We start from the raw sequence: 115343 nt of genomic DNA on the forward strand, positions 1-115343 counted from the left end.
ATTCTTGCTTTTCCAAAGGCTATAACACTGCGAAAATATGAAGTATATTCTTTGCTTACTATGGTATCTTCGTCTATTACTGAAAAAGACACCTTTGGGTTTTTAGCAACTGCATCTATTTTATGTCCTGCCTTTGCTGAATGGAAATAAATTTTCTCATTATAATAGACATAACTAACAGGAACTGCATATGGATAATCATCGTCCCCTAAACATGCCAGAACTCCATTTGTACATCTGCCCATTACAGATATTGTGTCCTCCATTGATAACAATTGCTTGTTTCTTCTCATTTCTCTAAACATTGACTATTTCCTCACTTTCATCCCTATACATTTTGTTTGAATATAATTACTACACAAATGTCTGTGATTTCTCTTATTAAAGCTTTATACAGTTAATCCCTTAATGTTCATGGCTTTTGCTGTTGCCCATGACTGATGTTTAAAAAACAAACAATTGATACATTCAGATGGCTCTAACCAAATCAATTTATGATCCTTCTCTATGCCATTATTTTTCCTAAAATATAAATCTGCAAAGTAAAAAAAACCTATGCCATGCATGTATCTGTAATTTTTTGCTATATGATACATGGACGACCTGCCTATATAATTTCCAACAGTAATCTCATAACCTGTTTCCTCAAGAAATTCTCTTTTTAGGCACATTTCATGGCTTTCGTTGTTTTCGATTCCGCCTCCCGGCAGAAAATAGCCACCTGGTGTCTCAATTGTTGCTATTTTACCCTCACTGCTTATTACAATACCATATACAGCCTTTCTTTGAAAATAATCTGTATTCTCAAGTCTTTCACCAAATGTTATTTCATCAATATTAAAAATTTTTTCCATTTAAGTCCCCCATGACTATTCCAGTACTAAAATTGTCCCGTCACCAAAACAGAATGAACATGGAACCCATCCTACGCCGCCACATTTAGGACATTTAACTTCTGCATAGCTGCCATATCCTCCGTAAGGATCTGTTTTATATTGAAGCGTTGTTCCACCCACACACATGGTGCATTCTTCTTTTCCATTTGAACAATAATGACATGGAATCTCCTTAGGCAAAAGTTCACTGGCATCAGGCAATGTGAAGCCGTCAGGAACGTATTGACCACTTTCTGGCTGTGTACTGTTTCTAAGATATTCAATATACTCATCACTTCTTGTAGGATGATTCAAAGAAAGATAACTGTCATTAAAAGAAGCCTTATAAACATTATTAAATTGGTCTTCAAGCTTTATTGTTCCGGATATTATACCTGTGGTTCTGTCCCATGATTTTACACATAGTTCTGCACTTTCCAATGCATCTCCTAGACTATCCGGAATGGTGTGCTGATCATAGTTTGCAATTCCAAACATAGTGTTGTATGATAAACCTGCATTGAACATTGCATCAGGATTCATAAAAGAAAACCCAGTATCACCCTCCATGGAATAATTTTTTCCTGGTTCAATTCTGTCTGAAATATAAATAATAACGCTGGGCCCGTCTATCATAGACCCGATTTTAACATGCAGTTCTTTTCCCTCATCAAAATAAAAGTTTTCTTCAGGGAAGGTTGAAGTAACAATGTGAACAAATTGTTTTTCATCATAATCAACTAATGCATGACATTCTAAACTGTTTTTGTCAGTTGATTTAGTTGATTTATTGGATGAATCAAAAGCTGAGTCATTAGAGTTAGTGTTTGGAATATCAATGGGATTTTCATTTGTGCCTGCTATTTCAGTATTTGATTGTATAAGAGATATTTCATTATTTTGGATTCTTAATTGTATTATCAGGCACAATTCCTGTAATGTATTTTGTTCTTTGGCCAGAATTTGCTCTTCTTCATCAGACAAATTCACGTAATTTTCTCTTACCCAATCAACAAAAGAAATAGTTAAATCACTAGTACTGGCCTCTTTCATAGTTATTTCATTAAAATAGGATTGAAGCCATTTAAATTCCTGATCAAGACATTCATATTCATTATCAGAAAGCTCAGCTATTGCATAATACATAGATAAAGGGATTGATTCTGAAAAGTCTTGACATGTAATATTGGGTTTTTCGTTATTTGCAATCTCATTTGTTACGTTTTCTTTAGCCCCAACTTCCTGTGTTATGTCAGAAACTATGTTGTCATTTGCTTTTGAACAAGCCGATAAAGACATCATTAAAATCACCATGCACATAAAATTTTTTAAGCGCATACAATCATCCCCTTCAAATATATATTATCTTCGTCTTATTTTTTTAGAAAAACATTTACTTTTAAATATATTGTACCAAATATTTCCTAATAAATCCATCGTCAATTTACCTTCTTGCAATATAGCAAATATGAGCATCTTTGTTTACCATTACTAAATATTTTGAAGCTTATTAGAAATTTCGTTAAATCGTTCATCGGATAAACCAAGTTTTTTCTTAAATATTTCATCTTCTATTCTTGCAATGATTAATTTGCCGGGAGATATCTCCTCAATAATGTTTTTTATCTTCTCAACTGACTCTTCATCATCATTATAACCCTTAATAATAGTTACTTCTAATATAAATTTGCCTTTATACTGCTCTCTGAAAGCTTTCATGTTTGAGATATGCTCTTCGAAAGTATAACCTTCGATTGGGCGCTGTATTTTTTGAAAATCTTCATTAGAACTCACCTTTATCTCACCTATTACTTCATCACACATGTTAGCAATCTTTTCATACTCTGGTCTGTTTAAAATATAACCGTTTGACAGCAGTTTAACAGGAAGCCCTTTACCTTTAATAATATTGATAATATCAATAATTTTTTGATTAACTAAAGCTTCACCTTTTGAGTTAATGAATACCAATTCTGCTTTTGTTCTATCAATCATATTTTCCAACTCAGTCAATGAACTATCCATTTTATCAAATGATTTTTGTGTATCTACCTTATTTTGTGACCTTCCGATAGGACAAAATATGCAGTCAAAGTTACAATACTTTTCCGGAAGTATGTTAACTTCTAGCACCCTTTTCCCGTTTTCTACATAAACATCTTTATAACTGAAAATACCCATAATCTTTATCCTCCTTAAATTACACTATTAATTTTTATGATTATTAATACCAAGAATTGAAGAGTTGCATGTTTTTACTAAATCTTCATGTACCATCTTTTATTAGTGAAATCTGAGTTCGAATTTTAATCTGCTGATATTAATTTTAGACCAACGATTCCAACAACTATTAATGCAATACAAATTATACGCATTACATTAATAGGTTCCTTGAATAAAATAATACCTAAGACTACTGTGCCCACAGTTCCTATACCTGTCCAAATTGCATATGCGTTGCCAAGTGGCAAGCTTTTTAAAGACAATGACAAGAAATAAAAACTTGCAACCATTCCTGCAACAGTTATTGCGCTGGGCAACATTTTTGTAAACCCTTGTGAATATTTTAATCCAATTGCCCAACCTACTTCAAAAAAACCAGCTGTAACCAAATAAATCCACTCCATAAACTTTACCTCCTTAAAATGAGCATAGTATTATCTCATGGCTTTTAACAGAAAACAAAAATAATAAAAAAGCCATAAGAAATATTATTAAAATATCTCCCAGGCTTTTATCCTTCCGTGTACACAATAACTGTGCGCTTTCTCTCGGACCTGCCAGTATAACTGCGGAACCCTAGAAAACTAAAATATAAATTTGTAGTTGCAACTTGTAGCTACTTTAGCACAGCAGTCGATCTAAGTCAACTAAATTTTTATAAATTTCTTTTTATTCCTGCAATATCTATCAAAGTCTTGGATTTGAGTGCTTTACCAATTACTTAAGCCTTATGGCGAATTACTGTCCTCAGTTCTTCCATAAATCCTTCTACTTGGGGTGTTACAACCTTATTGTTGTGTAGTACAACCTGAACTGCCTGCATCTGTGTTAACTCCGGAATCTGAAGTACCTTGATATGTCCCTGCTCTACTGCAGACTGTACCGCATAAAGAGGAAGCAGGGATAAAAATTGCTCTCTTTCAACAAGTCTTTTTGCCATATGAGTGCTTTGCAGTTTAAGAAAAGGCTTTAATTCTATTTGATGTTCAGCCATAATACGTTGAAAGTTAACGCTGTATGGAGCCGATTCCTCCATCAAAACAAACTCTTGTCCAGCCAATTCCTCAAGCTTAATCTCATGTCGCTCCGAAAATGGATGTGAAGGATTGGCAATGACTACAACCGGAATATTAACTGCGTGCCAACATCGCCATTCTGTTTTCGATAAAGGATCATCAATCAGGCATGCCGCATCTAAAATCCCATTTTGTAAACAATCCTTCAAAGTTGCTGTAGCATCAACATCCAGCTCAACTTTTACACGAGGAAAACGTTGATGAAACCTAATAAGAGTGTCCTCCATAAGCAACTCAAAAAGAGACTCAACTACACCGATACGTACAGTACCTCCAAGCTCCTCATCAGACTTTAAAAAGTTTTCCATACGCAATGAAGTGGATACAATTTGTTGCGCATAAGGCAACAATTCTTCACCATACTGAGTCAAAGAAATGTTCTTACCTATCCTGTTAAACAATTGTGCTCCTACTTCCCGCTCCAATTGTTGAATCTGTGCACTGACGTTTGACTGCGAATATCCCAGTTCCCGGCTTGCCTGCGTAAAATTTTGCAGTGCAGCTACCTTTAAAAAAGTATTTAAGTTTCGAATTTCCATCCTGGTCTCCAGCTTTATTTGATAATTACATAATATATTATTACTGCAACCAAATCAATCAAAATTTTTGATTGATTTTATCAAAACCATTTGTTTTACAGATTGATTAATGGGTGATATTATTTGTTTAAAGTGAAGAAAGAAATTTACTTTTCCGTAAACATAATAAAAAGGAGTGGATACAATGGAAGGAACAAAAAAAACACAAACCATCGCTGTGCATGGAGGTGTAAGGAGGGACGATACATTTGGGGCAATTAATCAGCCAATTTACATGACTTCGAACTATCGTATACCGACAGACGGAACTCCTGTGGATTGGAGCGGTACACAAAGCAATATTTATGCCCGAAATCGCAATGTGAACCAGATGGTTTTACAGGATAAACTTTGTGCATTGACCGGTGCTGAAGACTGTGCCATATTTGCAAGCGGCGTGGCTGCATTGACCGGGATTTTTATACCATTTTTGAACTCAGGAGATCATGCAGTTATTTCAGAAGTATGCTACAGTGCAACAAATCTGTTGTTTCGAAAATATCTGCCTGAGAAATATAAAGTTGAAGTTACATTTGTTGACTCAACAGATACAGATTCCGTTCGTGCTGCAATTCGTCCTAACACACGATTGATTCACATAGAAACGCCTGGGAATCCAACAACTGGAATCAGCGATATTAAATCAATTGCAGAGATTGCTCATAATGCTGGTGCTTTACTTTCAGTGGATGCTACCTTTGCTGGTCCAATTTGTATGGTTCCACTGCAGCTGGGAGCAGATCTGGAAATTCACAGTATGACTAAATATATTAACGGTCACGGTGATTCTTTGGGTGGATGTGTATTGGGACGAAAGGAGCTAATAGATCAAGTCAAGGAAATTGCAATGGTTAACTATGGCGGCATCCTAAGTCCATTTAATGCATGGCTGATTGCGCGGGGATTGGTTACAGTTCCAATGAGAATGGCTCAGCACAGCTGTACCGCACTAAATGTCGCTCGTTTTTTGGAAGAAAGTCCAGCTGTTCGTTTCGTGTGGTATCCTGGCTTAGAGAGTCACCCTCAGCACCAACTGGCAAAAGCACTTATGCATAATGAGTATTCTGGCATGATTTCATTTGATCTCAGAGGAGATGAGCAGGTTCATCAGCAGTTCCTCAATGAACTGAAGCTAATTAGCCATGCTGTGTCCTTAGGAGATGTTGAAAGCTTGATTGTTTATTATAATAAAGACAGCGATAAACTTCCGCACTACCCCCAAATTTTCCAAGAGGGTTTTTTCAGGTTCAGCGTAGGTTTGGAGGATGCTGAAGATTTAATAGATGATTTGCAGCATGCCTTTGAATCCTGCAATCTTGTGTAGTCATAGGGGCGGTTTCTCGAGAGAAACCGTCCCTATGACTACTTACAATCTTATTGCTCTCATATTGAAGTTGTGACTTCCACATAAAATGTAGTTTTGTTGTAATTATCGTTTATATTTGCCGGTTATACTTCTATTCTGAAGTAAATCTTTCTTTATTTCATTTCATTACTGTTTAAATAGTCTTGTTATTACTTTTAAATTATTTATCAGCTAAAAACTTTAAGGTTTCTTCAATGAATTCAGCTTGATTAGACAACATTGCAGGGTGCCACCCATGCTCAAAAATACATATATTTCCATGTCCTATATCTTTTATCATTTTTGAATAAGTTTTTCGATAAAAATCCTTATCTACACTAGCAGCAAATTCGTCTTCATTGCTTCCGGTCATTAATATGTCTGCATGCAATTCAGAAAGTGGTTTATGAAAAAATCGGCCAATTGATTTTGCATGCTCAGCAATCGCATTCGTATCATTATCCACAACACTCTCCCAGTCGTCTCCCTGCATAGCTTTATAGAACATTCTTGCCTGGTCGTTTTGTTTTGAGAATTCCCTATCTCTAACAATATTTGAAGTAATCAACTCAAGGGGTATTTCACCTTCGAAGCTGTCAGCAATAACTTTTCTAACACAATCAGGATTTTCTAAAGCAACATTAATAGCAACCAGCGCACCACCGCTGCTTCCTATAAGGAATACATCACTGTATTCTTTTTGTCTCAAGAATTCAATCACTTGTTTGGACTCTTCATACCATAAATCCACAGGAAAGCATTGCAGCCTATCTGATTTCCCATGCCCTAAAAAATCAAATAGTATTACTTTGTACTCACAGGCATATTTTTCAACTATGCTAAGAAACATATTTGAAGATGCTGTATTTCCATGTAAAAACAATAACGTCTTACCTGTTCCAATTTCTTCATAAAATATATTTTTAGATTGATATTTAAAATATGACATAGTACCCCCTAATTTAATTAATTCAAATACTTTTAGTTCTCCCATAAAACTTTTTAGATTTTAATTATATAACAATATACCATTAAAATATCATAAATATTCTAATGGTATATTATTAGGTTAATATATAATTGCCAAAGTGGTATCTCTATGGCGCGGGACTTGCCACCTTATGCAGTTATTTTTTCTTAACAGGAATCCAGATTTCACTGTAGTAGTTTTCATCCTGACTGCCTTGCGGATAATCAGCTACATCAGTATACATTTCAATATTGTAGCCTGCTGCAATTTCATAATCCTTGCAATTAGGAAGCCACTCTGAGAAGATTTTTTTGTTCGTATCCTGAAGAGATTTCGGCATTGCACCCTTGCATGCAAAAACAGCCCATGTGTGTTTAGGAATAATCTTAGTAACAAAATCTTTAGGTATTTCCATAGATGGATTGTAATTGTCTGCAATCAAGTATTCGAACTCATTTGAACCCATGCTTTCATCTATACATACTCCATACATTCCGCAAACATATTTCCCTTTACCAGTTTGATAATGTTCTGTCCAGAACTGCGGTATTTCCTTAGTTGCATTTTCGTAATTGAAAGTTTTTGATACCCCCATTACAGTAAACGAATCTTTTTCAACAATTTTGTAATCCATAATATAACCACCTTCCAACATAAATTTGATTTTCAGCGGAGCAAAAGATCTAATCATTGCCCCGTCCCTTCGAACAGCAGTAGGTGTAACTCCATGAAATCTGGTAAAAGCTTTTGTGAAACTATCCGGTGAATCGTATCCATACTTCAGTGCAATATCAATGATTTTTTCATTAGTGGCAACAAGCTCACTGCCGGCAATAGCAAGCCTGCGTTGTCTGATATACTCTCCAACTGTAAAACCACAAAGCATTGCAAATCCTTTCTGAAAATAGAAAGGAGACATAAATACTTTTCTTGCAATATTTTCTATTGCAATTTCTTCTGTGATATTTTCCTCAATATAGTTGATAGCTTCTCCGATTCCCTCAATCCACTCCATATCATCACCCCTGTCTGTATAACTATCTTAACTCTTTTCAAAAATTATTTCCCGACTTTTTGTGTTCTGTTTTGTCTGAATGGTCACTGAGAACTACTTTCTGACCATTATTTTTTAGTTCTGTTCTCTGGAAATTGTAAATTATTGATTTGTCACAAAGAATCGCCCTTCGTTCCATTTACACAGAATAAATTATATTCTTGGAACACAGCTCATTATGGCTAGTTTATTAATAAAAATTATTTTATCTTTTGTATTTGCCAGTTATACTTCCCTGCTGAATGATATGTCCACTCATAGTTTCAATTAAATCTTTCTTTTTTGCATGGCTGTCCAAATTTAAGAAACAATCAAGTGCATAAAAGTTAAAAATATATCTATGTGTATTCCTGACAAAGACTGGCTGCTTCGGCCCTCTATACCTGTTCCTACCATAAGCAACCCCCTGAATTGCATTATTCAACAAAGATACTGACGAACCGTACGGTATATTTTCAGGGATTTTATCTGTTTTAGGGATATTCCATATTAACCAGTGGTTAAGAGCTTTTCTTAAAGGAATGTCCAAATCGTCCATAATAATGGCAATAGATACTACATTATCACTAAGATTTAATAATTGAAACTCTGGAGAAATATCTACATCAAAACCAGTATGCTTCTTGGGCATGTATCCATTATTTATAAATGATGGACTTATTATTTCCATTTCTTTCATATTGCTACTTCCTTTCAGCCTTCCATAGATTTTTCTATAGCTGACTTCACAACAAGATTTATTCAGCTATATAAAGAACACAATTATGTAAATGCCATGAAGTAAGTTTCTTTTAACATAACAATATACCTTTAAAATATCTAAGTCAATAAATATTCTAAAGGTAATTTGCTATGTGGCACCTTAAGTTACCTTAAGTTTGATCTGCCAGAGAGAACCGTCCCCTATGACTTACCTATGACTTATCAATTATATATCTGTCTAATTTTGCTCTGAAATACCAACCTATGAAAATCATTGTTATACCAATAATAATAGCTGCTGTTCTTCTCACAGAATCTGGAGAATATAAGGTGGACAACAAAATACCTGTTCCTGCTCCTTCAAAAAAATCACTAGCCCTCTTTTCTCTGCGAACTAACTTCTCTCGGTTTAGAGAAGAAATTATATTGTTATCAGCCTTTTCGCGGAAGACCTCATCACTGAGTCTCTCTCCGCTTAAAAATTCATTAATACTGATTCCAAGTTCTTCACACAAGAATTGCATTAAAGATATATCTGGCATATAGTTGCCATTTTCCCATCGAGAGATGGTTTTGTTTGTCACCCCAAGTTTTTCACCAAGCTCTGCCTGTGTCATTTCTTTTTCTTTTCGGAGTTCAGCAATAAATTCGCCAATTTTTTGTTGATTCAAATTATCCCTCCTTTCTATGAAAATGGTAGCATTTAAAGATGTCCTTGTATTTACCATAAATAGCGAATGGTCATATTTACGTCACTTTCTACCCATTAACTTATATATCCCCTATAGATGATATTAAAAGTTTATCATCCGGCAATAAAAAAAGAAATTACTTTATTTGAATACTAAAATAATTTCTTATATGTGTTAAATTTTCTGCTGAACTAATTACTAACTGGCAATGATTTCATTTAATTCTTTAAGTCTGTTTTCAGGATAATTATTTATGATAATAAGTTCGTAACTTTTTTTCCCAGATATAAAATTAATATTTGAATTAATAAAATTTAAATTCTTATACTCGAAAATTGTAAAAGAAATATTTATATATTTGATTGCAGCTATAACATTGTTTAAATTAAACTTTAGTACATTGGTGTTTTCTGTATGTGTGACCTGATAAGGCATAGCTTTTACAAGCTCTTTGAAATTTTTATAATATTTTATTATTATATTGAAAAACCCAACAGATACTAAGAACATTAAAATTTGAGTAATATAAAGGGAAGCTGCATTTGTCGAATTTGACATAGCATACAGCATTATAAATGGTTTAACCGATATTCCAGCAAAAATAGCAGTAGCTATACCAACTTTAACTCCAAAAACCATTACTGAAATAAATATTGGAATGTATAGGAGCTGTACTGTTAAGACTGTATTTCCGTAATGATTAATAATACTTAAGCAAAAAATGATTAGAAAAATAATTACCATTCCCCAAGCAGTGTGTATGGAATTATTTTTCTCTGACGACTGCGATGAAGATGAATAGTACTGACTGTTTTCCATTTAATCTCCTAGTTTTTACCCCACACCCAATTAGATTAATTCGAAATAATAAATTTAAAGTTTAGGGTACAAGCAGAAATTTTTTTAAAATTTTTTATATTTTTAATTTATACAGTCAATATTGTCTGAAAAATCATGCTTTCATGCAGTAAAATAACTAATAAAAGCCTCCCATTAAGAGCCGCAATTGCATAAGTTAACATACTCTTTAAGCTCTCTCCTGCCACAAACAAGTTCTACGACAAGCTCTTCATAAGTATAGTCAAAAACAGGTATGTCCCCTGATAGTTTAAAGCCTAACACGTCTTTCCATATAACTACAGCTCTGGTTATAGGCTTAAGGGCTAATAAAGCCTTCTGCATACTTATTATATTATCATCACTGTATGATTTAGGCATTTTAAGAAAAATTTTTACTAACTCTAAAATTGTCAATTGCAGCATGCTTGCTGAAACTTTATTATCTGCGTTCAATTGTTCTACAGTATTAGTTATTGCAAGTTCAGCTATTTCTTCCGCAATTTTTTCTTCTCCGGTTAACATATAAGCAACGGTATATACTTTTTTAAAATATGCTTCAATATCCATTACTCCACCTGCCTTACTATTAAATATTCATTATACTTTAAATCTATATCCGGCTCCCCAGACAGTTTCAATATATTGACGTCTGTCAGGAGTTGTTTCAATCTTTTCTCTTATTCTTGCAATATGCACAGTTATGGTAGAGGCGTCAGATAAAGAGTCATAACCCCAAACCCTTTCAAACAACTCTTCTTTATCAAAAACCCTGTTAGGATTTTCTGCCAGAAAAACCAGCAGGTCAAACTCCTTTTGGGTTAAGATAACTTCATTATCATCTATGTAAACCCTTCGGTCCTGCTTATCGATAGATAAAGCTCCGACTATTATCAGCTTCTTATTAGAATTGGGGACCTGTTTTAACTTTTCATATGTTTTTATGTGGCTGTTCACCCGCGCTACCAGTTCACCCATACCAAAAGGTTTAGTTATGTAATCATCGGCTCCAAGGTTTAACCCTTTAATCTTAAATGTTTCATCAGATTTTGCAGACACAATCAGCACTGGTATTTGTTTTGAATCAGCTATCTCTCTTAATATATCAAAACCATGCTTTTGAGGAAGCATTAAATCTAAAATAACTAAATCAAAACATTCATTTTTAATATGTTCAAGACCAGAGATACCGTCAAAAGCACATAGTACTTCATAGCCGCTCATTTCTAAATAATCTTTTTGAAGTTCTGATATGCTTATATCATCTTCAATAATTAAAATCTTTTTCATATTATCACTCCCTCGTCTCTAACCTTTTTTAATGAAATAATAATCGAGGCTCCATGACCAATTTCACTGACTGCCCAAATTCGTCCGTCTAAACCCTCTACAATCTGCTTTGCTATTGCCAGTCCCAGTCCACTTGAGCCCTTAACTTCTCTGGCAGTGTCGGCTCTATAAAATCTATCAAAAATATGCGGAAGATCATGTTCACTGATTCCTTTTCCATTATCCTTAAATTCTATTATGACTGAGGAATTAGTTTCTCTTAATATGATTCTTAGCTGACCTTCATGCTTTTCAATGTTTCTTTTGGCATTGTCCATAATGTTTTGTACAACTCGCTTAAATTTTGTAACATCCATAGTAACAAAATATGAAGTTGAAAGATTATTCTCAAATATTAATCGTTTATTTTCACGGTTGAATTCTTCTGAACATTCTTCAATACAGCTGTCCATGTATTTTATAATATCTACCTTATCCTTCTCAAATGTCATCTGATTTAAATCCAGCTTGGAATATAACAATAAATCTTCAATCATTGTATTTATCATCTTTGTTTTTTCAATAGCATTTGATAAGTAATATTTTTTCTTTTCATCAGTGTCTGCAACACCGTCCAGAACACCATCTATATATCCCCTTATGGATGTTACTGGAGTTTTAAGATCATGAGATATGCTTGATATTAAAAACTTTCTGTTTTCATCAACTTTTTGCTGATAATATATTGAATTCTTAAGCTGAAGACGCAACTGTTCAATAGCAACTCCAAGCTCTCTCACTTCCCCATAGCCCTTTTCCGTGATTGCTGTCTCAAGCTCACCGATTCTAAGCTTCTCAGTTTCCTTTTTCAAATCAGTAATTGGAATTATTATGTTTTTAAGGTTTTGTTTCTGAACAATTATGCTTGCTATAACAAAGATTATTAAAAATGTAATAATAACAAAGGTTATAAAGGATCTATAATAATCACCAACACATATAACTTCATTAAGTGTTATTATTCTATAAGTAACTCCATCCTGCTTAATAAAATTCTCTTCACTTATGCTGTATCTTTTATTCTCATATTCATAATAATCATTATCAACACTTAGATTCATTAACACTTCTTTAATCTGCAGCATAGTAAAATCTTCGCTGTTATATACAATATTATCATCCTCAATTACAACAACAGCCGTTTGACCAACACCACTGGTTGCATGAGATTCATTTAATATGTTGTAAAAATAGTCATAGGCAAATCCAAAGCAGCCGGTAATAACTATTGTACCTATTAGAATTAATATGCTTTGTGTTAAAAATCTTTGTTTTAAATTCATAATATCATCCTAAATATCTTTTTTTTCAAACAAATAATAACCTGCTGCAAATAACATTAAACCGTAACCCAGCAAAATAAGAAATATTCTGAAAATCTTTCCAACATTAATATAGCTTCCTAAAATCAGCTTGTACCAGTCAAATGAAGAAGTAAACAAAAAACTCTTAATTTGAGGGAAAGCCACACTTAATCCAACAAACACCAGGAACACAAAAATTGAAAACATAAAGGCACTTGTTGTACCCCTTGAAAAATTAGAAATCAAAACAACTGTCAATGCAAAGATAAAAATGGGCAAGAATGCCATTATGTAAGATATTATTATTCTTAAAGGATTTGAAATCCCTCCATTTAGAAATAATGAAAATAAAAAAGATAAAACAGCAACTACAATAAGATTGCTGGCTATAAATGTAGCAATAGCAAGAATTTTACCCAAAAATACATTAAGTCTTGAAGCAGGACCAGTGAGGGTAAATTTAATGGTATGATCAGCAAATTCACCTGCAAACATATCTATACAAATAAATGCAGTAAAAAGCGGGAAAAGTGAGTAGCTTAAAATTGTCAAAACCATAACCGAAAATTCTGAACTACCTGTTACACTTACTCCTGCAAAGTTATTCAAGGAATATACCACAATTGCTGCAACAATAACAGACAGCAACAAGAATATCAATGATGTACAGATTTTTTTCTTTTTTGAGATTTTAAACATTTCATTTATATAGACTGCTTTAATAATTTGCATTTAAATCTACCTCGCTTAAATAATAGTTTTCCAAGGAAGAATAGTTTTTTAGAATATTACTGGTCTTTTCAACACTTATGAGTTTCCCCCCATATAAAATTCCAACTTTATCACATGTAAGCTCTATGTCGTGAATTAAATGGCTGGAAATAAAAAATGTTGTTTTATTCTTTTTTGACAAGTTAATTATTAATTCCCTCATTTCAACCATTCCTTCAACATCCAGACCATTAAAAGGTTCATCCAAAATTATAATTTTAGGATTTGACAAAATTGCCATGGCTATACCAAGTCTTTGTTTCATTCCAAGGGAATAATTCTTTATTTTTTCATTTTTATATTTAATAAGTCCGGTGATTTCAAGGCACTCATCAATTCGTGTTCCATTAACTTCATTATGAAATCTGCCGCATAACTGCATGTTTTCATAAGCAGACAGATAAGAAAATGGAGTTACATTTTCTACAATGCATCCAATGTCTTTCATAGCATTTTCATATTCATTAGAAATACTGTAACCGTTTATTTTAACATCGCCCTTATCAGCTTTCATAAGGCCGACCATAATTTTCATGGTAGTGGTTTTTCCAGCTCCGTTAGGTCCTAAAAATCCGAAAATTTCTCCACGTTCAATTTCTAAATTAAGGCGCTGTATGCCGCGATTGTTTTTATATATCTTTGACAAGTCTTCAATTACAATTGCTTTATCCAATATTTCTCCTCCTTTAAAGCTTTACGGTGCAAAAGCCAAGGCTTTTGCACCTTGGCTTACTCAAATATCCTTACAAAGTTACTGTCAAATTCATCATCATAATTGGAATAAGAATACCCACCGTTTTCTTCATCTATTTCAACATCAAATGATACGTTAATGTTTTGTTGTCCGTTTTGATGGATAATTCCGGTTTTCTTTTCACCATTTTCATTTAAATAATGCAGCTTTGTAAAATAGATTGACTCATCATAATTGGAATAAAAGTCAAAGCTTCTGATACTTTCAGCTTTATACCCCTCATTATACACTTCATAATATTTGCCTTTTATATTGCCATCTTTAACAGAAGTGATTTCTATGAATCTTTCTCCAATCTTTTCAAATGAGTTGCCTTTTGTTTCTACAATATCATTTTTGTATTTACCGATATATTTGCTGTCAAATTCATAACCTTCTTTGTTATATGTAACTTCATGACCAACTAAATTTGGAGCTGCAACAACTGTGTTGTTAATATCCTTTATGTCAATTGAAAAATCCAGAGAGTATATGTGTTCAATGCCTTCGTTATCCTTTGCAGATATACTTGCAGTAAAAATACCACTTTCTATAATGCCATCTTCATTTTCAACTGCCTTACCGGAAGCATTTACCAGGTATATGTTTGATTTAGGACTTGGAATATTCAGTCTCTTGGCATTCCACTCATCAAGAATTGCATACTTGAAGGCAAATGATGATATGGCATTTGCAAGGGGAGGAATTTGCGTGTCTGATAAATTTCCAATATACATTTTCTTTCCGCCTGATTCTTCCAATTGGATTATATCCTGTAAGTTTCCTACAAATGCATCAAGAATCTTTTCAGCATCCTTGACCTGTTCTTCTTCAAAAGGATTATCAATTATTTTTCTGTCATTATTATTTTTTCTTTTTTCTACAACTGTGTATGAATCATCCTCAGCATTATTGTATATGCTTTGGTTTATATCATTGTACCTGTAGCTTTCAGTTATTTTTCCTTTATTTAAAGTTCTTTCGCTCATTTCTTCGGCCTGATTTGAAACATCTATTTTAATATTATTAGTTGATTCTGAAATAACTTTACCATCAACTTTAACAGACACTATCATATCAGCACTGAAGTTATCAACTTCACCGGTCAATTTTGTCATAGTTGACTTTACAGAGTTTTTCAAGCTGTTAAATCCTGATCCAAGCATTGTATCAGCAAATGCTGTCGCTGTTAAAATCATAGCCCCGAGGACAAACGCACATACCGTAGCTGTTTTTTTGCTAAACTTCATTATTCTAAACCCTCCTATAAAACTATTTACTACCATAGCTTAAGCATCTTTGTAGTACAATTATATAATACATTATAGGTCTTGAATAACTATAAACTAGTTATTAACAATTTATTAAATCTTTTAGCCAATTAGAATTCCGTATCGAAACGCATTTAGAAATCATAGCAAAAAGCTGCTTGCTTTTTAACTTGATGACAAAGTCTCATTTGACCGTGTCATCTGAGGGCGTGGTCCGAAGAACCCATCTTTTCAACATTTTTAAGAACCGTCTCCTCAGCCTTTGGTAACCATAAGGGACGGTTTACGATAACCGTCCCTTATGCTATAATTACAGCTTATCAACGCTCCCATCCATAATATATGGCAAACGTTGCCTAATCTTATCAAAAGACCAATCCCACCATTGCAATTGCTGTAATTTTTTAATTGTCTCTTCATCAAAACGCTTTTTGATTTCTTTTGCAGGAATGCCACCAACAACTGTATATGGAGCTACATCCTTTGTTACAACTGCTCTAGCTCCTATAATTGCTCCATCGCCAATATTAACTCCTGATAGGATAACTGCTTCATATCCTATCCAAACATCATTACCGATTACAATATCACCCTTATTATCCCAAGCAGAAATAACATGTTTTTTATCTAAATTCCATTCTTCAAAAAAAATCGGAAATGGATAAGTTGAAAGTGATTTAAGAGTGTGGTTTGCACTGGTAAAAATAAACTTTGCTCCACAAGCTATGGAACAAAACTTTCCAATAATCAATCTGTCTTTATTGATAGGATAGTGATATAATACATTATTCACTTCAAAAAGCGTAGGATCAGAAACAAAATCATTATAAATTGTATAATCGTCAACTACGATATTGGGATTTGTAATTACACCTTTCAAATATACTGTTTCAAAGTCATTGGTTCTCGGATATATTTTTTTATCTGGAATAGCCATAAAAACCTCCTAAGTTATATTTTTATTTAACTATTCCAGTAATTACAATGCATATTTTCACCTTATCACCTACCTGATTAATATAATTCAATCATAGTTAATATCAACTTTTAAATTTAGTATATATAAAAATTATTTCAGGTCAATCTTTTATATTTATTATAATCTAAATATATAAAGTTGTTAACTTTAATTAATTGTATGCATGTACTTTTCTGACTCATACCATGGCACGGTAAAAGAAGTTCCTTTTGCACAAAATACAGATGTTGAAGTATTTTCCACATCTCTTTCTTTATCATAGCCTATTCTTAAAATCACATCATTTGCATTTTCACACACATCGTATCCATCGTACATTAAACTTATGCTTCCGGTTCCCTTTGTAAATGAAATAAGTTCAACGCTGTAATCCATAAATGATTCCACAGGACCTCTGCCTTTTATATAAACATTTCCACAATTAAGAACAGGTGCTTCACAAATGCCCCTTAATTTTTGTATATCAGACATTATTCTTCCCATATATGTTTCTTCTGCATAAATTTCAAAGCTGTAAAACGGCTCCAACAAAATAGATTCTGCTTTTTCCAGCCCCTGTCTGATCGCTCTGTATGTAGCTTCTCTGAAATCACCGCCTACAGTATGTTTTATATGAGCTCGGCCGTCCCTTAAAACAACTTTTATATCTGTAATTGGCGACCCGGTTAAAATACCCTTGTGAACTTTTTCAAACACATGATTTTCTATTGTATTTTGATAATTTAATATTAAATTGTCAACATGGCATTGACTTTCATATGTAAGGCCGCTACCACGGGAAGTTGGTTCCAGTGTTAGCTTAACTTCTGCATAATGGCGAAGTGGTTCAAAGTGACCATAGCCCGTTACTGCTGATTTAATTGTTTCTTTATATTCAACCTGAGGTTTTTCAAAACTGACCGATATTCCGAATCTGGATTTTATAACCTGCTCTAATATTTCCAGTTGAATTTTACCCATTACACTGATTAAAATATTCTCTGTTTCTTTTATGAAAGCAACCGATAACATAGGATCTTCAGATTCTAAAATATGTAGCTTTTCCATCAATATTGTGACATCTGTTTTATCTAATATGTTTACTTTAGACTTCAGAGCAGCGGTTAAGTGAAAATTACTCACTCCGTCTATTGTTGTTTCGCCTGATACTATCACTGTGCCGCATATTGGGGATTTTAGACCTACAACAGCAAATACATCTCCGGCTAGTATTTCATTTTTATTTTCAAACTTTTTACCGTTATATACTCTTATTTCATTTACTTTTTCTGAAGATGAAGCTTCACCTTTTATAAATGTAAATTCATCCTTTATTCGCAGCTTCCCTGACAATGCTTTTATAAATGTGAGTCGCATTCCTTTTTCGTCGTGACGTATTTTATAAACTTTTCCAATAAAATAATTGTCTTCTTTTTCTTCATATTCCGTTTTAGAAAGGCTTGAAAACACATCTAAAAAATTTTGAATTCCAATCCCCTTTAAAGCTGAACCCGTCATTAAAGGAAAGCAAAGTCTCTTTTTTATTATGTTGATAACAGTCTCTAATAAATCCTCTGCACTGTAATCATCCTGCAAATAAGAATCTAAAAAATCTTCGTCTCTGTCTGCTGCAAATTCAGCTGTTTGTTGATTAATTATATCATCGGCTGAATTTAAATATAGTATGTCACCAGTAAGCTTATTTTTAACATCATCTGTAATTGCTTGTAAATTAAAACTTTCTATGTCACATTTATTAATAAAAATAAAAACAGGAATATTGTATGAGCTCAACAGCTTAAATAATGTTGTTGTGTGAGCCTGTACCCCTGAGCTTCCGCTTATGATTAAAATGGCATAATCAAGAGCAGACATGGACCGCTCAGTTTCTGCGGAGAAATCCATATGCCCGGGAGTATCTATTATATAGTAGGTATCATTGTTGTATTGAAAAACACCTTGATCGGCAAAAATTGTAATTCCTCTGTTTTGTTCTATTTCATTAGTATCCATGCTTGAAGTTTTATGATCAACTCTTCCAAGATTTCTTATACTGCCTGTATTATAAAGAAGTTGTTCAGTGAAGGTAGTCTTCCCTGCATCCACATGAGCAAAAATTCCAATTGTTTTTTTCATATTAACTCCATAATTATTTTTCACACCTGACTTGTCATCCTGAGCGATAGCGAAGGATCTCATTTTTGTTAAAAATATGAGATTCTTCGGGCTATGCCCTCAGAATGACAGTGAATAAGTGTATAGGTTTTTCAGTCCCGAACCGTCCATATGATTACGCACTTATTGTCTTTCTCTTCCATCCATGAGTTTTATATACCCACAAACCATAAAGGCATATTATAAAGTTGCTGAAGCTCATTGAAAACCAGATGCCGGATGGTCCAAAATTATAAAAACTTTTAAAAATCAATATCATGGGCAATCTGACAAACCACAATCTTCCTACCTCCATGGCCATGGAATATTTTGTATTTCCCGAGCCTTGGAATATTCCCTGAAAAACGCTGAACATCCCCATCAATGGCATTGAAAAGGCAACATACTTCATGTAAGTTATACTTTGAATAATTACTTCCGGCTCATCCTTGGATTGAATAAAAAAATTCACTATTGGTTTGTTGAAAACAAATATTAATACTCCGCCGATAATACCAATAAATAAGGCAATTTTTGAGGCTTTTATAAAACTTTCTGTGGCTCTGTGAAGCTGATTAGATCCCAGATTCTGACCTACAACTGCTGTCAGAGCTGCTCCAACTCCCATTGCAGGCTGCATTACAAGACTAGTTACTCTGTTAACCATACCAAAAGCAGCCATTGTAGCAGTTCCATAGGATACAATAAAGCCATTTAAGAACATAAATCCAATGGAGGCGCCTATTTGCCCAATAGAAGCCGGCAGTCCGACTCTCACAATTTCCTTGAGTATTTTTTTATTAAATTTAAATCCTTTGAAATCCGGTTTTAAATCATAATCTTCATTAAAGATAAATTTAATACCAAACAGCGCCAATACAACCCTTGATAGCACCGTTGCCCATGCCGCTCCTGCTATACCCATATTAAATGTAAATATAAACACCGGATCCAATACAACATTTATAAAAGCAGATATGGCACTTAATATTGTCGGGGTTACCGTGTTTCCCTGTGCATTCATTATTGAATTTATATTGAAATATAAAAACATAAACGGCAAATCAAAAAATGATATTCTAAGGTAAGTATTTGCCAAATCAGCAAAATTACCTTCTCCACCCATAAGCTTAACTATATACGGGCTTGTAACAACACCAACTATCATAAATACAAGTGATAACAAAAATGATGATACCATTAGTTGAGCCGTATATTCTCTGGCTTCTTTATATTTACCTGCCCCCAGCAACTGGGAAAGAAGTGATGTTCCTGCTACCGACAGTCCAATTCCCAATGCAACAAATAGAAAATTTATGGGCCAAACAAAAGAGGTTGCTGCAAAGTGAACAGAAGAAATCTTACTGACCCAAATTCCATCCACCAAATTATATAATGTTTGTATTATACTATTTATCATAATGGGGATAGATAAGGTTAACAATACCTTGTACATATCCCCATTTTGTATTAATTCTGTTTTATCCTGCTTCATTATAGTCACCCCTCATTTTAATTAAGACCATAAGAATATTATATCAAATAGATTGAAGATGTACAGCTCGAAAAGAGTAATATCATCTTTTATTCCGTCTTTATATTGAATTATTTTAAAAAACACACGGAAAATAAAGACAGCTATTTACCTGACAAAAATTATCCTCTTGTTTTTTCAGAATCTGTCAATTATAATCAAATCCATACAAATTAGATACAGACGATCATTGATAGTTTTATGTTAATAGTGATAAAAATTAAAAGTGTAATGCTTAAATAAGTTAGAAAGGATAATTAAAATGAAAAAAATATATGTTATTCATGAAAATGACGAATGGGTAGTGCCCCTAAGAATAGAATTTGAAAAATTAAACCTCCCTTATGAAGAGTGGTTCCTGAATAAAGGAACGCTGGACTTATCACAAGCTCCACCGGAAGGAGTCTTCTATAACAGAATGAGTGCCTCTTCTCATACAAGAGACCACAGATATGCTGCAGAATTTACGGGAGCTGTTCTTTCCTGGCTTGAAGCTCACGGCAGAAGAGTTGTAAACAACAGTAACGCACTGAAGCTTGAAGTCAGCAAGGTAGCTCAATATGTTTCCTTAAACACATTTGGCATACGTACACCTAAAACAATTGCAGCTGTAGGAAAAGAGGAAATTATTAAAGCTGCAAAAGAATTCCAGGGAGATTTTATAACAAAGCACAACAGAGCTGGAAAAGGACTTGGCGTACAAAAGTTTGCGAATATAGAAGCTCTTGAAAAATATGTATATGGTTCTGATTTTGAAGAACCTGTTGACGGCATAACCTTAATTCAGCAGTACATTGATTCACCTTCTCCATTTATAGTCAGAAACGAATTTATAGGCGGAAAATACTATTACTCCGTACAGGTAAATACTTCTGAGGGTTTCCAGCTTTGTCCTGCCGATGCCTGCCAGATAGGAGATGCTTTCTGCCCTGTGGGAGAAAGCGTAACTTCAAAGTTTACTGTACTTGAAAACTTTGAAAACCCTATTTTTGAAAAGTACCAGAAATTCCTGGCTGCAAACGGAATTGAGATTGCAGGAATTGAAATGATAACTGACAAAGAAGGCCAAATCTATACTTATGATGTAAATACTAACACTAACTATAATTCTGAAGCCGAAAGTAAAGCCGGAGTTTCCGGAATGGGTGCCATCGCTAAATTTTTAGGCGAAGAATTAGGAAAATTACAATAAAAAATTAAGAAGACAATGCATCAGTATTTATCGGAATACTAAAGCCTACCAGTTTGATTGGAATGATGGATAATGATGAATTATCGAGTATTGCAGTTGAAGTTGAGAAAGAATTAAAGTCTTCTATAGACGAAGCTAAGTAGCTATTATGTAATCAAAAAACGGGACAATTGCATTAGTGATTATTATCGTGTCATTCTGAGGGCTTTAGCCCGAAGAATCTCATCATTTCAACATATGAGATCCTTCGCTTGCGCTCAGGATGACAGAAAATGTACTTAATGCAACAGCCCCATTGTTAATCCGTGCTATTTTTTTGCATTTTTGAAATTTTCCTTCTATCTTTCATACCCTGACTTACTCCTCCACTGCAATGTAAATATTGACTGTTGAATTTGTGCCGTCATAAGCTACATATTCTTCAAAATCAGCCGTGTAGATGCGCTTTAAATCCATCTGCCAAATCTGAGCCCATGCATTTGCAACATCTTTTACCATATCTCCAACAATTTGAAACTTTGCATATCTTCCTTTTGGAATTATAAGTGAAATTAATCCTTCATTCTCACTGAATTCTGAAACTTCTGCACCCACTGTCACCTGATACGTTTCGCCCTTGTAGTCAGAATAAATTCCATATGCATAGTCGCTTACCTTTGCTTCGATCTTTTCACAAACATTTCCCTGATAAAACTGCTGCCACAGCCCTCCGATAACCGTCTGCATATCAGGCTCCATATTTCCTGTTCTTGCAGCCACACCAACAACTTTCTTTTCTCCCAGTGTTACAATTTCATAATTCATTTGTTTCCTCCTATATTCAATCTTCATTACCATAGGAGTATAACATTCATAATATGACAAGGTGTGTCTTATTATAAAATATTTTTCTTCATTCATATATTAAAATCATCTTTTCAATCTGTTCTCTGACTTTTTCCTGTAACCATGCTGGTTCAAGTACCTTAGCATAAGCTCCTAATGACAAAATATAATTTATGATTGCACTTTCATCATTTGCATCAAACTCAGTAATCATACTTCCATCTTCTAGAATGACCCCATGTGGAAGTTCCTCAAGAACACGATACAACTGCTGTTTATGTACCTGAATTTTTATATGAATAACCTCTTTGCTCTGTTCAAACAGTTCATTCAGCACTCGTCCAACCGGAATAGGTGTAAATGATTCGTGTGTAACAAATAAATCCGCAATTCGCTTTAACTTAAAAAACCTGTAATCATTTCGCAATAAACAAAATCCATATACATACCAGGCAAATCCCCGAAAACACAATTTTAATGGTTTCACTTTTCTGTCACTGCATTCCACATGACTTGCTGCATATTTTATATCTATTATTCGATGCTTTAATATTGCTTCTTTGATTTGCTTAAAATATGTTTCTTCTTTACCAGGCTCACCCCATCTTGAAAATTCAATCTCGATCCAATCCTGAGTATCTGCGCCGAATAGACTGCTTAATTTGTTAAGGACCTCTTTTTCTTCGCCATATCCGGTTTCCTTTATTGCCTGAAGTGACGAAAGAATTTGACTGCGTTCATCATCTGTGAGAACAGTTTTATCCAAAACAAAATCCGAAAGAAGGCTAATGCCTCCTCCCTTTCCCTTATTTGCATACACAGGCACACCTGCTATGGAAAGCTTATCAATATCACGCATAATGGTTCGTGTAGAACACTCAAATTTTTCTGCCAGTTCACCACATGTAACAGTTTCCTGATTCATCAGTGTATATACAATCTGAAATAATCTGTCTACCATATAACCTCCACATGAATTTGCTAAATCATTTATTTTTCAACATTAGTCTACTAAATCTATCCTCGAAATTAAGGTTCTATATCACTTTTATTTGATAACAGCTTATCCAGATATATGGACTTGAACTGTTTACTGTCCATCATCTGTTTTAGAGGCTTTTTTCTATATTTGATAATATTATTCTAAAACGTGTTACTAAGTAAGTCAATTTATTCATCAATTATATTTCACATAATAATATTAGTCTTTCTACCACTACTGCATAAGGGAAATTTTCGTACTTGTTGCAATAAATTATTATAAATATATATTGCAATTGTCCTATAGATGTGTTAATATTGTAAAAATAGAATAATTGAATGTCTTTAAACAAGTCCTGAGAGGCTGGCAAGATAAACATTATGAGTTTCACATAATTATTAGACAAGTGTGACTTCTTGCTGGAGCAAGAAGTCTTTTTTATTGACTTTCAAGTAAATTCTGTGCGCATCACCTTTAAATTAGTCCGGTGAGGCTGAGAAGGGGAAAAGAGTAAACTCTTCTCCTCAATTTAAAAAATTAAGGAGACTTTATCATGACAGAAAAAGTATTAAAGAAAATGGAAGTTGAAACTTCAAAAACCACTGATTGGATGGCTTTATTAAAGAAAGTGATTCTTGCGCTTCAGCATCTTATTGCAATGTTTGGCGCTACAGTGTTGGTACCTGTTCTTACAGGATTAAATGCATCTGTTGCGTTGGTTTCTGCAGGATTAGGCACCCTTGTATTTCATGCAGTAACAAAGAAAAAGGTTCCTGTTTTCTTAGGTTCTTCATTTGCCTTCATCGGTGGAATATTAGCAGTTAAAGAAGCACACAACGGTGATCTGGCATATGCCCAGGGCGGTATAATAGTTGCAGGTCTCATATATGTATTAATGTCTTTTGTAATCAGAAAAATCGGGATAGATTTTATAAAAAAATATCTTCCATCCCATGTTATAGGACCAATGATAATTGTCATAGGCTTAAACCTTGTTCCGACAGCTTTTGGTATGGCCAGCGGAAACTTTGTACTTGCTGCAATAACTCTTGGTACTGCACTTGCTATCAACTTCTTTGGTAAAGGCTTTTTCAAACAGCTTTCAATATTAACTGCCGTAGTTGTTGGTTATACAGTAGCACGCCTACTTGGACAAGTAGACCCTTCTTCATTTGTAAACGCACCTCTGCTTGCAATTCCTGCATTCACGCTTCCAAAGTTCAGTGTACCTGCAGTAGCAGTTCTTGCTCCGGTAGTACTTGCGGTATTCATGGAGCATGTTGGTGATATCACTACAAACGGACAGGTTGTAGGCCAGGATTTCATAAAAGATCCCGGACTTAACAGAACTCTTCTTGGAGATGGACTTGCTACGTTATTAGCCGGCTGTATAGGCGGACCTGCCAATACAACATATGGTGAAAATACAGGAGTTCTGGCAATAACAAAGAACTATGACCCTTCAACATTGAGACTGGCTGCAGTATTTGCAATCATTCTTGGATTCGTAGCCAAAATTGGTGGTTTCCTTGGAACTATACCTACACCGGTTATGGGCGGTATAAGCCTTATGTTGTTCTCAATGATTTCACTTGTTGGTGTTCAAACCATAAAGAATAACAATGTAAAGTTCAATGCAGCAAATGTAGTGGTGATGATTGTAGTGCTGGTACTAGGTTTGTGGGGATCTTACTTCCAAAATATGACCGGAATCAATATCGGCATAAAGATAAATGAAACTGTTTCAATTACAGGCTTGAGCCTGGCTGCGATAGTGGGAGTAGCATTAAACGCAGTGCTGAACATATTTGTACCGTCATCTAAGGAAGCTTAGTAATATATAACTATAAAAATCCATTGATTACTTTAAAAGTAATCAATGGATTTTTATTAATTTCAAAATTCTTTGTCATTTCTGTTAACGGATATACTCTTAATTGTCTTTATCATCAGTTGATCGGCAAGCAATACGGTTTTTCAAATACATTGAATTTTCTACTACAAAACGAATAAGCTCAGACGTTGAATTACGACGAAATGGAAAAACCCTGCCATGATATATATAGTAGATGAGCATTGACCAATAAACTTCGTAACCACCTTTGTCGAATTCTTCTTCTACAGGAAAATAACCCGTACAGCCATTTGTATACCCTCCGAAGTAAAAGTAATCATCGCGAAGATAATTCGAAATACGCAGGGCAAATTCACACATCACCTCATTTGCAACTCCGCAAAGACATCCGTTCCCTATTATAAAATATTGAACCTCCGTCGAATCGCTTTGTTCCTGAATTCCTGCATTTTTTAGTCTTTCTACCTCAGCAAGCCATGATGTTCCATCTATGCCGCAATACTTTTTGGCATCATCTGCTATGTCCAAGGCATCATCATAAGAAGGAACATCTGAACAAAGAGTGATTGTTTTGGAAAACATTGCAAGTTGGTTTACAGGCTGTGGACAGACGGTGTCAAGCATCCTGCGTATACTGTCTGCAATTTCTTCTGCCATATCCATAAGTGCTGTATCTGAACGAATAAAACGATCGTCACAGGCATCAGGCGGATTTATCATGGATTTGAAGTATTTAGGAGCAACATTTCCTGAAGCCCCTTGCGTGGTCATCACCGGGCATCCATATTCAGTCTGCAGCAAATTCCTGACCATGCCGAAATAATCTGAAGAAATCAGATAATTATCTGATTTTAGAACATTTCCGTGGGCAGTTAAACGTAAAAGCAACAGTTTTATCTTTCCGTCATTTGCACCGAAAACTTTTAAAACTCCAATCCTTCTGTCTAGTTGCTCACAATCTCTGCGTCGGTTCAAGCCGATATCAGAATAGGCATTTCCCCATGCTGCATTGACTTGAATCATTTTCTGTACTGCTAGTAAGACTCCGTTTTTAATCTGTCGGCAAACAAATTGAAAATACTCTGGTTCCTTACTTTCATTTGGACCGGAATGAGTATGGGAAAAGCACAACATAACCTTCTCTTCACTAACATCCAGCATCTTACCAATCTCTTTTCTCAAGAAACTAGCATTTTGACTGCAAAAACCAATGTGATCTAAAGCTACAAGACAGCATATTTCTTCATTCATCTTCCATACAGATATTTGTGCTGAAAGATTGTGTAAAATTCCTCTGGAACGCTCATCTTCCCTTCCAAAACCAACCATTTCCACTGAGTGAGATGGTGTAATATCAACTTCTGAATATCCTAACATTAACATATTTTTATTTTTCATTTAACTTTACTCCTTTTATTTTTAATAATATAAAAGTGCAAAGCTAATCAGACAAATTTTACTCCATGCAATTATCCTAATTAACTTTGCATGGAGTTATTACAATTGTCAATTTCATACGACCACTCCCTTCCACAATATTGAATTCTATTTACAGAATAGAATTAATTGGTCATGCTTAATACTCATTTGCATTCATTTATAAAGCAGGCAATAGCCTCTTCAGCAAGTCTTGACTGCGTATTATTGTAATGTTTAGAATACGGATCTAAAAAACCATGCTGAGCATCACACTCTAGGATAGATACATGTTTTTTATCTTGAAGTTGACAAGTCAATGCATGTACATCAAAAGAATCTTCCTTTGCAAAAATTAAAAGCGTCGGACAGCTGGGATTTGTATTGGCATAATCCCTTATACGAGAACCATAACAGGCTACAATCCCGCTGCACAATGAATTTTCACTGCATCTCCACGCTATAGTCGCTCCGGCACTAAAGCCAATAATAAATACATTGTCATATTTGTCTTTTAGTTCCTTGACGAGGTTGCTGATTTCTTTATACACATCAAACCCAACATTGTTCATAAAAAAGTCATAGGCTTCTATAGATTCTTCGTAAGAAAAAGAATCTCTGTCAATCATATTAAGACAAAAAACATCATAACCATCTTCAACAAACTTTTTACTTTGCTCCTGTATAAATTGGTTAACTCCATATATCTCATGAAGCAAAATCATTGCATCCTTACGCTTTTCTGATTTACTATCCAACACCATATCCTCAATAATGTGTAGCCTGACCGTTACTAAAGAGAAAGGACAATTATCTGCCCTTGTGTTTTTCTCTTCTTTTCTGTTGTTTCAATTTATATTGGAATTCTTTCTTTGCTTCATGCTGTTCGCGAGAATAAGCTTTTCTTTCCAATTTTCCTTGCTCTTGTTGTAGTTTCAAAGCTTGTTGAGATTTTGATCCTATGCCTGCATTTTTAATCTGTTTCTTGACTTCTCTTTGTAAACGTTTAGGATTTATCCTTTCCTTTTCTTCTACAATAGAATCAACAGAAGGGTTAAAACGAAGTTTATGGTAATTTTCCAATATGAACGCCTGTACTTCATAATCCTTGGGCTCTGCACCAAATGTAACCTTGCAAACAGATAACTTATCGTTATCAATTCGTTCAAATATTCCAACCCAAAATGGTTCTTCGAAAAACACCTGTAATCTTCCGGCTACTTTGTTCATATAATCACTCCTTTAAGATTTAATGAACAAAGAACGGACAACCAAGGAGGCAGGTTACTGACAACAAATTGTTGCTCCCGGACTACCTACCGGGACGTGTTTTTATCTTTGTAATTTTATTATATCAAATAATATTAATTTAACAATATATTATTTACAAATTTCTGATAGGTCATAGGGGACGGTTCTCCATGTCCATTTAATAATCTTGCACTTGACATATTAACACACTATCAATTATCTTAATGGATGATTATTTGTGGAATTTTGAGTTATAAGTTGCCACAGAGAACCGTCCCTTATGGCTCATATTTTTACAGCCACTCATCCGGATTACTCATCGTCCTTTGCAATTCCTCAAAAAACACTTTTAAGTGGTAACCATCTGTTGTTGCATGGTGGACTGTAACAGAAAGAGGCATCATAATCTTTCCATCCGTTTCTGTAAAACCTCCTGCTTCAAAACTTGGAAAATAATAATCCTTTATTCCATGATTGTGTAATGAAAAACTGTTGAAAGAAAACCACGGAATACATGATACGATATAAGCATTAGGAAGCGGCAAACCCTTTGATGATAATATACCGTGGCTATCCCCATGCTGTGCCGTATCTTTAATATACTGCTTATAAAACGCATCAAAATGCTCATCATATTCAGTCCAAAGCAATGATGTTGTCTTATCATCCTTGTGGAATTGAGGGTAAGCAGGAGTAAGATTATCCCAACACCCCAGAATTCCATCATTCACTGCTATGCGCAGTTCTTGTTGCTTGCTTATAGCTCTTGTAACTAAATACAGGTATGCAGGGAAAAATTTATATCCCTTACTCTTCAATGTTTTTCGAAGAACCGTAACGTCCATTGTCACATTGACAGTATAGGTAGTAGGAGCCATTTGTGTATAATAATGAAACGCTTGTGCCATAGGCCAAGTCTGTATGTCAATGGGATGAAAGTTATTTTCTATGTTCATCGTCCATTCACCCACAATCCATGCTGATTACAACAAAAATAAATATTTCCGCCGTACATCTTCGGAAAACGCACTTCGCCGCTTTGTTCCGGGTACAGTTTAATTAAAAACACTCTGTCATATGCGACATAGGCCACAAAACTAAGATAATGTGTCTTGCTCATCTCATGTGAAAAAGTAATATAATAATCATTTTCTACTTCTTCCACAGTTAGCTTGTGAATTTCATCAGTGGGCTTTGGAATGAGAGGAACAAGTTTCCGCCCGCAACAAGAAACTTCCGGATCCCCTGTGGCGGTCAGTGTGTTTCCGCAATTCGGACACACGTAAAATTTTACTTTTTTCATATTTCCTCCGTCTGCATCATTAGGTTCTAAATCTCCTAATAATATTTTTTCAATATTTACACCTAGTATCTGAGAGAGTTCACTTAGCAAGGATACATCAGGACATCCCAAACCACGTTCCCATTTTGAGATAGTCTTGTCACTGATGTTCATGGCATCAGCAAGCTGTTTTTGTGTCATTTTGTTTTCCTTACGCAAATCAAGTATCAGCTTTCCAACATTGGTACAATCCAAGTTATTCACCTCCCTTTACTAAGAATAATCGCAGACAGAGTATAATTCAATAAACGTTCCGTAGAGTTTTAATAATAATAGATAAATTATTTTACCACATTTTACATTTCTCCACAATTAAATCGGCAGCCACATATTTTTTACATGTTTTGACATTCCAATCGGAATGTGATAAAATAGCCCTGATATCTAAACCTAACTTTAGGTCAAGATGTTTTTTAACTTTAACTTTTTGTAAATATTTTTCAAAGGAGATTTTATGTACACAATAGGACAAGTATCGGAAATGTATGACTTACCAGTTTCTACATTGCGTTATTATGATAAAGAGGGCCTGTTCCCTAACATACAGCGTTCATCTGGCATACGAAAATTTAGCGACAAAGAAATTGAAGCACTTCGCGTAATTGAATGTTTAAAAAAATCCGGCCTGGAAATAAAGGACATCAAGAAATTTATGCAGTGGAGCGAAATGGGCAGTGAATCCTATCCTCAGCGCAAAGAACTGTTTGCAAAACAAAAAGAAGCTGTCGAAACCGAGATTAATAAATTAGAAAAAGTATTGAGTATGCTTAAGTATAAATGCTGGTATTATGATCAGGCAATCAAAGATGGAACTGAAGATCAAATATTCGCCATGCTTCCAGACAAATTACCGAAAAAAATCCAGGAATATTATAATCATTCACATGAAGCGGAATAACATTATTCGCATAATCAACCTGCATAATTGTATTTAATTTTATAATTTATATAAACTTTGATAGTCGTCTATTTTAGTTCGTCACTTCAGCATTCATTAAAAGGAAACCGTAAGTTTTAAGAAAAACAAAACGGACGTATTTGTTTAACAATACGTCCGCTCTACACTTTTTTTATAACCTTGAAGCGAAGTGCTCCATAGCCTGTTTAAGTTCTTCAGCTGCTTCAGTCTTTATGACTTCAAAATATTGAGGCATTATTTCCTGAAGATATGCCTTATCGAATGTACCAGCATCTTGTCGAGCAAAACTTTCAGCTAACAGTCTTTGTGCTTCTTCTTTTTTATCGTCCTTTGCTCGTTCCATAAAAAAATTATAAAACATCTCTTGTCCTTGATTCATGTGTTTTCATTCCTTTCAATTAGGATTCACTATGTTTCCAAATTAATTATATATATAAATTACAATTTATTCAAGCCCACTGCACAATTCCTATTTACGGAATATCTGAAAATTTTTTATCTATTAGTCAATTTCTTTCACATCTTTCCTTAATGTAAAACCTCATTCTTTAATCGTCTATATATTTCATCTCCGCTAAAAGGTCTACCGTCAAATTTCAATATTTTAAAATTTGACTCATATGGCGTTTCTTCTTTAATGATGCTATTTAGTTGACCGGTAGCATTTTGTTCTATGTCTATTATATTCTTTGCGCTTTTACCCAAATTTAGAAGTTTATTCTTTGGAAACGGCCATATATCACCAAATACTAAGGCTCCAACTGAGAATCCTTCGACGTTTAATCTATTTACAGCTTCTTTTACTGCGCCATATATTGAACCCCAGCACACAATCAGGTTTTCAGGATTTTCTTCTCCTATAAACCACGGCTCTTCTACCTCTTTCTTTAATCCTTCAGATTTTCTCATTCTCTTAAGTACCATTTCTGTTCTTAGCTTTGGATCTTCTGTAATATGACCATATTCATCATGTTCATGACTATCTATCAACAATACTTCACCGGGAATTTTTCCCGGAATCATTCTGGGAGATACGCCACTTTCAGTTATTTTATATCTCTTATATTCACTATCAATTAAGTCTTCTTCTCTGCAAAGACTTCTTTCTATTTTAATTTTAGAAAAATCAAATGGCGGAGAAGTCTTTGTATACTCTGCTAAATATAAATCTGTCAATATTATTACCGGAATCTGATGTTTATCAGCTATGTTGAAAGCCCTTGCTGTCTGGTAAAACGCATCCTCGGGGTCCCTTAATGCTATTACCATTCGAGGAAATTCCCCATGGCCAGCATGTATTATAAACCTAAGATCACTTTGTTCTGTCCTGGTAGACATTCCGGTAGCAGGACCTGATCTTTGTGCGTTTACTATTACGACAGGAAACTCCCCTATGCCTGCAAAACTCAATGCTTCAACCATCAGCGCAAATCCTCCGCCGGATGAACCGGTCATAGCTCTAACTCCTGCATAAGATGCTCCTAATGCCATATTTAGAGCTGCTACCTCATCTTCAACTTGGTCTACTGCAATCCCAACTGCCTCTGATTTAGAAGAAAAATAACCTAAAATGCTGGTAGAAGGCGTCATTGGATATCCGCAATAGTATTTGCACCCTGCAGCAACTGCTCCAAGGGATAGCGCATTATTTCCATTGATTATAATATTATTTTCTTTCTTCGGTACCAACTTGCATTTAGTATCTATTAGTTTATATCCCTCATTGATAGCCGCTATATTATCTTGGGCTGTTTTTTCTTTGAATTCTTCATTCAATACATCTTCTGCTAATTCAATCGGAAGTCCAAAGTATTTTAATATAGCACCTAATCCAATAGTATTATATACTTTTGGATTAATATTTGATGCTGCTTTTTCAATAGGAAGAGATATTATATTCTCGCCGTCTGCTATCTCTTCACCGCATATAATATTACCATCATATTTTAATTTGTCTTTATGAACTTCTATTGTCTCTTTATTTAAAGCTAATATTATATTTACTTCTTCTGTAAAAGAACTAATCTCCTTATCAGAAAATCTAACTTGAGTAAAATTATGTCCTCCTCTTACCATAGACATATAGTCCCTGTAAGTAAAAACATAAAACCCGGACCTCTTTAATATTTTTTCTAATATATTAGCAGAAGTATCTAAACCTTGACCTGCAGCTCCACCAATTAATAAACTATAATCCAATTAAAGTTCCTCCAAATCAATCGTTAATCTCTTATTTAAATTCATCCATTAACTTTTCAGCATCAAGTGGATTTAGTTCTCTATCAACAAGTGCCGGTCCATTCTTAATGAACTCAAACTTATCTCCATAGTCTTCTTTTTCAACTTTATATAGGATACCTATAGGAATTCTGTCATCAAACTCCAATGCTTTTTCCATTGCTAGCTTTTTATTAGTATAGTCATAGTCATCCGATAAATGATAAACTTTATTCTTATACCATTGAAATGTGTTAACCTTGTTCCAAACAACACAAGGCTGAAATATATCTATTAATGCATATCCTTTGTAATTAATGGCTTCCTTCATTAAACTAACAAGATGAGGAATATCACCTGAGAAACCTCTCGCAACAAATCCGGCACCCATTGTAAGTGCTAATGCCAAAGGTTTTACCGGCTCTACCTTGACACCATCAAATTGTAATGTAGTCTTTTGACCCATGGCTGTTGTTGGAGATGCCTGCCCTTTAGTTAATCCATATATTTGATTATCGTGAACAAAATGGGCTATGTCTATGTTTCTCCTTATTCCATGGATAAAATGATTTCCACCTTCTCCATAGGTATCTCCATCCCCTGACTCTACTATAACCTTTAAGTTCTTGTTTGATAATTTAATGCCGATAGCAGGAGGTATGGCCCTGCCATGTAATCCGTTAAACCCATTTATTTTTATATAATGAGGCATTTTTGCCGCTTGACCAATACCTGATACAATCACTGCTTCATGCGGCTCAATTCCTAATTCCTCTAAAGCTGTTTTTAACGCGGTCCTTATCATATAGTTGCCACAACCGGGGCACCATGATGGATCATAAAGCTCATATTCACAATTCATTATAAAACCTCCATTATTTTTAAATACAATTCTTCACCACTAAAAGGTCTTCCATCATACTTTAATATTTTATCAGTTGATTTAATCAGAGCTTCTTGTCTCATTAGATTATCAAGCTGAGCTGTTGCATTCTGTTCAACATCTATAATCTTCATAGCATTTTTACTTAATTCCAAGAGTTTTTTCGTAGGAAATGGCCATATGTCGCCAAATACTAATGCCCCAATAGAAACCCCTTCAGCATTTAATTTGGATACTGCTTCTTTTACTGCACCATAGGTTGAGCCCCAACATACTACCAGATTTTCGGGATATTCTTCTCCTATAAACCATGGTTCTTGTACTTCTTCCCTTAATCCGTCAAATTTCTTCAATCTTTTATTAACCATTTTAATTCGTATTTCATCACTTTCAGTAATATTTCCAAACTCGTCGTGTTCATCACTGTCCACTAATACCACCTGTCCTTCTATCTTCCCAGGAAGTATCCTTGGAGAAATACCATCTTCAGTTAATTTATAGCGTCTATACTTTTCATCAGTGTCTATTTCATTAGTAATATGTCTTTCAATATTGATCTTGTTAAAATCAAAAGGCTCTTTAGAAACTATGCTGTCAGCCAAATACTGATCGCTCATTAACAATACAGGTATCTGATACTTTTCTGCTATGTTAAAAGCTCTTGCTGTTTGATAAAATGCATCTTCTGCATCTCTAAATGCCATAATCATTCTTGGAAATTCTCCATGCCCGGCATGAATCATAAACTGCAAATCTGCCTGTTCTGTCCTCGTTGGGAATCCGGTTGCAGGACCCGGTCTTTGAACATTTATTACTACAATAGGTACTTCTATCATTCCGGCAAGGCTTAAAGCTTCAACCATCAGCGCAAATCCCCCGCCTGAAGAACCAGTCATAGCTCTGACACCGGCATAGGATGCACCTAATGCCATATTAAGTGCAGCCACTTCATCTTCTACTTGGTCAACTGCAATTCCATATTTATCAGAATGTTGAGCAACATAGTTCAATACTCCTGTAGATGGAGTCATAGGATAACCACAGTAAAATTTAACACCTGCAGCTATAGCCCCCACACCTGCAGCCTGATTGCCATTGATTAATATTTTTTCATTAATTTTAGTTTCTAAATTATATTTCGTGTCTATAAGATTGTATCCTTCTTTTATAGCTGCAATATTATCTTCTACTACCTTCTCACTTAATTCGTCTTTTATTACCTCTATTGCTGCATCCATGGGCAATCCAAAATATTTTAATATTGCACCTAATCCTACTGTGCTAGCTACCATAGCATTTTTTAATTTGCCGGTAATTTCATTCAGTGGTATATGAATAATATTGCTATCCTTTGCTATATCACTATCAGCAATTATGATTCCATCTTTCTTTAATTTATCATTGTGATTTTTAACAGTTTCTTCGTCTAATGCAAAAACAACATCTACATCGGGACTGTAGGAATAAAGCTCTTTGTCAGAAAATCTTATGTAAAAGAAATTATGACCGCCCCTTACTCTGGACATATAATCGCTATGAGCATAAATATTAAATCCTAATCTCTGCAGTATCTTTTCCAAAAGACCTGCAAATGTATCCATGCCCTGTCCAGCCTTCCCCCCTACCAAAATATTATAATCCATTTTAACCTCCTATTAATTTTATGCTTACCAATTACCTATACCCAGATTATATTGCGATAAACTAATATATTAGATTAATAATAAAATATTCTTTATATGTATATCAAAACTTCTTTACCTATGACTAAATGGCACAAAAAAACCGGCTATTTGCCGGAATGTAAATTGATAGATACAGCTTATTTTGTACATTCGTTTATAAAGCAGGTAATAGCCTCTTCAGAAAGTCTTTACTGCTTATCATTGTAACGTTTAGAATATAATTTGTCTAGAAAAATGAAAATGAAGAAATATTTGACTATATGGTAATTTGAGTTGCGCGTTGCTACACAGAGACCGTCCTCTATATCTTATTATTCTCATTTTGAATACAAAGTATTTGAATATTTTTCTTATAGCTGTCGAATAATTGTGCAGCAAACATGTTGACATATATAGCTTTAGTAATTTACAATTTTAATTAAGTAAGATTTATAATTTAATAATTTTATATGGAAGCAATGATCAACGGAAAATATTTGGACGCTTTTTCCATTGTTAGCTAGTAGCGTAACCGGCCATTATTGGCCGGTTTTTGTTTTTATAAGATTAATAGTAAGAATCGATTCATAACAATTCTATGTTTTAGTTAAGCAGCAGGTCATAGATTAAATTTTCAGAAAAGAGGTGATGACTTGAATATCTTAGTCGGAAAAGACATGTTTTAAATACAGTCAAACATAGACTTGGAGTATATTTCCTATAACGACACATGAAACAGGCCGCGCCAATAGTTAAATTATAACGATAAAGCTTCAAAAAATTTATTTAAAGGAAGTGTTGCTATGACGTCAAAGAAAGTTTTAATGATTTTGATTGTTTTGCTATGTATTTTATCAACTAGCTTAACCGCGCTAGCTGCAACAGGCTTAGGGATTGAACCAGTTTTACTTCACCTTACTGTAGGGGATGCAGCATCTGAAATTTCACAAACTGAATGCGATCCAGATTTTGCCTTTAAAGTAGATAATTCTGCAGAAAACGGAACTTATCCTACCGGAGATGGGAACATCATTACCATTACCAGCAGCAATGGCTACACTTTTGATTGGCAGTCAAAATGGCCTGTAACATGTGTCTTGGTAAAAGCCGGCAAAGACTTTTACAATGTATTTTATTATCCAAATGGTTCGTATGGAGATACAGGGCTTTATGCAGCTACAAATCCAAGTAATGAAAAGCCATTTGAAATCAGTCACGTAACCTTCGGATATAACGAACTAAGTATGTGCTATCAGGAAGAAACTGCATGGGCAAAAGGAACACGTTATGTGGAAAGAGGCAACTGGGCTATGTATGTTGATCACCGCGATAAAGAAAAGAAAGTAGTAGATTTGATTGCCGGTGGCGGAAACCCTTCAAGTGGAACAGTAGTAGGTACTGCAACTATTTCTGCACCTGCTGACGATGAAGTTACCATAAAAATCAGCCTAACAGGTGGAGCCGTATTTTATTATGATTTAGATGATCCTAACAATGACGATAACTTAAAGGTTCAAGATTATGCAACAGCTCCAAAAGGTAATCCTGCTCCTGGTAAATTTGACTGGAAATATAGTATTGCACCTCATTTAACTACATATACATTTACCGTTCCATACAACAATTTTTATGGGATTCATTTAGACGTGGCTGTTCCTGTTCCTTGCAACTAGGCTTCAGCAAATTATAGATTCTAGAAAATTCAGTATAATTCAACCCGTGAGGTTTTAGAAATTTCTCACGGGTTATCTTATGATAAAAATCTAACCTAACTTTGTCACATTATCATGCCCTGGAACACTAAACAAAAGCGTCAACTTATTTTAATGCCATACTTAAGTCTCCTATACATATTGTGTTGGTGCTTTTATTGAAATAGTAAACTTTGTTGTCTTCGACTGTTATGGAATATGAATCATCTGAAGATCTAAATACCTTTTTACCGGTATTATCAAATAGTATAATTCTATCAGTCAACTCATTATCACCTGAGAGGGTGCAAGCAACATATTCCTTATCGGACCCTGTCAGCTTTAATTCGCGCACGCCCCGTCCAATATTTTCATAATTAGAATCATATAATCCATGATCCACTCCGCTTTCAAAATATATATGACCGCCAAGAACTTCAAACTGTTCTATAAAATTATTGCCCCTCTCAAGTTTTGCCTGTATTGGATATTCAATCTTTTCAGATATTTTATACTTGAAGAGTTCAACATATTTATTGTAGAAATAAATATAATCTCCCTCTGCCTTGAAACCTGTAACTTCTTGGTCAGTTATTCTTCTTGTTTCATTAGTCTTAATATTCACCTGATACAGACCGGTTGTAGTCTTAATACCGCCATTTTTTATATAATCAGCAGCTGCTCTTGTATCAAACCCAAGGATATATAAATCATCGTCAATAAGATAACAGTCCCTCGATCCAGTTCCACCTTCACTTATGCTCTCAGTGCCGGGCACATCGTTTATATTCCAGTACCAGCCATAGATGTAATCCGTAGATCCAATTTTTTCCCACCCAGGATAAGTTAGTTCGGCAGAATTAATTGTGTTTGGGGTTTTCATGTATAAATTCCCTGGACCCGGTGCAGGACCTACCCACCACTGGAACTCCTTGTCTTTGAAAGACTTCAGTACGTTTCTTGAATTATTGATCAACGTTGCTCCATCGCTGTCCAGGCGAAACAGATAATCAGTCCCCATTGTCGCACCGCCATTATGAAATGTAAGATAAGCATTACCACCTTCAGAGTATAACCAGGGCAAGACATATGCTTTGCCATCCCCTAGACTGTTAAAAGGAAGTTGATATATAACTTTGCTTGCTGGTGCCTCGTTCATACCACCAGGAGATTCAATATTGTTTGAGGGAACGATCTTGGATTGCATAATCGTTCCATTTACGCCTACATAATACACATATCCATCTGCTATTGCCATTACTTCCGTATCCTTCGCTCTGTCATTTGGAACTGTGCTCTGAAGCAAATGTATGTTATTAGAATTTATAGACAGGCCGTTATTCAAATCAAAACTGTAATCCCAACCAAACTCATCAACAGCAAACTTCCAAGTGATTGGGAAATATGTAATGTCACGAAATATTAGTATTGGATATTCTTCCTTACTGTTGTCGATTAACTTTCCATTTATCTTAATTGGAAATGTAGGAATCGTTGCTTTATAGCTGCTATTATTTCTTTCCTTTGTGCTGTAAGGACAATATGCAGCTGTTATATCTGTCGCATCTATCAATAAGCCTTCCTGATTACCCCTCCAGCTGGATTCCAACCCCAGAAACCTGCAATCACTATATGTCATTGGAAAATAAGTGATATCCTTGTACACTATCAAAGGATATTTACTATAACGGTTATCCATGTTCACATTATTAAGAGCAACATTAAATATCGGGAGTGTCACCGTGACACTTGCTGATACATCTGCTGCATAAGCAGGGATTATACTTGCCATGATAAATGTAATAATCATCATTAATAAACCAATAACTCTTTTACCCATTGCTTCATCTCCTCAGAATTAATTTTAATCAGTAATAACTTCGCACGCCCCTACTCTTTTACCATTGACGTCTACTACCATCTTAACGTGCCTTAAGTAGACAATAATGATGTCAAAGTATATTTTATACCTTTGGCGGGAAAAAACATATGATTTTCTATTACTTTTCTTCCAACTTTTTGTAAATAGCAGCATTTTGTATGCGTAGAAAGCAGCACCTTGCGTCCATAATCAATTGACTGACATAACTTAAAGTTTTTAACTACAGTTGAGTTATGGCTTGAGCAGAAATAATGATAAAGTTTCCATTCATTAATTTGTTAAATTTAGGAGGCTGTCCATGAAGCTGTCAAAGTTTGTGGTTAGTATATAATTTAAGAATAATACTTCTCCAATACCATTTTTGTTTACTAAGTCATCAATACTTTCTTTATAGTGCCTTGGGTCAACTACATATATTTCACTGTAGTGAGGTGTTAGAAATGGAATAAAAGCATTGCCGTAAGAATCTTTTATGACCATGATTTTCTTGTCTGTTCCAACATTGGTTTTAATAACACCAAGTGCAAAATCACCGCCTAAGAAAATACCGTATTTTTGGTCTAAGAAAACATATTTCTTATTGATTACATCGCCTTTGTAAGATTTTTTTTCACCTGTTTCTTTGTCATAGTAAAAAACTTGCATATCAGTTTTAACAGGAGGAACATAATAAACTACATTATCCGGGTTGTTGTTTACGGTTTCAGACGGATTAACAGTTGATATATGACCGAGATAATCCTGAGCCTCATTTTTTTTATAGTTATTTAAAGGTACAGCTTCAAGTTCAGCAGTAGCAGCAAAACCTAAATATCCATAATACGCTCCTAGGGCTGTCCAGTGGTGGTCTGTTCTGTAATAAACATATTCATCAATATGCTCCTTAATGGGTGTATAAGCATCTACAGGAATTATATTATCCGAAAAGTTATCATTAACAAATTTGATTGCATCGAGTTGCGAATCGGATAAATTTTTATATTTTTCATTGGTTAAAAATTCAATTTGAATAGGTACCAGCATAGAGTAAACCTTCACATTTTCACCCAATTTACCGCTTACCTTATTAATCGTGTCAGCATATAACTTAGATTTTTCTTCGTTAAATTTATATAATTCCATGACTGTATCATTTAAAATTAACAAATTACCCGTTGTGCTAGCTACTTGATTTTTATCTTCAGGTTTTTTACTTTCATCTTCATTATCATTACCTCCCACATTTTGTCCTGCAAAATCAACCAAATATACTTCCTCTTCCCTTTTTATACCCTTTAATGTAGTTATATCTTTGCTGATTTGAACTAAATTTTCTCTGTCGAAAAAATGATCTGCAAAAAAGCTTTCAAAATCTCTGAAATACTTTCCCGATAAAAGATTATCCAAACTATAAACAGGCTTTTGTGCCAAGGTTCTGTTTTCAACCTCTGAAATTGTTTTATTTTTAGGAGTCAACAAATTCAAAATTGTAAATAAATAAATTATTAATAAAAATATAAATACGTTTAAATATGATATATGACTTTTTTTATTCATGTGCTTCCTCACTAAAATCTAAAGTAAAGAAACGGATTATAAGTTTGTCCAATTAACAATATTGTGCTTACAATTAAAATTGTTGCGTTAAAAAATATAAATATCAACTTGGACGGCTTATAATTGTTTATAACTATTAGTTCATTTAATTTTCTATATATAATCTTGAATATAGGTGTGCTCGCAAAAGCAGCAAACATCAAAAATATTACATTATTTAAAAACTCAATTTCAAATTTAATATCATACAAAGGATGATTGCCATAGCCAAACATTATACTCATGAACTTCAATCCTTTTGTAATATCGATATAATAGAAAAATACCCACCCAATTATAACAATAAGAATTAAATAAATATGTGATAAAACTGAAGGAATTTTATCTAATACTCTGTATAATAGTTTTCTTTCCAATAATAAGAAAATGCCGTAATACAAACCCCATACAATAAAGTTCCAGCTGGCACCATGCCAAAGACCGGTCAGCATCCAAACTATTATAACATTACGGACAAAATGTTTTCTGTTGCCACCAAGTGGAATATATACATAATCCTTGAAAAATGAGCTTAAAGAAATATGCCATCTTCTCCAGAAGTCTTGAACACTATTTGCTATATATGGATAGTTAAAGTTTTCTTTATACGTAAAACCAAACATTCTTCCTAAGCCTATGGCCATATCTGAATAGCCAGAAAAATCAAAATATATTTGAATTGTATACATTATTATTCCAAGCCAGGCTCCTAAAACTGACAACTGATCTAAATTGCTGTCCAAAAAAGCGGTTGCAATCTGACCTGCTGTATTTGCAATAATTACCTTCTTTAATAAACCGATTATAAATCTGTTAATTCCATAGCTGAAACTGCTTGGCGTTATAACCCTGTAATCTATTTCATTAGCCACATCTATATATCTGACTATAGGTCCCGCAATTAATTGGTGATATAGTGACATATATAAAAGCAGCTTATAAAACTTCTTTTGTGCAGGAACATCTTGTCTGTATACATCTATAACATATGATATTATTTGAAATGTATAGAAGGATATTCCAATGGGTAATCCGATTGAGCTTAAACCTATATTGGTATTAAACACAAAGTTTATATTATTTACAAAGAAATTATAGTATTTAAATATTCCAATCATAGATAAATCAATTATTATTGCTGTCCACAAAAAAACTTTACTCTTATATGTACCTTTGTATTTATCTATTAGCAGTGCAAAGGAATAATTGATTATTCCACTTAACAGTAATGCTATAATAAAAAATGGTTCACCCCATGCATAAAAGAACAAAGAAAAACTTAAAAGAACAATATTCCTGTAGGTGTAATTTTTACTTATAAAATAAAAGATTAAATTTATGGGAAAAAATAAATATAAGAAAACTAAACTTGAAAACACCATTCGTGACATATCCTCCTGTTGATAAACAAACTAAAATTATCCTATTTACTGCTTAACCACCTGAATACTTTCATTCAGGTGGCTGATATTAATTGTCCTTTACGAATACAACCTTACCATTTTCTATTCGCACTAATAATACATTTTCAATGGATTTATATAACACTTTGCAGTCTTCATTAAAGATCATTAATTTATATTGTGATTCACTGACCTTATCAAATATGGCAACCATGTAACCGTTTTGTACTTCTAAAACCTTGAGAATGCCTCTAGGGTTTACCGGTCCTTCATTGCCATATATATATAGCTGATTGTTATCCTTCAATGAATAATATAGTTTACCTTCCAAAACCTCATATAAATTTACAGCTTGATCTACCAATAACTCGGCTTTGCCGCCATTAAGAGGAACTTTATAAATAAAATTATTTTGGTCAGCAAAATATATTGTACTATCAACTATTTTGAAACTTGTCACTTCATTATCACACAATCTGACTTGTTCATTGCTATTTATGTTAACCCTATAAATACCTGTTGTTGCAGCATTATTATCTTCTAAATAGTAGCCATAATACCCCAACACATATATATCATTATTGATTAAATACAAGTCTTTGCTTGGTCTTCCACCCCGTGACCTATTATTACCTGACCCAATATCATAAATGTACATACCATAAGAATAGTCCGAATTACCTACATTTTTATATTCTTTTTCGTTATTCTTTCTAATCTGTAAATTCTTTTCATTAAAAGGAAATCTTTGTACAACTCGCACAGTATAATCATTATATATTTTCATTAGTGAATATCCTCTATCAAGTACTTCAGAGGTGCCATCATCTTTTAGCCATATAAGATGATCTGACCCCATGATTGCTCCGCCTGTGTGATAACTGAGCAACGCCTTGCCATTATCGGTTTTAAGAGATGTAGAACTATATACAAAACCATTCTCTGCTTCAGGGAGTTTATATACCTTTTTCGCATTTACTGGGTTATTTACAGGAGCCTGATAAATGATTCCATTTGCTCCTTCATAGTATAAATAATCCCCTGCCATAGTAAAAGCTCCTTTATCACCAGTATCACGAGTTACAATTGGCAATGTCAATTGACCTGCTGACGGAGCGCTGTCAGTTGAATATATAACTAAACCGTTATTTTTATCAAATGAATACTTCCATCCAAATTCTTCCACGACAAATTCCCATGTCAATGGAAAATATGTTATATTTCTAAATAGAAGCAAAGGATATTGTTCTTTGCTGTTGTCAATTATTTTTCCATTAACCATAACTTTAAATGGAGCTATTTGAGCATTGTGAATGCTTCCGTTTTTTGTTGACAATTTTGACTTTTGGTAACTCCAATTTGCACCAGTTTTAATTATTTTTAGTCCTGTACTGCTATCCCACGCAGTTTCAAGCCCCATAAATCTACTGTCATAATAAGTCATAGGGAAATATGTAATATCATTATAAACAATTAATGGGTACTGATTATAATTATTTTCAATATTTACTCCATTTAATCTTACTTTAAATGCCGGCAGTGAAACTCTTACACTGCTTGCTGCCTCTGCCTTATTTAAAGGTATTATTGCTGCAGTCATCATCAGAATAACTAATAACATACATATTTTTCTTCGCATTGATATAAATCTCCTTTGAATATTTAAGTTATTATTCAACAATTTCGCTTTCCTGCAGCTGGTTTTCCAACTGATTTAAATCAACAATTATAATTTCTGACATATCATTTTCAACAATTATTTCTTCCTTTATTTCTTTTGAATTCCATATGCTACTTTCTACTTGCTGAATATTATCTTGTTGTGTACTTAAATCTTCATATTCCATAACTTCCGGTTTATTGCTTTCATTGATGTGCACTGCATTTTCAATTTCACTGATTATTCCAAGTTCAGTGTTTTCAATTCCTGTTTTCACTTCATTTTTAGTATTATTCTCAGTTATAAAATCCATATGTTCATCCAAAAATTCATTTTGAAAAGATATTTTCTCAGGCTGTTCTACACCGATAACATTAAATATTGTACCGGATATCATAACAAGCAATATCGTAACAATCAGAACAGTAATACCTCTCTTTTTCTTTGAACTGTCAAAAATACCTTTAATTCTGGACTCAAGATTTTTTCTATTGCTCACAATATTAGTTGAAAAAACAGGTACTAAAGTTTTGTTATTCATTGCAGCCATTTTAAGGATAATATTACAATAAAATTTTTTCTCCTCAATATTACACTCATTTAAAACATAATCATCACAAGATTGCTCCATATCTTTGTTTGCCTGCTTTACCAACAAATGTACTGTAGGATTAAACCAATGAACAACAGAAGCAGCTGTTAATATGGTCTTTATCAAAATATCATTCCTTTTAAGATGAACCAACTCGTGCGTGAGTATCATTTTTAACTCTTCAGGCGTATATTCCTCTGAAGGTAGTACTAATGTTGGACTTATAAATCCTATTAACATGGGACTTGATACCTTTTTACTAATAAGTAAAGATACATATCGTTCTATATTAAGTCTTTTTTTCTCATTTCTAAGTATTGTTTGGATTTTGTAATTTGATGTCTTTCTACTCCATCTAATTATTTCACGTCTATATACAATATAAGAAAATATTACATACACCAAATATAATATGACTCCAGAAAAATATATCGCGAACAAAACTTCTCCACGGCTATCATTTACATTATATAAATTGATGTGGTTTATTTTTGGCAGCTGAGCAACAACGGAAGTTGAAGGTAATAGCTCACTTGGCACAGTCTCAGGAATCTTCAAAGATACCAGAAAATCCTTTACATAAGAAAAAGGAAATAGCAAACATATAGAAACAGCTATCCATAAATTGTACCGCCACTTGGTAGAATATCTTTTCTTAAGTATGGGATTAAAGCATAACAATAATATTATTATTGGGGTTACGCCTAAACTTAATGACAATAACTCATAAAACCATCTCATGATTTTGAAACCTCATCCACAAAATTACTTAGTTCTTCTAAGTCTTCCTTACTTATTGCATCTCCGTCATATAAAGCTGCAACAAGGCTCTTTAACGAATTTTTATGTATTTTTTCTAGAAATGTCTTGCTTTCTTTCTGCAAGTAGTCTTTTTCACTTATAAGAGGATTATAATAGTTGTATCTTCCTTCCTTTTTGGTTTCTAAAAATCCTCTGTCCACCAGTCGGGCTAAAAAATTTAAAACAGTAGTATGTGCCCAGTCCTTTTCTCCCTTTAACTTTTCAATTATATAAGTTGATGATACTGGTTTATCAGCTTCCCAAATTATCATCATTATCTCCAATTCACTATCAGGCAATTTTTTTATAACTTCCATTTTACACCTCTCTAACTTTAGTATATTAATTAAGTATTCAACATCATCTCCAATAACTTATGCTTAAGGTTGTTAAGATTTGGTATTGATACTTTTTTAAATTCATTCTACAATTGTAGAATGAATTTGTCAAGTATTACTAAGGGAAATATGAATTAGCTTCAACATCTACACCAGTACGATCTAATTTTGCCTTGATATAAAGAGCCTTACTCATATATTCTCCTTATTTTTTATTTTATTTTTGACTTAAACCTTTATTATTCATGAAAAGTTTTAATATGAAATGATTGAATTTTGTCATAAAAAATGTTATGCTATCCACGGTAAACAAAAAACATTTAAATGCATTATAATGAATTACAAAACTGCAATTGGGAAGATTATATATTGAAGAACTTATTTTTATAAGCTCTTTTTTAGATGATAAAGAAAGGTAATAATATGATAAAAGTTGAAAACTTGTCCTACTCATTTCCACAAAAAAATCTATATAATAAGATTTCATTTACATTAGAAGAGGGTCAGCATTGCGCTTTTATAGGCACAAGTGGAAGTGGAAAAAGCACACTGATAGATATAATTATGGATCCAGAGAAATATATGTTTGATGGAAAGTTAGAAATAGACCCAAATTGTAGAATTGGGTATGTAAGTCAGTTCTCACAACTAGACAAACCAAAAGAAACTACTGTTTTTGAATATATAGGCGAAAAGTTTATTAAGCTGCAAAATGAAATAACATCCATTTGTGCTGAAATGGAAACATCTACGGATATTGATACCTTGCTGGAAAAGTACCAACAAGCTCAAGACGCATTTGATGCAATTAATGGTGATGAATTTGAAAGCAACATTAATAAAAAACTAAATCTTGCAGACTTAAGTAATCATAAGGATCTAATGATATCTGAGCTTAGTGGTGGCGAATTTAAACTTGTTCAAGTTATTAAAGAAATGCTTAATCGTCCTGACTTAATAATTATGGATGAACCAGATGTGTTTTTAGACTTTGAAAATATTAATTCTCTTAAAAACTTAATTAATTCTCACAAAGATACAATTTTAGTTATTACTCACAACAGATATCTTTTGAATCATTGTTTTAATAAAATTTTACACCTTGAAAACATGGAACTCCAGGAATTCGATGGAACATATATTGATTATAACTTCTCATTACTGCAAACAAAAATTGAGTTACAAGAACTTGCTGCTGCTGATGATGAAGAAATCAATAGAAACGAAATTTTAATCAATAAATTAAGATTTATTGCAACTGAACTTTCTGATTCTTCTAAAGGAAGAGCCTTGAAAGCCAGAGTTAAAATTCAACAAAGATTAATGGAACGTAGGATTAAAACACCATTCGTGGATATTAAGCAGCCAGATATAAGTTTATCTACTGATAATAAAATCGAAGAAACTATTGCTTTAAAAGTTACTGATTACAGTGTTGCCTTTGATGAAATACTTTTAGAAAATGTTAGCTTTGAGATTAAATCTACTGATAAGGTAGCTCTTATTGGTCCAAACGGTACAGGAAAAACAACTTTATTGAAAGATATCTATAAAAATAATAATGCTTCCATTGAAATAAATGGTGATGTTAAAGTTGCTTATTTATCTCAAAATCAAGGAGAAATACTAACTGAGTCTAATACAATACTTGAAGAGTTTGCAGATGTTGGATTTGAAACTTATCAAGAAATCAAATCATATCTTTCAAATTATTGTTTTAATGATAAACTAATTAATCAAAAGATAGGATCTTTATCTGGTGGAGAAAAAAATATACTTCAATTGGCTAAAGTTTCAGCTATTAAAGCGAACATGTTGCTTCTCGATGAACCTACAAGTCATTTAGACACCTATTCACAAATAGCACTTGAAAAGGCAATTAAAAATTATAACGGTGCAATTTTAATAATTTCTCATGATTATCACTTTATAGTAAACTGTATGGATTATGTTTTAATGATTGAAGATAAGACAATTAGAAAAATGAGTATGCGAAAATTCAGACAGATGATTTATGCCAAACATTTTGATAAAGACTATTTAGAAATTGAACAAAAGAAAAAGTCCGTGGAAACAGAAATAGCATTAGCTTTAAAAAATACTGATTTTGAGCTTGCGAAAACTTTATCTAAAAAATTAGAAGAGCTAATTAAGTTGCTTTAAATATTGTATTGATGAATTTATAAGGAAATTACTCAGTTGAGCAGTGGTGGTAAAACATCCTGCTCTTTTTTATTTATAATTTGCTCCCTAATTTATACTACATGCAATAAAGAAACTTATTGTCTTACTCAGTTAATCTTAAATAATATATTGTGAAAGCACTTACTTCCTACATATTCATTTAATTACAACAAAAAAATCCCTCGAATTTTCATTCAAAGGATTGATTTCCCTACAAAATCTCTTTATTAAAATGTCCTCTTGTGTCTGTTTCCTGATTGAAGACAGCTTTATCCACTCTGCCATTTAATTTGCTTAAGGCCTTATCAATGGTTTTCTCAACCTGCTCTTTTGATTCAACTGTGAAATTTAATCTGAATGCCTCGATTCCTTTTATGCTTTGTAGCTCATCTAAAAGATTAAGTGTCTTCCCATTAAGGATAGTCGTTGTACAATCATCATGAGAAATGATAGGGAACGTTCCTTGCTCATCTTTTAACTCATAGCTCTTTGTTTTGCAAATACCGCATTGATTCATTTTTTTCATCGGACAATATTTTGTAAACATCAAAGGAGCCTTACCATATACAATCATTTCCAGTGCAGGATGGCCGTCATTTTCTCCATAATAGGCATTAATTAAATCTTCAATTTGTCTCTTATTCAGTTCATAAGATAAAGTTACTCGCGCAGCACCTAATCTAAATAATTCATAGCAACTAGTAGAATTAACAACATTTAGAGAGTAGTCTGTAACAAAAGGATTAGTTTTTCTGTAGTGATAAATTCCGCCATATCCTCCGATTAATAGCTGCCCTTCTTTTTCCTTATAATCATTCTGGTTTCTTCTTATAATGTTTTCAAAATAGATTTCCTTAATCCCACAGCTCATGCAAGCATCATACTGTTCCTTAGTCGTTACAGAGGCCGTAAGGTATGGTTTTTCAGGGGCAAAGCTTATTTTTTCTTTTGCTGTTAATGTTTTGGTTCTTTTCTTATGGCTATTAAGCTTTAAGTCATATAAGCCCTGTACAATATCTCTTCTTGCTGCATTTAACAGTTTAGCAGGAATAAATGCATTGCTTTCCTCAAAATCTACATGGTTAAGTTCGAATATAGTATCATTTAATCTTGAAAATTGCTTTATTAACTGCTCTTTTGTTGTTGGATTATTAATTGCCTCGCCTAGTATTTCCTCGCTTTCATATAGATAATTAAAGCCTAAGCCCGACCCATCTATGATAAGCTTTGAATCTGGATATGCATACACTTTAATATCCAAGTTAAACCGCTTAAATTCTATATCCAGTGATGATTCTAATTCTTTGTAATAGAAATAATTTTTCGTTATATATACTAAATCACCCTTAGACATCTTTTCTTTGATTTTTATATAGCAGACATCATCTGCTTTGTTGATTAAATTGCCATCTTTATCGTACAGTTTTACAACAGTTAAATTAACATCTTCATTGTTATGACTTATTCTGATTGTATCGTTTTGATTTAAAGTACGTGTAAGTGTTATTTCATACATGTCTTTAACAATCTTGCTGATTCTTCCAATTTCATAACCAAAGTTATTAGGTCTTAAGATATTTGTAATATTTTTCTTATCTTCATGAAACAAATATCCTTTAGTAAATGTTCTGTTGAACGTCTTGCTCAGATTTTCCTTATCTTCTTCGGTTATTTTATTATCTAGGGCCATGCGATATTTTGATACTACATTAGCAACATACGCAGGCTCTTTCATTCGACCTTCTATTTTTAAAGAATCAATTTCTTTTAAATCATTGATATAATCGATTGTGTTTAAGTCCTTAGTAGATAGAATATAGTTTTTCCCTAAAGATGTATCTGTTGTCTTATCAATTAGTTCATACTCCTTACGACATGAACCAACGCATCTTCCGCGATTTCCGCTTCGATAACCGATTAATCCAGACATTAGACAGTTTCCGGAATATGATACACATAAAGCACCGTGAACAAAAATTTCTAAAGGTATTTTAGCTATTTTTCTTATCTCTTTTATTTTTTCAATCTCAACTTCACGGGACAGAACAACTCTTTTAGCACCCAGTTCTTTAAATAATAAAGTCCCGTCTAAATCGTCTATTCCCATTTGAGTTGAGCAATGTGCTTCCATATCAAGAAAGTTTTTAACTATATAATCAAAAGCAGCCAGGTCCTGGACGATAATTCCATCAACACCGATCTCATTTAATTCGTCCATCTGCTCTTTCATCTCTTCAATTTCGTTTTCGAAAACAATGGTATTCATTGTTACATAGATTTTAACATTCCTCAGGTGGGCATACGTAACAGCCTCTTTTAACGATTCAAAATCAAAATTAGAAGAGTATGCACGTGCACCAAATTTTTGCATTCCTAAGTATATTGCATCACAACCATTAGAAATAGCAGCTTTTAAAGCTTCCATACTTCCTGCTGGTGCTAATAATTCAGTCATTTTTTCCTCCATACTACCGCTATTCTGCGCTAAGCGCTTCTAACCGGTTGTAAAATTTTTCTACAGTACTGTTTTTTTCAGGGTCAAAAAGCGTCTTTATCTCAACATGCCTCAAGTGACAATTAGGTTTAATTTGTGGCATAACAGCGCCTCATTTTTGCTCATTATTATAGCATTATTATGTACAAACTTCAAATTAATTATTGTGCAAAATATGATTCATAACTTAATGAACCAATTTTTACCCAAAATTATTTTAACCCCAACAAGTAAAAATTCCCTCAAACTTATCATCATTCAAGGGAATAAAATGAACTAAATATTAACATAAAAATCAAACATCCTTTACTTCAAAACTATTTATTCTCTATTAACAGCACAGTTTCCATATGGCTTGAAGCAACAATAGTGATGTCAAAAGTATATGTTACTTCCTTGGTGAAAAGAATATTATATGATTTTCTATTACTTTTCTTCCAACTTTTTTACTGTATCTATACCGATCTTTTCGATTGCTTCTAACTGTCGAATAGCTAATTTATTCAATAGCTGAATTCTCTCTGACTGAGGTTTGCCTTGCTCAATTAAAATGGCATTATAGCTTTCCATATTAGCTAAAACCAATAACTGATTTAATGTAGCATAATCTCTAATATTTCCATCCTTATCTTTGTTCTCTTCTCTCCATTGTTTAGCAGTTACTCCAAACAAAGCTACATTTAATACATCTGCCTCATTAGCATAAGTTATAGCAATTTGAAATGGTTTTAATTCTGGAGGAAGTAAGTTTTCTTTGATAGCATCTGTATGTATCCTGTAGTTAAGCTTTGAAATCTCTCTATTTAGGTTCCAGCCTAGAGAAAGCCTGCTACTTTCATCATTTTTTAATCTTTTATAATCTTTAATAATATATAGTTTAAACTCTGCTGAAATCCAGGAAGCAAACTCAAAGGCAATATCTGAGTGTGCAAATGTTCCACCATAGCGGCCTGATTTAGATACGATTCCAATAGCATTCGTATTCTCTATCCACTTCTGAGGTGACAAAGTAAAAGCATTATATCCAGCTTCTTTTCTAAACCTATCGAATTCGATAGGTTTAAAATCAGGATTATGTAATTGTTCCCACAATCCCAAAAACTCGATTGTGTCTTTTCCTCTCATCCAATTGTTAATAACGATAAATGGCTCATCGCTTTTATATCTTGCGATATCCGTAAGCGAAATAAATTCATTTTGAAAATCTTCTGTATAAATTGAAATGTCCAAACCTTTTGCATGAATTGTCTCTTTAACAGATTTCTTAACCATTAGTATCCTCCTATACGAATCTTAGAACCCACAAATTTACAGACAATTGTTTTCATTTCAAACTTTTTAATAACTAAACTCACTCTATTAAACATATTTTTAATAGAACATATGTTCTAAAATAATATTATCATACTATAAAATAAAAAACAATAGTTAATATATGATTTCTAGAATGCTTTTTCTAAAACATTTAATTTTAAATTAAAAATGCTTAGAATTCATACTTTCCATGAATTCCAAGCATTTCAAAGAATCAATTTTTTAGACTTACATCAATTTTTACAGCATTTAAACTACTTATTCTTCATACATTTTTATTTCTTCTCTATCAATAAACACGTTTCCTCATGGCTCGACACGACAGAATGAATGTCATATCGCCATGCACGTTCGCGGAAACATATCCACTGCACTTTTTAACTATACCTACTATCGTTAAAGGGTTTATCGATAAACTGAAATTTGGCTCTATTTCACGATTTTCTCCAGAAATGCTCTGGCTTCTTTTACTCCACCGCATCTTTTGAACCCTTTCGAGATTTCTGTTGCCGCTGCTTTATAAGCACCATCATTCAGCACCTTCTCGATGGCATTCTTAATCTCCTCCACTGACCTTCCGGAAGCTGGCAGCATCACACCTGCCCCCAGTTCTTCCGTGCGTTTTGCCACAGCCCACTGCTCTGGTGTCTGTGGTGACAGAACCAGCGGAACCTTGAAATACAGTCCTTCTGATGCAGAATTCATACCGCAGTGTGTGACAAATGCATCCGCAATATTCAATACCGCCATCTGATCCACAGAATCATACAACTGTATATTCTCAGGAAGATTCGTGAATTCATTTGTCGTCTCACCCATGGATACAATTACTTGATAGTCCGTTCCCCGAAGCGCTTCCACGCAGTTCTCATACATCTCCCTGTTGCTTACAACCGTACCCATGGAGATATACACCGTCTTCTCTGCAGCCTTTTCAATAGGATTCTTCACTGGACGAATGGATGGACCGATGAAGCAGTATTTATCAGAAAAAGTCTCGGCATAGGGCTGAAACTCTTTCGACGTATATACAATCGTATTGGTCTCATTGTCATTTGTAATCAGTTCTAAAAAGCTTTTTACCGGATATCCCATCGCCTGAAGCCTTTTCAACTGTCTTTTGATTTTTGACAGAGCAAGAAGCGTGCTGAACAAACCTCTCATGCCCTGATCCATGTATTTCGCAGAGTATCGGTTAAATGCAAACGTGGTGGTGGAACAAACATAAGGAATTCCAAACTTCATTGCCGCCAATTTACCACTAAAAGCCATGGAATCCGCAACAATCAGGTCTGGCTTCATATCCGGTATTACCCGACCCATCAGGCCATCCATTGCCAAAGTGGATTCAACAATCAACTCGATGGAGAAAGCAAGATCCTTTCCTACTCTGTTGCCGCCGTCCTTTGCGTCGATATCCAGATCATATGCATCGCAGGGAACAAATGTCGCTCCCGTACCCTCAATCTTTTCCCTGAATTTCTCAAAAGAAAAATAAGTCACCTCATGTCCTGCATCAATCATCTCTTTCACAAGTCCTAGAGTAGGATTGGTATGACCGTGGGCAGGAATACAAAACCATGCAATCTTCATCTTACTCACCAGCCTTTCCAGCAGCACTCATTATCCTCCGAAGCATTTCTTCAAAAATTTCTGCCTTCTGCAGTACAATACCTTCACCATCTGATCCCATAACCACAAGCCTGTCGCCGCTTTTCAGATCAAAGGTATCTCGTGCTTCTTTCGGGATAACAATCTGTCCCCTATCGTTGATGGTAACCGTACCCCAGATATATTTTCCCTTGGGAGCAGGCGGTAGCTTCAATCCTGAATCAGTAGAGTTTTCACGCATCAGCGAATCAATAGTCGTCCCAAAAAAATCCGCCAGTACCATACATTTTTCCACGTCCGGGATAGAAGTTCCCTTCTCCCATTTTGCATAAGCCTGTCGGGAAACGCCGATCTGTTCCGCAATCTGTTCCTGGGAAAGTCCCTTGAGATTTCTTAATACAATCAGATTCTCACTTAACATATCTATTCACCTCAAATTCGTACATTTCATACATTTCTTAGTTCTATGAATATTGTAATGTTTAGTTACGCAGATCACAACCAACCACACTTGTCAGAATTTACGAATTTATGTTATTTTCAGTTGCATCAATTATTCTTTTCGATTTTATATTTTTTAATGTTCTGTTATGTAAAAGTTAATATATAAATTTAGGAATAATCGCATTTGTTTTATCGACCCATTCGGACACACTAGGCGTGAATGTCAGCAAGTCTACTTGTTTTTTTAAGTGTTCAGATTCGAACACTTTACTTGTCTTCATAGCGAATGAAATTCAAATGAGCCTATCAATTCCTTTATAAAACACAATTCAAAATCTAACAAAAAAACGACAGGGTTTTTCATCCTGCCGCAGTGTACTCTTTGCACACCCTATCGTTATTCTAGGGGTTCATTTTTGTGTCATCAATTCTGTCGCCTCAACCCAAACTCTGGTCTGAGCCTATATGGATGCCTATTTCACCGTCGAATGTTTCCATATACACACTAGACTTGAGTAGATAAGATTGTCGTAGCCCCTACAAACCTTGATTTTAAGCCATTTTCTAAAGACTGCTTTCTTGACAGAAGGCAAACGGTCTCGACATGCGGCGTATTAGGTCAGCAAATAGTGTTTTGATTATTTTTAACTAATTTTACAATATTTTCAATGAATTTTGCAAGTGTTATTTTTGTTTTGATTAATCTCAATTAATCTAAAAGTACAAAAATTTGCCCAAGTTATTGCCCCGGGCAAATTTTAAAATTCTATTTTTTAATTATTAATAAATATTCAGCCAACTCAAATTCGTAAGTATAATTTTTAATATTATACATTAGTAGCTAACATCCCAACCTCTTTCAAGATAAATTGCATTAAGAATTGTTTTTATATCGCTGTTAGATATTTGTTTTATAATTTCATCATAAAGAGACTTTCCTTCCTCACGTTGAACACCTGTAACAAGTTTTAATAAGAAATTGTTGAATATCTTCTTATCATTATTATGCGGTGGAATATCTTCAAGGGTCTTCAGTGCTTTTTTTACTTCAATGGATTTTATTGGAGAATTATAGAGATATTTTGTATTTACATCTGCCTCTGTATAATTTTCAAAATACATATTAAGATAAAAAAGGTTTACTGGTACATATCCTTCTATATTTTGCAGAGCTTTTCTCGCATCTCCCCAATTTTCTTTCGCAATATAATATTTGCTTAAGTAGTAATAATAGCTATCAATTTGGTATTCTCTTTCTTCTGCAACAGCTGAATAATACAAATCACTATATTTCTTTATTTCATCAGTTTCCATCCGCAAAATGATGTTGATTAAAAGCCTGTTACTCCCAGAAACATCTGTGTATTTTTGGGCTAGCTCAATTGCCCTTTCAATATTTTTCTCTCCATTTTTCCAACCAATTCCGTAGATTTTTATAAGATATCTTAGAGCATCTATATCATCAGGTTTTTCCTTAAGTATATTTTCATAGTATTCAATTGCTCTAGGATAATCCTGAGTTTGGATCAACTTTTCACCATCACTAATATTTCCTTCCACAGTAATACTTGGTATTTGGTCATAGTAAGCTCTTAGTGGAAGACTGCTGGTTATCAAATTCCTATTCTCATCGTATGCTTTTACAACAATTGGATACTCTAATCCAGGTACGAATGCACCAAGAACTGCATTAGCTCCAATGATACCATCTTCTCCTATACTCATACCCCCTATTCCCTCTTTTATCAATCTTGTATTAAAGGTGGCTTGATTTTCAGTAAATTTGATTTTCATATTCTCATCAAATGCTGGTGTATAATAGATTGTACCAACTCCTTCTGAAGGATTCGAGTAAGTTACAATATCAACTATATAGTAAGTAGCCCCTTCCACTTCATCCCAAGCAACAGTAAATTCTTCTCCTGTGATTTTCTCATGAAGCACTGGCCTTTTTATGTTCAAAGTATTTTTAAATTCAAAATTTATTTCTCCATCATTTCCATTAAGTTCAAAATAAGGTTTATCTTGTTGTTGAAGCACCTTATTTGTAAGAATAGAACCTTCTACACCAATTCCCAAACTATATACTCCATCCTTAAGTCCAAGAGTTTTAAATTTACCATTTTCATCAGTAATGCCAACATAACCTTCTCCAACAGTTCTGAATCCTCCGTCTGCATTCTGCACATATATTTCCACAAAAGGCATAGGTTCTCCTTCATAGGTTACTGTTCCTTTAATAATATTATCACCTTTAAAAACCTTCATCAAATCATCAAACCAAAAGTCTCTAGCATAATATCCTGTGGAGCCAAAGTTACTTTCCTGCAACTCCCTCCAATTGTTTCTGCTTATGTTTTCATACATCTTTTTAGCTTCTTCATAATTTCCTTCGAAAAGAGATATTTCAGCCTTTAATATATCTAGTTTCACATCAGCTAAATCTGACAATTCATACTTTGCAACGATCTTTTTCGCGCCATCTCTGTCTCCATTTACATGAAGTAAAAATCCATTATAAACATCTGATATATACATCAGATTTTCATCATCAGCTTTCTGTCCAAATGAAATCCAATTATGAAGCATTTCAATATCACCTGTGGCAATAGTCATGTCAAGGAGCATTTTATATGAATCAATATAATATTGTTTTTCACTATCCTTATAAGGAATCTCTCTCATAATATCTTGAAGAATCTTTTTTGATCTTTCCATATCTTCAGGACTTGTATTTTCTCCTCCACCCCAGCCGTTATAGAAAATTGTGTACTTGCTAAAACTCTTTATTAGACTTTTTGCATAAAGATAATTTCCCTTAATCTTTGGGGTTGTGGGATAAGAAGCATATTTTTCGTAAAAAAAGGTCGCCTTATCCGAACCATTATCCTGTAAAAGATTTGCTATCCCATGAATTGTTGTAGGTATTACCCATGTAAATGTAAGTGTGAATACAAAAACAAGAAGAATCAATGTCTTTATTTTAATCTTTATCTTCATTTCTTGCTCACCTCATAGCTTTCTCCAGAAAGAAGTCTCCATAAATTGCCCAAACTCTCAAATCGCTAAAATTACATAATTCCGATAAAAGAGTTATATTAGGATAAGGTTCAATTAATTCTGATAATTCATTTAATGACTCAGCTTTATCTTTTCTGAAAATAAATGAAACGGATTTATCTGAAATTAATGAATTTGATGTAATTATTTGTAAATCAATATAGTCATTATAATTAATGTATGATATGAACAATAATTGCAATAATAAAATCATTGTTGAGAAACTCAAAACTAATTTTTTCGTCATACTACCTCTTATTCAAAATTATAGTAGATGTCGCACAATTACATTTTGAAATAATAATTATGCGACACCCATTTTTTTATTTGCCTGCAAAATAATTTATTAAAACTTTTACTTCAATAAATTAACTTACAACTAAATAATTATGTATGATTAATATATTTTAGTAATTACCAGCCATAGAAAATCCTATAATGATGCATTGCACCATTTCCTAAATCACCGGTTGTAGCTTCAATTACACCTTCTCCCCATACTTTACTTGTGGGATAAGCAATATTTTCAGCAGAATCTGCATATACAACTACTTTTGTATAATGATATCTATATGATCCATCACTTTTATTAACTATATTTGTCCAACCTTTCGCGCCAACACCTATATTTTGATTATTGACAATCCACTCTCCTCCACTATAAACGTTATAATCATCAAACAATCCTCGAGATATAATATTATTACTTAAATCTCTTTCAGCTTTTACTTCATTCTTTTCAGCATAATCAACTTTCTCAACCGCTGATACAGGCATTACCATACTAGTAACCACAAGCGCTAAAATAAGCATACACATTAACTTTTTCATATGTTTTCTCCTTTTTATTAGGTATTGTCTGGTAGACACACCATTTAATTTTATTTTTTTACTATATAATTTCAACTTACAGTCATTACCCCCATAAAAACTGTTCTTTCTGCTTGGGAGTTAGCAGATAGTGTAAGTTAAATTATAATCAAATTTTTTATTGAATTAAATTAAGGAAACTTATGATATTTTTCTTATTCATTTTTTTCTCCTTTTTTCCTGGTTTTATCGTTTATTCAATATCTTCTGAAGCTTCTAAATCAAATTCGCCAATCACAGTTTTACCATCACTTGCATATAATGGTATTACACGTCTTCCATTATATTTTTTTTGCCAATTAACGGCTTCCTCTGGTGTGCTAAATTCTGGTCCATCTAAATCATTACTTAAAATATAACCGTATGTGCCATCTATGCCTTGTGCAGCTATAAGATCCGGTGAATCTTCTGAATCTACGCCATATGTTTGTCCATTTTCATTTACGCCTTTTAATAAATGAAAATCCAGCGCTTGTGAAAAAACTATTTTAAGCGATGCTCCAATTAAAGCAATAAATATTGTACAAATGGTTAAATATTTAAACCACTTATCATTTAATATCTTCATTTTATATATATCTCTCCTATGTTAAAACTTATTAAAACTAAATATTAATCTAAAATCAACCCACAAAGGAATCACCTCCAAACAAAACACATCAAATTTTACAACAATTGTTATCAATTGAATTATTTGCAATTATGTCCTTCGATTTTATCTGTCATATATGTAGACCATTCAGATTCATATTTTGCAACATTTTTTTTACATATAAAAGGTATAAAATTATTTAGTATAACATAACAATATCTGTATTTTAAAATATTTAATTTTTTAGACTTATCACCACAAATATGATGTTGTGACATTGCTGCGTATATTTAGCTACAAAAATTCTTAGCATTTTCATTTAAACACTTTTGTTGAAATGTCATATAATACAATTCAACACATTTTCGATTTTCATTTTCATTTTCTCTAATAGGAAACTATTATGTTGAAATTATATGTTATCCCCGAATCACAAATCTATAAAACTCAGTACCTACATTACAAATTTATAACTTAACTCTAAAAAATATTATGATATAATATATAGTTATATTTTATATAACTATATATTATATCATATAATTATATTTGTCAAAATATGATTATATGATTTATATAATTGTTAAAATATAATTTCGATTGACTTTACAACTCCACTTCTTCTCGGAATAAAATTTAGTACAAGCATCATCATCACCTCTATACTCTGTAGCTCTGTACCGTACATAAAAAATTTTGACATTATTTTTAACCGCTCTTTCTATTTTTAGGTATAAAAAAGAGGCTTTAGTTTAAGTCTTTTAAGTTGACTAAACTAAAACCTATATATATATTAATTTTATAACCTACACTATAATCGTGAATTTTATTTGAATTTTGGCTATGTCATCTATATTTTCGCCCTTTTTGGGGTGAAAAATCGATGTTTTTTGTCCGTTTTTTTGCTCTATTTTTGCTCTCAAACCACAACATATTGTGATCAAAACCTACTTTTTGTCCTCAAAACCACAATACGTCATCAGAATTATCGTTTCCACGTGCCTTGAACGGTCAAAAAAGATGCCGATTGAAGCTGGCGAGTCCTTGGCGATCACTTATCTGCTTTTCTTTAGTTCCGTAACATATAATAACCTTAATTGTTCTAATCAAGATTAAGTTCGAAATATGGTTCATCCACAAAGCCTGTGTCTTCATACTGCCTGAAACCACATTGAACAAGGCCACATTTTTTTGCCATGTTTAGTGAAGCCTGATTGTCAGGATGTACTGAAGCGTATATATATGTAGCCCTTTTACCAGCCTTGAGCCATGCAATGTATGCTTTCAAAGCTTCTGTACCATAACCCTGATGCTGGTATTCTTTCGCAAGGTGAATGACTATCTCAACATGAAATGGGTCATCCTCGTCAAGCCTTCCTCCACAAATGCCCAAGAACTTATCATTTTTTATTACCGCGAAAACTGCATTGCCATACGTGTTATACTGACTGCAAGTGTATTCTATTATTTGAGGAATTTTCTCTCTTATAATCACGCCTCCGCAGAAACGCATTGTCTCACTGTTGCCCCAAACATTGAAAAGCTCGTCCGTATCCCCCTGATCAATTGGCCTAAAGTTTAACCTTTCTGACCCAAATATCATTGCTTTCCTCCTTTAATACGCTCTCATATTTTCAATTATCTTCGTTTTTCATTTGTTCTGTAAAACAAACATTTTCATATTGCCTTGAACGGTAAAAAAGATGCCGCTTGAACATAGTGGCCTGTGGAGCAAAGGTATTTGTAATTGCTTTACTGGCTGGCACTAATGGAAATGCTTTGCAATATTTATTGCTTCCGCCAAATCTTCAGCCAAAAAGATGACCATTCCTCCGGGGTAATTCGTAAAAGACCGCAAAATACAAGCTTACCTTGATTCTTTAATTCTTTTAAGTGTCCCACATGGCTTTATGAGTTCCTTATTTATTGACTTTACATTGTTCATCAAATATATATACGTCATTGTTCAGCCTCCTCTGAATACAAGCTTTCTATGTTTGTCTTGAATTAAAACTGCTTCCTCCAATTACGATTGATTTCGACATAATTTGACAACGGATTCTGTATGCCTTGTTGCTGTGATTCTGATGACCATTGGGCGGCTTCATATTTTTCTAATACTACCATCTAAGGTCAGCCATAAAAAGTGGGTTATTTAATTTCTACACCGTATAGAATATCCATTTGCATTTTCGTATTTCCTAACTGTTGGATTTTTCCATAGATTATATTCTCATTTAAAATCATAATAATATAGATATCCGACCCTCCCTTTCCTGAATTAAGCTTGTACACCGTATTCCAGGCATATAATTGAATATCTGAATGTAATAAATCGAATTCTAAACCAGATGCGAAACTCTTACCTATAGATGTTGATGCAGTGTCCACACTGCCAATATAGCAGGCGTTTTGTGGAATCTCTATTTGTTTTATCTCTTTTACCTCATTTTTTCGCTCAGAGTTCTGTAAGATTCCATACATTGTATTTGCTAAATCAAGTGTTGGCTTGTCTGAAATAAAGGAACCAACCACCATATCCCCTACACCATAATCTTGATGAAAAACTTCATTTAAGCTTTCTAACTCGATAACAACAGGTGTATCTATTTCCTTTCCCAGAGGGCAAAAGAATTTATTAGGGGTAACCGAAATAGAATCTCTATTTACTTTATTCATGTAGTTAAATATTACTACTATCAAAAATAACACTACAGCAATAGAGAATGTTATTGCAAATACTATAATTAATAATACTTTTTTTGAATTTAATCCATCATTCATAAGTAAATTTTAATTTCCTCCACTGGTTCTATTCTCAAAATTCCTGTTTGGCTATCTGTTATATAGATTTCCTGTAGCTTTGTTTTAATTCCGCTACAAGAGCGAATGCTCATACTCCATGGTTTACTAATTCATATGACGGATGATACAATCCTGTCGGTTCATAAAAGTTTTTGCCAATATATTGAAATCCCAGTTTTGTCAGAAGCTTTTCAGATGCCTCGTTTAGCGGATGATGTCCCGCATACAATCTGTCCGCTTTAAAAGCAGTGAAACTGTAATCTATAACGGCCTTCGCAGCTTCAGAAGCATACCCCAGCCCCCAATATTTTTTTCGTAGATGAAATCCAATTTCGAAGGAATATATTTCGGATTTAAAAGGCCGCATACCACAGCAACCAATCAGTTCATTTGTCTCCAACTCGAAAACAGGCCAGTATTGTATGTGAAATAGTTCATCATTATGAATTTCTGTATCCAGTCGACGGATTATGTCCTGCTGTGTAAACTTACCGTCAGCACAAATAAACCGGGTTACTTCTTCTTCTCCCCATAATTGAGTAGCCAAATCTAAATCGGCGACATTCCACTTTGAGAAACCAAGCCGTTTTGTTTTAATAAAATACTCTCGCATGTTTTAACGCCTCCTGGTATAATAAAGTCATAGCATAAGCTATGCTAATTAATTACATTTCTATATAAAAGTTGGGAAAGGATTTTCTTCCTTTAGTTGTATCTCTCCAACTTTATACAATTAATAAAATTTAATTATTTCATATAATAAAATTTAATTATTTCATATATTTATCTCCCTATAGACTTTGTCTGATTCATAAGGTATCATATTTCATTGTATAGGAAGAAAGACGTTCACCTCCTAGGGAGCCTTCTTCGTAAGGCGATACCTGTAACTGTAGACAGTCAATCCATTCAATGAAAATTTATGTTTCAGCTGGTTGGGAGCCTTTAAGCTATACCCGTGTCACATGCCAGGTTGTGTATTCATTGTTGTTTATGGATTCCTATGAAAGGAGATTATTTATGTTAGAAAATTATATTTCTGTAGGTATTGATGTTGGTTCATCTTTTAGTTGGATGTCTATCGTAGACCCACAGGAAAATATCATTTTAAAACCATTTAAAGTTATTCATAATAACTCTGATTCCCTTAAAAGGGCTCTTTCTGAAATTAAAAAAGCGGAAGAGCTGCATTCCTTGAAATCTCGCACATTTCTGGAATCTACGGGAATCTATCATTTCCCACTCTTCTGCTACCTGATGGAATCAGGATTTGAGGCTTTTGTCATTAACCCTCTTATCATACATTCTATCAAAAATTATGGTATTAGGAAAGTAAAAAATGATAAAATCGATTCAATTGGTTTGGCAAAACTTGGTTTAAAGAAAGATTTAAAAACCTCTGTTCTACCTACTAAACTTGTTTTAGAGCTTCGCAGCCTTTGCAGGAAGTATTATGAACTTGTTGATACTCGTTCAAGTTATGTTAATCGTCTAAAGACGGACATGCATACTGTTTTTCCGCAGTACCTAGATATCTTTAGCGATATTACCGGTTCTACTTCTATTATGATTTTAAAGGAGTATTCAACTCCCGATAAAATTCTTCGTGGTCATAGAACAACTGTGATAGAGAAAATATCAAAATGCTCTAGAAAAGGGCTATTTAAAGCAACTATCAAGTATGAACAGCTTATTCAAGCAGCAAAAGCATCAAAAATCTTTGGCTGCAATATTGATAGCATATACTTTAATATTTCCATTAATATTAAATTAATAGAAGAACTCAATTCCGCAATAAACTCTATTTTAGAACAAATACACAGTTTAGTAGAAGCTAATTATTCAGATGAATTTGTTAAACAAGTTTACTGGCTTGATTCTATTCCTGGTATTGGATTTCTTTCTGCTGTCACCATAATGTGCGAAATTGGTGATTTTAGCTCATTTAAGAATCCTAAACAGTTATTTGCTTACTTTGGATTAGATCCATCGGTAAATCAATCAGGTAACTTTAATGCTACTGAAGTTCATATGTCTAAACGCGGTTCTCGAATCGCAAGAAGAGCAATATTTGCTGTAGCATTAGCAAGCATTAGAACCAAACGCAATGGTGAAGCCATAAATCCAATTCTGCATGAATACTATATTAAAAAGTCTTCATCCAAGCCTAAGATGGTTGCAATTGGAGCTGTTATGCATAAAGTTTGTAACTTCATATTGCCGTCCTACGGGATGAAACAGATTTTAAACTTAGAACTCCTGAGGAGCATTGTCTAAGCTTTAAGCAGTTAATTCTAATCGCTGCATAAATTTTATTTTTATACATCTACCAATTATTTCTAAACCTTTTATTTAATTTAGGTTTATTAAAGTTACCTTTTTTTTAATATTAAATATTTAATTAATTTTTTCAATTATTCTATTGACAACAGAATTGTTGATGAAAAATAATTATTGTGACAAAATAAAAATAAATAACGTGACAAAATTTTCATAAAATCTAATTAAAAATCAATTTTAAAAAAATAAATAATGTGACAATTTTTTTTATAAATCTAAAAAGACAACAGCTACCTTTTCTTTATAAAAAATTAAACTCTACAAATATTACTATAAAAAATCTATTAATTAATTTTTATTCATTAACCCACCTATTCCACATTGTTGTATATACGCTATTTTTGCATTTTTCAACTAATTCTTTTGTCAAATCAGAATAATGAACTTTGTGTGCTATATATGCTGCAATAATCAACATAATATTGTTATATGCTTCATGCTCGGAATTTAGTTGAGCCAACGAATATATTTCTTTCTCTGTAACTTCATTAAAGACAAGAGCCTTCATTCTTTCATATATGTCTTTAAAAACTCTTTCCGATTCTTCCTTACTCAATGACAAAGAATCGTTATTTCTTATCTTCATTTCCTGCCCTATACCAATCTTAGAAATATCACGATTATATAAGTGTAAGCTATCACTATAATGGTTGTATGAACCAACATCTAGTCTAAGCCATCCGGCCAAGATTTCTTGAATACCTGTAAACTGTACAAAATTATATGGCATTCCTAATAACACATCATTACTACGCATAATTTGGCACCATTCTAATTTTTCATCTCTGACCTTTAGCATTGAGCAAACATTACATGGTATATCTGCATCTCGTGGTCGTCCACTCTCAACTGGAAAATCAACCTTCGTATCATAAATCTGTATCACTATCTGACGACTTTCAGGAACATTTTGCAATGCTTGATATGCCTTTTCCATCTGGTCAAATCCAAAATGATAACGTATTCTTTTTCCATAAGCACCATGATAAAACTTACCTTTTCCCGAAAAAGTTTTCAAACTTGGATTCCAAGCATTAATGACATCTGATCTATCTTCACCATTTATTATCCATACTAACTCAGCTAATGCATATCCAACACTTATAGGTGGAATACGATCAAAAACCCATTTCTGCCTAGGCTCTTTAATTTCAATGAATGTATGCAACAATTCATATACCTCACCTGTTCGTCCATTCAAAGTATTATTCTGTTTCAAAAGTTTAGCAGCTGCCTTCTTCCAAACCTCATTAGCTGTTTTTCCAACAATAAATTCTGCCATTTTGAATACTCCTTTTTTATTACATATTTATTCTATCATTTATTCGCCACTTAGGTGGATAAAAATATTCAATTTTGTTTAAATTTCGATTAACATATTGTTGTTTTATCCTTTTTCTATCGTCTAACCCACAAATATTAGGATGAGCAACTCTAGCATATTTATCTGTTTCACAAAATAGATTCTGACAATCTATTAGCTGTAAACTACGACCAAATAAAGATTTAAATTTCAATCCCCTTTTTTCAAATTCAACATCCTGCCTTTCAGCCATATACCTAATGATATCTTCATATTCATATCCCTTTAAATCTCTAAAACATTTTATAATTCCATTCTTAGCTCCTGGACCGGCTACAACAAAAGACATCTCACTAAAATCGCACAATTCACTATAATTAATGTCAATGGTAAATTGGAAGGCCAAAAAAGAACCTAATGTTGGGTAATTAAGCAACACTTTGTATAATTCTCTTAAATTATTAACTTGTGCTATTTTTTTTGATAATCCTGTATTCATCATATATTCTAAAAGTTTCAAATTATTTTGATGCTTTTTATCAAATCCGAAACAACTTTTTCCCGATGGCATTATGTATGCAGCAGAATATATTCTTTCATCATTCTGAATTTTCCGAGTTAACAATTGATTGTATTTTTCATAATTATACGATGAATAGGCAATCTCTCCTAAATTGCTTTCCATATAATCCCAAGTTTCGATTTTATTAAATAGCTTAAAAAACAATATTCGAAAGCACTGGTCTTCAGGTGTGTAGAATTCTTTATTATAAATAACGTTTTTTATTAAATATTGACTAACACGATCTGATGCTCTATATGCATTTGTAAATTTATATTTTTGAATAATTTCATCATCTGTCCATGGAAACGTCTTATTCAGCATTCGATTAAAGAAAACCTCTTGTCGTTTTGCGGCAAATTCCCAATAGGCATCATATACTGGTGTTGGTTCTAAATCTCCAAATCCCATAAATCCTATCCTCCTAAAATGCTATCATAAATTTTTGTCACCGTTTCCTCCAAACTGCAGTTATTACTAACTATTCTACACTTTGGATTTCCTTTTGCAAGTTCTCTATAGTTTTGAATGATTGCTTCATCTTTTTTTGTCTCATATTCTTTTGCTCGATTTTCACGTTCTAACAAAAATATTTTCTTAATATTTATCTTTTCCCAATATATTAATTCCGGAGCTATAATAGAGTGAATAACATCCTTTTCTAATTCTCCAGCCAATCCATATGCATATGTAGACCACCAGAAACGATCCATCAATATTATACTTGATGAACTACATTCTCCTACAAGCTTTCGTTGAATCAAATCTATGTGCGATGCAACATGCATAAGTTGTAGGCTAGCGTCATTAATTGACATATCAAAATACTTATTATTATGATGATGTATATCATAAACTAAACTACCTAAAGTCCTCGGCTCATTTCCTGGAAAAGCAATATTAATACAATCATAATCAGTTGTTTCGCATATTTTTGTTTTTAAGTTCTGAACAATTGTGGATTTTCCTACATTATCGATTCCTTCAAAAACGTAAATACCTGTATAAGATTTTTGTAAATTATCTTCCATCATCTTACCTTTCATGTTCTATTATATCTAATAATCGTTTTACCATCATCCTATGGTTCACATTGTAAAATAGTCCCTCATTCAATGACTTACTCCACGGATTCAGTTCTGACCAATCATTTGCTGTTAGCCTTTCAAAAGCATATTCACTGGAACGACCTCCTACTGTACCAACCAACGCTACAGGGATTCCAACACTTTTTGCCATTTCTACTTCAATATCTACACCCTGCAGAGATTTATCCTCCTTGATTTTTCCTCCTAAACAAATTAACAACTCGCTCTTTTCTTTACAAATCATATTTTCTCGCATTTCTTTCAAACCATCCGATAATACTAGAGTACACTTTTCTTGTAGCTCTTCTATATCATAATCCACCATATATGCCTTGTCCATATGCATCTCAATAGAATATTTTATATCTGATGAATATATTCTTCCTATATCAAAAATTAGCTTTTGAAAAGTTGGATGTGCGCCAAAAACCAAAGTATAGCCTTTTTTTATAATTTCTCTTGAATATACTAATACAGACTCTAATAAAGAACTTTTATAAATCTCATCGCAATCTGGAAAAGCTCCAGACAATATTATTCTCTTGTTTAATTTTTTCCTATTGCTCCCATAAACATTTTCAATGTTTATCAAATAATCATCAAAATTCTCCGTTGTCACCTTTGCATCACTAACTTGCTTTTCTCGCTGACCATGATTTGACAATAGAAATAATCTATCATTTTTATCATATGTTTTTGATTCTTTTACCCTTTTGACAAATTGCTGAATGTCTTGTTCTTTAGGATTCCTTCCAAAGCATTGAATATAGTGATTTCGAATTCCTGTATCATACAAATCTCTTATCTTTTCCTTATACTGTACCTCATATGCCAGTATCGCATTCATATCACACGCAAGCTTAATTTTATTTGCACTACACATATCAATTAAACATTCAATATGGGAATATACTTGGTTTGAAGAGTTCATAATTAAATGAAAACACTTCTCCTCTATTTCATCTACAATTTCTATCAATCTATCCGGATTGTCAAACTCCTCACTCATATATCTGAGTACAGGTGCTTCCCCGGGTCGAATTTCCAATTTCGAATAAGAAGAATTATCAATTTGAATCCATAAAATCGGAATGTCATTAATAAGGGCATAGCATAGTTCCTTCATAATGTATGAAGAATATTGTGCTTCTTGCGTCTGTAAAAAAATCATAGCATCGCTCAATTCCAAATTTATATCGATATCTTTCTGTGCATCATCTCCTACTTCAACATTAACAACATCTCGATATACATTTCTTTCTCTTGTCAATCTTTTTAATTCATCAGCCAACTTTGCAGCTATATGTTCTCCATCTACCCTACGATGACTGATAAAATACAAAACTTCATCCCGATAAAGTGGAGATAATGTCTGAGAAATAATCTTTCTAGCAAAAATCTGTGCAATTGCCTTCATGTTATTTTTCATAGGATTCCTGTTTTCATTGCGACAAGACACATCAAAACTTTGCTTTTCAGATACTGGCTCAGGTGGACGTCTACACTCTGGATTGTTTTCCATTGCAATCGCCCATATTCTGCTTTTAGCATCATTATACTTCTGTATCAACTTAAGAAATTTTTCATTATATTCACCATTTTCAGCTGTAAAAAACACAAAAATATCATTCTTATTAGCATCAACTGCCAATAACTGATTCATCTGAAATACAGACGAAATATACAACCTATCCGCTACATAGATGTTTAAAATCTCGTTACATTCTTTAAAAAAAATATCTGCAGACTCTGTATTTTTCATAGTAAGCTCTGGATTACAAAAAATCATTCTCATCATTTTTCACCTCGGTAATGAGCAAATGCACCATTTACTCTACTATAAGGAATACCATGTATGCCCATAACATAGTTTTCGCTTACAAAATTAATCAATTCGTCAATTATGTTTATGTCAGTATGCACTCTGTGATTGCGACCTGACCCAATTAAAGCATTAAATTCTCTTGGGATTTCTATTGCATTATTTCCAAAATAATAGTATTCTGTTGCTACTAACACTCGATCTACTTTTGTATCTGTTTCTAAATTTGCATTATTAATACTTCCATCCACCATACTATGATGTGAAGGTTCCTGCATCCAATTTCCATCAATATGATGATATATATTATCGCCATAAGCACAAAACATTCCTCGATTAAAAACTGGGCGCTTATTCGTAAATCTGATATCATCCCAGTATTCATCAAATGTCAGTATTTCTCCAACTCGCATCAACATAATTAATTTTTTACATAATTTTGTATTTGATGCCCCATATGCAGCAATCCAATCACCTTTCTGTGCACTTTTCCTAATTCTAGGCTTACAAGTAGCCAATGTACAGTAACCAAAATAAGGATTAGGGGCAAATCCGTAATCTCTTGGAATTACATACGAATAATATTTCATATTTATCTCCTAACATTGATAACGTGGCAAATCCAATGGACTATTATTCCGTGGACTTCCATCCGGTTTTTCCCAATCCATATCTTCTCCGTCTATTGCTTTTGTTATTTTCTCCCCATTCCATCCTATTAAGTTATGTCCATGTTCGATTAACTCTGAAGGTATGTCCTCTTCCTTTGCCCCCTGCAGGTAAACACCTACAATTCTTTTTCCCATCTCTGCAGCTGTCTTTATTTCCCAGTTTACATAATCACTTTTAGCAGTATCCTTACCTATAAGTACAACAACAGTCCCAGCCCATCGCATTTGAGGTTTTATCAGTTCCTGTTTAATATATTGTTCATTTTTCGCATTATTTTTTAACTTGTTTTCATAAATAGAACTATCTCTCATGTCAATTCCATGTTTACCTATTAAGTTTTTAAATGATTCTATCTTGTCTGCATCGTTATGCTGATGTGATACAAAAATATTTTTTAATTCATCTGACATATTTATCCCTCCTTGTATAATAAAGTCATAGATGAAATCTATGTTAATTCATATTCGCGTTCTGGTTAATTACATAAATATTAAATATCCTACTATCACACTTAATTCATAGTAAACTTACAACTATCCCAATAATTAACAAAGCAATAATAATTGATAAATATAATAAACATTCCGTAATCGAAAATAATGAGCTTATATAAGAATAATCCCCTCCACTATATTTATTCAATGGCATTTCAAAATCCTTTACAGTGGTAATTTTATTACAATTTAAATTAGCTATCTCATTATATATACCACGAAATTTCCTTTCTTGTTGTAAATAATAAGAATCTAAAAGCCAAAATATGATTGCTGGAAATATAGAAATCAACACAAAAGCTAAATTTCCTTTTGGGTTAGTATTTATATCTATGCTAGCTGCATATAATGCTAATAAAGCTGAAACAATTGTTATAGTCCATCCTTTCATTTGAAAAGAACACTGATTCATATGAGATATATTAGTATGTATGAATTCAAGGTGCTTAATTTGATTTTCTGTCATTTAATGACCTCCTTTATGGTAAAATAATTCTCTATTTAAGCATTATTTTCTGGATTTCTCAAAACTATTTTACAAAAATCATTTCCTTTTATTTGATCTCCATTTTTAAATGTGACGTTTTTCATTTTAATAGCATAGCTAAAGTCAATAATTAAGTTTTCTTCTTTAATAGGCTTATTTTCATTCTTAATTCCAATTGGCATAAGATAATATCCTGTTTTATTTACTGTAAGACTTTTAAACATGTCACGATTATAAGAACCATTCATTTCATCCATCCATTGGTATCTACTTACAGTAGTTAATAGCAGTTCTTCTTGTTTTATTCCTGAGGTTATTGCTCTATTAATTGATTTATCTACATTAGGTCCTATGAATACAAAATAACCTTTACCATAATTACGCTCTTTACTCGTATACACCCAACACTCATTTGGAAATGGAGGAACAAGATAATCAACCTTTAAAAATTCATCCGCAAACTCCTCTCCTTTAGATAGTTTTTTCCACTCATTAAATATTTCTTTAGAAGCTGAATAATTACGGTAAAGTAATCCCAATACTGGAACATATCCAGGATAAAATAAATACAACATTCCTTTCCAACCAGCACTATTCCACTTATTCAAATCTATTGGCGAAGAGAAAAACATCGTTCTTCGCTCTTTTTCTGGAAGTGGTCTCAATTTTCCCAGCGGTGGTTTTTGAGCTTTATTAATGCCTCTCAATCTCCAATATAACTTGTTAGCTCCTTCTTTTTCTCCAACATTATAGTATGTAAATGCCTATAATGGAGTCAAAATATACTTTTCATCTGATTCTTCAAAGATAATTGGAATAAACTTTGTATTTTGAGAGGTTGCATCATAAATATGTTGGTATAGTATATTAACCTCCCAGGAAACACCTTTGCTACTATTACTTGAATAACATTTAAGATAATATGATTTACAGCATACTACCAACACATAATCTGCATTAGTTATTTGATTTTCCATCCAACGAGGCCAACCTTCAGCAGGCGATTCTACGTATAAATCTATATTAGCATCAATACCATCAGCACGTAAATTATTTGAAAACTCTAATATTTTGTTTTCATAATCAGCATTTTTATGACTATATGATATAAAAACTTTTGGGTGCTCTAACATATTTTTTAACTCCTCATTTTAACTTAATTATTCAACCCAATTGGAAAAATTCTTATATCCATCATCATCTACCCAGTCATAAATTGGGTAATTACTTGATAATCTATAAAACTTTCCTCTATTTTCTACAGAAGCTGTAGTATCTAAAATATAAGTATCCAAATCAGGATACTTAATCCATTTTCCATCTGTATACTCATATAAATAAAGATTTTTTCCATCATTGCTATATTGGTAACCAAGATAATATAATGGGTTTGGTCCTTTAGTTTTAATTCTACCGTATTTGTCCTTAATGCCATTTATATGTATACCTAGAATTTTATTGCCCTTTTGCATGCTTTTCATTATTTCATATTTAACCCACCTTCTATTGTAGGTTTGTGACCCTACTAGAACAGCTGTTACAGACGTGTTATTAAGTCCACTATTTATAAGCTTTTTAAGCGCTAAATCGCTTTGTTTTTTTGCATCTTCCCAAATAGATGCGTCAAAAAATCCAGCATCTTTTCTGTCTTTTTTTGTTAGCCAGTGATTTCTAACAACATTAGCTCTAAAATCAATAACATCATGGTAATGAAAACTAAAAAAAACTTGCTTTGCCATTTTAAGTTCCTCCTTGTTAATTTAAATCAAAAACATTTATCTGTCCTTCTACTGTCTCTACTTTTTTTATTTCAGTAAATTTTAATATGTCAAATACGCTTGCACCATTCTTTTTAAACTAATAAAGCAGGTAATCACTAACTAAACTATAATGCCATTTGCAACTCATTCTATCTTCTGCATTATGATTATTAATTTCATTTATCCAATCAGGTGCTGATTTTTTCTTTGCAATAACATTCGCAGTATCAGTATCTTTTTCAGCCTTTTTATTCCACAAGATAAATATCATTATCAGTTTTTATCATAAAATCTGGATAATATTTTGATATCATGCCATCTTTTCTTACATTAGTATCCAAAATCCCATTCCCCTTTTTATTTAACTAATATCTTACTAACTTATAATTACCCATCAAATTTTGTAAATTTATGTTATAATTATATATATTTCCATTTTATTATATATTAATTTACAAATTTTTACAACATACGTTTTACTTTCTATATTGCAAATAGAAATAAAGGAGGAGCCACATGCCCTACTACAAAATATCACCTTGGCCATTTAGAGAAGATGAAATCGTCACACTATATTGGATTTCTTCACCTATTACTGAAGAGAATGGTGTTAGAAATATGAATGTGCATTTTAAAACCGATAATGGATTTAAGACAATCAAATGTCCATGGGGACATTTGCCTTTATTACAGATTAGTTATAAATATAAAAATGGTAGAATAACTAATGAGTCTAATAACCTTGAAGAATTCTCAGTTTCTTATAACTACATTTATCATGCTGATGTTAGTACATGCTATAAAATACCTAAAGAATTATACCCATTAGTTCCTGCTGGCGTTGATATAAAAGAATTATGTTATAAATTTAAATACAATAATATTATATACTTCCTTGTATAGAAATAGTAAGATGTTTATATGCAAGCATTCCGCTTTTCTGTGAAAATTTGCTCTCTTCAGAGGATTTAGATGAATACGCTGAAGTTATATATGCCGATGATAATGAGATTAGCATAAGTTTTTATAATAATTTCCCTCCTAGCCTTTTTACTTATGGAAATATAACTGAATTTATATGGTTCACACAAGTTGATGAAATCAAAAAAGCTAGAGAGGAAATTAGAACAAAATATATAAAGAATAAATTAATTTATTCAAAAATTCCAAATATAAAAGGTTGTCGTATTATAGGCAAAGGAATAAAATATGATAACACGGTATTACTACTTAATATCAATGTTTTAAACTTAAGTTTTCCATATAAAAATGTAATAGCTACACATCCTGCTTACGTTAATTCAGTAGCAAACTCAAAAGATAATATTGACAAGAGTAAAATAAGTATTGAAGAGGAAATAAGCATAGGTGATAATAATAAAGGTGCTAGTAAAAGCAATCCATTAATAACAAATGATTTAAAATCATCAAAGAAATTTTCAACAAAAATTGTTATTGAAAAAGTAAAAAGAGATGCAGTTACAAGAAAATCTATTGCGAATAGTGAAAAAAGTGAAAATAAACCTACATTTACTACTCAGCCAGTTACTTTAGGAGCAAATGCCCAACCAGTCACATTTAATACTATAGGTGCTATAAATAATGTAACAGAATTAAATAAAAGTTTCGAGAATTTTTCTAAAACAATTAAAATTCTTCAAGATATATTTGGATATAAAATAGTTGATATGAAATGCATAAACCTTGAAGGAAACTCAATTTTTACCCTAACAACTGATGGTTCACCAAGGCAATGTGCGATTGTTAAAATATATCATAATTCAGAATTATTTTTTATTATTGAAATTAACATTGAAGACGGCTGGTCTTTATCCACTCTTGTTTTTACATGTACTAATAATAGTAAAACCGAATTAGATATTATCAATAATTTAATTAAAAACAGTGGGCATTGGAATACTGTTTGGCTTGAGAAATTCTTAAAAAATAAATATACAACCGTTAAACATTTTACGAAAAGAACCCCACACCATTGGAGTAATTTACTATCTAAGGCTATAGAAAAAATTGTTTCAAAAAATTAATTTGATATTAAAGTAATAAATTTTAGTTAATTTACTATGAAATTTTAATTAATTTCCGTGATAATAGGTTAACAAATTCCAATTTATCGTAGCAATAACCAGGAATAAATACACAGGCGGCCATTAAAAATCAAAAATAATATAAACATAATTTAAATACTTTGGCACAGAGAAGTCTGTGCCGTTGTGCGTTATAACAAAAAACTCCGCACAGCAGGAAATGTTTTAACCTGATTTATTTGTTATACTGAAATCACCACGTGGAAAGGAGAGTGCTCATGCATACATCAGACATCATAAAATCAAGCATTAACTATATTGAGCAAAATTTGAAAGCCGATATAAACGCCGAGGAGCTAGCGAACATGGCAGGCTATTCCGTATGGCATTATCATCGTCTGTTTGTACAATCTACGGGGATGTCCGTATCTGCCTATATCTGCAAGCTGCGGCTTAACCGGGCATTGAGTGAAATAGCCGGCGGTCGTCGTGCCATTGATGTGGCTTTGGAATATGGTTTTGATACCTATGCCGGATTTTACAAGGCGTTTGTACGAATGTACGGAGGCTCTCCGAAAAATTATCTGTCTAAATCGGAGGTTTCAGTTATGTTTACAGAAAAAGAATTGCGGGAAATTCTTGCAAATTGGGACGTACAGCAGGATTTGCCGATACTTGATGTTTACACCATGGATGGTACAAAGGTTTCAGGAAATGTGTGGTCGATAGGCGAGGATTATATCCTTAAAACAGGTAGCTGTAAAGGGATACTCGCGAATATGAAGGTGGCAAAAGCGCTGTCAGCGCAGGGATTCGTGTCATCAACGCCGATTCCTGTCAAATCCGGTGAAGAATATCTGGATAGAGAGCAAATTGTTATATTGACACGAGGCATCAAAGGTAATCCACTTTCTAAATTAGACCGTTTCGGTGAAAGCCGCCAGGAGTTCGGAAAAAAATACGGAGAGAGCATCGCACGGCTTCATAAGGCATTGACCGTGCTTGAATCTGAAATGCAGCCATATGAGCAGAATTTATATACTCATGTCACCGAATGGGCATTGCCGGAGGTCAAAAAACAAAATATACAATTCAACATGGGATTACCCGATACATTTTTCGAAGAATATGTCAATAATTTTGGTAGTTTGTTTGATAAGCTTCCTAAGCAGTTGATTCACCGCGATCCGAATCCTTCCAACATTCTGTTTGAGGGCGGCGAAGTGACAGGATTTATAGATTTTGACCTGAGTGAGCGTAATGTCCGTTTGTGGGATCCCTGTTATTGTGCTACAGGGATATTGAGTGAATGGCGTGGAGTTGACGATATATATGAAAAATGGCCTGATGTTCTGGAGGGTATCATACGCGGGTATGATAATGTGAATCCACTGACGTTTGATGAAAAGCAAGCAATATTTTATGTGATTTGTTCAATTCAAATGATTTGCGTAGCATACTTTGAAGGTGTAGACAAGTATAAAAAATTAGCTAACCCAAGCAGAGATATGTTAAAATTCATTTGGAAGAATGAAGTGCATATCCGGAAGGTTTTGGAACGAGCAACAAAAGCATAAAGAGTAATTAAGCAAGAGTATTGTCTTTAAATAATTTTAAAAGATAATACTCTTTTTATTGATTATTTAAATTGCATAAACAGAAGCTTGTGATAAATTTAAAATTGTTATTGAAAAATATTTTATAATCTAATACCATTTGGGATGAGAAAAAGATTGAAGGAGATTATAGAATTGAACGAGTTATACGATACGATTTTTAAAGGAAAGTCATTCGGAAGATTTAAAGATGCATTATTATAAGAAAGTCATTCAGAAGATTTAAAGATGCATTGACTCTTTCAGAATAATTAATATCTCTAGGTACTCTTGATGGATAAATATTATTATGACACATATCATAATAATATTTTGTATCCTTCAAAAAGTTTATTACTTTCCATTAAAACTTTATTATGTTTTATACAAACTAATGATCCTGAAGTTTAATGTTCTATACTCCAGTAACTTTCCCCATACTTTTTTATTTCTTCTTCCCGGCAAAATGTGCAAAACCTCATCCTTTTTCTTTGCTTCACTCCAGCTTGATAAGCTGCCATTATAATTAGATAAATATCCTCCTGATTTTCTTATATATTATTTATCTTATCTCTTAAAAGAATGATTTCAGTGGAATCTGCAGCTTCAATTAGTAAATCACTAGTAATTTCTTCACTTTGTCCATTTTCTCTATTAATTATATCTAATTGTTGTACTTTATCATATAATTTAACTGCATCTTCTCAATTATTGCTTCAGTTAAATTTAGTTTTTTTCGACCCGTAAAAAAAATACCTCACCTTAATTAAAATTATAACCAAGCAAGGTATGTGTCAATCATCAAATATATATTTTCACATTATTTGTTTTTTGTCATGTTATTTATTTTTTTGTCACAATATTTATTTTCCATCAACACTATTTCTTCTCTATCAGCAGCACTGTTTCTACGTGCGGTGTCTGAGGGAATAAATCTACGCACTGAACTTTTACTACCTTGTAGCCGTTGTCTATGAAGACTGGCAGGTCGTTTACCAGGGACGTTGGCTTGCATGAAATGTAGATGAAAGTTTCTGGCTTGTAGTCTATTATTTTTTGAATTGCTTTTGGATGAATTCCTTCTCTTGGAGGATCCAGGACTATTATATCCGGTTTATCCTGGAGCTCATCAATTTTTTTCAAGACGTCTCCTGCAATGAATGTGCAGTTGTCCAGACCGTTTAATTTTGCATTTTCATTTGCCTTTTCTACAGCTTCTTCTACTATTTCTATTCCTATAACCTTCTTGGCTGTTGGTGCTAAAATCTGACCTATTGTTCCTGTTCCCGAATAAAGGTCGAAAATTGTTTTGTCTTTTGTGGTTCCGATGAAATCTCTTGCAATTGAATATAATTTTTCTGCACCCAATGAATTTGTCTGAAAAAATGAAAATGATGAAATGTTGAAATGAAGTCCCAAGAGCTCTTCAGTTATTTTGTCTTCACCGTAAAGAATTTTCATTTCTTCTGCTCTTGCCACATCTGCCACACCGTCAAATATGGAATGTGCAATGCATTTTACCTTGCTCTTCAGGTTCATGCCAAGAACCAAGTCCACAAATTCCTGCTCGTTTAGTGTTCCCTGGCTTGTGGTGATCAGGTTTATTAAAATTTCTCCTGTTTTTTCTGTCTTTCTCACCAGCAAGTACCTTAAAAAGCCTATTTTTGATGTTTTGTGGTAGTATGTTTGACTATTTCCTTGGAAATAATCCAGTATTTGACATAAAATCTGTCGATAATCTTCATCGACAATTTGGCACCCTCTGGTGCTTATTATGCTGTGAAAGCTGTTTTTCTTGTGCATTCCCAAAGATAAAGGACCATCCTTTACTTCATCCCCAAATGAAAATTCCATCTTGTTTCTGTATTCCGTCTGTTTGGGGCTTGGAACTATGGGAAGGAATTCGTATGGTTCTTCAATAACGCTGTCTATTATTGACTTAACCTGTTCTTTTTTAAATTCAAGCTGCTTTTCATAAGGGATGTTCTGGTACGCACATCCGCCACAGACATTGAAATGTGAGCAGATGGGTTCTTGCTCATAGTCAGCGTTCTCTAAAATTTCGATTACTTTTGCTTCGGCACTGTCTTTTCTTGTTCGGCTTATTTTAGCCAGGACCTTTTGCCCGGGAAAAGCACCTTTAATCTTTATTGTTTTTCCCTGGAATGTTGCTTTACCGGTGTTGGGAAAATTCATTGCTTCTATTGTTACTTCAATTATATCGTTCTTTTTCATTTGTACTCCTGTATGTTCGTTTAATATTCCACTTCTTCCGGAGACGGTGTTTCATCATCTATCATAAGAGACATGTCTCCTCCTGTATCTTGAATTAATTTTTCAATCGGCATTTTTACATATTTTGCATATGCTGTTGCTGCAACAGTTCCGTCTTCTAAAAGAATTTCTCCTGTTCCTTCAAATATAAGCCTTGTGTTCCTTGTTATTCTTGCTGTTGCTTTTACTTGCTTGCTTAATGGAACGGGTTTTTTATACTTGATGTTAAGTTCCACCGTCACTCCCCATGCGCCAGGCTCAAGTATCATGATTGATCTTCCTATTACTTCATCCAGTATTGCTGATATTATTCCGCCGTGCATTCTGTCCGGATAGCTTTGATGTGTTGGAGTAGGAGTTGATATGGACATCAGTTCATTGTTTTCAAGTTCATAAAATTTTGTTTTCAAAGATTCATGGTTTTCAGTTCCGCATATGAAGCATCCCTTGCTGACCTGCTGTTTTCTTTTCACTTTATATTTCATTTCATTCCCTCTATTCTTTTAGCTGCTACTATATTACTACAGCATTATAAATCAGTCAAATTTTCATTCCGTAAAAAACGACTTAACCTTGCGGCCAAGTCGTTTGTAATTACAGTTCCAACAATCTTTCCGTCATGGCCTTTACAGCCATCAATGTAAATCCGCTGGGTCTCATGTTTGAATAGTCTCCAACATAGTGCAAAAGCCCGTAAGCCGGGAAACTTTGCCCTGACACCAAGTTTGAAGGTACAGGAACATTTGTCATTCCCATGTGCTGTCCGAAAATGTTGATTGCATTCAGGCACATGTCTCCTCCGCCTTGCCCGTTTGCACATGTGGAAAATGCAAACAGTTTTTTACCCCAGAAGGACGCTCCCGTCCAATAAGGAGAAAATGCATCCATGAAGGATTTCATTGCTCCTGATACATTTCCATAATATGTTGGAGAACCCATCAATATTATGTCTGAGTCCAGAAGCTTTTCAGGACTTGCTTCATCAATGCTGAGCATTTCATTTTTGTACTGCCCTGCTATAGTAAATTGTTTTGCAAGCTCTTCAAGATTTGGGTCATTAACCCTAAACATCTTAACTTCTGCACCTTGGCTTTCAAATTCCTTGTAAAATTCTTTTGCTATAAGAAAATTGTTGCCGCATACGCTGTGAAACACTATGGATACTTTTTTAGTCATTAGTCTTGCTCCTGATTTTACATCTTTTTAAATAGCTGTCATTTTCATCTGCAAACAAACAGCTTAAATAATCTTCGACTTCCACTGCATTTTCCAGATTCAGCGTGTTGGCAGCCACTTGTTCCATTTCCTTCTTCTTGAGCCCTCTTATAATATATCTGGACTTCAATACCGAAGGAGCATTCATGCTGAATTCATCAAGTCCCATTCCCAGAAATACAGGAATCAGTTTTGGGTCTCCTGCAGCTTCACCGCACATTCCAACCCATATTCCTGCCTTGTGTGCATTTTCTATAATGCTTTTTATAAGTCTCAATAAAGCAGGATGGTATTGGCTGTAAAGGTGCGACAATTTTGAATTCATTCTGTCAACTGCCAATGTATACTGAATAAGATCATTTGTTCCAATGCTGAAAAAGTCAACTTCTCTGGCCAGCATGTCGGATATTATGGCAGCCGACGGGATTTCAATCATTATTCCTATTTCTATGTTATCCCTGAAAGACTTGCCTTCTTTCTTAAGTTCTAATTTGGCCTCTTCCAAGATTTTCTTTGCATCCTTTAGTTCCTTCATGGTAGAAATCATAGGAAACATAATTTTCACGTTGCCGTAAATGCTTGCTCTTAAAATTGCCCTGAGCTGTGTTCTGAAAACATCTATGTTTCCCAGACAAAGCCTGATTGCTCTGTAGCCCAGGAAAGGATTCATTTCCTTTGGAATGTCAATATAGGGAACATTCTTGTCTCCGCCTATGTCAAGTGTCCTGATGATTACAGGCTTGTTGTTCATTCTTGAAAGAACTTCCTTGTATTCTTCAAATTGTTCGTCCTCAGTAGGAGACAGCTCTCTGTTCATGAAAATGAATTCGCTTCTGAAAAGGCCTATTCCTTCAGCGTCATTTTCCAGAACCATGTCTACATCCCTGGGTGTTCCTATATTTGCTGATAATGAAACTTCAAAACCATCCTTTGTCACTGTTGAAAGACCTATTTGTTTTTTTAGTTCATTGCCTACTTCTTCTTCTTTTTCTTTTTTCTGCGTGTAATATTTTAATTGTTTCTGATTTGGATTTATCAGGACTTTTCCTGATTTTCCGTCACAAATAACAAAATCATTTGGCTTAATTTTGTTTGTGATATTTTCAAGCCCTACAACAGTTGGAATTCCCATTATCCTTGCAATTATTGCTGCATGGGATGTCTTTCCTCCCATTTCGGTTATCATGGCAGCAACTTTGCTTTTATCTATCTGGGCAGTATCCGAAGGAGTCAGGTCCTTAGCTATGATTATGGAGTTTTCCTTTAACCTTGAATAATCCGTATTATTTATTCCAAGCAGGATTTTAATGACTCTTGTCATTACATCCCTGATATCATCTGCTCTTTCCCTTAAATATTCATCTTCTATATTTTCAAACAGCTTAATGTAAGTGTCTGATGTTTCATTGATGGCAAATTCAGCATTTATGTTTTCATTTTTAATTCTTACTTCAACATCTGATGAAAAAGTATCATCTTCAAGCATCATTTCGTGAGACTTGAAAATTTGTGCTTCTTTTTCGCCGACTTCTTCCAAGGTTTTTAAATATAGTTCATTTAATTGGTTCTTCCCGATTTCCAAGGCATTTCTAAGTCTTTTTATTTCTGAATCTGTGTCAATGACATGCTTTCTTTCTATGTTCATTGCTTTTTTATCAATAATAAAAGCATTTCCAATACCAATGCCTGGTGAGACTCCCAAACCTTTCATCTACTCACTACCTTTCAGCTTAGTAATAACCAATATTTACTCAATGTAAACATAAATCTAGGTACAAAAACAAACTCTTCACCCAATTTATATAATTATATTACTAAAAACAATTCATTGTCAATCAAAATACTGCAATTTCAACATTTTTTTGTGGTAATGTTTTCACCGTTGAAACTATGGATTTTCTTGTTTACTGTACAATGTATTAAATTTAAAAACAAAAACATTTCATTTAAATTACATTTATACTATAATTAAAAATGGCAGCTATGCTGTTATTGTAGGGGAAGACCTCGTGTCTTCCCGCATATAACAAAATTATTGAATTAATTATACGGGCGGATACAAGATGACGCCACTGAAAAAGTCTTTCCTGTCATCCTGAACGACAGTGAAGGATCTCATCTTTGTTGAAAACATGAGATTCTTCGGCTACGCCTCAGAATGACAGTGAATAAATATATAGTTTTTCAGTGGCCTCTACAAGATCTGCCCCTACAGTTTATCTATAGCCTGAGTTGCTGCGCAACTTGCAGATTGATGACAAAGTTGTTTCAATAATGTAGGAGGAGGGACTCTGTCCTCCCGAAAACAATTGAATTAATAACACCGGACGGACAGTAGTCCGCCCCTACGGTTTGAAAAATAAACAAATGTTTTTGCAATTAAATTATTAATGAGGAGTATCATGATGAAGACAATACAGTGCAAAAATTTAATATTCAACAGCGGCTTGCCTAAAATATGCATCCCTCTTACAGGAAAAAATATAACCAGCATACTTGATGAAATTAATGATTTAAATCAAGTTGATCATGACCTGGCAGAACTGCGTATTGATTTTTATGAAGATGTGGATGATTTTTCAAAGGTAGTTGATCTTCTTAAAAAAATCAGAGAAATATATTTTAAACCTCTTCTTTTTACATTCAGAACAAAAAAAGAAGGAGGGGTTCATGACATGTCTGAAGAAAACTATTTTGAACTCATACATATGGCAACGGACAGCGGGCTCATAGACATGGTAGATATTGAACTTTTCAGCCATGAGGAAAGTTTAAGGAAAGCCGTAGCTTTTGCTCATGAAAAACATATTAAAGTTGTTATGTCAAATCATGATTTTCATAAAACCCCTGACAAGGACGAAATTATAAAAAGACTTTTGAAAATGCAGGAAAACGGAGCTGACATTTCCAAAATTGCAGTGATGCCCACATGTGATGATGATGTCCTTGAACTTTTATCTGCCACCATGGAAGTAAAAAACAAGTACGGATTTCCATGTATAACCATGTCCATGGGAAGGCTGGGTGCCATCACAAGGTTGTCAGGAGAATTGTTCGGCTCATGTATGACATTTGCTGTTGTAAAAAACACTTCTGCTCCCGGGCAAATAAGTGCCGCAAAAGTCAAAGAGGTATTGGATTTACTGCACTTGGAGTGATAATAAATGGCTGATGCATCATGTGCATCAGCCATTACTTATTGTATCATTATTTGCTTGTTTTTTCTAATTTCATTCCTGTGTCGATTCCGTTTAAGTTGTGAACTTCAAAAGTGTCACTTGCTTTTTCAATTGAATCTGCCAAAGTTTCACTCTTGATGAAATCTTCAAATTCTTTAACGGCTTTGTCTATTTCTTCTGAACCGTTGTAGAATATTTTGATTCTGTCCATCATTTCATATCCGTTGTTCTTTCTCATCTGCTGAACCTTTGATATGAATTCTCTTGCATATCCTTCGTTGAGCAAATCTTCAGTAAGGAATGTGTCTATTATTGTGAACAGGTTGTTGCCTGTTGAAACATCATAGCCTTCCTTAGCAGAAATACGGATGTCTAATAATTCTTCATCGACTGAAACTTTTTCGCCGTTTACTTCAAGCTCGTATACCTTGCCTGACTGAACTGTTGAAATTATTTCAAGAGCATTTGATTTAGCCAATACTCCAGCAAATGCCTTAACATTTCCTCCAAGTCTTGGTCCTGCAACCTTGAAGTTTGGTTTCAGGGAGAAGTCCATAAATTCATTGAGGTCGTGTTCAAACACAACATCCTTTACATTCAGTTCTTCTTTGATTAACGGTACTAAATCTGAAATCAGCTTTTGATATTTTCCGTCTATATGGATTCTTCTTATTGGCTGTCTAACCTTGATTTTTGCATTTTCTCTCGATGCTCTTCCAAGTTTAACAAGATCCTTTACAAGGTCCATTCTCTCTTCAACATTTGCATCTATTAATTCTTCATGGTATTCAGGATAGTAGCTTAAATGCACTGATGGCTCGTTTGTAAGGTTTCTGTAGATTTCTTCTGACAGATACGGTGCAAAAGGTGCAGTAAGTTGTGCTATTCCTACCAATATTTCATAAGTTGTGTTGTAAACTGCTTTTTTATCTTCTGTAAGTTCAGGAACCCAGAATCTTCTTCTTGAACGTCTGATGTACCAGTTTGACAAATCTTCGTTCACGAAATCCTGAATTGCTCTAACTGTCTTGTTGTGGTCGTAAACAGCCATGCTTTCACGAACATATTTTACAAGGTTGTTGTACTTGGAGATTATCCATCTGTCAAGTTCAGGTCTGTCTTTGTATTCTACAAAGAATTCCTTTGGATTTATTGAATCTGTATTTGCATACAATGCAAAGAAAGTATAAACATTCTTAATTGTTCCAAAGAACTTGCTCAGCACTTCCTTGAGTCCGTCTTCGTCAAATTTTGTAGGTGACCATGCAGGTGATACAAACAACAAGTACCATCTCAAAGCATCAGCGCCGTATCTGTCGAACAAATCAAACGGGTCAACTGTGTTTCCTCTTGATTTGGACATCTTCTTACCGAATTTGTCAAGAACAAGGTCATTAACAAGAACTCTCTTGTATGGTGACTGTCCTCTCACATATGTTGATATGGCAATGAGCGAATAGAACCATCCTCTTGTCTGGTCTATTCCTTCGCAGATGAAGTCTGCAGGGAATAAATCTTCGAAGTTTTCCTTGTTTTCAAAAGGATAGTGCCACTGTGCATAAGGCATTGAACCTGAGTCAAACCAGCAGTCAATAACATCTTTAACTCTTGTCATATGCTTGCCGCATTTAGGGCATACAATATGGACATCGTCAACGTATGGTCTGTGAAGATCAATAGTGTTTTCATCTATTTCCTCAACAGCTTTTTCAGCCAGTTCTTTTCTTGAGCCTATGCTTTCAACATGACCGCAGTCGCATCTCCAAAGAGGAAGCGGAGTTCCCCAGTAACGGCTTCTTGATATAGCCCAGTCATTTAAGTTTTCAAGCCAGTTTCCAAAACGCTTTTCACCAACAAAATCAGGATACCATTCAACTGAGTTGTTGTTTTCTATAAGCTTATCTTTAAGGTTTGTCATCTTGATGTACCAGCTTGGTCTAGCATAGTACAACAGCGGTGTATGGCATCTCCAGCAGTGTGGATAGTTGTGAAGGAACGGTTCTTTTCTGAACAGTTTTCTGTTTTCTTTAAGCCATGCCAAAATTGGTGCATCTGCATCCATTACAAACATTTCTGACCAAGGTGTTCCTCTGAAACGTCCTGTGTCATCAACAGGATTTAATACAGCAAGATTGTATCTTGCGCCTGTGTTGTAGTCGTCTTCACCAAATGCAGGAGCAGTGTGTACTATTCCTGTACCGTCTTCTGTAGTTACATAATCAGCACAAGTCACAAAGAATGCTTTTTTACCTTCAGGAACATTTACAAATGGCATAAGCTGCTCATATTCCATGAACTCAAGGTCCTTGCCCTTCATTTCTTCAAGCACTTCATATTCTTCTTTTATTACTGCACTTGCCAAAGCTTTTGAAATATAATATACTTCGCCATTTTTGTCTTCTTTGTCCAGTGTTCTTACTTTAATGTAATCAACATCAGGATGCACTGTCAAAGCTACGTTTGACAAAAGTGTCCATGGTGTTGTTGTCCAAGCTAAGAAATATTCGTCTGCATCTTTTTTCTTGAACTTAACATATGCAGTCATTGTCTTGATTTCTTCATATCCCTGTGCTACTTCGTGGGATGCAAGACCTGTTCCGCATCTAGGGCAGTATGGAAGTATTTTGTGTCCTTCATACATGAGTCCGTCCTTGAACATGTTGTCAAGTATCCACCACTCTGATTCAATGTAATCATTGTTCAATGTGATGTAAGGATGGTCAAGGTCTATGAGGTAAGCCATACGCTCTGTCATCTGTCTCCACAGCCCTTCGTAAGTGAATACAGATTCACGGCATTTTTCGTTGAACTTATCTATACCGTAATTCTCTATGTCTGTTTTATCTTTAAGTCCTAATTGTTTTTCAACTTCTATTTCAACAGGAAGTCCGTGTGTATCCCATCCTGCTTTTCTGTTTACCTGGAAACCCTCCATTGTCTTGTATCGGCATACGGAGTCTTTCAGCGTTCTGGCAATTACATGGTGAATTCCAGGTCTGCCGTTTGCTGTAGGCGGTCCTTCATAAAAAATAAAAGGTTTACTGTCTTTTCTGGTTTCAACGCTTTTGTCCAAAAGATCAATTTCTTTCCAGTATTGTGATATCTCATGCTCATTTGTTTTATAATCGGCTTTTGATATGTCTTTAAATAACTTCATCTTTTCCTCCTGTGTTATATATTTTTTGTATTCTATTGCACCACGGCTATATTACATGCTGCGCAGTCTCATTCCCCAATATATTTGCTCCCTCCGGTCGCATATATTGGGAATTCGTTGTGGTAGGACTACCGCCATTTTCAGGAAAACCTCTGAAAATGGGGTTAGGGCATACACAAAAGTCCCATGTCTAAAAGACATGGGACGAAATCCGCGGTACCACCCAAATTACATATAAATAAATTAAATATGCATCTTGAAAATTTAACGCATTTATACGTAATTTCTTACTCATCTTCAGAAATTAAACTCGTGGATGATCTTCGCTGCATTCAGAATTACAATCTCCCACCATATGATTGTATCTCTTTGAGTCCTACTGCAGTTACTCTTCCAGTCACCGTCATTATTATTATTTTGTTTCTGTATTATGATATATTAAAATGTTTTTAAAGTCAAGGAATAAATTGACTTTTTTCTGAAAGAATAATTAAATATGAAATTCACAAATTAGGAGGATAATATGGAATATCCGAGGGATTCATACTGGCACAATACAGCCGGAAGCAAATCAAAAACATCCGAGAACAAAGACAGTCTTGAGGGTAAAAAATTTGACCTGCTGATAATAGGAGGAGGCCTTACAGGACTTACAACAGCATACCTGTTAAGAAACAGCGGCTTTAAAATAGGAATAATTGAAGCAACCAGTATAGGTTACGGAGTAACCGGTTATACAACTGCAAAAATAACAGTACAGCACAGCCTTATTTACGATTACCTTATAAATAGTCTTGGTTTGGATGAAGCTCAACAATATCTGAAAGCAAACCAGGAAGGCTTGAATCTGGTTAAAACAATAATCCAGGAAAACAACATAGACTGCGATTTCAAAGAACAGACAGCATATGTATATGCAGTGGATGAAAGTGAAGTAAAAGAAATAAAGACTGAATTTGAAGCTTACAAAAAACTAGGAATTGACAGTTATTATACTGAAAACACACCTCTTCCAAACAACGCCCTTGCTGCTGTAGGAGTGAAGAACCAGGGCCAGTTCAATCCCCTAAAATATCTGTACAAACTTTTAGACATAATAACAAAATCTGATTCCTGTGAAGTATATGAAAATGTAAGAGCCTTAAACATTGAGCCTCACAGCGAAGGCATTACCGTTGCAACCGAAAAAGGAAAAATTTATGCAGATAAAGTTGTTGTTGCATCCCACTATCCTTTTGATGACAGCTTCGGATTGTACTTTCTCAGGCTTTATCAGAGTAAATCATATATCATTGCTGCCAAAACCCATGAAGAACCATTTGAGGGTATGTACATAAATGTCAACGACCCAATTTATTCAATGCGCTATCAATTTTCAAACAAGGAAAATGTACTTCTTTTAAGCGGAGGCAATCACCGTGCAGGAGAAAAGGACAATGAGGAAGAATCTTACAAGGAGCTTGAAGATTTTCTGAATAAAAACTTCAAGAATGCAGATATAGTTTCTAAATGGTCCACCCAGGACTGCATGACCTATGACAAGATCCCTTACATCGGTCATTATTCAAATAGTTTTGAAAATCTGTACGTAGCAACCGGCTTCAAAAAATGGGGCATGTCTCATTCTGCTGCAGCAGCATTGATTCTGCGAAATAAAATTTTAAAAATTGATGATGACTATTCTGAGATTTTCAATCCTTCCAGATTCACCCCACTGCAGTCTTCAAAGGAATTTTTATCTTCTGTGAAAAGTATTGCTGCGGGATTCATGAAAAGAGTTGCAATTGTTCCCGATGAAATACTTGAAGTAAAGGAAGGGGAAGGAAAAATTGTGAACTACAACGGCAAAAAGGTTGGAGTTTACAAGGATGACAAGGGTGATTATTTTTGTATTAACCCTGTTTGTTCTCATCTTAAGTGCGGCGTTTCATTTAATGAGGCAGAAAAAACATGGGATTGCCAATGCCATGGCTCTAGATACGACATAAAGGGAAATATACTTGAAGGTCCAACAGTTAAGCCGCTGGATAAAGTGACGATAAATTTGAAATAGCAATAAATAAAAGCCGGGCGGACACTAGGTCCGCCCCTACGTGTTGAACATCATAGACAACATTTTGGCATATGTGACGAGGGGACGGGGTTGTTGTCATCTGACAAAATGACGAGATGCAGTAACCTTGTTCATATGACAACGGGCGGACACGAGGTCCGCCCCTACGTGTTGAATGTCGAATTTATTTTATAGCAAAGTTTATTTATTCGGGCACTTCCATTCCGTATATTTCGTACACATCTTTTGTGTACTTGTCTTCATTGTCATAAATATAAAGTGGTGGGTCAAATTTAAGTTCCGGATTACCGTTTTTTGATGCCCTTATTAGTACCATGTTTGGTTTTTCTGCTGCTCTTGGGTGAACAAAGCGGATTTGTTTAGGCTCAAGCCTGTATTTTCGAAGGAGGCAGATTATGTCAGCCAGTCGGTCCGGACGGTGCACCATGTAAAAACGTCCGTACTGCTTCAAAAGCATTGCGGCAGTTTTTATTACGTCTTCAAGAGAGCACTTTATTTCATGCCTTGAAATTGCTTTTTTGTCCGTTGGGTTAACAATGCCGCTGTTGCTCAGCTTGTAGGGCGGATTTGAAATTACAGCATCAAATGAATTGGGCTCTAAGTATTTCCCTGCATCGTTTAAATCAATGTTTAAAATTTCAATTTTATCCTGCAGATTGTTGAGCTCAACGCTTCTTCTTGCCATTTCTGCAACTTCTTCCTGAATTTCAACCGCATATGCCTTGGAATAATTTTTCTTTCCGCTTAAAAGTATGGGAATGATTCCTGTTCCGGTTCCCAAGTCCACAATTTTTGAATTGTTTTTAATGTCGCAGTAATTTGTGAGAAGCACAGCATCCATGCCAAAACAAAACCATTTTTTATTTTGAATGATTTTTAAGCCGTTGCATTGTAAATCCTCTATTTTTTCATCTTCATTGAGCAGTATGTCCATATTGATATTGAAACCTTTCATATATTATATAACGTCCATAATTTTCTATATTTAGCTTTTAATTCTTAATTCTTAACTCTTAATTCTTAATTAATAATCGCGCTGTCCAGTAATTTTTTTGTGTATTCTTCTGCAGGGTGAAGGAGAACATGTTTTGCCTCTCCTGCTTCAACAACAGCACCGTTTTGCATAACTATTATTGTGTCCGACATGTAATTTACAACTCCTATGTCGTGAGAAATGAAAATGTAGGCAATGTTAAGCTCTTTTTGAAGCTTTTTAAGCAAGTTAATTATTTGAGCTTGAATTGAAACATCAAGAGCTGAAACCGGTTCATCGCATATTATAACTTTTGGGCTTACAATGAGAGCTCTTGCTATTGCAGCCCTCTGACACTGTCCACCGCTTATTTCAGATGGATACTTGTTTTTGATGTTTAAATCAAGTCCAACCTTTGCAAGTATTTCATCTACCATCTTGTTTGCTTCTTTTTTATCTCTTGCTATGTTGAGAGTAAATAACGGCATGGAAATAATTTCGCCTATTTTATAGTTGGGGTCCATGGAACCTTGGGGATCCTGAAAAATAAACTGGACATTTCTTCTGTATTCCTTGTGCTCTTCGGCAGTCATTTCAGCAATATTTTTTCCGTAATAATAAACACTGCCATATGTGGGTTTTTGTAGCCCCCCAACAATTTCACCGGTTGTTGATTTACCGCTTCCCGATTCACCCACTATACCCAGAGTCTTTCCTTCTTCAACTATAAAATTCACACTTTTTACCGCAGCAACTTTTTCTTTCACTTTTCCGGTTAAAAAGTGCTTTTTCACTACATATTCTTTTCTTATATTCTTAGCTGTTATAACAGATTTGTTTTCTTCAATGCTCATAATTAGCCTCTTAATCTAAATTGCATCTGAAATAATGACCGTCCTCTTCATGATCCTTGACATAAGTCTCGCATATTTCCATTGCCTTAGGACACCTGTTTCTAAATAAACATCCTTTTGTGTCCCTTCCCTTTTCCTGCACATAACCCGGTATTTCTGCAAGGGGCTCTGTCTTTTTGATCTTCATGGTGGGAATTATGTCTATTAAAAGCTGAGTGTAGGGATGTTTTGGATTTTCAAACACTGATTTTGTTGTTCCTGACTCGACCACCACTCCTGCATACATGACAGCAAGGCTGTGGCTGTAGTTTTTAACCAGCCCCAAGTCGTGAGATATCAAAAGTATTGATATGTTAAGCTCGTCATTGATTGACCTGAACAGTTCCATAACTTGTTTCTGCACGGTGCTGTCCAGTGCAGTTGTAGGCTCGTCAGCCACAATGAGCTTAGGATCGTTCATGAGTGCCATTGCAATGTTAATTCGCTGTCTCATTCCTCCGCTCAGCTGCCAGGGGTAGTAGTTTAAAACCAACTTTGGATTTGAAAAACCTACCTTGCTGAGTATGCCTTCTGCTTTTAGAAGGGATTCTTTTTTATTGTTGTTTGTATGGTCAATAAAACCATCTGCAATCTGATTTTTAATTTTAATCATGGGATGAAGAAAAAAAACAGTATTTTGAGGAATATAGCCTGCATTTTTCCCAATGTGTGCTTTCTTTTCCCTTGTAGAAATTTCAAGCATATTTTTCCCTGCAACAATCATTTCATCAGCGCTGAAAATCAAATCATCAGGCAGAAGATTTATAAGTGACTTTGCTGTGAGAGTTTTCCCGGAACCTGATTCTCCAACCAGTCCGAAAATTTCTCCCTTTTCAATGTTCATGGATGAACTGCTCACAAGAGTATTGCCTTTTGAATCACTTACATGAAGGTTTTTCAATATTACAGTATTATCATTTATAATTTCATTCATCATGGCTCCTCCTGTTGATGAGCATGTCGTTTAATCCGTCTCCTATGAGATTGAATCCAAGAATTGTAATTATTATTGCTATTCCAGGAGCCACTGCAAGGTACGGATATGTTAGGAAGTACTGCCTTGATTCGCTGAGCATCAGTCCCCAGCTTGCATATGGCGGCTGAATTCCAAGACCAAGAAATGAAAGTGATGTTTCTATCATAACAGCAGAGCCTATGGCAGAGCTGTACTGAGTTACAAGCTTGGGCAGCATGGCAGGAACAAAGTGCTTGAAGAATATTTTACTGTTTGTTGTTCCATAGCTTTTTGCAGCCTTTATATACAGAAGATTTTCCGTATCAAGTATCATTGAATACACAAGCCTTGCAAAAACAGGAATCATGAAAATTGCTATGGCTATGATGGAACCCTTAAGACCTTTTCCAGCCACTGTAACAATCATAAGTGCAAGAAGAATACCCGGAAATGACATGAGCCCGTCCATAATTCGCATGATAACAGAGCTTGCTGCTTTTTTTAACATTGCAGCAACAGCTCCCAATGCTATGCCAAATGTGGTTCCAAGGGTTACAGATCCTATCCCCACAAGCAGCACATTTCTCGAGCCGTACATTAATCTGCTGAGGATATCCCTTCCGAAGTTATCTGTACCAAGAATGTGTTCGGAATCGAAGTCAGGCTTTAAAAAGCGCTCTGATATATTCATTTCATTTGGAGGGTACGGCATGTATACAAATGACAACCCCCACATTGCTAAAACAAGCAAAATTAATATGATACCTGTTGCGATGCTCAAATTTTTTTTCATTTATTTATTATTCTCCCCGCTGAAAGGATTTTATTCTAGGATTTATAAACATTATCAGCACATCCACCGCCAATGTGATGAAGATTACCATTGCTGTAATAAACATCACAAGGCCTTGGAGAAGAACAATGTCTCTGTGCTCCACGGCACTCAAAACCAGACGGCCCAATCCTGGCAGTGAAAAAATAGTCTCAACCACGACGGTTCCTCCTGCAAGTTTTGCAAACTGCATTCCAATAATTGTAAGCGGTGCAACGAGAGCTCCCCTCAACGCATATTTAACATAAACTTTTCGTGCCCCAAGCCCTTTTACTTTTGCCATGTCCATGTAGTCCTGATTCAATGAATCAAGCATGGAGCTTCTTACAATTCTTAACAGTGTACCTGTTTCTCCTATTGCAAGAACCACAGAAGGAAGTGTTATGCTTTTTATGAATCCTGCAAAGTTATCACTGAGCGGAACAAATCCCGATACAGGAAACAATTTAAGCTTAAGACCGAAATAAACAATAAAAACCATTCCTATCCAAAAGGAAGGAATGGCTGTTCCAAGCTGCATGATGCTTCTTGAAAAATAATCTATGATGCTGTTCTTTTTAATTGCCGATAGCATTCCAAACAAGAACGCCAAAAAAACAGCAATAATCATGGCAAATACAGATATGGAAAGAGTAACAGGAAGACTGCCTGTAATCAATGATTTCACAGACTCCCCGTACACATAGGATGTTCCCATGTCAAGATGAAGAAGGTCATTAAGCCATCCAAGATACTGCTGGTAAAGGGGCCTGTCCAGACCCATGGCTGCATGAAGTTCCTGAACCATTTCCGGAGTTGCTTCAGTTCCCAGAATAAGCTGGGCAGGGTCCCCCGGAATGATCATTAATACAGCAAATGTTATGATTGAAACAACCAGCAACACAACAACCGAGCTTTTGACTCTGTCTAAAACATACCTTAACATAAATTCACCCCGTTACATACCTTACTCTGCAAAGCTCACTGTGCTGAAGTCATAAACGTCTATTGGGAATATTTCCATACCCTGCACGTCTTTCTGAAGAGCAAGCATTGTTCGCGGTGTCTGCAGATAGATAGCAGGAAGTTTCTCAGCCAATATCACTTGTATTTGTTTATATATTTCTTTTCTCTTGCTCTCATCAAGTTCCTTAAGAGCATCAGCAAGAAGCTGGTCTACCTCGCCTGTTTTCAGACTTATATAATCATTGCTGTCGGATTTGTATCTTGCCAGGAACGCATATGAATCAAGTCTTCCTGTGTGTCCTACAACAGTTGTATCGAATTTCTTTGCTGTGTAAACATCGCTCAGCCATGTTCCCCATTCAACAATTTCAATTTTTACATTTATGCCGATTTTTCCTAGCTGATCTGCAATAACCTGACCTGCATCAACGTGAAGCTGATAATTTTTAGGAAGAGTCATATTTATGTCAAATCCGTTTTCATATCCTGCTTCTTTCAAAAGTTCCTTAGCCTTTTCAGGATTGTATTCAATCATGTTGTTTGTGTCGTAGTAATCAGGTGAAGTTGGCGGAAGATGTGAACCTATTTTGTCGCCGTAGCCGAACATGGAAGCTTCAATCACTTCATCTTTGTTTATTGCTATGGCCATTGCCTGTCTTACCTTTTCATTTTTCAGGATTTCATTGTCAGTGTTGATTGACAATATCTGCACAGCATTCATTGGCTCTGAAATAACCTGGTAAGCTTCATTGTTTTCAACCATTGTTACCTGGTCTCCGGTAAGAGGAATTATGTCCAGGTCTCCAACCTGGAAGCTTGCCATCATGCTTGTGGCATCAGGTATCAAAACAAGCTTCACTGTTTCCAGTTTTGCTTTTTCACCGAAATAATTGTCATTTCTTTCAAGAGTCAAATTCTGTTGAGGATTCCATTCTTTCAGTTTAAAGGCGCCTGTTCCCACGGGAGCAGTTTTTAAATTATCAGCTGCTTCTTCAGGAACAATTGCAGTCCACGGGTATGCAAATCTTTTTAACAGTTCCACATCCAGTGTTTCAGTTGTAAATTTTATATTATAGTCATCGACAGTTTCTATTTTAACTATATTGTCATAATCTTTTGCTTTTGGGCTTTCTGCATCTTTAAGTCTGTTGAAAGAATATTCAACATCCTTTGCAGTCATCTGTCTTCCGTTGTGGAAATAAACATCATCTCTCAATGTGAATGTAATTTCCATGCCATTTTCGGAAACATTCCATTCCTTTGCAAGTCTTGGGGTGATTTCCCAGTCAGATGTTACAGATACCAATGTATCATAAATGTTGTTAGTTACGGAGAATGTTGAGGCCGCTGCAGTTCTTTGAGGGTCAAGGCCTTCCGGTTCAGTGGTGTATCCCATTGTCAAGCCGGTCTTGGCAGCTGTTTGTGGCTCTTTAGGAGTGTTTTCTTGATTGGAGCATGCAGAAATGCTAAACAGCATAACGGCAGCTAATAAAAAAGCTATTATTCTTTTCATTTTTTTATCCTTTCAGTTAATAAAATTTAAAAATATCTTTTACTGAAAATCAAATTAAACGCTTTGTTTTCACCTTTTATTATCAAATCATGAGTATCTGTAATAAGTCTTGAAAGCTGCGCTGTAATCTGATTAAAATCAAATACATTTATGTTTAACACATATCATTTGAAATGTCAATAGATTGACATAATTTAACGGACATATGCAGGATTTTTTTCGACAAAAAATGTCATGTACTCAAATGTTTATATGCACCGGAAATGATACAACAGGTTTTATACATTAAATTTAGCACGTTGTAAAAAAATGCAAATCATGATATTATATTAGTTGCATTATTGATTTATATGAAATCGAGGTGGATTATGAACCCAAGCAGAAAAAAACTTAAGGAAATGCAGCAAAAAAAATGGTGGAGCTATGCTCTGCTGGCAGCAGGAATGTTTGTTTTCACGGAAGGCTGCACAATTTTAAGAACAAATATGGAATACGCCTTGCCTGCAATTGTATTCAGCTTGTTTATGCACTCAAGCAGCATGAAGGACTTAGGAAAAAGATTGTTGAAGCATGAACCCGGAAGTGCTGCAAACATTGCCATGTTGCTGGTTCTTCTATTTACAGCTGTAACAAGTTATATGAGAGAAATCACACTTTCAGCAATTTTTATCATGAATGTTTCAGCAGTGCTGGTATTTTTAATTGTAGCAGCTGCTTCAAAATTCATTAAAAAGCAATAATAAGGAGCATATATGGTTAAAAGATTTATATCATACTACAAACCCGTAAAAAAAATATTTATTATCGACATGGTCTGCGCATTTGTAATGGCTGTGTGCGATTTGTTTTATCCAATGATAACAAGGAACATAATCAACATTTATGTTCCAAACCAGCAGTTCAACCTCATGGTAACATGGCTGGTGGCTTTAGGGCTTATTTATCTGTTGAAGGTGGGGCTTAACTACTACATTACATACTATGGTCACATAATGGGAGTCATAATGCAGGCAAATATGAGAAAAGACATTTTCGAGCACCTGCAGGACCTTCCTTTTGTGTTCTTTGATGAAAACAAAACAGGCAGCCTAACTTCCAGAATAATAAACGACCTTATGGAAGTGTCTGAACTGGCACACCACGGTCCTGAGGATTTGTTCATTTCCCTCATAATGCTGGTGGGGAGCTTCGTAATGCTTAGCACCATAAATTTCCCTCTTGCTCTCATAGTATTTTCAGTTGTTCCGTTTTTGATTTTAATTGTAATGAAGCTTAGAATCAGAATGTCGGACACATTTCTTGAAACAAGGGAAACAATCGGTGAAGTAAATGCCACAATTGAAAACAGCATTTCAGGCATAAGAGTATCAAAGGCTTTCAGCAACAAACAAAATGAAATTGATAAATTTGAAAACAACAACCACAAATTCCAGACTGCAAGAAAAAAAGCTTACAAGGTAATGGCTGAATTTCACGTGAGTTCTTCATTTGTAATTGACTTTTTAAACATTCTTGTATTAAGCGCCGGAGGGATTTTCTTCTTCAAGGGATGGATAAACTTTGGAGATTTTGCAGCTTTCATATTGTACATAAGCAACTTCCTCAATCCCATAAGAAAACTCATAAACTTCGTTGAGCAGTACCAGTCAGGCATTTCAGGATTCAAGAGATTTACTGAGGTAATGGATGCTGAAATAGAAAAAGACGAACCAGGTGCAGCAGACATTGAAAAAGTCATAGGAGACATACAGTTCAACGATGTGACTTTCTCATACGGAGACGACAAGGAAATATTAAAGGACATCTCATTCAAAATCGATGCAGGCAAGACTGTTGCTTTCGTTGGACCTTCCGGAGGAGGAAAGACAACACTGTGTCACCTCATACCTCGTTTTTATGAAACAGAAGAAGGTACTATTTCCATAGACAACAAAGACATCAAGGATTTCACCCGCAAATCTCTCAGAAAAAGCATTGGAATTGTTCAGCAGGATGTGTTCCTTTTCACAGGAACAATTTATGACAACATACTATGCGGGAAACTTGATGCAACAGACGAAGAAATTCAGCATGCAGCAAAAATGGCCAACATCCACGATTTCATCATGGACCTTCCCGATGGTTACAACACTTATGTAGGAGAAAGAGGTGTGAAACTTTCCGGGGGACAAAAACAAAGAATTTCAATAGCCCGTGTATTTTTGAAAAATCCGCCAATACTTATACTTGATGAAGCAACATCTGCATTAGACAATGCAACAGAACTTCTTATACAAAATTCTCTTGAGGAACTGTCAAAGGGAAGAACAACTGTTGTTGTTGCACACAGGCTTTCAACCATTAAAAATGCAGATGAAATAATTGTCTTAACAGACAAGGGAATTCAGGAAAAAGGAAGACACGAGGATTTAATCAAAGCAGAAGGCATTTATGCGGAACTTTATAATTCTCAGTTTAAAAACCTGGCTTAGGAGGTTTTATGAACATTACAATTATAGGATGCTGGGGCGGTTTCCCCAAAGCAGGCGAAGCAACATCCGGTTACATGGTGGAGCATGACGGCTTCAAGCTGCTTCTTGAGTGCGGCAGCGGAGTTGTGAGCCTCATGCAGCAAAAATATGATCTAGGGGAAATTGATGCAGTCATATTGACCCACTATCACTACGACCACATGTGCGACATTGGACCACTTCAATATGCGAGGCAGATTAAGACACAGCTTGGACAAATAAACAAATCTCTTCCCATATATGCACCAAGGGGAGAATTTTTCAACCTGCTGAAGTGGGAAGATTACACATACGGCCAGGATTTTGATGATAAAAGTATTTTAACCATAGGACCCTTTGAAATAAGCTTCATTAAAAATGTCCATCCTGTTGAAGCTTACAGCATACGAATAAAATGCAGTGACAAAGTGTTTTCATTCACTTCAGACACAGCATACTTTGAAGGTTTAGAGAGTTTCTTTGACAAATCTGACATTCTCATAAGCGAATGCAGTTTTTATTCCCACATGGACGGTACGAAGGCAGGGCATCTGAACAGCTCACAGGCAGGAATGCTTGCTAAAAACGCACATGTTAAAAAGCTTGTTCTCACTCACCTTCCCCACTTCGGAAATCTAGAAGACCTTGTAAAACAAGCAAAAGAACAATACACTGGAGAAATAGTCTTAGCAGAAAAATTCATGGAAATTACAATATAAAAGTTTCCGGCAGAAATGCCGGAAACTTATTTTTGATTACAAATTAACTTTTTGATCGTGTCATTCTGAGGGCAAAGCCCGAAGAATCTCATCTTTTAAACTAGTAGATCCTTCGCTAACGCTCAGGATGACAAAGTCGAGCTATTATTTCTACTCTTCATTCTTAATTAAATAAATGTAATGTCTCCACACTTTGACCCACTGGTCCAGATTGTACATTTTTCTTACTTCTTCATCGCTGTTTGCAGCCGGGTCGTTTACTACTATGTATTCTGTTCCGCATACATTTTGAAAACCAACAACAACCATGAGATGTCCTGATGGAAATGCGGATATGGCTCCGTCAAGCTGCTCCTTGTTTTTTGAAACAACAGAAGCCACAACGGGTATTCCTTTTGCTATGAGGTTTTTAACTGGATTAATGCTTTTGCATTTTTTTGTGTATGCTCTCATACCCTGTTCTCCGGCATATGCTGTGTTTTGAGGCCAGTTTCCGTATAGTTCGCTTCCTGTGTCAAATGTTCCCTTTGTAACTTCATCAAGGCTTAAATTTTTACCGTGGAATTTTAAAGTCATGGTAAGAGAAGTAGGGCTGCATATTGAGTGGCTGTCCTTGTGACAGCTGGCAAGCTGAGAAATTGTGGGTACGTTTTCAATTATTCTATAGCAGTTACCTTCAAGTTCCTCATCTTCACCGGAATCAGTGCTGAATGCAATGAGTTTAAGTTTCGGATTTTTTCCTGTAAGCACTGCTTTCATTCTTACTGCATCGGCTAATTTATTATCTTTTATAAAAATTCTGTCTTCTGTAACTCTTATGAGCTCATGGTTTCCGTGTTCCTTGATTCCTTTGTTAAATCCATCCGTAGACCAAACTCCGTAGCTTACGAAATCCGTCCACTGGTTTTCAACTCTTACTTGTATGAATACTTCAACAAAACTATTTTCGTCAGTTCTTGAATTCCATGATGGAGTAATCTCAGAGAATTTTTCTGTTTCGATTATGGGAGTCACAAGAAACCCTTCATCCATGTCTTTCTTTAATCTTAAAAAATCCCCTTCCAACTCTAAACCAGTAAGTTCATTGTTGCTTAATTTTTTATTTTCACATATCCAATCCATAATTATCCTCCTCCATATCCAATATATCATTTTTATGAAATTAATACAATTATAATCCTTGAAATTGTTACTTTGTCATATTATAATAAACTACCATAAGATTAAAATAGGATGTGAAAATATGATAGCCATTAAGGGCAGACGCAAATGCAACAGCTGCGGAAAAAGATACAATTACATATATTCCAAGGGCTCAGATACAGAAAAAGTAATATACAAGGGCAAAGATGCAAATGCCAGCGTTGCCACAAATGTAAAAGTTCTGTCAATATACAGCTATGAAGTCACTGTAAATTGTCCGGAATGCGGAGCTGAAGAAACGTTCATTTATACAGATTAAAATAAATGAGGCTGAAACATTTCATGTCATCCTGAGCTATAGCGAAGGATCTCATAATTCAAAAGATGAGATTCTGCAGTTTCGCACACAAATTTATATGTTCACTTCGCTCACATAAATTTGGTGCTCATTGCGAGTGACCTACCGCTATTTTTCATAAAAAACTGAAAAATAGGGTTAGGGCATCTTTCGGCTAAAGCCCTCAGAATGACACGATGCAACAGCCCTTTTTTTATTGGCAGATTAAATTCATTTTACAGCAAGACATTATCATCATCAAATTCTTTTTTCTTTACACTGTTAAACTTCTTAAGAACATCCTGTACAGTCAGTTCCTTTCTCTCGTCTCCTTTTATGTCAACTGCAATTGTTCCAGAGTCCATCATTATGGTCCTTGTTCCCATTGCCAGAGCAGAAGTAATGTTGTGAGTTATCATAAGGGTTGTGATGTTGTTTTCAGATACTATTTTATTTGTCAAATCAATGACTGATTTTGCGCTTACAGGGTCAAGTGCTGCCGTATGCTCATCCAATAGAAGCAACTTTGGTTTCACAAGAGTTGCCATCACCAGTGTTACTGCCTGCCTTTGTCCGCCTGAAAGAAGACCAATCTTTGTGTTCATTCTGTCTTCCAGTCCAAGGTTCAGTGCTGCCAGGCGTTCTTTAATATAATTCTTTTCTTTTTTTGAAGGAATTCCAAGCATGTTTTTCTTGATACTCCTCATGTATGCAATTATAAGATTTTCTCCTACTGTTAAATGAGGAGCGGTTCCTCTCATGGGATCCTGAAATATTCTTCCTATAAATTCTGCTCTTTTAAATTCTGCCATATGTGTTATGTCCTGTCCGTCAAGACTTATTGTTCCTGATTCGCACAGCAATGTTCCTGATATGGCATTGAATAACGTTGACTTTCCTGCTCCGTTTCCTCCAATTATGGTTACAAATTCACCGTCTGAAACTTCAAGGCTCAAGTTGTTCAAAGCTATGTGTTCATCAGGCGTATTTTTGTTGAATATTTTTGTTGCTTCATTAATGTTCAGCATTACTTTCTCCCCTTTCTCAGCTTGTTCATTTCAATTTTTCTTTTTACATTGGGCAAAGAAAGTGCCGTTACAACCACCAATGATGATATTAACTTAAGATATGACGGAGGGAAGCTTGTTGTAAGTATCAGTGCAATAATGAATCTGTATATCACTGAACCGATTATTACCGAAAGAAGTCCTGCAGTGATGTTTTTGTTTTTTATTATGACGCTTCCTATTATTATAGAGGCAAAACTTATTACAACCATTCCAGAACCCATGTTGATGTCTGCAGACTGCTGCATTTGGGCAACAAGAGCTCCCGACAGGGCAACTATGGCATTTGACAATGAAAATCCAACCATCTTAATGAAATCCGTGTCTATGGAAGATGCTCTGCACATGTCTTCATTGTCGCCGGTTGCTCTTATGGACAATCCAAGCTGCGTCCTGAAAAACCAGTTTAGCATTGCGAAAACTGTCCCAATGATTATTAATAAAGCCAGGATTTTGTACATTTTAGTGTTGAACATGTATTCAGCATATGTGAAAATATTTGTCTTGTTCAACAATGGTATGTTGGCCTTGCCGTCCATAACCATGAGGTTTATGGAATACAGTCCTGTCATTGTAAGTATGCCTGAAAGTATTGGCTGTATACCCATCTTTGTCTGCAGTGTGGCAGTTACCATTCCTGCCAGACCTCCGCAAAGTACAGCCAGTGCAATTCCTGCAACAGGCATGCCGCTGTAAGCAAACATTGCAGATACAGCCGCACCAAGGACAAAACTTCCGTCCACAGTAAGATCAGCAACATTCAATATTCTAAATGATATATATGTTCCGAATGCAAGCAATGAATAAACTAAACCCAGTTCAATTGCTCCTATAATAGATACTAAATTCAACTTCTTCCTCCGATGTAATTATTCTACTGTCTCAAAATTCTCAAACATTTTGTCTGTAATTTCTGCACCGAGACTTTTAGCCGTTGTGATATTCATTATTTTTTTGTATTCCTTAAGTGTCTCAACAGGAATTTCTGAAATTTCCTGACCGTCGATTATTCTCTTAACCATGTCTGCCACTTGTTTTCCAAGAACTGTGTAATCAACTCCCACTGTTGCATATCCGCCGTCTGCAACCATTGAATCAGCCCCTGTGTAAACAGGTATTCCTGCATTTATGGCTTCTGCAGACAGTACAGGCATTGCTGAAGCAACGGTGTTGTCTGTAGGAGTGAATATTGCATCAACCTTTCCTGCAAGAGATTGGGCAGCTTGCTGAAGTTCGCTTGAATTTGTTATGGTTGTTTCCACATATTCAATTCCTTTCTCCTCAAGGTAGCTCTTTGCCTGCTCTATGGCTGCTGCTGAATTCACTTCACCTGAGTTGTATATGAATCCGAATGTCTTTATTTCAGGAGTCAGTTCAAATGCAAGGTCAAATATTTGCTTTATATCAATGGCGTCGCTGACTCCGGTAATGTTTCTTTCAGGCTTATTTAAATCTTTTACCAATCCAGCTTCAACAGGATAGCTTACAGCTGCAAACACTATGGGAATATCGCTTGTTGCCGCAGCGGCACTTTGAGCTGTTGATGTTGCTATAGGAACTATTACATCCATTTTTTCTCCAACGAACTGAGAAATTATTGTGTTTATGTTTGACGGATCTCCCTGGGCATCCTTGTATGTTATTTCTACCTTATCTTTCAGTCCCTGCTCTTCAAGCCCCAGTATGATAGATTCTCTTATTTGGTTTAAAGAAGGGTGTTCAACAGGCTGAATTATGCCAATTTTTATTTTTTCATTTGATGTTTCACTTGGTGCCTGGACTGTTTCGCCTTTTGCTGCGCAGCCTGTCAATACTGTTGTCAATATAAGTGCTGCTAATGTTATTGCTGATATGATTTTTTTCATTTTCATTTTGTCCTCCATTTTGTCTTTATTATTCTATAATTTTAAAATCTTTTATTGTTTCCTGATCAAGTTCCAAGCCAAGGGCTTTTGCTGTTGTCATGTTGATTATGTTTGAATACTGGTTTATTACTTCAACATGATTGTCAGCTATTGACTGACCTTCCAGAATTCTAACAGCCATGTCTCCCACTTGTCTTCCAAGAACTTTGTAATCTATGCCAACTGTTGCAAAACCTCCGTCAATGACCATTGAATCTGCACCGGTGTAAACAGGAATTCCTGCCTTTATTGCTTCTGCTGAAAGTACCGGCATTGCTGAAGCTATGGTGTTGTCATTAGGTACAAATATTGCATCAACCTTTCCCATCAGCGACTGTGCTGCCTGAAGAAGATCACTTGAATTTGTTATAGTTGCTTCGACATATTTAAGTCCGTTTTCGTCGCAGTATGCTTTAGCTCTTTCGGTGCTGGCAACTGCATTTACTTCGCTGGTGTTGTAAATGAAGCCGTATGTCTTGACTTTTGGAGTCAGTTTCTGAGACAGTTTGAATATGTCTTCTATGGCAATTGCATTTGAAACGCCTGTGATGTTTTTATCTGTAACATTCATGTCTTCCACAAGACCGGCCTTGACCGGATAGCTCACTGCTGCAAACACTATTGGGATGTTTTTTGTTGCTGCTGCCGCTGACTGAGCTGCTCCTGTAGCTATGGGAATTATCATGTCCACTTCATCCCCAACAAACTGGGATATTATTGTGTTAACATTAGCCGGGTCCCCCTGGGCATCCTTGTATATTATTTCAATGTTTTCTCCGATGTCTGATTCTTCAAGGCCTTTGATTGCATATTCTCTTATTTCATCAAGGGATGGATGATTTACTGCCTGAACAATTCCAACTCTTAATTTTTCTGTTTTAGCAGTTTCTGTTACCGCTGCTTGGTTATTTGTTTCTGTCTTTGTTTCTGCACTTTCTGCTTTTGTGCTGCAGCCTGTAAATAAAGTTGTTATCATTGCTGCTGAGATTAATAATGCCATTAATTTTTTCATATTTTTCTCCTGGAATTTTATTTACAAAAACAAAAAACCTGTCCTATGAAAAGGACAGGTTATTCCTGCGGTACCACCTTAATTGACTGAAAATTCAATCCAACTTAACAAAAATGCCATCACATTTTCTGCTTTGTAACGTAAGCTCACGTTTCAGATACTTGAGTACTACCTCTTTCACCTCACCCTCAGCGATCCACTTGCCATACTGCGTTCTGCCGGGTTCTCATCATCCCCTGCTCTCTGTGAGTGCACATATGGTTTAATCTTCGCTTCAACGGTTTTGTTTTTGTATTTTTTAGAAGTTTATCACGACTTCAAATTCTTGTCAACAGTATTTTATAATTTTTTATTATTCACATAGCCAAGAAGTACATCCTTTTTGTTTTCAAGTTCATCATCCATAACTTTTTCAATCATTTCATCTAATAGTTTCCCAACTCCCGGACCCTTTGGAATTCCAGCGGCTATGAGGTCAGTTCCTTTAACTTCGAGCGTGTTCAGGCTGTAGCACTGATTTTGACGAACAATTGTGTCCATTAGTTCTTCTGCTTTTCTTAGGTATTTTTTTTCAGCCTCAGGATATTTTAAACTTGCGTCCTTCAAATGGATGAGCAGTTTCATATTGTCATATCCCATTTTATTGAGCCATCTTTTTATGGCTGGAATTTCCGGAACAATTTCTCCATCCATGTTTAATGTCAGCAGCTTTACCTTTTTTATTGTGTCATTGTCGCTTTTCATTCGCCTTAAAATTAGTTCTGCATCCATTCCATAGAACAGCAATGATAATTTTATTATTATGTTGTCCACAAGGGAAGCTGAATTTAATCTTTCTGTCCACAATTCATCCCTTAATTCAGAAATTTCAGGAATGAACACTTCAACCACATCCTTGTATTCAGACAGTATTTCACTGCATTTTATTCCATTTAACAATTTCATAAACTCGTTGTTTATTCTTTCAAATGATATGTTTTGGAGAAGATTTTTGTTTTTATGTATGCTTTTTCTTGTGTCTTCCTCAACATTAAAACCAAGAACCGCTGCAAAGCGCATGGCTCTTAAAATTCTGAGCCCGTCCTCCTGAAATCTTTCATCCGGAACACCCACACATTTTACAATCTTGTTTTTTATGTCCTCTATTCCTCCAAACAAGTCTACAATGCCTTCCTTGTTGTAGGCAAGAGAATTCATTGTAAAGTCCCTTCTCTTTAAATCCATTGATACCTTGTCTGTGAATGTAACCTCATCTGGCCTTCTGTTGTCGCTGTACTTTCCGTCAATGCGGTATGTTGTAATCTCAAGGTGCATTTTATTTATTATAACTGTTACGGTGCCGTGCTTGAGACCTGTGTTTATGGTTCTGTAATTTTTAAAACAACTGCTTATTTCTTCAGGCAAAGCCGAAGTTGTTATGTCCCAGTCGGAAGGAACGCTTCCCAATATAGCATCCCTTACGCAGCCACCCACCACATATGCTTCATGGCCGCAGGATTTTAGAATATTAAGAGCCTTTTCGGCTTCTTCTGGCATTTTAATTTCAATATCCATGGTTCCTCCCTTTGCTTTTTACTATATTATAACCAAAAATAAGATTAAAGCAAACAAAAATAACGCATACGCGTTCTTAGGTTATGACAAAGTTATTTAATTAATTAATATTTGTAATTGTCGATGAACTTGAAATCATATTTTGTAGGGGAGGACCTCGTGTCCTCCCGCAACCCCGGGCGGACACAAGATCCGCCCCTACGTTTTGTATAAATTAGGTTGTCAATAATCTGAAGAACCCATTAGCGTTCATGCTATTATTTTGCTGAATTGCAGCTTTCACACGTACCATGGGACTCTTCCCACAATTCATCAGCAACTCTTTCCCAATTATGGGCTGCCGTCTTGCATTTTGAGCTTAAATCCCTGACATTTTCTGGATTTTGCAGGTCAGTTGACTTTGCCCCCGATTTTTCTACCATGTCTGTGAGCCTTCCCGGATTGTCCAGCAATGGGCAGGGCCTCAGGTGATTTCTATTGAATGGCTGGTTTTTCTTGTACTGCATAAACAAAGGATTTTTGTATGCCTGAAGCAATGTGCTTTCATGAATGTTTGTGTCAGAGTAGTGAATGAATGCACATGGCTCCACATCTCCGTTTGCGTTGATGTGCAGGTAGCATCTTCCTCCGGCTATGCACCCGTTAATATATTCTCCGTCATTCCAGAAATCAAGAGTGAACAACGGCTTTGTCTTTCTGAACTCTCTTATCTGGTGGTACATGAACTCACGCTGAGAAGCGGTTGCAAGAAGTTCAGTGACAGCGTCCTTCCCTACAGGCATGTAAGTGAAGAACCATGCAAACTTAGCTCCTTTTTCTATCATGTCGTCAAAATACTCTTCGCTGCCTATGACATCTGTATTTTTGCTTGTATAGCAGCATGAAATTCCAAATGGAAGCTTATTTTCCTTTAAAATTTCCATTGCTTTTGTAATTGCCTTATAAGTTCCTTTGCCGCGCCTGAAGTCTGTTTCTTCTTCAAAACCTTCAACACTTATTGCTGGAATGAAGTTTTTTACCCTGAGCATTTCATCGGCAAACTCCTGGTCAATCAATGTGGAATTTGTAAATGCCAGGAATGTGCAGTCGCTGTGTTTTTCGCATAGACTTATGATGTCTTTCTTTCTCACCAGCGGCTCTCCGCCTGAATAAATATACATGTACGTTCCTAATTTTTTTCCCTGCTTTATTATGCTGTCAAGTGTTTCAAAATCCATGTTCAGTTTGTCACCGTATTCAGCAGCCCAGCATCCTGTGCAGTGAAGATTACAGGATGACGTAGGATCCATTAGTATTGCCCATGGAATATTGCAGTTATTTTCTTCTCTTGATTTTTTCTGACGTCTTCCTCCGATTATGGTTGCATTGATTATGAAATTTTCAAATAATGTCTTCCTCACTTCCGAATCAATGTCTGTATACAAACTCTTAACCAAACCATACCAGTTGCTGTGTGTATCTTCGAGCACTGTTTTTACGGAAGAAATCTGCCTTTCTGCTGTTTTTTCCTTATCAAATTTCTCCACCCAGTCCAGAACTTTAGGAATATTGTTGTCAGGATCTTCATCCAGATAATCAAGAACTTTTTTCATCCCATAAATTTTGAGATTTTCAACCATGCTCATTTCACTCATATATATGCCCCCTAATTTATTATATTAATATTATATTATCGTCTTTAAAAACTATCATTAGACAAAACAATCATGTGTCTTAAAATACGACACATCTATAAAATTGTCTTATTTTTTGACATTTTTAAAATTTGTCTATATTGCACAAATTAAAAAGGATATATGATTAAAATAAAAAGGTAAAAAGATATGGATAATTACGAACTGACTTACGCTGTAATCAAGACTGCTGTTGAAAACGGCATAAGATACATACAGGACAATCCAAAACGTGGAGTAAGAAATTTGCTGGATCTTGGTGAATACTTTGCAAGGGGCAGATTTCAGAAGGATTTCTTCGAACTTGCCCACGGCATATTAAAAAACGAAGACAGTTATTATTATGACATCATAGAAAGTCTGATTAAAAACACAAAACATAAATCAATTGTCGATTTCGGAATTAACATCGGCTTCAACAGCATGACATACGGTGCAAACATAATCAGAGAAAATGAAAAAAAATTCGGATACAACATTCCATGGGTTATAGTGTTCGACTTTGAAAAAAGTAATGATGATCACATTTCAGTACATGAAGCAGACAGATTGATTCAAGAGGGAAAAAAAACAGGAATTTACAGCTACATGATTATGTTAGGAAAAAACATCGAAATGTTTGATGAAATGTATGCTGCAATTGAAAAGAACCGTGACTGTGCAATTGTGATTTTTATAGACCCCTGTATAATTGACGAAGAAACAGCAAAAAAATTAAGCAATCTTTCAAATATTTGCATAAACGTGATTATTGAAGATGACTGCACTCTTGCTGTTGAAAAAACAAACATACTTAAAAAATACAAGTGCTTTTACGGTGGATATATGTATTACAATGACAACAACGCTTCTGACATAATGAACGGTGTTGTTTCAAATAAACTGCTGTCTGCAAGCATGAACTTTGCCGTACTTGTCAAAGATCAGGAATGCAGCGATGAAACTTCTATAAAAGTTTATGAATACATCTACAATTCAAGAACCAGGACGAACCATCCTGTATGCCTAATGGATTTTTACGGTGACATTGCCAGAATAGACAGCATTATATCCGAAGAATCATTTTTCCTGAGCATAGATTCAAGTGGTCAGGCGACTGCTTCATCACTTTACGGTGCAAAGTCTTACTTAAACATCACTGAATCATCTCTTGCAGATGTACTTAAAAACATACAGATTATCAATCATTGATATACGCTGCAACTCCTTCTATGGCTGTTTTTATGAGCTCAACAAACTTCTCAGGAGGAATTGCTGCTCCTTCTGTGAGCCATCTGGATATGGAAACACGAATTGCATCTGCATAAAAAGTAGCATAAAAATCTACATTTTTGTTGTTTTTGAATACATTGTTCAACTGCACTGTAAGAATAGGATGCAATACTTCAATAAAATACTCAGAAAACGAATTTTGTCCTGTAACCTGAAATGCATTTTTGTAAAACGCCTTATTTTCATAAAAAAATTCACATATTTTCTCTACAATTTCCCAGGAATGCAGAGGCACATCTTTGATGGTGACAATAAACTCCGTGTAATAAATCCAATTTACCAGGTCATATTTGTCTTTAAAATGATAATAAAAACTTTGCCTGTTCATGTTGCATCCTTCCACTATGTCTCCTATGTTGATTTTTTTCATTGGGCGCTCTTCCATAAGGTTTTTCATGGATTCAGCCAGTGCTCGTTTTGTAATTTGAGAATCAGACATAATATCATTCCTTTCTGGGAAATAGCCGGACATTAATTACATCTATTTTATCATTGTTTTTGAAATTTTTAAAGGAAAAATTAGGTACAAAAAAAGCCAATCAATTAGCTTTATACTAATATGATTGGCTTAATAATTTTACTTCAATCCCATTTTCTGTCTTTTGCTGATTATGTGTTTTTCTATATCTGCTGCTGCCTGACGAGGATCATCTCCCAGTGCAACCTTTCCTCCGGTCAGCCCTTCAACATCTTCTGTAAGAAGTTTCACAAGATTTGGAGCACCTGTTATGAAAGGTGTAGGAGACAAATGTGTGTATGCACCGTAAGCAACTGCAAACAATCCATCTATTGTAGCTTTTTGCTCCATCCACTCAGGAGCAGTAACTGCTATTGGAAGATCTGAAATGTCAGCATCAAGAAAATCTGCCAGAGCTGTTACAAGCATTGATATTCTTCCTGTGTCCGTGCATGTTCCAAAGCTTAAAACAGGAGGAATTCCAAGAGCCTTGCAGATACCCTTTAATCCTTCACCAGCCATTTCAGCGGCGTCAAGATTACACATGCCTGCCACTTCAAGACCATGATTTCCGCAGCCTCCTGCTACAACCAGTATGTCTCTCTTGATGAGTTCTTTTGTAATGTTTACTGTGTTCCAGTCCTGTGGACCGTTTCTTAATGTTGAACAGTTAGCCAATGCAACAACACCTTTTATTTGTCCTTTTACAATGACGTCAACCAGTACATTCAAGTCATTTCCGATTGCCTTTAAAACTGCTTCAGTTGAAAAACCTGCTATGGCTTTCATTTTGTGCTGAGGAACCATAGGTTTGATTTTTCCGTGTCTTTTTCTGAAGTTGTCAATTGCAATGTTTATGCAGTTTTCTGCCATTTCTTCTGCTTTTGCAGGATAGTAAGGCATCTTGTGTTCTGCTCCCGGTACTCCTATTATTGTGCTGACGCTCACAAGAGCTACCTGGTATTTCTCGGCGTACTGATCGATTGCAGGAGGAGAACAGTTTTCTTCCATTACAAGGGCATCAACTGTTCCTGTTGCAAGAAACGGTTCAATTGCAAGCCAGTTTCCCATGAGTCCCACAAAGACATCATCAACAGGAAATCTTTGAAGCATTTCCTGACCTGTTTCAATTGAGCCTACAATGTGTATGCCCTTTGCTCCGGCTTTTCTTGCCCTTTCCTGATATTCAGGCATCTTAGCTTTTTGAAGAGCTGCAACTCCCACCCAAGGCTGATGACCGTTAAATGCAATATTTACATAGTCAGGATCCATTATTCCCAAATCCACATCAACTTCGTGAGGCATTGGAGTTCCGAATAAAATATCCTGCGTCATTTCAAGCCCTATTTGTGCTGTGTAAATGGTTGACAGCCCCAGTCGCAGAGCCTTTTTAGCCAGTGACACATAATCACCGTCAACATTTGTCAGACAGCTTGCAATGCAGTTTTCCACATCATGCTGCACTCCTGTGGGGTAAATGTTTAAATCTCTCCACAGCTGCTTTCTTTTTTTAGGTGCAAATGCTTCAACCATTATGCTCTCGCAGTCCGGATTAACCTTCATTTCCCTGTCAAGAAGTTCTGCAAGTTCAACAGCCATTTTGTTGATGTCCTGGCTTGTGTTGATTCCTGTTTTTTCACACATCCATTTCAATTTATCCGCATCGGTGATTTTAAAAGTTGTTTTTCCTTCACCTGTTGCCTTCAAAGTCCTGAAAGCCTCGAAAGCGTGGTGACCATAAGTTGCAGCACCCATTATGTTTCTCATGAGAAGATTTCTCATTGCCATTGCATCAGGATCAATTCCGCAAACTCCTTTTATAGCTCCAGTTTTTTCGCTTATTCTGCAGGGACCCTGGGTACAAAGCTGACAGCTTAACCCCTGCAGACAGAAAGTACAGCGGATTTTTTCCTGCTCATCCCACCTGGAAAAAACGCTTGAAAGCCCGTCTTCCTTGATTCTTATGAGCATTTCCTCCACAGAGTCGTGGTAACTAACCCTGTTTTTTGGTTTTTCTAACATTGTTTCAGACATATTTTCCTCCATTTTGTATTTATTGTTTAGGATGACCACATGCAAAAATAAAATACTTCCAAAGTTGCTTTTGAACTTAATTTTTGTTGCTGCAAAACATATTGCCATCCCAATAAAAAAATACCCGCCAATAATCTGACCGGTAGCGTTGATGTTTTAATTTGGAAGAATAATATATCAATTATTCAAGCTATAAATGTCAGAAAATTCAATTTCAATCATGTCAATTTTGTTCACTGCTGAAGAATAAACAAGATCTACTTCATTTTCTGCAATTTTAACAGGAAGTTCCACAATAAATGTGCTTCCTTTTCCTAATTCACTTTCAACAAATATGTGCCCGTTGTGAAGTTCCACAAATTCCTTTACAAGAGGCAGACCGATGCCGCTCCCCTCAACTTTCCTGGAAATGGATTTATCAGCCTGGTAGTATCTTTCAAATATGCAGTCAATATGCTTGCTGTCAATCCCTATACCATCATCGCTTACCTTTATTTCAACTGCATCTTCTTTGTTATGAATGCTAACAAAAATTGTACTTTTAATTTTTGAAAATTTAATTGAGTTTGAAATCAAATTCAGCACTATTCGCTCAATTTTATCAGCATCGCATGCCATTGTCCTTTCCTCAACATCTGTGTAAAACTCTATTCGTATACCTTTTGATTTAAAGTGTTCAGAAACCGTCAATGTTATATTTTTTACTATATCAACTATATTTTCATTGTTTATGATAAAGTCCAGATAACCTGACCTGCATTTTGTCAAATCAGTTATGTTGTTTATAAGCCTTGTGAGCCTAAAGCAATTTTGTTTTATGATGTTGTTGTAAGTTATAAGCTTATTCCTATCTATAAATGAGCTGTTATTCAAATACATATCCATAATCTGATTTGCAGAATAAATCACACTCAGGGGAGTCTTGAGCTCATGAGATGCATTGGCAAATATTTCATCCTGAACCTTAAGGGATGTTTTCATCTCCTCCTGTTTGCTTATAAGCTTATCATTTATCACCTGTTCTGTAATATCACGTATGCATATTAAAGCCTTTGTAATGCTGCCATCATGATACACAGGGCTTCCGCTGAGACTCAAGTAATATGTGCAGTGTGAGTTTTGTAATGAATACCTGAAGCAGCTTAATTTATCTCCATTTAAAATTTTATTGGCAGGATGATTGTTAAAAGCAATATTATTTCCTTCAAAATCATACATGAGCAATTGTCCAGCCAATCCCAAGATATCATACTCCGATGCTGAACACTTTGCCACACTGTTAAGTGCTTCAATGCTGTAATCTTTATCAACCATGAACAAGCTATCCGACATATTTTCAATTATTGCCTCAAGATTTTGTTTTTGTTCTTCTACAATTTTTCTCCTGATAACATCATCTGTTACATCTGAAACAGTATAAACCACATACTTCACTACACCCGATACGGCAATAGGTACCAAAGAAACATTCCAGTAGACATCAGATTGTTCAAAGGCCTTAAATTCTTTTGCATAAAAAGGCATGCCTGTTTTAACAACATAAAAAAAGATTTCCTGATAATTACTTTCATCAAACATTTCGGATATTTCCCTCAGCCCTTTTCCGATGTAATCTCCAATGGTGCAGTAGGGAACATTTAAAATGTTCAAAAACTTTTCATTGGCCTGCAGTACAATACCGTCATAAGCGCTGTACACTACAACGCCTAACTGATTATCCTTCAGTGTTGAAATTACATATGGCAGTGATTCATAAACACTGGAGTTTTTCTTTTTATGGAAATAATAAATTCTTTCATTGTTAATCTCTTGTAATTTCCTGCTCACTACAACCTCAATGGGTTCTAACTCCTTTGTAAAAATGAACATACTTTTACGGAATAAATTATATCCGCTAGCGACCTGAGATTCTGTTCTCAGCATTTTGTTAATTTCATATGCTGTCTTTCCAAGAAGTTCACCTCTTGAATAACCTGTGAGCTTTTCAAATTCATGATTTACTCCTGATGCAATATTATCATTAAAACATAAAGATGGTTTTTGAATTCTTCTTTTAACTGTATAATTCATTATTGCATCTCCCCCTGCCGAATTGGGTCGCATTTCGACCAACTACTATATTATATATTATAATTCGACTTTGTGAATTAATAATTTATTATCAAATTTCGACAAAAAAAGACAGTGTAATGTCTCAGACTAATGACAAACCTAATTTCCCTTCGAATGATTTATTAATTCAATATATTGTTATCTTTGGGAGGACAGTATTCCTCACGTTACAGTTTGATTAGTAAATTTTCTGTTTTTATTGCAACATAAATGCGGGAGGACAGTAGTCCTCCCCTACAGATAGATCAGAGCATAATGTTGTGTTTTTTGAACCATGGTTTCGGGAGGACAGTAGTCCTCCCCTACGTGTAGTAATTCTGAATCATCGTTTCGTAGGGGCGGATCTTGTGTCCGCCCGGTTTATTAATTCAATATATTGTTATGTTTGGGAGAACAGTAGTCCTCCCCTGCAGATCGGATCAAAGCATAATGTTCCGTTTTTATGAACATAAATACGGGCAAATAAAAATTTATGATTTCAGAATTTGTTGACAATACGCTGCAGTCAAAATATAATGATACAATGGTTATGGTACCGATGTAGTACTATATAAATCTAAGATTTGTACATGCCTGATAATTAGTAAGGCTTGTTAATTATAAGAGGTGTCAAATGTCCGTTTATAAATCTAACTATTGTCCTCATTGCAATGAAATGATTGAAACAAAATTCAAGAAAAACACTATTAAGACCAACAGTAATAAAAATTTTGGAAATCCCCTAAGGGAATGTCCCTATTGTAAAAAAAGTTACTTGGATGACAGTGTACAGGAACCTGCACTTTTGTCACCGTCAAATCTTTTGCTTAAGGGGTTATCTTCTGCATTTTCAACTATAGCCTCTTCTGTGCTGCTATCAATCCTTCTGGGCAGCTATGTAGCCAGAATAATGTCTGGGAACATGAACATGGAAGTTGATGATGCTGCTGCCATTAAATTTATTGCTCCCTTGGCCATTGTAATCACTGCGGCTGCATTCAAAGTGATAAAACCAATGAATTTAAAAAGCGAAGTTTCGGAATCTTTAGAACGATTGAATGATCAGGAATATTTAAAAACACTGGTACGATTAAACAAAGATATTGTTCAGCCAGGTTCGGCGTATGATAAGATTAAGAGCAAAAAATAAGCGGGCGGACACAAGATCCGCCCCTACGAAACGGTGGTTTAGAAATTACTACAAATTTGAGATTACTACACGTAGGGGAGGACTACTGTCCTTGAATTAAAAATGGTTCTTATATAGCAAATCGTTCATTTGAATACTTTACTATATAAGAACCATTTATTTTTTATAAATCCAATGTTGGATAAATTATTTCAATCCATACTTCTGATGAATTTTCATCTCTTGAATAAATGTGACTGTTTATTGCTTCAACCATATCTTCATAATACCATGAGTCTGAAGTTAAATCAGGAAATACCTTTATGTTTTCTAATATATTATCCTTGTGTACATTTCTATTTAAAACATTATTTACAAGAGTTACAAATTCTGCTCTGGTTATATACTGATCAGGCTTGAAGCTTCCATCTGGATAGCCCTTTACCCACCCCTTTGCTGCAGCTGAATTTATATATTCAATGGCCCAGTGTTCATTAGTATCTGCGAAGCTGTTTTCTTCCAAAGGGCTTAATTTATCAAATCTTGATGCTACAGCAGCTAGTTCTGCTCTTGTAATAGGGCTTCCCGGTTTAAAACTTCCATCTGGATAACCTTCCAATATTTTTCCGTTACATAAAGAAGCAATATACTTAATTGACCATCTGTCATGACTTACATCAGAAAAGCTTTCATTTTCTAATAATATGCTTATTCTGTACACAGGATCAAGCAGTCTGTAAAATACTGCTGCAACTTCTTCTCTTGTTACTAATCCTTCAGGTCTTACTGTATTGTCAGGATAACCTTGAATATATTGGAAGTGATCCATCTTATTTAATTTATCTATTGGCACTAATGAATCTTCAATTATTACAACTTCTTCCTCATCATCATTTCCATGGTCACTATATGATTCCTTTAAATTTATATATATTGGCATGTATGCTGTCAGTGATTGCAATTCATTTCCTGCACCCAGATCCATATGGAGTGAATATTTTAAATCAGTAGTTTCACCTTTATTTAAACTGAACTTATCATTTGAAGCTAAGGAATATCCCATATATTCAGAATTATCTGATTCGTATAAAATATTTTCAAGACTTGTATAATCAACTATTGTTTTATTAAAGTCAAACAATACACCTTTTTCTATTTTCAACCTTACATTATGTAAAAATGAAGCTAACACTATGTTTTTTGGATAATTATTGCCTATAACCATGTCATTAATACCTATGGCCAGATTATCAACATCTATATTTTTAAATTGATTTTGAATTCTAATGACACCATTTATTCCGCCAACACCATTTTCAGCATCAATTAATGTGCTTGGATACAATTGACCATCAAAGAGATTTCCGTTTTGTGAAATGCTTCCATCACTGTTTATTGTAATCAGAACATTGGGATTGTTTTGGATAGTTGCAGAATAAGTGAGTTCCATCATATTACTGGTTAAAACTCCTCCTACTAAAACAATTACACAAATTCTCAATATTGTCATGAATAATTTATTTATGAATTTCAACTATTTCACTCCCTTTGATTTGATACTAATTATTAATTAAGCTGTGATTCAGTCTTAATTTGTTCTGTTATATTTTCAATAATTTTAATTTCTGTACCTTCATTATTTTCAACATGCGAATATTCTAAAACAAGCAAAAACACTTCATCATTGTCAGTTACATAGAATTTATTGATTTCCTTGTAGTTGTGGCTGTATTTATATAAAATAGATTTCCCTGCATCATCAGCTATCTTTACTAAATCATCTATAGACTTTACTGTTATTGTGTTTGTTAAATCAATGTCTGAGCATAAGGCAACTAATCTGTCCCCGTGCTTTTTAAATATTTTATATAACTCTTTTTCATGTTCATCTTTATCAGGTGCTATATTGGTGAAAAATATTAATACTATTAATAAAATTAATGAAGCAGCTAAAATAAGTCCAAAAATTATAACTAAATTCTTATTTACCGGCAGCTGAGCCTGAACAGTTTCTTCTATTACACCGGGTTTATCTACTTTACTGTTCCCTGACACCTCAAACATTGCAACATCTAACGGAACCACCAAACTTGTTGTTATGTTATCCTTTACAACACCTTTATCTGTAGAACCTGAAAGGTCAACAATCATCAGCAGCGATAAATTAGTCTGGCAGTTGATTTTTGTTGTCTCTTTTATTTCCTTAACAAATGCATTGTATTCATTTATATTAACCTTTACCTTTTCATTTATTGAAATTTTATTTTCATAAGAGTTAATCGTCCTGCCTGGTACAATAGGAAAATCCTTCTCCCAGACGTTTTTAATTTCCTCAGATTCAATTACAAACCCTTGTACTTTAGCAATAACGCTATAATTTGCTTTTATACTATCAGACATGTCACCTGCAAATTCATACTTTAATTTTGTATCTATATAATCAACAAATTCTGTAATATATAACTTCCCTTCTTCTAACACATCTTCACTATATAGTTTATTTGGCTTCAAATGCACTGAGTAATTAATAGCACCTTTGTTGATGTATGTATACAAAGCATTCTTTTGTTCTTGAAAGCCCGGATTGTATACTTCATTGCAAATGAAATATGAAAATAGTATTGTTGTTATTATGAATATAAAAATCAATGTTTTTCTTGTGTTTTTAGTGAGTCTTAATTTCATATTTCTATCCCCCAGGCCTTAAATAAAAATACGTATAAAACCAAGAGAGAGAGAAAATACTCCCCTTGGTTTATTAGAAATGAATTGGTTTACATTATTCTATTGAGGCTACTCTTGACCAACAATACCCGGAATTTCTCCGTCTCCGCCATAATTATCATAGCCGTTTGCATTAGGATCTGAAGCCCATTGTTCCCAGTCAAATGTGATTTTAAATCTAACTGCTTGTTTTTGGAATTCATTTCCGGCACTTGGGTCTAATTTGAATTTTATGCATCCATCTTCAGTACCATCTCCAAGAGCAAACCATCCGTTTGGTTCAATTACTAAATTGTTAGATTTTGTATTAGCAACTAATGCCTTAAGTGCTGCAGGAAGTTTATACCAAGGATCCTTATTCCATTCAACATGTTGCCAAGCATCCTGATCTCCGTCACCATCTATATCAGCCTTCCATGAAGTCTGAGCTCTCAATAAATTGAATAATTCTTGATTTCCGCTTAAGTATTCAACTTTTACATCTTTTAAAACTGCAGGAATGGATCCATTATTAACCATAGTCATATCAACCTGTACTACTCCGCCCGGATACATGTCACTGAACTCTACTATTGCTTCGTTGGCATTTAATTTTTCTGCCCTAACCAGATTTGTCCAGTCATACGAATGCCACATAGGATTATGTTGTTCATTTTGTTTTTCATTATCACCTGTTCTGGTAGTAATTTTGTCAATTGTCATATCAAAGTTACCTGTACTTACCTTTGTGGTCAAAAATACCTGATCTGACCAAATTGCATATCCTGCACCCATCATCATAATTGCAACTACCATTGTCAATGCAATTAATTTAGTTTTTTTCATTTTGCACTCTCCTTATAATTTGTTAACCTTTACGGTATAACTAAATTATATAGTTGTGCATAATTTCTTTCTACACGCTAAGGTATACTTTTATTTTGTATTTAAGTGCCATGTTTCTAAATCTTCATTACCATTGACTGCTACTTAAGTACCATTAAAATACTATTTCTTCTATGGGTATTTCCTTATCACTTTTTATTAAAAGAGTCAGCCATCCAACTTTAGGAACATTATATTTAATTGTTCCCTTAATATCCTGAGGATGGACTAATTCCACGTCAGCTCCTGAGTTGTTATCACCCTTGGTTTTATATACAAGTCCTTTATCATCTTTTTTAATTTCTATTATTCTGTGAGAAATTAAGACACCATCTCTTTGAAACTGTATTACATCATTTATTGAAAGTTTTTCTATGTCTTCCATGGCAGTTATTTTTTTTACTAAAATTACATCACCTGGTTTTATT

The 115343-nt window shown here is 34.6% G+C and carries 101 protein-coding genes, 2 riboswitches and 2 other annotated features (1 of these 105 running past the window's edge); of the genes, 18 read left to right on the forward strand and 83 right to left on the reverse strand.

Going from position 1 to position 115343, the window contains the following annotated elements; all coding sequences use genetic code 11:
- The 6 genes from LY60_RS00005 to LY60_RS00030 all read right to left on the reverse strand — a co-directional run.
- Positions 1-305, reverse strand: a 305-nt coding sequence (locus LY60_RS00005; RefSeq protein WP_212633429.1) for a pyridoxamine 5'-phosphate oxidase family protein, incomplete at its 3' end; no start/stop codon positions are given.
- A gap of 84 nt (positions 306-389) precedes the next feature.
- The gene (locus tag LY60_RS00010) at positions 390-854 is read right to left on the reverse strand and encodes an NUDIX domain-containing protein (RefSeq protein ID WP_145078242.1); all 465 of its coding nucleotides are present in this window, start codon (positions 852-854) and stop codon (positions 390-392) included.
- Positions 855-869: 15 nt separating this feature from the next.
- Positions 870-2213: a DnaJ-like cysteine-rich domain-containing protein gene (locus LY60_RS00015; RefSeq protein ID WP_145078245.1), complete on the reverse strand. Its 1344-nt coding sequence runs from the start codon at positions 2211-2213 to the stop codon at positions 870-872.
- Positions 2214-2366: 153 nt separating this feature from the next.
- Complete coding sequence (locus LY60_RS00020) at positions 2367-3056, reverse strand: radical SAM protein (RefSeq protein WP_145078248.1); 690 nt, start codon at positions 3054-3056, stop codon at positions 2367-2369.
- A gap of 125 nt (positions 3057-3181) precedes the next feature.
- Positions 3182-3502 (reverse strand): quaternary ammonium compound efflux SMR transporter SugE, encoded by a 321-nt coding sequence (gene sugE, locus LY60_RS00025; protein ID WP_145078251.1) that lies wholly within the window; start codon positions 3500-3502, stop codon positions 3182-3184.
- Between the two features lie 94 nt (positions 3503-3596).
- Positions 3597-3689, reverse strand: a riboswitch (guanidine-I (ykkC/yxkD leader).
- 130 nt (positions 3690-3819) lie between these two features.
- Positions 3820-4713 carry a LysR family transcriptional regulator gene (locus LY60_RS00030; protein WP_145078254.1) on the reverse strand — a complete coding sequence of 298 codons (894 nt, stop codon included), beginning with the start codon at positions 4711-4713 and terminating at the stop codon, positions 3820-3822.
- A gap of 184 nt (positions 4714-4897) precedes the next feature.
- Between LY60_RS00030 and LY60_RS00035 the strand changes: the two genes are divergently transcribed.
- Positions 4898-6076, forward strand: a complete 1179-nt coding sequence (locus tag LY60_RS00035; RefSeq protein WP_145078257.1) for a trans-sulfuration enzyme family protein — start codon at positions 4898-4900, stop codon at positions 6074-6076.
- 202 nt (positions 6077-6278) lie between these two features.
- Here LY60_RS00035 and LY60_RS00040 read toward each other — a convergent pair whose 3' ends face one another.
- From LY60_RS00040 to LY60_RS00105, 14 genes are all read right to left on the reverse strand, one after another.
- Positions 6279-7046, reverse strand: a complete 768-nt coding sequence (locus LY60_RS00040; protein ID WP_145079717.1) for an alpha/beta fold hydrolase — start codon at positions 7044-7046, stop codon at positions 6279-6281.
- Positions 7047-7224: 178 nt separating this feature from the next.
- Positions 7225-8082 carry an AraC family transcriptional regulator gene (locus LY60_RS00045; RefSeq protein ID WP_145078260.1) on the reverse strand — a complete coding sequence of 286 codons (858 nt, stop codon included), beginning with the start codon at positions 8080-8082 and terminating at the stop codon, positions 7225-7227.
- Between the two features lie 244 nt (positions 8083-8326).
- Positions 8327-8800, reverse strand: a complete 474-nt coding sequence (locus LY60_RS00050) for a YbhB/YbcL family Raf kinase inhibitor-like protein (RefSeq protein WP_145078263.1) — start codon at positions 8798-8800, stop codon at positions 8327-8329.
- Positions 8801-9035: 235 nt separating this feature from the next.
- On the reverse strand, positions 9036-9494 hold the full coding sequence (locus LY60_RS00055; RefSeq protein WP_145078266.1) for a helix-turn-helix transcriptional regulator: 459 nt from the start codon (positions 9492-9494) through the stop codon (positions 9036-9038).
- A gap of 219 nt (positions 9495-9713) precedes the next feature.
- A complete protein-coding gene (locus tag LY60_RS00060; RefSeq protein ID WP_145078269.1) occupies positions 9714-10334 on the reverse strand; it encodes a hypothetical protein in 621 nt (206 codons plus the stop codon).
- A 174-nt stretch (positions 10335-10508) separates the two neighbouring features.
- Positions 10509-10922 carry a hypothetical protein gene (locus LY60_RS00065; RefSeq protein WP_145078272.1) on the reverse strand — a complete coding sequence of 138 codons (414 nt, stop codon included), beginning with the start codon at positions 10920-10922 and terminating at the stop codon, positions 10509-10511.
- A 30-nt stretch (positions 10923-10952) separates the two neighbouring features.
- Positions 10953-11642, reverse strand: coding sequence for a response regulator transcription factor (locus LY60_RS00070; RefSeq protein WP_145078275.1), 690 nt, complete (start codon positions 11640-11642; stop codon positions 10953-10955).
- A complete protein-coding gene (locus tag LY60_RS00075) occupies positions 11639-12964 on the reverse strand; it encodes a sensor histidine kinase (RefSeq protein ID WP_145078278.1) in 1326 nt (441 codons plus the stop codon). Before LY60_RS00075 ends, LY60_RS00070 begins: the two co-directional genes overlap by 4 nt.
- 9 nt (positions 12965-12973) lie before the next feature.
- On the reverse strand, positions 12974-13717 hold the full coding sequence (locus tag LY60_RS00080) for an ABC transporter permease (RefSeq protein WP_145078281.1): 744 nt from the start codon (positions 13715-13717) through the stop codon (positions 12974-12976).
- On the reverse strand, positions 13704-14429 hold the full coding sequence (locus tag LY60_RS00085; RefSeq protein WP_145078284.1) for an ABC transporter ATP-binding protein: 726 nt from the start codon (positions 14427-14429) through the stop codon (positions 13704-13706). The genes LY60_RS00080 and LY60_RS00085 overlap by 14 nt, the downstream gene beginning before the upstream one ends.
- A 56-nt stretch (positions 14430-14485) precedes the next feature.
- Positions 14486-15739 (reverse strand): hypothetical protein, encoded by a 1254-nt coding sequence (locus LY60_RS00090; RefSeq protein WP_145078287.1) that lies wholly within the window; start codon positions 15737-15739, stop codon positions 14486-14488.
- A 331-nt stretch (positions 15740-16070) separates the two neighbouring features.
- A complete protein-coding gene (locus LY60_RS00095) occupies positions 16071-16697 on the reverse strand; it encodes a CatB-related O-acetyltransferase (protein WP_145078290.1) in 627 nt (208 codons plus the stop codon).
- A 189-nt stretch (positions 16698-16886) separates the two neighbouring features.
- Complete coding sequence (locus LY60_RS00100; RefSeq protein ID WP_145078293.1) at positions 16887-18854, reverse strand: GTP-binding protein; 1968 nt, start codon at positions 18852-18854, stop codon at positions 16887-16889.
- Between the two features lie 154 nt (positions 18855-19008).
- Positions 19009-20367: an MATE family efflux transporter gene (locus tag LY60_RS00105; RefSeq protein ID WP_145078296.1), complete on the reverse strand. Its 1359-nt coding sequence runs from the start codon at positions 20365-20367 to the stop codon at positions 19009-19011.
- A 301-nt stretch (positions 20368-20668) separates the two neighbouring features.
- On the opposite strand from LY60_RS00105, the gene LY60_RS00110 reads away from it, so the two are divergent.
- The gene (locus LY60_RS00110) at positions 20669-21598 is read left to right on the forward strand and encodes an ATP-grasp domain-containing protein (protein WP_145078299.1); all 930 of its coding nucleotides are present in this window, start codon (positions 20669-20671) and stop codon (positions 21596-21598) included.
- Positions 21599-21955: 357 nt separating this feature from the next.
- On the opposite strand, the gene LY60_RS00115 is transcribed toward LY60_RS00110, so the two are convergent.
- Positions 21956-22402 carry a GyrI-like domain-containing protein gene (locus LY60_RS00115; protein ID WP_145078302.1) on the reverse strand — a complete coding sequence of 149 codons (447 nt, stop codon included), beginning with the start codon at positions 22400-22402 and terminating at the stop codon, positions 21956-21958.
- 88 nt (positions 22403-22490) lie between these two features.
- A complete protein-coding gene (locus tag LY60_RS00120; protein WP_145078305.1) occupies positions 22491-23384 on the reverse strand; it encodes a helix-turn-helix transcriptional regulator in 894 nt (297 codons plus the stop codon).
- A 574-nt stretch (positions 23385-23958) separates the two neighbouring features.
- On the opposite strand from LY60_RS00120, the gene LY60_RS00125 reads away from it, so the two are divergent.
- Complete coding sequence (locus tag LY60_RS00125; protein WP_145078308.1) at positions 23959-25239, forward strand: uracil-xanthine permease family protein; 1281 nt, start codon at positions 23959-23961, stop codon at positions 25237-25239.
- Between the two features lie 99 nt (positions 25240-25338).
- Here LY60_RS00125 and LY60_RS00130 read toward each other — a convergent pair whose 3' ends face one another.
- From LY60_RS00130 to LY60_RS00150, 5 genes are all read right to left on the reverse strand, one after another.
- A complete protein-coding gene (locus tag LY60_RS00130) occupies positions 25339-26658 on the reverse strand; it encodes a hypothetical protein (RefSeq protein ID WP_145078311.1) in 1320 nt (439 codons plus the stop codon).
- Between the two features lie 185 nt (positions 26659-26843).
- A complete protein-coding gene (locus LY60_RS00135; protein ID WP_281291800.1) occupies positions 26844-27434 on the reverse strand; it encodes a dienelactone hydrolase family protein in 591 nt (196 codons plus the stop codon).
- Between the two features lie 52 nt (positions 27435-27486).
- Positions 27487-27906 carry a YjdF family protein gene (locus LY60_RS00140; protein ID WP_145078317.1) on the reverse strand — a complete coding sequence of 140 codons (420 nt, stop codon included), beginning with the start codon at positions 27904-27906 and terminating at the stop codon, positions 27487-27489.
- Between the two features lie 314 nt (positions 27907-28220).
- Positions 28221-28883, reverse strand: coding sequence for a CatA-like O-acetyltransferase (locus LY60_RS00145; protein WP_145078320.1), 663 nt, complete (start codon positions 28881-28883; stop codon positions 28221-28223).
- Positions 28880-29464, reverse strand: a complete 585-nt coding sequence (locus LY60_RS00150) for a helix-turn-helix domain-containing protein (protein ID WP_145078323.1) — start codon at positions 29462-29464, stop codon at positions 28880-28882. The genes LY60_RS00145 and LY60_RS00150 overlap by 4 nt, the downstream gene beginning before the upstream one ends.
- A gap of 259 nt (positions 29465-29723) precedes the next feature.
- On the opposite strand from LY60_RS00150, the gene LY60_RS00155 reads away from it, so the two are divergent.
- Complete coding sequence (locus LY60_RS00155) at positions 29724-30167, forward strand: MerR family transcriptional regulator (protein ID WP_145078326.1); 444 nt, start codon at positions 29724-29726, stop codon at positions 30165-30167.
- Between the two features lie 172 nt (positions 30168-30339).
- Here LY60_RS00155 and LY60_RS00160 read toward each other — a convergent pair whose 3' ends face one another.
- The 4 genes from LY60_RS00160 to LY60_RS00175 form a co-directional block, all read right to left on the reverse strand.
- Positions 30340-30531, reverse strand: coding sequence for a hypothetical protein (locus LY60_RS00160; protein WP_246145324.1), 192 nt, complete (start codon positions 30529-30531; stop codon positions 30340-30342).
- A gap of 185 nt (positions 30532-30716) precedes the next feature.
- The gene (locus LY60_RS00165) at positions 30717-32387 is read right to left on the reverse strand and encodes a 2-oxoacid:acceptor oxidoreductase subunit alpha (protein ID WP_145078329.1); all 1671 of its coding nucleotides are present in this window, start codon (positions 32385-32387) and stop codon (positions 30717-30719) included.
- 31 nt (positions 32388-32418) lie between these two features.
- Entirely contained in the window at positions 32419-33267 is an 849-nt protein-coding gene (locus tag LY60_RS00170) for a 2-oxoacid:ferredoxin oxidoreductase subunit beta (RefSeq protein WP_145078332.1), read from the reverse strand.
- On the reverse strand, positions 33267-34931 hold the full coding sequence (locus tag LY60_RS00175; protein ID WP_145078335.1) for a 2-oxoacid:acceptor oxidoreductase subunit alpha: 1665 nt from the start codon (positions 34929-34931) through the stop codon (positions 33267-33269). Before LY60_RS00175 ends, LY60_RS00170 begins: the two co-directional genes overlap by 1 nt.
- A gap of 484 nt (positions 34932-35415) precedes the next feature.
- Positions 35416-35499, forward strand: a riboswitch (cyclic di-GMP riboswitch).
- Between the two features lie 256 nt (positions 35500-35755).
- Between LY60_RS00175 and LY60_RS00180 the strand changes: the two genes are divergently transcribed.
- Positions 35756-36625, forward strand: coding sequence for a hypothetical protein (locus LY60_RS00180; protein ID WP_145078337.1), 870 nt, complete (start codon positions 35756-35758; stop codon positions 36623-36625).
- Positions 36626-36770: 145 nt separating this feature from the next.
- Here LY60_RS00180 and LY60_RS00185 read toward each other — a convergent pair whose 3' ends face one another.
- The 6 genes from LY60_RS00185 to LY60_RS00210 all read right to left on the reverse strand — a co-directional run bounded on the left by LY60_RS00185 (position 36771) and on the right by LY60_RS00210 (position 44873).
- Positions 36771-38483: a hypothetical protein gene (locus LY60_RS00185; RefSeq protein ID WP_145078340.1), complete on the reverse strand. Its 1713-nt coding sequence runs from the start codon at positions 38481-38483 to the stop codon at positions 36771-36773.
- Between the two features lie 312 nt (positions 38484-38795).
- The gene (locus LY60_RS00190) at positions 38796-40061 is read right to left on the reverse strand and encodes a DHHW family protein (RefSeq protein ID WP_145078343.1); all 1266 of its coding nucleotides are present in this window, start codon (positions 40059-40061) and stop codon (positions 38796-38798) included.
- Between the two features lie 11 nt (positions 40062-40072).
- On the reverse strand, positions 40073-41482 hold the full coding sequence (locus LY60_RS00195) for an MBOAT family O-acyltransferase (RefSeq protein ID WP_145079719.1): 1410 nt from the start codon (positions 41480-41482) through the stop codon (positions 40073-40075).
- Between the two features lie 88 nt (positions 41483-41570).
- Entirely contained in the window at positions 41571-43142 is a 1572-nt protein-coding gene (locus tag LY60_RS00200) for a DUF5050 domain-containing protein (RefSeq protein ID WP_145078346.1), read from the reverse strand.
- 31 nt (positions 43143-43173) lie between these two features.
- Entirely contained in the window at positions 43174-44496 is a 1323-nt protein-coding gene (locus LY60_RS00205) for a M56 family metallopeptidase (RefSeq protein WP_145078349.1), read from the reverse strand.
- Positions 44493-44873 carry a BlaI/MecI/CopY family transcriptional regulator gene (locus LY60_RS00210; RefSeq protein WP_145078352.1) on the reverse strand — a complete coding sequence of 127 codons (381 nt, stop codon included), beginning with the start codon at positions 44871-44873 and terminating at the stop codon, positions 44493-44495. Before LY60_RS00210 ends, LY60_RS00205 begins: the two co-directional genes overlap by 4 nt.
- A gap of 444 nt (positions 44874-45317) precedes the next feature.
- Here LY60_RS00210 and LY60_RS00215 point away from each other — a divergent pair, with 444 nt between their 5' ends.
- Complete coding sequence (locus LY60_RS00215) at positions 45318-47057, forward strand: ABC-F family ATP-binding cassette domain-containing protein (RefSeq protein WP_145078355.1); 1740 nt, start codon at positions 45318-45320, stop codon at positions 47055-47057.
- A gap of 232 nt (positions 47058-47289) precedes the next feature.
- Here LY60_RS00215 and LY60_RS00220 read toward each other — a convergent pair whose 3' ends face one another.
- The 11 genes from LY60_RS00220 to LY60_RS00280 form a co-directional block, all read right to left on the reverse strand.
- Positions 47290-49533, reverse strand: a complete 2244-nt coding sequence (locus LY60_RS00220) for a U32 family peptidase (protein ID WP_145078358.1) — start codon at positions 49531-49533, stop codon at positions 47290-47292.
- Positions 49534-49998: 465 nt separating this feature from the next.
- On the reverse strand, positions 49999-50844 hold the full coding sequence (locus tag LY60_RS00225; protein ID WP_145078361.1) for a KilA-N domain-containing protein: 846 nt from the start codon (positions 50842-50844) through the stop codon (positions 49999-50001).
- Between the two features lie 471 nt (positions 50845-51315).
- Positions 51316-52506, reverse strand: coding sequence for a macrolide family glycosyltransferase (locus LY60_RS00230; RefSeq protein ID WP_246145325.1), 1191 nt, complete (start codon positions 52504-52506; stop codon positions 51316-51318).
- Positions 52481-52918: a helix-turn-helix domain-containing protein gene (locus tag LY60_RS00235; protein WP_145078364.1), complete on the reverse strand. Its 438-nt coding sequence runs from the start codon at positions 52916-52918 to the stop codon at positions 52481-52483. The genes LY60_RS00230 and LY60_RS00235 overlap by 26 nt, the downstream gene beginning before the upstream one ends.
- Positions 52919-53775: 857 nt before the next feature.
- Complete coding sequence (locus LY60_RS00245; protein ID WP_145078367.1) at positions 53776-55941, reverse strand: hypothetical protein; 2166 nt, start codon at positions 55939-55941, stop codon at positions 53776-53778.
- 7 nt (positions 55942-55948) lie between these two features.
- Entirely contained in the window at positions 55949-56248 is a 300-nt protein-coding gene (locus LY60_RS00250) for a hypothetical protein (protein ID WP_145078369.1), read from the reverse strand.
- Between the two features lie 167 nt (positions 56249-56415).
- Positions 56416-56832, reverse strand: a complete 417-nt coding sequence (locus LY60_RS00255; RefSeq protein WP_145078372.1) for a hypothetical protein — start codon at positions 56830-56832, stop codon at positions 56416-56418.
- Positions 56833-57064: 232 nt separating this feature from the next.
- The gene (locus LY60_RS00260; protein ID WP_145078375.1) at positions 57065-57439 is read right to left on the reverse strand and encodes a hypothetical protein; all 375 of its coding nucleotides are present in this window, start codon (positions 57437-57439) and stop codon (positions 57065-57067) included.
- A 1126-nt stretch (positions 57440-58565) separates the two neighbouring features.
- Complete coding sequence (locus LY60_RS00265) at positions 58566-59066, reverse strand: GNAT family N-acetyltransferase (RefSeq protein ID WP_145078378.1); 501 nt, start codon at positions 59064-59066, stop codon at positions 58566-58568.
- A 548-nt stretch (positions 59067-59614) separates the two neighbouring features.
- The gene (locus LY60_RS00275) at positions 59615-60247 is read right to left on the reverse strand and encodes a hypothetical protein (RefSeq protein ID WP_145078381.1); all 633 of its coding nucleotides are present in this window, start codon (positions 60245-60247) and stop codon (positions 59615-59617) included.
- A gap of 109 nt (positions 60248-60356) precedes the next feature.
- Complete coding sequence (locus tag LY60_RS00280) at positions 60357-60881, reverse strand: GNAT family N-acetyltransferase (RefSeq protein WP_145078384.1); 525 nt, start codon at positions 60879-60881, stop codon at positions 60357-60359.
- A 407-nt stretch (positions 60882-61288) separates the two neighbouring features.
- On the opposite strand from LY60_RS00280, the gene LY60_RS00285 reads away from it, so the two are divergent.
- Positions 61289-62545, forward strand: a complete 1257-nt coding sequence (locus LY60_RS00285; protein WP_246145326.1) for an IS110 family RNA-guided transposase — start codon at positions 61289-61291, stop codon at positions 62543-62545.
- A 358-nt stretch (positions 62546-62903) separates the two neighbouring features.
- Here the strand turns inward: LY60_RS00285 and LY60_RS00290 are convergent, their stop codons facing one another.
- From LY60_RS00290 to thsB, 10 genes are all read right to left on the reverse strand, one after another.
- Positions 62904-63890: a thymidylate synthase gene (locus tag LY60_RS00290; RefSeq protein ID WP_145078387.1), complete on the reverse strand. Its 987-nt coding sequence runs from the start codon at positions 63888-63890 to the stop codon at positions 62904-62906.
- A gap of 19 nt (positions 63891-63909) precedes the next feature.
- The gene (locus LY60_RS00295; protein ID WP_145078390.1) at positions 63910-64884 is read right to left on the reverse strand and encodes a nucleotide kinase domain-containing protein; all 975 of its coding nucleotides are present in this window, start codon (positions 64882-64884) and stop codon (positions 63910-63912) included.
- A gap of 5 nt (positions 64885-64889) precedes the next feature.
- Positions 64890-65519, reverse strand: coding sequence for a dTMP kinase (locus tag LY60_RS00300; protein WP_145078393.1), 630 nt, complete (start codon positions 65517-65519; stop codon positions 64890-64892).
- Positions 65509-67359, reverse strand: coding sequence for a TIR domain-containing protein (locus LY60_RS00305; RefSeq protein ID WP_246145327.1), 1851 nt, complete (start codon positions 67357-67359; stop codon positions 65509-65511). Before LY60_RS00305 ends, LY60_RS00300 begins: the two co-directional genes overlap by 11 nt.
- Complete coding sequence (locus tag LY60_RS00310; protein ID WP_145078396.1) at positions 67356-67973, reverse strand: Nmad2 family putative nucleotide modification protein; 618 nt, start codon at positions 67971-67973, stop codon at positions 67356-67358. Before LY60_RS00310 ends, LY60_RS00305 begins: the two co-directional genes overlap by 4 nt.
- Before the next feature lie 9 nt (positions 67974-67982).
- Positions 67983-68465 carry a TIR domain-containing protein gene (locus LY60_RS00315; protein ID WP_145078399.1) on the reverse strand — a complete coding sequence of 161 codons (483 nt, stop codon included), beginning with the start codon at positions 68463-68465 and terminating at the stop codon, positions 67983-67985.
- A 106-nt stretch (positions 68466-68571) separates the two neighbouring features.
- Positions 68572-69015, reverse strand: coding sequence for a hypothetical protein (locus LY60_RS00320; RefSeq protein WP_145078402.1), 444 nt, complete (start codon positions 69013-69015; stop codon positions 68572-68574).
- 35 nt (positions 69016-69050) lie between these two features.
- Positions 69051-69743 (reverse strand): hypothetical protein, encoded by a 693-nt coding sequence (locus LY60_RS00325; RefSeq protein WP_145078405.1) that lies wholly within the window; start codon positions 69741-69743, stop codon positions 69051-69053.
- A 57-nt stretch (positions 69744-69800) separates the two neighbouring features.
- On the reverse strand, positions 69801-70169 hold the full coding sequence (locus LY60_RS00330) for a toll/interleukin-1 receptor domain-containing protein (RefSeq protein WP_145078408.1): 369 nt from the start codon (positions 70167-70169) through the stop codon (positions 69801-69803).
- A 27-nt stretch (positions 70170-70196) separates the two neighbouring features.
- Positions 70197-70775 (reverse strand): Thoeris anti-phage system ThsA activator ThsB, encoded by a 579-nt coding sequence (gene thsB / locus LY60_RS00335; RefSeq protein ID WP_145078411.1) that lies wholly within the window; start codon positions 70773-70775, stop codon positions 70197-70199.
- 537 nt (positions 70776-71312) lie between these two features.
- Here thsB and LY60_RS00340 point away from each other — a divergent pair.
- The 3 genes from LY60_RS00340 (at position 71313) to LY60_RS00350 (ending at position 74418) form a co-directional block, all read left to right on the forward strand.
- Positions 71313-71699 carry a hypothetical protein gene (locus tag LY60_RS00340; protein WP_145078414.1) on the forward strand — a complete coding sequence of 129 codons (387 nt, stop codon included), beginning with the start codon at positions 71313-71315 and terminating at the stop codon, positions 71697-71699.
- Positions 71700-71746: 47 nt separating this feature from the next.
- A complete protein-coding gene (locus tag LY60_RS00345) occupies positions 71747-72841 on the forward strand; it encodes a Tn7-like element transposition protein TnsE (RefSeq protein WP_145078417.1) in 1095 nt (364 codons plus the stop codon).
- Positions 72842-73119: 278 nt separating this feature from the next.
- A complete protein-coding gene (locus LY60_RS00350) occupies positions 73120-74418 on the forward strand; it encodes a helix-turn-helix domain-containing protein (protein WP_145078420.1) in 1299 nt (432 codons plus the stop codon).
- Between the two features lie 897 nt (positions 74419-75315).
- Here the strand turns inward: LY60_RS00350 and rlmD are convergent.
- From rlmD to ptsP, 4 genes are all read right to left on the reverse strand, one after another.
- Positions 75316-76671: a 23S rRNA (uracil(1939)-C(5))-methyltransferase RlmD gene (gene rlmD, locus LY60_RS00355; RefSeq protein ID WP_145078423.1), complete on the reverse strand. Its 1356-nt coding sequence runs from the start codon at positions 76669-76671 to the stop codon at positions 75316-75318.
- Positions 76672-76691: 20 nt separating this feature from the next.
- Positions 76692-77195, reverse strand: a complete 504-nt coding sequence (locus tag LY60_RS00360; protein ID WP_145078426.1) for a PaaI family thioesterase — start codon at positions 77193-77195, stop codon at positions 76692-76694.
- A 109-nt stretch (positions 77196-77304) separates the two neighbouring features.
- Positions 77305-77886 (reverse strand): flavodoxin family protein, encoded by a 582-nt coding sequence (locus LY60_RS00365; protein ID WP_145078430.1) that lies wholly within the window; start codon positions 77884-77886, stop codon positions 77305-77307.
- Positions 77879-79636, reverse strand: a complete 1758-nt coding sequence (gene ptsP, locus LY60_RS00370; protein ID WP_145078433.1) for a phosphoenolpyruvate--protein phosphotransferase — start codon at positions 79634-79636, stop codon at positions 77879-77881. The genes LY60_RS00365 and ptsP overlap by 8 nt, the downstream gene beginning before the upstream one ends.
- 691 nt (positions 79637-80327) lie before the next feature.
- Here ptsP and aroD point away from each other — a divergent pair.
- Entirely contained in the window at positions 80328-81083 is a 756-nt protein-coding gene (gene aroD, locus LY60_RS00375) for a type I 3-dehydroquinate dehydratase (protein WP_342783516.1), read from the forward strand.
- A 49-nt stretch (positions 81084-81132) separates the two neighbouring features.
- Here the strand turns inward: aroD and ileS are convergent, their stop codons facing one another.
- Entirely contained in the window at positions 81133-84261 is a 3129-nt protein-coding gene (gene ileS, locus LY60_RS00380) for an isoleucine--tRNA ligase (RefSeq protein WP_145078435.1), read from the reverse strand.
- A 197-nt stretch (positions 84262-84458) separates the two neighbouring features.
- Positions 84459-84671: a binding site (T-box leader), on the reverse strand.
- Positions 84672-84784: 113 nt separating this feature from the next.
- Here ileS and LY60_RS00385 point away from each other — a divergent pair.
- Positions 84785-86314, forward strand: a complete 1530-nt coding sequence (locus LY60_RS00385) for an FAD-dependent oxidoreductase (protein WP_145078438.1) — start codon at positions 84785-84787, stop codon at positions 86312-86314.
- A 205-nt stretch (positions 86315-86519) separates the two neighbouring features.
- Here the strand turns inward: LY60_RS00385 and LY60_RS00390 are convergent, their stop codons facing one another.
- From LY60_RS00390 to LY60_RS00415, 6 genes are all read right to left on the reverse strand, one after another.
- Positions 86520-87290: a tRNA1(Val) (adenine(37)-N6)-methyltransferase gene (locus LY60_RS00390; RefSeq protein WP_246145328.1), complete on the reverse strand. Its 771-nt coding sequence runs from the start codon at positions 87288-87290 to the stop codon at positions 86520-86522.
- A 65-nt stretch (positions 87291-87355) separates the two neighbouring features.
- Entirely contained in the window at positions 87356-88162 is an 807-nt protein-coding gene (locus tag LY60_RS00395) for an ABC transporter ATP-binding protein (protein ID WP_145078441.1), read from the reverse strand.
- A 10-nt stretch (positions 88163-88172) separates the two neighbouring features.
- Complete coding sequence (locus tag LY60_RS00400; protein WP_212633430.1) at positions 88173-89135, reverse strand: ABC transporter ATP-binding protein; 963 nt, start codon at positions 89133-89135, stop codon at positions 88173-88175.
- Entirely contained in the window at positions 89128-89949 is an 822-nt protein-coding gene (locus LY60_RS00405) for an ABC transporter permease (RefSeq protein WP_019228692.1), read from the reverse strand. The genes LY60_RS00400 and LY60_RS00405 overlap by 8 nt, the downstream gene beginning before the upstream one ends.
- Before the next feature lie 7 nt (positions 89950-89956).
- Entirely contained in the window at positions 89957-90913 is a 957-nt protein-coding gene (locus LY60_RS00410; RefSeq protein WP_145078447.1) for an ABC transporter permease, read from the reverse strand.
- A gap of 21 nt (positions 90914-90934) precedes the next feature.
- Positions 90935-92446, reverse strand: coding sequence for an ABC transporter substrate-binding protein (locus tag LY60_RS00415; RefSeq protein ID WP_145078450.1), 1512 nt, complete (start codon positions 92444-92446; stop codon positions 90935-90937).
- A 368-nt stretch (positions 92447-92814) separates the two neighbouring features.
- On the opposite strand from LY60_RS00415, the gene LY60_RS00420 reads away from it, so the two are divergent.
- Genes LY60_RS00420 through LY60_RS00430 form a run of 3 tightly spaced genes read left to right on the forward strand, consistent with a single transcriptional unit; the run spans position 92815 to position 95654 of the window.
- The gene (locus LY60_RS00420; protein ID WP_145078453.1) at positions 92815-93186 is read left to right on the forward strand and encodes a hypothetical protein; all 372 of its coding nucleotides are present in this window, start codon (positions 92815-92817) and stop codon (positions 93184-93186) included.
- A 12-nt stretch (positions 93187-93198) separates the two neighbouring features.
- Positions 93199-94917, forward strand: a complete 1719-nt coding sequence (locus tag LY60_RS00425) for an ABC transporter ATP-binding protein (RefSeq protein WP_145078456.1) — start codon at positions 93199-93201, stop codon at positions 94915-94917.
- A gap of 8 nt (positions 94918-94925) precedes the next feature.
- On the forward strand, positions 94926-95654 hold the full coding sequence (locus LY60_RS00430) for an MBL fold metallo-hydrolase (protein ID WP_145078459.1): 729 nt from the start codon (positions 94926-94928) through the stop codon (positions 95652-95654).
- Positions 95655-95804: 150 nt separating this feature from the next.
- Here LY60_RS00430 and LY60_RS00435 read toward each other — a convergent pair whose 3' ends face one another.
- A complete protein-coding gene (locus LY60_RS00435; RefSeq protein WP_170226055.1) occupies positions 95805-96776 on the reverse strand; it encodes a C39 family peptidase in 972 nt (323 codons plus the stop codon).
- Positions 96777-96897: 121 nt separating this feature from the next.
- Between LY60_RS00435 and LY60_RS00440 the strand changes: the two genes are divergently transcribed.
- On the forward strand, positions 96898-97116 hold the full coding sequence (locus LY60_RS00440; RefSeq protein WP_145078464.1) for a DUF572 domain-containing protein: 219 nt from the start codon (positions 96898-96900) through the stop codon (positions 97114-97116).
- 254 nt (positions 97117-97370) lie between these two features.
- Here LY60_RS00440 and LY60_RS00445 read toward each other — a convergent pair whose 3' ends face one another.
- The 6 genes from LY60_RS00445 to LY60_RS00470 form a co-directional block, all read right to left on the reverse strand.
- Positions 97371-98162 carry an ABC transporter ATP-binding protein gene (locus LY60_RS00445; RefSeq protein ID WP_145078467.1) on the reverse strand — a complete coding sequence of 264 codons (792 nt, stop codon included), beginning with the start codon at positions 98160-98162 and terminating at the stop codon, positions 97371-97373.
- Positions 98162-99052 carry an ABC transporter permease gene (locus tag LY60_RS00450; RefSeq protein WP_145078469.1) on the reverse strand — a complete coding sequence of 297 codons (891 nt, stop codon included), beginning with the start codon at positions 99050-99052 and terminating at the stop codon, positions 98162-98164. Before LY60_RS00450 ends, LY60_RS00445 begins: the two co-directional genes overlap by 1 nt.
- Before the next feature lie 18 nt (positions 99053-99070).
- Positions 99071-100072, reverse strand: coding sequence for an ABC transporter substrate-binding protein (locus LY60_RS00455; RefSeq protein WP_246145329.1), 1002 nt, complete (start codon positions 100070-100072; stop codon positions 99071-99073).
- Between the two features lie 22 nt (positions 100073-100094).
- Complete coding sequence (locus LY60_RS00460) at positions 100095-101117, reverse strand: ABC transporter substrate-binding protein (RefSeq protein WP_145078472.1); 1023 nt, start codon at positions 101115-101117, stop codon at positions 100095-100097.
- Between the two features lie 47 nt (positions 101118-101164).
- Positions 101165-101404: a binding site (T-box leader), on the reverse strand.
- Positions 101405-101456: 52 nt separating this feature from the next.
- A complete protein-coding gene (locus LY60_RS00465) occupies positions 101457-102671 on the reverse strand; it encodes a CCA tRNA nucleotidyltransferase (RefSeq protein ID WP_145078475.1) in 1215 nt (404 codons plus the stop codon).
- Between the two features lie 257 nt (positions 102672-102928).
- The gene (locus tag LY60_RS00470; RefSeq protein WP_145079737.1) at positions 102929-104296 is read right to left on the reverse strand and encodes a radical SAM/SPASM domain-containing protein; all 1368 of its coding nucleotides are present in this window, start codon (positions 104294-104296) and stop codon (positions 102929-102931) included.
- Between the two features lie 198 nt (positions 104297-104494).
- Between LY60_RS00470 and LY60_RS00475 the strand changes: the two genes are divergently transcribed.
- Complete coding sequence (locus tag LY60_RS00475) at positions 104495-105535, forward strand: hypothetical protein (RefSeq protein ID WP_145078478.1); 1041 nt, start codon at positions 104495-104497, stop codon at positions 105533-105535.
- Here the strand turns inward: LY60_RS00475 and LY60_RS00480 are convergent.
- From LY60_RS00480 to LY60_RS00490, 3 genes are all read right to left on the reverse strand, one after another.
- On the reverse strand, positions 105525-106055 hold the full coding sequence (locus LY60_RS00480; protein WP_145078482.1) for a TetR/AcrR family transcriptional regulator C-terminal domain-containing protein: 531 nt from the start codon (positions 106053-106055) through the stop codon (positions 105525-105527). The two genes, LY60_RS00475 and LY60_RS00480, sit on opposite strands and share 11 nt — an antisense overlap.
- A 138-nt stretch (positions 106056-106193) precedes the next feature.
- Positions 106194-108107 (reverse strand): anaerobic carbon-monoxide dehydrogenase catalytic subunit, encoded by a 1914-nt coding sequence (gene cooS, locus LY60_RS00485; protein WP_145078485.1) that lies wholly within the window; start codon positions 108105-108107, stop codon positions 106194-106196.
- Between the two features lie 177 nt (positions 108108-108284).
- Positions 108285-110177, reverse strand: coding sequence for a PAS domain-containing sensor histidine kinase (locus LY60_RS00490; RefSeq protein ID WP_170226056.1), 1893 nt, complete (start codon positions 110175-110177; stop codon positions 108285-108287).
- 655 nt (positions 110178-110832) lie between these two features.
- On the opposite strand from LY60_RS00490, the gene LY60_RS00495 reads away from it, so the two are divergent.
- Positions 110833-111348, forward strand: coding sequence for a hypothetical protein (locus tag LY60_RS00495; RefSeq protein ID WP_145078491.1), 516 nt, complete (start codon positions 110833-110835; stop codon positions 111346-111348).
- A gap of 163 nt (positions 111349-111511) precedes the next feature.
- On the opposite strand, the gene LY60_RS00500 is transcribed toward LY60_RS00495, so the two are convergent.
- The 4 genes from LY60_RS00500 to LY60_RS00515 form a co-directional block, all read right to left on the reverse strand.
- Positions 111512-112861 carry an S-layer homology domain-containing protein gene (locus LY60_RS00500; protein ID WP_212633431.1) on the reverse strand — a complete coding sequence of 450 codons (1350 nt, stop codon included), beginning with the start codon at positions 112859-112861 and terminating at the stop codon, positions 111512-111514.
- Between the two features lie 32 nt (positions 112862-112893).
- Positions 112894-114012, reverse strand: a complete 1119-nt coding sequence (locus LY60_RS00505) for a DUF5305 family protein (protein WP_145078497.1) — start codon at positions 114010-114012, stop codon at positions 112894-112896.
- Between the two features lie 108 nt (positions 114013-114120).
- Positions 114121-114876: a hypothetical protein gene (locus LY60_RS00510; protein WP_145078500.1), complete on the reverse strand. Its 756-nt coding sequence runs from the start codon at positions 114874-114876 to the stop codon at positions 114121-114123.
- A gap of 154 nt (positions 114877-115030) precedes the next feature.
- Positions 115031-115343 carry the 3' end of a signal peptidase I gene (locus LY60_RS00515; RefSeq protein ID WP_145078503.1) on the reverse strand. 902 nt of this gene lie beyond the right edge of the window, so only the last 313 of its 1215 coding nucleotides appear in the window; its start codon lies off the right edge, out of view; its stop codon occupies positions 115031-115033.

The sequence above is a fragment of the Sedimentibacter saalensis genome (assembly GCF_007830175.1).
Lineage (GTDB): Bacteria > Bacillota > Clostridia > Tissierellales > Sedimentibacteraceae > Sedimentibacter > Sedimentibacter saalensis.

Coding starts and splice junctions, on each gene's coding strand:
- LY60_RS00185 (WP_145078340.1), bottom strand. CDS start 38,483: ATGGGTAAAAGAGTTATTGGTTTATTAATGATGATTATTACATTTATC.
- LY60_RS00260 (WP_145078375.1), bottom strand. CDS start 57,439: ATGAAGATATTAAATGATAAGTGGTTTAAATATTTAACCATTTGTACA.
- aroD (WP_342783516.1), top strand. CDS start 80,328: ATGATGAAGACAATACAGTGCAAAAATTTAATATTCAACAGCGGCTTG.
- LY60_RS00160 (WP_246145324.1), bottom strand. CDS start 30,531: ATGGAACGAGCAAAGGACGATAAAAAAGAAGAAGCACAAAGACTGTTA.
- LY60_RS00220 (WP_145078358.1), bottom strand. CDS start 49,533: ATGACTGAATTATTAGCACCAGCAGGAAGTATGGAAGCTTTAAAAGCT.
- LY60_RS00475 (WP_145078478.1), top strand. CDS start 104,495: ATGGATAATTACGAACTGACTTACGCTGTAATCAAGACTGCTGTTGAA.
- LY60_RS00045 (WP_145078260.1), bottom strand. CDS start 8,082: ATGGAGTGGATTGAGGGAATCGGAGAAGCTATCAACTATATTGAGGAA.
- LY60_RS00400 (WP_212633430.1), bottom strand. CDS start 89,135: ATGAATGAAATTATAAATGATAATACTGTAATATTGAAAAACCTTCAT.
- LY60_RS00385 (WP_145078438.1), top strand. CDS start 84,785: ATGGAATATCCGAGGGATTCATACTGGCACAATACAGCCGGAAGCAAA.
- LY60_RS00510 (WP_145078500.1), bottom strand. CDS start 114,876: ATGAAAAAAACTAAATTAATTGCATTGACAATGGTAGTTGCAATTATG.
- LY60_RS00245 (WP_145078367.1), bottom strand. CDS start 55,941: ATGAAGATAAAGATTAAAATAAAGACATTGATTCTTCTTGTTTTTGTA.
- LY60_RS00465 (WP_145078475.1), bottom strand. CDS start 102,671: ATGGATATTGAAATTAAAATGCCAGAAGAAGCCGAAAAGGCTCTTAAT.
- LY60_RS00205 (WP_145078349.1), bottom strand. CDS start 44,496: ATGAGATGGTTTTATGAGTTATTGTCATTAAGTTTAGGCGTAACCCCA.
- LY60_RS00235 (WP_145078364.1), bottom strand. CDS start 52,918: ATGTTAAGTGAGAATCTGATTGTATTAAGAAATCTCAAGGGACTTTCC.
- LY60_RS00090 (WP_145078287.1), bottom strand. CDS start 15,739: ATGAAGTTTAGCAAAAAAACAGCTACGGTATGTGCGTTTGTCCTCGGG.
- LY60_RS00410 (WP_145078447.1), bottom strand. CDS start 90,913: ATGTTAAGGTATGTTTTAGACAGAGTCAAAAGCTCGGTTGTTGTGTTG.
- LY60_RS00455 (WP_246145329.1), bottom strand. CDS start 100,072: ATGAAAATGAAAAAAATCATATCAGCAATAACATTAGCAGCACTTATA.
- LY60_RS00070 (WP_145078275.1), bottom strand. CDS start 11,642: ATGAAAAAGATTTTAATTATTGAAGATGATATAAGCATATCAGAACTT.
- thsB (WP_145078411.1), bottom strand. CDS start 70,775: ATGGCAAAGCAAGTTTTTTTTAGTTTTCATTACCATGATGTTATTGAT.
- rlmD (WP_145078423.1), bottom strand. CDS start 76,671: ATGAAAAAGAACGATATAATTGAAGTAACAATAGAAGCAATGAATTTT.
- LY60_RS00490 (WP_170226056.1), bottom strand. CDS start 110,177: ATGAATTATACAGTTAAAAGAAGAATTCAAAAACCATCTTTATGTTTT.
- LY60_RS00030 (WP_145078254.1), bottom strand. CDS start 4,713: ATGGAAATTCGAAACTTAAATACTTTTTTAAAGGTAGCTGCACTGCAA.
- LY60_RS00210 (WP_145078352.1), bottom strand. CDS start 44,873: ATGGAAGTTATAAAAAAATTGCCTGATAGTGAATTGGAGATAATGATG.
- LY60_RS00250 (WP_145078369.1), bottom strand. CDS start 56,248: ATGACGAAAAAATTAGTTTTGAGTTTCTCAACAATGATTTTATTATTG.
- LY60_RS00305 (WP_246145327.1), bottom strand. CDS start 67,359: ATGATGAGAATGATTTTTTGTAATCCAGAGCTTACTATGAAAAATACA.
- LY60_RS00275 (WP_145078381.1), bottom strand. CDS start 60,247: ATGAATGATGGATTAAATTCAAAAAAAGTATTATTAATTATAGTATTT.
- LY60_RS00395 (WP_145078441.1), bottom strand. CDS start 88,162: ATGAGCATTGAAGAAAACAAATCTGTTATAACAGCTAAGAATATAAGA.
- LY60_RS00340 (WP_145078414.1), top strand. CDS start 71,313: ATGCCCTACTACAAAATATCACCTTGGCCATTTAGAGAAGATGAAATC.
- LY60_RS00155 (WP_145078326.1), top strand. CDS start 29,724: ATGTACACAATAGGACAAGTATCGGAAATGTATGACTTACCAGTTTCT.
- LY60_RS00265 (WP_145078378.1), bottom strand. CDS start 59,066: ATGATATTTGGGTCAGAAAGGTTAAACTTTAGGCCAATTGATCAGGGG.
- LY60_RS00285 (WP_246145326.1), top strand. CDS start 61,289: ATGTTAGAAAATTATATTTCTGTAGGTATTGATGTTGGTTCATCTTTT.
- ptsP (WP_145078433.1), bottom strand. CDS start 79,636: ATGAAAGGTTTGGGAGTCTCACCAGGCATTGGTATTGGAAATGCTTTT.
- LY60_RS00440 (WP_145078464.1), top strand. CDS start 96,898: ATGATAGCCATTAAGGGCAGACGCAAATGCAACAGCTGCGGAAAAAGA.
- sugE (WP_145078251.1), bottom strand. CDS start 3,502: ATGGAGTGGATTTATTTGGTTACAGCTGGTTTTTTTGAAGTAGGTTGG.
- LY60_RS00175 (WP_145078335.1), bottom strand. CDS start 34,931: ATGGATTATAATATTTTGGTAGGGGGGAAGGCTGGACAGGGCATGGAT.
- LY60_RS00215 (WP_145078355.1), top strand. CDS start 45,318: ATGATAAAAGTTGAAAACTTGTCCTACTCATTTCCACAAAAAAATCTA.
- LY60_RS00110 (WP_145078299.1), top strand. CDS start 20,669: ATGAAAAAAATATATGTTATTCATGAAAATGACGAATGGGTAGTGCCC.
- LY60_RS00140 (WP_145078317.1), bottom strand. CDS start 27,906: ATGAACAAAGTAGCCGGAAGATTACAGGTGTTTTTCGAAGAACCATTT.
- LY60_RS00470 (WP_145079737.1), bottom strand. CDS start 104,296: ATGAGCATGGTTGAAAATCTCAAAATTTATGGGATGAAAAAAGTTCTT.
- LY60_RS00280 (WP_145078384.1), bottom strand. CDS start 60,881: ATGCGAGAGTATTTTATTAAAACAAAACGGCTTGGTTTCTCAAAGTGG.
- LY60_RS00505 (WP_145078497.1), bottom strand. CDS start 114,012: ATGAAATTAAGACTCACTAAAAACACAAGAAAAACATTGATTTTTATA.
- LY60_RS00170 (WP_145078332.1), bottom strand. CDS start 33,267: ATGAATTGTGAATATGAGCTTTATGATCCATCATGGTGCCCCGGTTGT.
- LY60_RS00445 (WP_145078467.1), bottom strand. CDS start 98,162: ATGCTGAACATTAATGAAGCAACAAAAATATTCAACAAAAATACGCCT.
- LY60_RS00015 (WP_145078245.1), bottom strand. CDS start 2,213: ATGCGCTTAAAAAATTTTATGTGCATGGTGATTTTAATGATGTCTTTA.
- LY60_RS00290 (WP_145078387.1), bottom strand. CDS start 63,890: ATGGCAGAATTTATTGTTGGAAAAACAGCTAATGAGGTTTGGAAGAAG.
- LY60_RS00180 (WP_145078337.1), top strand. CDS start 35,756: ATGACGTCAAAGAAAGTTTTAATGATTTTGATTGTTTTGCTATGTATT.
- LY60_RS00145 (WP_145078320.1), bottom strand. CDS start 28,883: ATGAACATAGAAAATAACTTTCATCCCATTGACATACAGACTTGGCCT.
- LY60_RS00310 (WP_145078396.1), bottom strand. CDS start 67,973: ATGAAATATTATTCGTATGTAATTCCAAGAGATTACGGATTTGCCCCT.
- LY60_RS00330 (WP_145078408.1), bottom strand. CDS start 70,169: ATGTTAGAGCACCCAAAAGTTTTTATATCATATAGTCATAAAAATGCT.
- LY60_RS00065 (WP_145078272.1), bottom strand. CDS start 10,922: ATGGATATTGAAGCATATTTTAAAAAAGTATATACCGTTGCTTATATG.
- LY60_RS00425 (WP_145078456.1), top strand. CDS start 93,199: ATGGTTAAAAGATTTATATCATACTACAAACCCGTAAAAAAAATATTT.
- LY60_RS00390 (WP_246145328.1), bottom strand. CDS start 87,290: ATGAAAGGTTTCAATATCAATATGGACATACTGCTCAATGAAGATGAA.
- LY60_RS00360 (WP_145078426.1), bottom strand. CDS start 77,195: ATGAAATATAAAGTGAAAAGAAAACAGCAGGTCAGCAAGGGATGCTTC.
- LY60_RS00060 (WP_145078269.1), bottom strand. CDS start 10,334: ATGGAAAACAGTCAGTACTATTCATCTTCATCGCAGTCGTCAGAGAAA.
- LY60_RS00480 (WP_145078482.1), bottom strand. CDS start 106,055: ATGTCTGATTCTCAAATTACAAAACGAGCACTGGCTGAATCCATGAAA.
- LY60_RS00405 (WP_019228692.1), bottom strand. CDS start 89,949: ATGAAAAAAAATTTGAGCATCGCAACAGGTATCATATTAATTTTGCTT.
- LY60_RS00495 (WP_145078491.1), top strand. CDS start 110,833: ATGTCCGTTTATAAATCTAACTATTGTCCTCATTGCAATGAAATGATT.
- LY60_RS00430 (WP_145078459.1), top strand. CDS start 94,926: ATGAACATTACAATTATAGGATGCTGGGGCGGTTTCCCCAAAGCAGGC.
- cooS (WP_145078485.1), bottom strand. CDS start 108,107: ATGTCTGAAACAATGTTAGAAAAACCAAAAAACAGGGTTAGTTACCAC.
- LY60_RS00120 (WP_145078305.1), bottom strand. CDS start 23,384: ATGGTAGACAGATTATTTCAGATTGTATATACACTGATGAATCAGGAA.
- ileS (WP_145078435.1), bottom strand. CDS start 84,261: ATGAAGTTATTTAAAGACATATCAAAAGCCGATTATAAAACAAATGAG.
- LY60_RS00295 (WP_145078390.1), bottom strand. CDS start 64,884: ATGGGATTTGGAGATTTAGAACCAACACCAGTATATGATGCCTATTGG.
- LY60_RS00195 (WP_145079719.1), bottom strand. CDS start 41,482: ATGGTGTTTTCAAGTTTAGTTTTCTTATATTTATTTTTTCCCATAAAT.
- LY60_RS00460 (WP_145078472.1), bottom strand. CDS start 101,117: ATGAAAAAATTAATGGCATTATTAATCTCAGCAGCAATGATAACAACT.
- LY60_RS00200 (WP_145078346.1), bottom strand. CDS start 43,142: ATGCGAAGAAAAATATGTATGTTATTAGTTATTCTGATGATGACTGCA.
- LY60_RS00315 (WP_145078399.1), bottom strand. CDS start 68,465: ATGTCAGATGAATTAAAAAATATTTTTGTATCACATCAGCATAACGAT.
- LY60_RS00115 (WP_145078302.1), bottom strand. CDS start 22,402: ATGAATTATGAAATTGTAACACTGGGAGAAAAGAAAGTTGTTGGTGTG.
- LY60_RS00420 (WP_145078453.1), top strand. CDS start 92,815: ATGAACCCAAGCAGAAAAAAACTTAAGGAAATGCAGCAAAAAAAATGG.
- LY60_RS00125 (WP_145078308.1), top strand. CDS start 23,959: ATGACAGAAAAAGTATTAAAGAAAATGGAAGTTGAAACTTCAAAAACC.
- LY60_RS00095 (WP_145078290.1), bottom strand. CDS start 16,697: ATGGCTATTCCAGATAAAAAAATATATCCGAGAACCAATGACTTTGAA.
- LY60_RS00300 (WP_145078393.1), bottom strand. CDS start 65,519: ATGAAAGGTAAGATGATGGAAGATAATTTACAAAAATCTTATACAGGT.
- LY60_RS00100 (WP_145078293.1), bottom strand. CDS start 18,854: ATGAAAAAAACAATTGGAATTTTTGCTCATGTGGATGCAGGGAAGACT.
- LY60_RS00040 (WP_145079717.1), bottom strand. CDS start 7,046: ATGTCATATTTTAAATATCAATCTAAAAATATATTTTATGAAGAAATT.
- LY60_RS00415 (WP_145078450.1), bottom strand. CDS start 92,446: ATGAAAAGAATAATAGCTTTTTTATTAGCTGCCGTTATGCTGTTTAGC.
- LY60_RS00435 (WP_170226055.1), bottom strand. CDS start 96,776: ATGGATTGGATATGTGAAAATAAAAAATTAAGCAACAATGAACTTACT.
- LY60_RS00020 (WP_145078248.1), bottom strand. CDS start 3,056: ATGGGTATTTTCAGTTATAAAGATGTTTATGTAGAAAACGGGAAAAGG.
- LY60_RS00225 (WP_145078361.1), bottom strand. CDS start 50,844: ATGGTTAAGAAATCTGTTAAAGAGACAATTCATGCAAAAGGTTTGGAC.
- LY60_RS00350 (WP_145078420.1), top strand. CDS start 73,120: ATGCATACATCAGACATCATAAAATCAAGCATTAACTATATTGAGCAA.
- LY60_RS00075 (WP_145078278.1), bottom strand. CDS start 12,964: ATGAATTTAAAACAAAGATTTTTAACACAAAGCATATTAATTCTAATA.
- LY60_RS00035 (WP_145078257.1), top strand. CDS start 4,898: ATGGAAGGAACAAAAAAAACACAAACCATCGCTGTGCATGGAGGTGTA.
- LY60_RS00255 (WP_145078372.1), bottom strand. CDS start 56,832: ATGAAAAAGTTAATGTGTATGCTTATTTTAGCGCTTGTGGTTACTAGT.
- LY60_RS00080 (WP_145078281.1), bottom strand. CDS start 13,717: ATGCAAATTATTAAAGCAGTCTATATAAATGAAATGTTTAAAATCTCA.
- LY60_RS00365 (WP_145078430.1), bottom strand. CDS start 77,886: ATGACTAAAAAAGTATCCATAGTGTTTCACAGCGTATGCGGCAACAAT.
- LY60_RS00050 (WP_145078263.1), bottom strand. CDS start 8,800: ATGAAAGAAATGGAAATAATAAGTCCATCATTTATAAATAATGGATAC.
- LY60_RS00010 (WP_145078242.1), bottom strand. CDS start 854: ATGGAAAAAATTTTTAATATTGATGAAATAACATTTGGTGAAAGACTT.
- LY60_RS00190 (WP_145078343.1), bottom strand. CDS start 40,061: ATGAATAAAAAAAGTCATATATCATATTTAAACGTATTTATATTTTTA.
- LY60_RS00320 (WP_145078402.1), bottom strand. CDS start 69,015: ATGACAGAAAATCAAATTAAGCACCTTGAATTCATACATACTAATATA.
- LY60_RS00105 (WP_145078296.1), bottom strand. CDS start 20,367: ATGAAGCAGGATAAAACAGAATTAATACAAAATGGGGATATGTACAAG.
- LY60_RS00130 (WP_145078311.1), bottom strand. CDS start 26,658: ATGAAAAATAAAAATATGTTAATGTTAGGATATTCAGAAGTTGATATT.